This window comes from Streptococcus infantis (assembly GCF_047464215.1).
GTDB classification, from domain to species: domain Bacteria; phylum Bacillota; class Bacilli; order Lactobacillales; family Streptococcaceae; genus Streptococcus; species Streptococcus infantis_P.
Map to the genome: position 1 here is coordinate 1 of NZ_JASHCG010000003.1, position 115343 is coordinate 115343.

Consider the following 115343-nt stretch of genomic DNA (forward strand, 5'->3'; position numbering starts at 1 on the left):
TATTTTCCCGCAGACTTTACAACGGAAACGGCGTTTTCTCAATCGAATGAGTGTCTTATAGCCTGCACACTCTAGATAGGGGATTTTAGATTCTTTCTGGAAGTCATATTTAGTCATTTGCCCTAGGCAGTGATGACACTTAGGAGCAGGATAATCTAGCTTAGCGATGACTTCTTTATGAGTTCCAGCATCAAGATAATCCAAGATTTTGATGTTCTTGTCTTTAATTCCGAGTAAGTTTGTGATAAAATTTAATTGTTCCATAAGATTCTTTCTAATGATGGTTTGGTCGCTTTTCATTATAGGTCTTATGGGACTTTTTTTCTACAACAAAATAGGCTCCATAATTCCTATGGTGGTTTTACCCACTACAGAAATTATAGAGCCCTTTTTCTTTTTGTTTTTCCATGCTATAATGAATGTAGAATAGATAAATATAGAGGAATAACATGAACGAGATTAAATGTCCCAATTGTGGCGAAGTATTTACAGTCAATGAAAGCCAATATGCAGAACTGCTTTCTCAAGTTCGAACTGTAGAGTTTGACAAAGAATTACATGAGCGGATCAAGCAAGAATTGACTTTAGTAGAGCAAAAAGCTTTAAATGAACAACAGGCAAAACTGGCTCAAAAAGACCAAGAAATTGCCCAGCTTCAAAGTCAAATTAACAACTTTGATACAGAAAAAGAATTGGCTAAGAAAGAGGTAGAGCAAAGTGCTAGTCAAAGCCTGCTAGAGAAAGAAAAAGAAGTCCAAGCACTGGAGAATCAGTTAGCTACCCTGCGCTTGGAGCATGAAAATCAACTACAAAAAACTCTTTCTGATCTTGAAAAAGAACGTGATCAGGTCAAAAATCAGCTCCTCTTACAAGAAAAAGAAAATGAGTTGTCTCTAGCTTCTGTTAAACAAAACTACGAAGCCCAACTTAAGGCAGCAAATGAGCAGGTTGAATTTTACAAGAATTTCAAGGCGCAACAATCAACCAAGGCAATCGGTGAAAGTTTGGAACACTATGCGGAGAGTGAATTCAACAAGGTTCGAAGTTTTGCCTTTCCAAATGCCTACTTTGAAAAAGACAATAAGGTTTCAGCACGTGGTTCTAAGGGCGATTTTATCTTCCGTGATTTTGATGAAAATGGACTAGAATTCATCTCCATCATGTTTGAGATGAAAAATGAAGCTGATGGGACAGAGAAGAAACATAAGAATGCGGATTTTTACAAAGAGTTGGATAAGGACCGCCGTGAGAAAAATTGTGAGTATGCAGTTTTGGTAAGTATGCTTGAGGCTGATAACGACTACTTCAATACTGGGATTGTCGATGTTAGTCACGAATATGAGAAGATGTATGTCATTCGTCCCCAGTTCTTTATCCAGTTGATTGGACTCTTGCGCAATGCTGCCCTTAATTCTCTCAAATACAAGCAGGAATTGGCTTTGGTTCGCGAGCAAAATATCGATATCACGCATTTTGAGGAAGATTTGGACGCTTTCAAGGTAGCTTTTGCAAAGAATTATAATTCAGCTTCTGTTAACTTTGGTAAGGCCATTGACGAAATCGACAAGTCCATCAAGCGGATGGAAGAAGTCAAGAAATTCCTGACCACATCAGAAAACCAACTGCGCCTTGCTAACAACAAATTGGATGATGTTTCCGTTAAAAAATTGACAAGAAAAAATCCAACTATGAAAGCGAAATTTGATGCCTTGAAGGGGGAGTAGAAAGCAGTGGAAAATGAATTATTAGTATTGAATACTGAAGAAGTAAATGGCTCTGAAAATTTAAATTATGACGAATTAGAAGAACTATTGGAACAGCAATTTACTATGGAGTTTTCTAATCTTGAGAAATTAGAACTAGAATGTAAAGAAATTAGTTCACCGGATAAATTAGGAGATGTCATTTTAGATGAAATTTGGAGTCAATTTGCGAATCAAATTGATTTAGACATGACAAGCGACACACTTCTTAAGCAGTATAACGATAAACATCCTAATGGTTATACAAAAGAAGAGGGTGCTAAAATAATGAATGATAAAAGGTATACTGATGCAAATAATGCTATGAAAGAAAAGCAAAAAAATGGAAATTTAAAGGATGAATATACTGGAAAAACAATTAAAATTAACGAAAAAGCTAATTTGGATCATGTCATACCAAGAAAACAGATTTTTGAAAACACATGGAGGAAAATAGCAAATATTGAAACTTCTGATTTAGCCAATAAATCAGAAAATTTTGCAGCAACTAATGAATCTCTTAATAAAAGTAAAGGGGCAAAATCTAATAGCGAGTATATAAAGAAAAGAGATGTAAGAGAAAAAAATCTAAAAGAACAAGTTGAAAAAGCTAATAAAAAAATTGATAAGATGAATATCTCAGATCCCGAAAAGCGAAATCTTAAAGCTGAAAATAATAAAAAATTAAATGATAAATTATCTGCTGATTCACATAAGATGCTAAAGGTTGAGAAAAAAGCCAAGAAAGCTATCAATAAAGATATAGCAAAAAAAGCTCCTGTAAGAATGGCGAACAAGGCAGGTAAAGATGCAGTTAAAGCTATGTTTGTTGCAGCGTTATTTGGGATGTTGAAAGAAATAATGAATGCTTTGGTTCGTTTTTTTAAATCTAAAAAACGTTCGTTTGATACATTCTTAGATGAAATGAAAAATGCGCTTCATTCCTTCTTTAGTAAAATTAAAGAATTTATCAAAGTTGGAATTGATAGTTTTGTTGGGAGTATCGTGGGAGAAATTATTGGAGCTTTCGCTCAAAAGTTGAAAAAGTTACCAAACTTGATTAAGCAAATATTTGGATCAATAAGAGAGAGTATTTCTTATCTATCAAATCCCGAAAGTCAGTCACATTCTACTGAGATTAAACTTGCACATATTTCAAAAATCATTACTTCTGCATTAGTAGGAGTAGGAGCAATGTTTTTAGGAGAATATTTTGAAAAGTACTTATTACCACTATCAGGAATGGGATTTGAGATTAAATTTTTAGGGACCATAGCAAATATCTTGGGAATGTTTTTAGCTAGTTTACTAACCGGAATTTTGGGAGCAATAATTATTAATGGAATTGATCAATTTATTTCCAGAAAGTTAATTGAGGAAAATCAAAAGAAACAAGCTAATAAGAAAAATGAATTGTTAAGAATTCAGGATGTTCAAATTTTTGTTGCCGAAGAAAATGTTGCTATTAAACGGAACCAAATTTTTAGTAAAATGGCCCAAAATCATCAAAAATTACGAGAATTACTTGGAAATGTCCAAGAAGATATTTATCTATCTAAGGTGAATTTCAAACAAAGATTACTAAATAATGAAGTATATTTTGATGAAAAGCATGATGAACTAGCTGAGATGCAAAACGTATTAAATGATTTACTATAGGAGGGGATTGTTATGTCAGAAGAATTAGAGATTCAAGTTTTGGCAAAGTCTGAAAAATTTAATGAGAAAAAAGAAGCGTTAAAAGCTTTTAGTGAAGAAATACCAGAACAATCAGATTTACCAACAGTTCCTCAGGAAGAGAATATATTTAATATTTTTTCTGTCGACTATGGAGTTAAAGGTAAGGATTTAAACGCTCTCACGGATGCTGTTCAAAATAGAATGATTGAACAAAACCAGCACATAAAAAAGATTATTCAAGAATTTAATACAATTTACGAAACTTTTCAGATATTAGATGATGACTATATTCAAAGAATTTCAGACTCTTTAATTGCTGCAAAAGAAGCTAATAATACGGCTTTACAGGGATTAAAAGAAATTGAAGCCTATCAAGAAAATAATAAAAACTTATTAAATGATGTTTTTAAACAAAATAAAGATTTAATTGATATTTTAAAGAAACATCATGATAGATTAGATGATTTAGAAAAACTAGAAAATAGTTTTAATAATTTACAAGTACAAGTAAATAATACACAAAATAATTTTAAAAATTACCTTGATGAAATCAATAACAAATCAATAACAGAGGGAAATAATCTAAAGTTAGTTGTTGAAGGTCTTGAAACAAAATTAGAAGAAAAGCAAAAGGAGATTGTTTTTCTAAAAAAAGGACTCTATACTCTAGGAATCACCGTTGTTTTAATAGTATTATTTCTATTGTTTAAAGGTATGTAGATGATTAGTGAAACTTATTTAAAATTGTTAAAATCAGAAGTGAAAAAGCTTGATGATCTGACAAATAATTCTTTTGAATTTGAGACTGTTCTTCAAGAAATTGTTGATAATAAAAAGTATTCGGAATTAGAGTTTATAAAACGTTTAGGTAATTCGTCAAATAATGATAGATTTCCTAAGATTAAAGATAGACAAACTAGTATTTTAGAATTATTGTATAAATATCTTGGTTCTAGATTTATAGATAGTGAGTACGCTATTTTAAAAGAAATCAAGACCAAATCATTTGAGGAGCTGTCCGATGAATTAAACTCTCTGATAGGATTAGAAAATGTAAAGAAAGAAATAGAAGACCTAGTAATCTTTAACAAAGTTCAGAAAAACCGAGAAAAGATTGGGTTGAAAAAAACAAATAGAACGATGCACATGGCTTTCCTCGGGAATCCAGGTACAGGTAAAACAACAGTTGCTAGAATTGTTGGTAATATGTATCGTTCTCTAGGAATACTAAGTAAAGGTCATTTTATTGAGGCGACTAGAACGGACTTAATAGCTGAATACCAAGGACAAACAGCTTTAAAAGTTAAAAGACTAATTCAAAAAGCTAAAGGTGGTGTTTTATTTATTGATGAAGCATACAGTATCACAGAAAATGAAAAAAGTGACAGTTATGGTCGAGAGTGTTTAACAGAACTGACAAAAGCTTTAGAAGACTACCGTGATGATTTAGTTGTAATTGTAGCAGGATATGATGACTTAATGAAGAAATTCTTTGAATCTAATCCAGGCTTAAAATCAAGATTTAACTACTTTATTATGTTTGAAGATTATACTGTGGATCAAATGTTAGATATTTTTCTTTCATATTGCAAAAATGAAGAGTACACTTTGAATGATTCTGCAAAAGATAAATTAAAAAAATATTTAGAATTACATAGTAACAATCCTGAAAATAAAAATGCGAATGGTCGGTTTGTAAGAAATGTATTTGATAAGATAATTATGAATCAAGCAAAGCGTTTAAGTAAACTTTCTTTGGCTACAAAAGATAATTACATTACGATTCTTGAAGAAGATATTTCATGAATGAAATTAGAAAGCAAAAATGAACGGTATTATCAATTTTAAAAAAGAAGCAGGGATGACCTCGCATGATGCAGTTTTCAAGCTGCGTAGGATTTTAGGAACTAAGAAGATTGGTCATGGTGGGACCTTGGATCCGGATGTGGTGGGTGTTTTGCCGATTGCGGTTGGCAAGGCGACACGCATGGTCGAGTTTATGCAGGACGAGGGTAAGGTCTATGAGGGGGAAATCACTCTAGGTTATTCCACGACTACCGAGGATTCTAGTGGTGAGGTAGTTTCAGAGACACCAGTTTTGTCACCTTTGAATGAGAATCTTGTCGATGAAGCAATTGCTAGTCTGACAGGTCCTATCACTCAGATTCCACCTATGTATTCCGCTGTCAAGGTCAATGGGCGCAAACTTTATGAGTATGCGCGTGCTGGTCAAGAAGTAGAGCGTCCAGAGCGTCAGGTGACGATTTATCAATTTGAACGGACAAGTCCGATTTCTTATGAGGATAAACTTGCGAGATTTACTTTTCGTGTAAAATGCAGCAAAGGGACTTATATCCGTACCTTGTCAGTTGACTTGGGAGAAAAACTTGGCTATGCAGCTCATATGTCTCATTTAACACGAACAAGTGCAGCGGGCTTGCAGTTAGATAATGCTTTGACCTTGGAAGAAATTTCCGAAAAAGTAGAGGCTGGACAACTAGACTTTCTTCATCCATTAGAGATTGGAACAGGTGACTTAGTTAAAGTTTATTTGACTCCAGAACAAGCAGAAGAAGTGCGTTTTGGTCGCTTTATTGAATTGGAGCAAACTGAGAAGGAATTGGCTGGTTTTGAAGGTGATAAATTATTAGCCATTTTAGAGAAACGGGATCATCTTTATAAACCAAGAAAGGTTTTCTATTAATTAGAGCTGGTGGAAAAATTACAAACTGATGTTTAGTTTAAAAAAGCTGATAGACAGTCTAGTTTAGAAGAGAAATTATTTTGAAAAAGGGTTGATAACACGGTGATATTTGACAGTTTTGCTTGCTTATGATAATATTTAAATAAAGAAAAGCTAGAAAACTTTCAGAGGATATTATGAGTATTGAGATGACTGTTAGTGAGATTGCTGAGGTCTTGGGCTTGTCCCGCCAAGCAATCAATAACCGTGTCAAGGAATTACCTGAAGAAGATACGACTAAAAATGATAAAGGAGTCACTGTGGTAACTCGCAGTGGCTTGATTAAGCTTGAAGAAATCTACAAAAAAACCATTTTTGAAGATGAACCTGTTAGTGATGATGTGAAGCAACGTGAGTTAATGGAGATTCTTGTTGATGAAAAGAACGCTGAAATCATCCGTCTTTATGAGCAGTTAAAGGCCAAAGACAAACAGTTAGCTGAAAAAGATGAACAGATGCGTGTTAAAGACCGTCAAATCGCAGAAAAAGATAAGCAATTGGATCAACAACAACAGTTAACTCTACAAGCTATGAAGGACCAAGAAAACCTTCAGTTGGAGTTGGATCAGGCTAAGCAAGAGGTACAAGCAACGAAGAAAGGCTTCTTTGCTCGCTTATTTGGAGGATAAGAAAAAACTGCTTGGTTTCTAGGTATAACCAAGTAGTTTCTTTTTACACATATAGTAAGGGATGGATAAAATGGAAAAATTAAGAGATTACATTTCATTTGATTTGGAATTTAATAAACACCAAGATAAAACTCACTTGATTCAGGTATCTGCGGTCCGTTTTAAAGATGGTGAAGAAGTAGGAGCATTTGACTCTTATGTTCATACAGATGTGCCTTTGAAAAGTTTTATCAATGGTTTAACGGGTATCACGTCTGAAACCTTGAAAGACGCACCGATGGTGGAAGATGTACTTAAGAATTTTCAAGACTTTGTGGGTGAGTTACCCCTTATTGGTTATAATGCAGCCAAGAGTGATTTACCGATTTTATTGGAACATGGTTTGGATTATAGTAGCCAATATCTAGTCGATCTCTATGATGAAGCTTTTGAGCGACGTAGTTCTGATCTTCATGGTATTGCCAATCTCAAGTTACAGACTGTGGCTGAATTTCTAGGATTCAAGGGTCAATCTCATAACAGTTTAGAGGATGCGCGAATGACTGCGCGTGTTTATGAAGCTTTTCTAGAATCTGATGAAAGTAGAATATTACTGGACTCCAAGAGTAGTCTAAACTCTAATCCTTTCGGTGGTTTAGATTTATCACAGCTGTTTGATTAGGAGGTTTTATGAAACCTGAAAAACCTAAAAAATTGGGTTTTAAAAAGATTTACCTAAATCTGGATAAAATCCTCTTTCTATTTTTTCTAATCTTCATGCTGGTAGATTATATTTGGTTGCCATTGAACTCATTGATAGCAGGCTTTTTACTCAGTCAGACGGGCTATTTGTTTATCTCTTACAATAACATTTTTGAAATTTTAAAACATGCGCCTTTAGTAAGCTTTGGTTTTTTAATCTTAATAGCCATTAACCTTTTAGTGGCTTATTTTCAAATTAGTCTCCTCTTCATTGGGGCTCGACATCTTCTCTATCATGAAAAACGAACCTTGATTGAGTATAGTCGCAAGGTATTTCGTGAAAGTATAGCCTTCATGAAACGTCTGACTCTTTCCAAGGCCTTGTTTATCTTCGTTTATATCGCTATGATTTTTCCGTTTATCAGGAAGATTTTTAAAATTTATTATTTTAATAAAATAGTTATACCTGATTTTATCCAGACCTACATGGAAGACAAGTATTGGATATGGTGGCTTGGTATTATCATCTTGTCAATTCTCTTCCTATACGTTTCTGTTAAGTTGGTTTTTGTTCTACCAAAAATCTTTTTTGAAAAGATGACGGTTAAGGATGCTGTGGTCTACAGTCTAGAAAAAACCAGGAATCATTTTTGGTTTTACGCTTGGCATCTTTTTCTCATTGTTGTCAAAACAAATCTTTTCTTTTACTTACTTCTAATCCCACTATTGGTTGGCCAGTTTTTAGTAGATGGTCTCACACATCGAGAATCTTTGATTCTTGCTATTTCGAACTATATTTTGATTAAAAATATCCACTATATGGCTTTGACTTACTTCTTGGTTAAGTTTACCTCCTTTTTAACTGGTGAGGAGTTGGATATTATGCCAAGACGAAAGAAAGATCATATCATGAGATGGGGTGTAATGGGGTGCGCCAGTGTCTTCTTTGCGATTGAGGGTTATGTTTATCTAGAAGCACCCGTAGTCAATCCTCCGCTTGTCATCTCTCACAGAGGAGTTTCTAATGGGAATGGTGTCCAAAATACAGTTGAATCCTTAGAAAAAACAGCTCAGTTAAAACCAGATTTAGTTGAGATGGATGTGCAGGAAACCAAGGATGGTCAGTTTGTCATGATGCATGATGCTAACCTAAAAAGTTTAGCGGGATTAAATGTAACACCGCAAGACTTAACTTTAGATGAGTTGAAGCAATTAGATATTTATGAAAATGGTTATCAGACCAAAATTTCCAGCTTTGATGATTATATAAATCGTGCCAATGACCTTCATCAGAAATTGCTGATCGAAATTAAAACGAGTCGAAAAGATAGTGCCCAAATGATGGATCATTTTCTAGATCAATATGGGGCAAAGATCAAAGTTTATGGGCATCAGATGCAATCTTTGGATTATCATGTTATTGAAAAAGTAAGTCAGTATGATAAGGAAATTCCAGTCTATTTCATTCTGCCCTACAATTCCGTTTTTCCAAGAACGAATGCTACAGGTTATACCATGGAATATTCTACCTTAGATGAATATTTTGTAACCAAGCTTTGGAATACAAAACAAAAACTCTATGTATGGACAATCAATAGTTCGGAATCCTTTGATAAATCCCTACGTTTGGGAGTTGATGGTATGATAACAGATGATCTAGAAAGAATTAAAGAAGAGCTTGAAACCGCTCAGGAAGATCCTGAATATACGGACTTGCTTCTCAAGAAAGCAGCAGAAATATTTACTTTCTAGGTAAGACAAAAGAGGCTGAATTGAACATCAGCCTCTTTTTATGCTATTAGAATGGTAATTTACCAGCAAAAGCACCTAGTTTCTTCTTAGTTGCTTCATCAATTTGTTCAAGAGCAGCATTGACTGCTTGAACAGTCATATCTGATAGAGTTTCAATATCTTTTGGGTCAACAACTGCTGGATTGAAGTCAATCTTAACAACTTTCTTGTCTCCTGTTAGTGTGGCAGTTACAAGGTTTTGGGCAGAAGTTCCAACAAATTCTGTAGCAGCAAGTTCAGCTTGACTTTGCTCCATTTGTTTTTGAAGTTTTTGAGCTTGACGCATCATGTTTTGCATATTCATCATAAGATTTTTAAGATTCCTTTCGTATCAAGGCTTTGAGCCTTGTTTTAATTTTTAGATTGAAAGTTTAGTTCCTACTTTAACAGGCTTTTTGATAAGCGAGTAGATTAAGAGGTACTTTATTGATTATATCATTTTTAAACTGTAAATAAAAGTTAAATATTTAATGAATAGGGGTTTTAAAAGGTCCCCTGTGTACGTAAAAATAGAAGAACTAACAATAAATTAAGAAAAAATGCTGTTCTTTAATCAAGGCTATGAAGTTAAAAATCCTTGTTTTACGATGTTATTCGGAAATGATTTTTAATGATCATTTTGATAAAAATATGAGATAATGAATAGGTGTATTTAACGAGAGATTAAAAAACATCCGAGTGTTTAGATTATTGTAGTATACAGGAAGTATTGTTATGAAAAAGATAAACTTTAAAGTTGATAATCCTTATGAAAATATTGATAGAATCAGAAAAATAATTTCCAATATTGTTCAGGTTGCTCCTGATTCCTATATTTATTTTGGAAATATTGTTTCTTATTCTAAGTACGATGGTGATGATTCTGAGAGTATTAAGAAACGACAAGAGTTAATTGATTACAATGCAGATGTTAATTTTTATCATTTTAAGATGATAGAGGTGAATGCATTTTATGAATATCTATATCATTGTAAATATATTGAAGACTGTCAAATTATAGTTACTAATAAAGGATATGATGTCGAAGACATATACAGACTATTGGCTACTCCAGGAGAATTCGTACTGGATTTAGAAGTGTTAGAGGGAGAGCTGTTTTACATCAGATATGATGATATGCTTATCGATGAATTGATTTTTAAAAAGTAGAAAAAGAACTTATAAAGTTTTTAATTGTAGGAACTTAATAATGACTGAAAATCTGATATCTATAGAAAAACTTATAAGACTTTAGCTTCTGAAATTCAGAACAGGCTACATGACTTCAAAAACCAATAATCACTCTTGAAAATTTTTGAGGTATTAGCGTTTTATTATTTATGTAAAGTTTCTAAATGCCCTTTAAAATATACTAATGTAACAATCGTTTTTACCATAAAAATGTTGTTAATGTCTAACGATCAAACATTAAATTTTCTGACAATTTATTGAATGATTAGAAAAACCATGATATAATAAATTTAAAAAATGGGATTCCCATGATTTAATAGGAGCGTTATATGAAAAAACTTGGTTTTATCCTTTTATCTTCGACATTGTTGTTATCTGCTTGTGCAGTTCGTTTTGAACAATCGTCAACTACAAGTAATTCCTCTCAGGTTACAAAATTGTCAGAAGATAACCAAAAACTATTGGATAAGGCAACTAGCGACTACAAAACCTTTGTGGAAGAACAGATTGATAAACTATTGACGGATACTGAAGGTTTTGTTCAACTATTGAAGGATGGTAAGCTAGAAGAAGCTAAAAAGGCATACCCTTTAATTCGTATGTCTTATGAGCGCTCAGAGCCGATTGCAGAGAGCTTCGGAGAATCTGATGTGAAGATTGATTTTCGATTAGCAGACTACTTAGATGAAAACAAGACCGAAGAAGGTTGGTCTGGTTTCCACCGTATCGAGCGCATTCTTTGGGAGGAAAACACAACCAAAGGAACTGAGTCTTATGGTGACCAACTGGTAAATGACATCAAGGAATTGAAGGCTAAGATTGCGACTGTAGATGTTGATTACAAAATTATGCTAACTGGGGCTGTTGATCTTTTAAATGAAGTAGCGACAAGTAAGATTACTGGCGAAGAGGAGATTTATTCTCATACAGATTTGTATGATTTTCGTGCCAATATCCAAGGTGCTGAAAAGATTTTCCAACTCTTTAAACCTTTGCTTGAAAAATCAGATGCAGCCTTGGTTAAGGAGTTAGAGGAAGATTTCAAATCTGTCAATAGTTTGTTAGACAAACACATGACGGATAAGGAACACTATAAGCTCTATACAGACTTAACGAAAGAAGATACCAAAGAATTGTCTGAAGCAGTCACAAAACTTGGTGAACCATTATCACAAATGGGTAAATTTCTTGGTGGAGAATAAGTAATATGACAAACAAAGGCGAAAAATTTTTTGAACAAAAAATGGACCGTCGAGAATTTCTAAAAAAAGCAGGTATCGGAGGTGCTGGTCTCGCACTTGGTCTCTCCGGTGCTTCTGCTTTTTTCGCACCTAAGCTTGATGGTCAGGAGAAAATCTCGTACGGGGATGAAAAAATAGCCTTCTATGGCAAGCACCAAGCTGGTATTACAACAGTCATGCAGAAAAACATCTATTTTGTTGTCTTGGATTTGCATACAACTGACAAAGAGAAAATCATCCAGTTATTTAAGGATTGGACGGATTATAGTGCCAAACTTGTAGAGGGAGAATTGGTTAAAAAAGATGGTAACAATAGCCTCTTGCCTCCAAGTGATACTGGAGAAACAGTTGGGCTTAATCCTCATCGTTTGACCCTGACTTTTGGAGTTTCGGCTAGTTTCCTAGAAAAGCTGAAACTAGAGAACAAACGTCCAAAACTTTTTAGAGATTTACCTCCATTTCCAAAGGAACAGTTACGTGAAAAATATACAGGTGGCGATATTGTGATTCAGGCATGTGCAGATGACGAGCAAGTTGCCTTTCATGCTGTTCGCAACCTTATCCGAAAAGGAAGAAATGCAGTGACACTTCGTTGGAGCCAATCAGGTTTTGCAGCTATCGGTAATCGTATGGAAACTCCTCGGAATCTCTTTGGATTTAAAGACGGGACTGCTAATGTCACTACTGAGAAAGAATTTGATCAGGTTGTTTGGGCTGACAGTAAGGATTGGATGGAAAATGGTTCTTACATGGCAGTTCGGCGCATCCAGATGTTCCTAGATACTTGGGATCGAACCAATCTCGAGGAACAAGAAAATACCTTTGGTCGTTATAAAGAAAGTGGCGCTCCCTTTGGCAAGAAGAACGAATTTGATGAGGTTGATTTAAGCCTTCTTCCCGATGATTCTCATGTACGTTTAGCTAAAGAAGTGGATAAGCCTCTCCTGCGTCGCTCTTATTCTTATTCTGATGGCATAGATGAAAAGACTGGTCAGTTTGACACTGGTTTGCTCTTTATCTCTTTCCAAAAGGACCCAGATAGCTTTGTTAAAGTGCAGACCAATCTGGGTGCTACGGATAAAATGAACGAATATGTTACACATATAGGTAGTGGCCTTTTTGCCTGCTTTGGTGGAGTAGAGAAGGGAGGTTACATTGGGCAGAAATTATTGGAATCCTAAAAGTATTATCCTCCTATTTGCTTGTTTCTTCCTATTGATTTTTCCGGTAGGAGCTAAGGAAAATTTGAGTCCCTACTTTGTGAAAATAACTGATACAACTGAAGCTGTTAAAGAAGGTAAACAAGATCAGGCTAGAAAACTAATCGATGAAATGACCAAAGATTTCGAGAAAGTCGAGAATTCTGACTCTGAAGCAGGGCGACAAGTTCAAGAAAAGTTGGCCTTAACTGGTGATATTACTGAAGACCAGTTAACTCAGATTTCTTTAGCCCTTTTGACATTTGAGAAAGAGCAAAATCCAGTCGACCTTGATGCAGAAAAAGAGAAACTAGTTTCACGATTAGAATCTCGTTTTGAAGCCTTAGACAAGGCAATCGCTTCTCAAGATCTGGAAGCAGTAAGAGAAGCCTATAAAAAAATGAATTCAACCTGGACCATCAATGAAGCAGTGGTTCGCGACCATAGTACAGCTCATTATGGGCAAGTGGAAACAGCTATTTCCTTCCTGCGTAGTAGCATTGAGACTGAACCAACGAACTTTGATTCTATTCAGGCATCCTTTGATGATTTGAAGACAGCCATTTCTAACTTTATTGAAGGTACAGAAGTTGCGACGACATCTTCGAATCTGACCCTAAAGGATGGAATTGATCTTTTAAAAAAGGCCTTGGCTCAATATCAAGCTGGTCAAGATAGCGAAGCAGCTGCGACGATGAAGGAGTTTATTACTATTTGGCCCACCATCGAGGGTTCTGTAAGTACAACCAATCCTTCGCTTTATACCAAGGTTGAAAGTGAAAGTCCTGTCATCATGGTTAAGGGGAAGGAAAGTGAATATCAAGAAAAGCTTTCTAGCTTGATTGCAGAGCTATCTCAAATTGATACTAGCACTTCCTATAATGCATTTGACGCCATGCTCATCTTGCTCCGAGAAGGTGTAGAAGCCCTCTTGATTGTTATGGCGCTTGTGACAACTTTGAAAGCTGCTAAGATGAGACAGGGCCTCAAGTGGGTCTATGGTGGTGCATTTGCGGGAATAGTGGCCAGTCTTTTAATTGCCTATATCCTACAGATTGCCTTTCCAGCAGTCACCTCAGGAACTAACCGTGAAATCATCGAAGGTGCAGTCGGGATTTTTGCGGTTATCATGATGATTTTAATCGGTATTTGGCTTCATAGCAAATCCTCTGTTAAAAAATGGAATGCTTTTATGGAATCGCAGATGCAAACTGTCACGAAAACAGGATCTTTCCTTTCTATGTTCGCTTTAAGTTTTCTAGCCGTATTCCGTGAAGGTGCTGAGACGATTTTATTCTATGTGGGTATTCTGCCAAGGATTTCTAGTTTTGATTTTGTCCTAGGAATTTCTCTGGCCCTCTTAGTTTTAGTCGTGATTGCCTTTGTGATGAACAAGGCCAGTAAATTTTTCCTACCTCATAAGGTTTTCTTTATCCTGACTTGGATGATTTATGCCTTAGCCTTTAAGATGACGGGAGTCAGCATTCATGCTCTACAGTTGACAAATATGATCCCCAATCATCTGATCGCAGGAATACCAAGTATTGATATATTGGGAATTTACCCTAGTTGGGAAAGTTTGGCAGGACAGTTTTTCTTTATTTTCGTGGTGGTTCTTGTTACCATTAGACAGGGTGAAAAGTAATGGACCAAGAGGAATTGACAATTATTGAACATTTGGTAGAATTTAGAAAGAGATTGCTAGCAGTAGTTGTTTGCTTCTTTCTGGTTTTCTGCGTTTCACTATTATTTGCCGATCAGGTTTATCAATTTATCACACAAGGCTTTAGTCAGAAGTTGATCGTCTTAGGACCTAATGATATTTTATGGATTTATCTTCGTTTGGCAAGTTTGATGGCCTTTAGCCTTACCTTACCTTTTACGGTCTATCAAGTCTGGAGTTTTGTTCGACCAGCCCTTAAAACTGAAGAAGCAGGGGCGATTTTTGCTTATATCCCTGCAACTTTCCTTTGTTTTATCTTAGGATTAGCCTTTGGATTTTATTTTGTAACACCAGCTTTACTTCAGGTCTTGCTAGGACTGGGTGAAAACTTATTTGAGACGCAGTTAACAGCACAAAATTATCTAGCTTTTGTCTTTCAAACTACTGTACCACTAGCATTTATCTTTGAATTGCCAGTTATCATTGCTTTTTTAACCTCAATTGATTTAATTGGGCCTGGACTACTCGTTGCTTATAGACGTCATGCCTACTTCATTTTATTGGTATTGGCTGTTATATTGACGCCGGCCGATTTTATTAGTGATTTAGCGATGACTGTTCCCCTAATCCTTTTATATGAGGTTAGTATCGCTATTAGTAAATGGATTTTTAAGAGAAAAAGGAAAGGAGAAAAAAATGGGAATCTTACGTGATATTGGTGCACCAGGCTTGATCGTCATTGTCCTTGGCGCACTGTTGATTTTTGGACCAAAACGCTTACCAGAGCTAGGCGAATCAGTAGGAAAAATGCTTGCTGAGTTTAAAAAAGCCGTTAAAGGCCTTGGGGATTCGGAAGAAAAATAAGCGAATAATGATTGAATAGAGTTGAGAATTGTTAGAAGGGAGTTATCTCTGGCAAATATTCTCAACTCTTTTTATTTGGTTTAAGGTTTCTTTAAGTTTTCTATACTATTCTGAAAAACTCTATATTAATAGGATTGATTAAATCTTGAATGGAGAAATGAGATAATCATTTGTATTTTTAAAAAGAAAGTTCACTAGGAAAAAATAATGTTCAGATTAAGGTTTAAAAAGAGCGCTTTCTAGGCATAAAGTCTTTGTATTTCTTTCAAGATAGAGCCAAATTGTGATATAATAGTTAGCAATAAGATTTTTAGAATGAACTAAAGGAGTATAAAAATGATTTACGCTGGAATTTTAGCAGGTGGAACCGGCACGCGTATGGGTATTAGTAATTTACCTAAACAATTTCTTGAGTTGGGAGATCGCCCAATCTTGATTCATACTATTGAAAAATTTGTTTTGGAACCAAGTATTGAAAAGATTGTAGTTGGAGTTCATGGTGACTGGGTTACACACGCAGAAGATTTAGTTGAAAAATTCCTACCACTCCACAAGGACCGTATAATCATCACAAAAGGTGGTGCGGATCGTAATTCTAGTATTGAAAAAATTATTGAAGCTATTGATGCTTACCGTCCACTGACCGTAGATGATATTGTGGTGACGCATGATTCCGTTCGTCCTTTCATCACTCTTCGAATGATTCAAGATAATATTGAACTCGCTAAAAACCATGATGCTGTTGATACCGTGGTTGAAGCAGTTGATACCATCGTTGAAAGTACAAATGGTCAGTTTATCACAGATATTCCAAATCGCGCTCATCTATACCAAGGACAGACTCCCCAAACCTTCCGTTGTAAAGACTTTATTGATTTGTATGGTTCTTTATCAGCAGAAGAAAAAGAAATTTTGACAGATGCATGTAAAATCTTTGTCATTAAGGGTAAAGATGTAGCCTTGGCTAAGGGTGAATACTCAAATCTAAAAATCACAACAGTTACAGACTTGAAGATTGCTAAAAGCATGATTGAGAAAGACTAGAGACATGATTAATCAAATTTATCAACTGACAAAACCAAAATTTATCAATATCAAATACCAAGAAGAAGAGATAGACCAAGAGAATCATATTCTCATTCGACCACGTTATATGGCGGTTTGTCATGCGGATCAACGCTACTATCAAGGGAAACGCGATCCCAAAATTTTAGCGAAAAAACTACCAATGGCTATGATCCATGAGTCTTGTGGTACAGTCATTTCTGATCCAACTGGTACCTACAAAGTTGGTCAGAAGGTTGTCATGATTCCAAATCAGCCACCAATGCAAAGTGATGAGGAATTCTACGAAAATTACATGACTGGAACCTATTTCTTATCAAGTGGCTACGATGGATTCATGCGAGAATTCGTTTCTCTACCTAAGGATCGTGTAGTATCTTACGAAGACATCGAAGATACAGTTGCTGCCATTACAGAGTTTGTCAGTGTGGGCATGCACGCCATGAATCGCTTCTTGACAGTTTCACATAGCAGACGTCAGCGTATTGCAGTTATTGGGGATGGCAGTTTAGCCTTTGTCATGGCCAATATTATCAACTACACTTTGCCTGAAGCAGAGATTATTGTCATTGGCCGCCACTGGGAGAAATTGGAACTCTTTTCATTTGCTAAGGAGCTCTACATTACGGATAATATCCCTGAGGACCTGACTTTTGACCATGGTTTCGAATGCTGTGGTGGTGATGGTAGTGGACCTGCTATTAATGATCTTATTCGCTACATTAAACCTCAAGGAACTATTCTGATGATGGGGGTTAGCGAGTATAAAGTTAATATTAACACTCGCGATTCATTGGAAAAAGGATTGTTGCTAGTCGGCTCTTCTCGTTCTGGACGAGTTGACTTTGAAAAAGCTATTCAAATGATGGAGATTAAGAAGTTTGCCAATCGTTTGAAGAATATCATTTATTTAGAAGAACCTGTAAGAGAGATTAAGGATATTCATCGAGTTTTTGCAACAGACCTTAATACTGCCTTCAAGACAGTCTTTAAGTGGGAAGTCTAATGGAGGATGATTGTGAAGGAAATCGTTAAAGAAAAGATTGTTACTTTATTATCGGAAGAAGAGGATATTCTCAGTGTTGAGCAACTAGGTGGGATGACCAATCAAAACTATTTGGTTAAGACAACCTCAAATCAGTATATCGTTAAGTTTTTCGGAAAAGGCACAGATAAATTGATCAACCGCCAGAATGAGAAATTTAATCTGGACTTGTTAAAAGATTTAAAACTTGATGTGGAAAATTATCTTTTCGATATTGAAGCAGGTATCAAGGTTAATCAGTACATTAAATCTGCGAATACTCTTAATTCCACTACTATCAAGACTAAGTTTGAAAAGATTGCGCCTATTTTACAAACGGTTCATGCTTCGGGTAAGGAATTAAAAGGGGAGTTTGCTCCTTTTGAGGAAATCAAAAAATATGAAACCTTGATTCAAGGGGAGATTTCCTATCCGAACTATGAAACTGTCAGAAAGTTAGTATTTTCTCTGAAAGAAGAGCTTGAAGAAATTGGTATCGATAAGAAATCATGTCACATTGATTTGGTTCCTGAAAATTTCATAGAAGGACCAGATGGTCACCTTTATCTTATTGATTGGGAATATTCATCTATGAATGATCCTATGTGGGATTTGGCAGCTCTCTTCCTAGAATCTGAGTTTACCAGTGCAGAGGAAGAAGATTTTCTAAGTCATTATAAGAGTGACAAGACTCCCGTTTCAAGAGAAAAAATTCGTATCTACAAAATTTTGCAAGACATTATTTGGAGTCTTTGGACTATTTACAAAGAAGAAAATGGTGCAGATTTCGGAGATTATGGAGTCTCTCGTTACAATAGAGCTGTGAAAGAGTTGGATTCTATGGGAGGTTCTGATGAAGACTAAAAACGGAGTTTCCTTTGGTCTGCTTTCAGGGATGTTTTGGGGATTAGGTCTGACTATTAGTGCCTATATATTTTCAATATTTACCGATTTATCACCTTTTGTAGTAGCAGCAGCACACGACTTCCTCAGTATTTTTATCTTACTAGGTTTTCTTCTAGTTAAGGAAGGAAAAGTACGTTTTTCAATCTTCTTGAATATTCGAAATGTTAGTGTTATTTTTGGTGCTTTACTGGCAGGACCGATTGGTATGCAGGCCAACCTTTATGCAGTTAAGTATATTGGAAGTTCTCTAGCATCGTCTGTTTCTGCGATTTATCCTGCTGTTTCAGTCTTGCTTGCCTTCTTCTTCTTGAAACACAAGATTTCCAAAAATACAGTTTTTGGGATTCTTCTAATCATTGCAGGAATTATTGCTCAGACCTATAAAGCAGAGCAAGTGAATTCTTTCTATATCGGAATTTTATGTGCCTTGATTTGTGCCCTTGCTTGGGGAAGTGAAAGTGTTCTTAGCTCTTTTGCTATGGAAAGTGATCTCAGTGAAATTGAAGCCCTCTTGATTCGGCAAGTCACATCCTTCTTGTCTTATCTAGTCATTGTACTCTTTACACATCATTCATTTGCAGAAGTGGCAAACGGCCAATTGTTCGGTCTATTGATTGTCTTTGCGGCGTTTGATATGATTTCTTACCTTGCATACTACATTGCTATCAATCGATTGCAACCAGCAAAGGCAACTGGTCTAAATGTCAGTTATGTAGTATGGACTGTTTTGTTTGCAGCAATTTTCTTGGGTTCGCCCCTTAATTTGCTGACCATTATTACTTCACTTATCGTAATGGCTGGTGTTTACATTATTATTAAAGAATAAAGGAGAAAGCGAGTGAAAGCGATCATCTTAGCAGCAGGTTTGGGAACTCGTTTGAGACCCATGACAGAAAATACTCCCAAAGCCTTGGTTCAAGTTAACCAAAAACCTTTGGTTGAATATCAAATTGAATTTTTAAAAGAACGTGGAATTGATGATATTATCATCGTTGTAGGTTATTTGAAAGAACAATTCGATTACCTTAAAGAAAAGTACGGGGTTCGTTTGGTCTTTAATGATAAGTATGCTGATTACAATAATTTTTACTCACTTTACTTGGTAAAAGAAGAGTTGACTAATAGCTACGTTATCGATGCGGATAACTATCTTTTCAAAAATATGTTCCGTAATGATATCGAGCGTTCAACATACTTCAGCGTTTATCGTGAAGACTGTGATAATGAATGGTTCCTAGTTTACGGAGAAGATTATAAAGTTCAAGATATCATCGTTGATAGTAAGAATGGTCGCATCCTGAGTGGTGTGTCATTCTGGGATGCTCCAACAGCGGAGAAAATCGTTGGGTTTATCGACAAAGCCTATGCAAGTGGCGAATTTGTAGATCTTTACTGGGACAACATGGTCAAAGATAATATCAAAGAACTAGATGTTTACGTAGAGGAATTGGAAGAAAACTCTATCTACGAAATCGACAGTGTCAAAGATTATCAAAAATTGGAGCAGATTCTCTCTTCACAAAAGTAAGTAAACTAAAATACGTCAGACACCTTACCTATTTTTACTTGACTTTTTAGGGTTGATACAGTATACTAGTAAAAATTTAACCTTTAAGGGAAGTCCAGAGAGGCTCACAAGGTGTCAGATAGAAAATAGATTACACAAACTTCGAATAAACACAGTTTATTTGATTCTTTTCTGTAAGTATCTTACTGAAACCTTGCGATTGCAAGGTTTTTCTTTTTCTGAACCCCTTAAAATTTAAGGAGGAAACGGTATGAATCCAAATTGTAAAAAACGCATGGGTGCTATTCGCTTGGAAACCATGAAAGTAGTGTCTCAAAAGGAAATCGCACCAGCGATCTTTGAACTCGTACTTCAAGGAGAAATGGTTGAAGCTATGAAAGCAGGCCAATTTCTTCATTTACGTGTTCCTGATGACGCTCATCTCTTGCGTCGTCCAATTTCAATTTCATCTATCAATACAAGTAAAAAACAATGTCATTTAATCTATCGAGTTGAAGGTTCGGGTACGGCAATTTTTTCAACCTTAAAAACAGGTGATAGTTTAGATGTTATGGGACCTCAAGGAAATGGTTTTGATTTATCTGATTTAAACCAGCATAGTCGTGTTCTCTTAGTTGGTGGCGGAATTGGTGTGCCTCCTTTATTTGAAGTAGCTAAACAATTAGATGAACGTGGTGTAGATGTCACAACAGTTCTAGGATTTGCTACTAAAGATGCAGTTATTTTGGAAGATGAATTATCCCAATACAGCAAAGTCTTTATAACGACTGATGATGGTTCTTATAGAACCCAAGGAAATGTATCAGTAGTGATAAAGGAATTTGATAACGAATTTGATGCAATCTACTCATGCGGAGCACCTGGTATGATGAAATACATCAATCAAAAATTTTACAAGCATCCAAGAGCTTATCTATCTCTTGAATCCCGTATGGCCTGTGGTATGGGGGCTTGCTACGCTTGCGTTTTGAAAGTACCTGATAGTGAAACAGTTAGTCAACGTGTGTGTGAAGATGGTCCTGTATTTAAAACAGGCACAGTAGTTTTATAAGGAGAGTATCATGACTACAAATCGATTACAAGTTTCTCTACCAGGCTTAGAATTAAAGAATCCTATCTTTCCTGCTTCAGGCTGTTTTGGCTTTGGTCAAGAATATGCCAAATACTATGATTTAGACCTTTTAGGCTCTATCATGATTAAGGCGACTACCCTAGAACCCAGGTTTGGAAATCCAACTCCAAGGGTTGCAGAAACACCAGCAGGTATGTTAAACGCCATTGGTTTACAAAATCCTGGTTTAGAAGTCGTTCTCTCTGAAAAATTACCTTGGCTTCAAAGAGAATATCCAAATCTCCCTATAATCGCAAATGTTGCTGGCTTTTCAAAACAAGAATACGCGGCCGTATCTCATGGAATTTCTAAGGCAACTAACGTGAAAGCCATTGAGCTCAATATCTCTTGTCCTAACGTTGATCATGGGAATCATGGACTTTTAATTGGACAAGATCCTGAGTTGGCCTATGATGTGGTGAAGGCTGCCGTAGAAGCATCAGAAGTGCCCGTTTACGTCAAATTGACTCCAAGTGTTACTGACATCGTAACCATTGCTAAGGCTGCAGAAGATGCTGGAGCTAGTGGACTCACCATGATTAATACCCTTGTAGGGATGCGTTTTGATCTCAAAACTAGAAAGCCGATTATTGCAAATGGGACAGGTGGCATGTCTGGACCTGCAGTATTTCCTGTAGCCCTAAAACTAATCCGTCAAGTAGCTCAAACCACTAAGCTTCCAATCATTGGTATGGGAGGAGTGGATTCTGCTGAAGCTGCCTTAGAAATGTATCTGGCTGGTGCATCAGCTATCGGAGTCGGTACAGCAAACTTTACCAATCCATATGCTTGTCCAGATATTATCGAAAATCTACCAAAAGTCATGGATAAGTACGGAATCGAAAGTCTAGAAATGTTGCGAAATGAAGTCAAAGAAAGTTTGATCTAAGTTTTATATGCTGAATTCAGTTTAAATTGTTTTGAAAGCGCCATTTTTTTGGTATAATAAATACTATGATTATTACAGTACCTATTAAAACAGAAAAAGATATTGCAACACCAGGACCAAACGTCCTTGTACTTGGTTATTTTGATGGAGTTCATCTTGGACATCAAAAATTATTTGAAATAGCTTCTAATATTGCTGCTGAAAAGCGCCAGGGAGTAGCTCTAGTAACTTTTAACGAATCACCAAAACTAACTCTGAATCAATACTCACCTGAACACTTATTGCATATTTTGTATGCTAGTGAACGTGAACGTAGATTGAAGAGAGCTGGAGTTGAGAGTTTGTATTTGATGGATTTCACTAGTCGAGTAGCAAAAATGACTGCCCAAGAATTTATTGATACATTTGTCAAGGAAGCGAAGGCAGATACGATTGTAGTTGGTTTTGACTATACTCTTGGTTCAGATAGAAAAACAGCTGAGGATTTAAAAGAACTCTTCCATGGTGATGTGGTTACTGTTCCACCGGTTGAGGATGAAAAGGGGAAAATTAGTTCGACGCGTATCCGCCAAGCCATTCTAGAAGGAGATGTAAAAGAAGCAGGCAAACTTTTGGGATTCCCTTTACCAACGAGAGGTGTAGTGGTTCACGGAAATGCTCGAGGTCGAACTATTGGCTTCCCGACAGCTAATCTAGTCAACTTGGATCGGACATATATGCCAGCTGATGGTGTTTATGCTGTTGACGTTGAAATTCAAAGAAAAGTCTATCGTGGTATGGCGAGTCTAGGTAAAAATGAAACCTTTGATGGCGAAGAAGAGCGTTTTGAAGTTCATATCTTTGATTTTTCCGACGATATCTATGGGGAAACTGTCATCGTTTCCTGGTTGGACCGTATCCGTGATATGGTAAAATTTGATAGCGTTGATCAATTAGTTAAACAACTAGAAGAAGATGAAAAGATAGCTAGAAAATAAAATTAAAAAATAGTAGAGTTTGGAATTTTCTCAAACTCTTTTTATTTGTATTTTTAGCTTAAGTTTGGGGAATCATCATAACTATTATAGTAGGCTAAATAAAGAATAGTTCATTTCGACTTCTAAAACATTGCTAGAAATTGATTTGACTCCCCTAATCAATTTGTTTATATCTTATTTCAATCCACTATATTTAACTTAAGTCAACATTTAAAATTAAAACTGACAAGTAGCTATATAAAAATTAGAGTATTATGAACAGAATCTATCTTTTCTCCATTTTGCTTAAATAATAAGGATTGTTTTTTATGATAGAAAAGTGTTTTCTTCAATGTCTATCTTGATTTTTTGAGTATCCTAAAAGGTTATGCTATACTAGAAATATGTTAGATTTGGAGAAATATAGTGTGACCATGTGGGAAGAGGACAAGATTCTCTCTTTCCGTCAAAAATTATTAGCCTGGTATGACGAAAATAAGCGGGATTTACCATGGAGACGGAGTAAGAATCCTTACTATATCTGGGTATCTGAAATTATGTTGCAGCAGACTCGAGTTGATACCGTCATTCCCTATTATGAACGTTTTTTAGACTGGTTTCCGACCGTCGAAAGCTTAGCAAATGCTCCTGAGGAGCGCTTATTAAAAGCCTGGGAAGGACTTGGCTATTATTCTCGTGTTCGCAACATGCAAACAGCCGCTCAACAGATTATGAATGAATTTGAAGGCAATTTCCCGTCAACTTATGAAGGTATTGCAAGCTTAAAAGGGATTGGTCCTTATACAGCTGGTGCAATTTCTAGTATTGCCTTTAACCTTCCGCAGCCTGCAGTTGATGGGAATGTCATGCGTGTTTTGGCACGTTTATTTGAAGTCAATCATGATATTGGAAATCCTAGCAATCGCAAGATTTTTCAAGCGATGATGGAAGTTCTGATAGATCCTGATCGTCCAGGTGATTTCAATCAGGCTTTGATGGATTTAGGTTCAGATATTGAGGCTCCTGTCAATCCAAGACCGGAGGAGAGTCCTGTTAAGGACTTCAGTGCTGCTTATCAACATGGAACCATGGCTCACTATCCTATCAAGGCTCCAAAGAAAAAGCCAATTCCTATTTTTCTAAAGGCTCTTGTAGTGCAAAATAGTCAGGGGAAGTTTCTATTGGAAAAGAATGAGAGTGAAAAACTCTTGGCTGGCTTTTGGCATTTTCCCTTGATTGAAGTTGATGAATTCTCAGACCAAACTCAAGACCTGGACCTTTTCAGTCAAGTTGCTGAACCAATTATAGAACTGGGACCTTCTCCACAGGAGAGTTTTGAACAGGACTATGATCTTGAAGTTGATTGGCAAGATCTACGTTTTGAAGAGGTCAAGCACATTTTCAGCCATCGTAAATGGCATATCCAGATAATTGCAGGCCGAGTTACTGAGACACAAGAATATACAGATAGGGAAGTCCTCTGGTTAAGTCCAGAAGAATTTAGCAATTATCCTCTAGCTAAACCTCAGCAAAAGATCTGGCAAGCCTACTTGAAAAGAAGCTGCTAGCATCGGTCATGCGTGTCTTCTTTACTTTTTTTTGGTATAATGAGATAAGGAAAAAGGTGACTAAATGAAAAAAATACTAATTGTAGATGATGAAAAACCCATCTCAGATATTATAAAATTTAATATGACCAAGGAAGGTTATGAAGTTGTAACTGCTTTTAATGGTCGTGAAGCACTTGAACAATTTGAAGCTGAGCAACCAGATATTATTATCTTGGATTTGATGCTTCCTGAGATTGATGGACTTGAGGTCGCAAAAACTATTCGTAAGACAAGTAGTGTTCCCATTATCATGCTTTCAGCAAAGGATAGCGAGTTTGATAAGGTTATCGGTCTTGAACTTGGAGCGGATGACTATGTAACCAAGCCATTTTCAAATCGTGAACTACAGGCCCGTGTTAAAGCTCTTCTCCGTCGTACAGATCTTGTTTCAGTCGATAACCAAGAACCTGAAACGAAATTACAAAGTCTGCAGATTGGTGATTTGGAGATTTTACCAGATGCCTACGTGGCTAAGAAATATGGTGAGGAGTTAGACCTAACCCACCGCGAATTTGAACTCTTGCATCATTTAGCTTCTCATCTTGGACAAGTTATTACCCGAGAACATCTTCTTGAAACCGTTTGGGGTTATGACTACTTTGGGGATGTCCGTACAGTAGACGTAACCATTAGACGCTTGCGCGAGAAGATTGAAGATACGCCAAGTAGACCTGAATACATCCTAACTCGTCGTGGAGTAGGATATTATATGAGAAATAATGATTGAAGTAATTAAACAAACAATTTTGACGAGTGACTTTATCTTTATCCTCATCCTAATTGGCTTTATTATGCTGGTGACTTTTCTTCTGCTTGAGAGCCGTCGTGATAATATTCGACTTAGACAATTAAACCAGAAGGTTAAGGATTTGATTGCTGGTGATTATTCTCAGGTTTTGGATATGCAGGGAAGTTCAGAGATTACCAATATCACCAACAATCTTAATGACTTATCTGAAGTCATTCGTCTGACTCAGGAAAATCTGGAACAAGAGAGTAAAAGGTTGCATAGTATCCTGTCCTACATGACAGACGGAGTGCTTGCAACCAATCGTCGTGGTCAGATTATCATGATCAATGATATGGCCAAGAGACAACTTGGAGTTGAAAGGGATGATGCTCTTAATCAAAATATCTTAGAGTTACTCAAGATTGAAGAAGAGTATGAGCTGAGAGAACTTATTACTCAGAGCCCTGAGTTGATGATTTATTCGCAGAATCTTAATGGTGAATATATCAGTTTGCGCGTTCGTTTTGCCTTGATTCGTAGAGAGTCTGGCTTTATCTCTGGTTTAGTAGCAGTTTTACATGATACGACTGAACAAGAGAAGGAAGAACGTGAGAGAAGGCTTTTCGTTTCGAACGTTAGTCATGAGTTGCGCACTCCTTTGACAAGTGTAAAATCCTATCTGGAGGCCTTGGACGAAGGAGCGCTGACAGAACCAGTTGCTCCAGATTTTATCAAGGTTTCTTTGGATGAAACCAATCGTATGATGCGGATGGTGACGGACCTCTTGCACCTCTCACGGATCGACAATGAGACCAGTCACTTGGATGTTGAGTTGATTAACTTTACTGCCTTTATCACCTTTATCCTTAATCGTTTTGATAAAATGAAAAGTCAAGATGAGGAGAAGAAGTACGAGCTGATGAGAGATTATCCGATTACTTCTGTTTGGATTGAGATTGATACAGATAAGATGACCCAGGTGATTGACAATATCCTAAATAACGCCATCAAGTATTCACCAGATGGTGGAAAAATCACTGTTAACATGAAAACTACGGATGATCAGATGATTTTGTCCATCTCCGACCAAGGTTTGGGGATTCCTAAAGAAGATTTACCAAAGATTTTTGACCGTTTTTATAGGGTTGATAAGGCTAGAAGTCGTGCTCAAGGAGGAACGGGACTAGGATTGGCTATCGCCAAGGAAATCATCAAGCAACATAAGGGATTTATCTGGGCCAAGAGTGAATATGGCAAGGGATCTACCTTTACTATCGTACTTCCATACGATAAGGATGCTGTGAAAGAAGAAATTTGGGAGGATGAAGTAGAAGACTAGAATGAGTGATATCGGTTTTAAATACAGTATTTTAGCATCGGGTTCCAGTGGAAATTCATTTTACTTGGAAACACCAAAAAAGAAAATTTTAGTAGATGCGGGACTATCTGGCAAAAAAATTACAAGCCTTTTGAGTGAAATCAATCGTAAACCAGAGGATTTGGATGCTATCTTGATTACGCATGAACATTCAGACCATATCCACGGTGTGGGCGTTCTGGCTCGTAAGTACGGCATGGATCTTTATGCCAATGAGAAAACCTGGCAAGCTATGGAAAATAGTAAGTATCTCGGTAAGGTTGACTCGTCTCAAAAGCATATTTTCGAGATGGGAAAAACCAAAACCTTTGGCGACATCGATATCGAGAGTTTTGGTGTGAGTCATGATGCAGTGGCGCCCCAGTTTTATCGTTTTATGAAGGATGATAAGAGTTTTGTCATGCTGACGGATACAGGCTATGTTAGTGATCGTATGGCTGGTATTGTCGAGAATGCAGATGGCTATCTGATCGAGTCAAATCATGATGTGGAAATCCTGCGAGCAGGATCCTACGCATGGCGACTCAAACAACGCATCTTATCTGACCTTGGACATCTCTCAAATGAAGATGGCGCAGACGCCATGATTCGCACACTAGGTAATCGTACCAAGAAGATTTACCTAGGTCATCTATCTAAGGAAAATAATATCAAGGAGCTGGCTCACATGACCATGGTCAATCAGTTAGCTCAGGCAGATCTGGGAGTAGGAGTAGACTTTCAAGTTTACGATACTTCACCAGACACCGCAACACCATTGACGGAGATATAAAAAAGAAGGCACAAGCCTTCTTTTTTATAGACTATTTTACAAGCTAGCAAATTCTTTGATTTCTTGAGCTGACATTGAAGAGTCGCAACGGACATTGATTTGTCCATTTGCAACATGGACGAATCCTGGTACAGTAGGGATTCCGTAGCGTGAGCGGAATGCTTGCAACTCATTGAGTTGGCTTGGTTCTTCACTATTGATGAAGTAGATGTGAGCTTTGGTTTCAGCTACGACACCTGCCAAAGTACCTGCAAATTTACGGCAGTAAGGGCAAGTTTTGCGACCGATAAAGAAGGTTGCAGTTTCTTTTTTATTAAGAGCTTCTTGCGCACGCGCAACTGTAGTGACTTCAAGGTCTTTGATGTTATCTAAAAATTGTTCCATGAGATTACCTCGCTTTCATTGATATGTCTAGTATGCCATAAAGTTTCTAAAATTGCTTAGATTTGATACGAAAAAAAGATGAGATTGGTTGGTCTCATCTTTTTAGGTCTTTATTTTACAAAAGCATTGATTTCTGCTTCGATATTAGCAATCTTAGCTTGTGATTCTTCGTTGCTTTCACCAACAACTGCAATGTAGAACTTGATTTTTGGTTCAGTACCTGAAGGGCGAACTGCAATCCATGATCCATCTGCAAGTGTGTATTTCAATACATCACTTGGAGGAGTAGTTAAGGCTGTTACAGTGCCATCAGCGGCAGTAGATGTTTGTGCTTTAAAGTCTTCAACGACAGTGATAGTTGTTGCATTCCATTCTTTTGGAGCATTGTTACGGAATTTAGCCATAATTGCTTTGATTTGTTCAGCACCATCGACACCAGAAAGAGTAACAGAGATTGTCTTTTCAGCATAGTAGCCGTATTCTTTGTAGATTTCTTCGATACCATCGGCAAGAGTCAAACCACGTGAACGGTAGTAAGCTGCAAGTTCAGCAACGACAAGAACAGCTTGGATAGCGTCTTTATCACGTACGAATGGTTTAATCAAGTAACCGAAGCTTTCTTCAAACCCCATCATGTAAGTGTGGTTGTGTTTTTCTTCGAATTCTTGGATTTTTTCAGCGATAAATTTGAAACCTGTCAAAACGTTGAACATAGTTGCGCCGTAGCTTTCAGCAATCTTAGTTACCAAGTCAGTTGATACGATAGATTTGCAAAGAGCTGCGTTTTCTGGAAGTGTCCCAGCATTTTTGTGGGCTTCCAAGATGTACTTAGCCATGATAGCACCAATTTGGTTACCTGAAAGGTTAAGGTAGCTTCCGTCTTTTTGAAGGACTTCAACACCGACACGGTCAGCGTCTGGGTCAGTTGCGACAAGAACGTCTGCACCAACTTGACGACCAAGTTCTTCAGCAAGGGCAAAGGCTGCTTGACTTTCTGGGTTTGGAGATTTAACAGTTGAGAAGTCTGGGTCTGGAGTTGCTTGAGCTTCAACGACTTGAACAGAGTCAAATCCTGCTTGCGCAAGAGCACGACGAGCCAACATTTCACCTGTACCATGAAGTGGAGTGTAGACAATCTTCATGTCCTTACCAAACTCTTCAATCAAAGCTGGGTTGATGTTCACATCTTTAACTTCTTTGAGGTATTCGGTATCGACTGCTTCGCCAATAACTTCAATCAAACCAGAAGCTTTTTCAGCTTCTACATCAGCAACTTCAACTGCAAATGGATTTTCGATAGCACGGATATAAGTTGTCAAAGCATCCGCATCGTGTGGAGGCATTTGTCCACCGTCTTCACCGTAAACCTTGTAACCGTTAAATGGAGCAGGGTTGTGGCTGGCTGTGACCATAATACCTGCGAAACAGTTGAGGTGACGAACGGCAAATGAAAGTTCAGGAGTTGGACGAAGACTTTCAAATACGTAAGATTTGATACCATGTTTGGCAAGAACTGCCGCAGATTCAAAGGCAAATTCTGGAGAGAAGTGACGGCTATCATAAGCAATGGCTACACCACGTTCTTTTTCATTTCCACCTTTTGACTCAATCAAACGAGCCAAACCTTCTGTTGCTTGACGAACAACGTAGATGTTAATGCGGTTAGTACCAGCACCAATCAGTCCACGCATACCTGCAGTACCAAATTCAAGATTTGTATAGAATGCGTCTTCCTTAGTTTTTTCGTCCATATTTTCCAAATCATGACGAAGATAGTCTGGAAGTTCTGCGAAATCAACCCATTTTTGGTAGTTTTCTTGGTAAGACATAGGAAATCTCCTTTAATATATAATCTAATCGCTTACATTATATCACGATTTGAAGTTTTAGTAAAACGTTAGCATAAGTTTCTGAAAAAGTTATGAAATATACCTAAACCACAAGTCTTGAACGGCTTACCGAAACATGCTATACTAACTGTATGATTATTTTACAAGCTAATAAAATTGAACGTTCTTTTGCAGGAGAGGTTCTTTTTGATAATATAAACCTACAAGTAGATGAAAGAGACCGTATTGCCCTCGTTGGAAAAAATGGTGCTGGGAAGTCTACTTTGCTCAAGATATTGGTTGGAGAAGAGGAGCCAACCACTGGTGAAATCAATAAGAAAAAAGATATTTCCCTCTCATATCTAGCACAGGATAGCCGTTTTGAGTCTGAGAACACCATTTACGATGAAATGCTACATGTATTTGATGACTTGCGTCGTACTGAAAGACAACTTCGCCAGATGGAGTTGGAGATGGGGGAAAAGACTGGAGCAGAACTAGATAAACTCATGTCTGACTATGATCGCCTATCAGAAAATTTTCGTCAGGCTGGAGGATTTACATACGAAGCTGATATCCGTGCTATCTTAAATGGTTTTAAGTTTGATGAGTCTATGTGGCAGATGAAAATTGCAGAGTTATCTGGTGGTCAAAATACTCGTTTAGCCCTTGCCAAAATGCTTCTTGAAAAGCCTAATCTCTTGGTTTTGGATGAGCCGACTAACCACCTAGATATTGAAACCATTGCCTGGTTAGAAAACTATTTGGTTAATTATAGTGGTGCCTTGATTATCGTTAGCCATGACCGTTATTTCCTCGATAAGGTTGCGACCATAACACTCGACTTAACAAAACATTCTTTGGACAGATATGTAGGAAACTACTCAAGCTTTGTGGAGCAGAAGGAGCAGAAGCTCGCAACTGAAGCCAAAAACTACGAAAAACAACAGAAAGAAATTGCTGCCTTAGAAGACTTTGTTAACCGAAATCTTGTCCGAGCATCGACAACCAAACGAGCGCAATCTCGACGCAAGCAACTGGAGAAAATGGAGCGCTTGGACAAGCCTGAAGCTGGTAAAAAATCAGCTAATATGACCTTCCATTCTGATATAGTATCTGGTAATGTTGTTTTGACAGTGGAGAATGCTGCTATTGGCTATGATGGTGAAATCTTATCAGAACCCATCAACCTTGATCTTCGTAAGATGAATGCTATTGCCATTGTTGGTCCTAACGGTATTGGTAAGTCAACCTTTATTAAATCCATTGTGGATCAGATTCCCTTTATCAAGGGTGAGAAGCGCTTTGGTGCTAATGTTGAAGTTGGCTACTATGACCAAACTCAAAGTAAGTTGACACCAAGCAATACAGTTTTAGATGAACTTTGGAATGATTTTAAATTGACGCCAGAAGTTGAAATCCGTAATCGCCTAGGTGCCTTCCTTTTTTCTGGTGACGATGTTAAGAAATCTGTTGGGATGCTGTCAGGTGGTGAGCGAGCTCGTTTGCTTCTAGCCAAACTTTCCATGGAAAACAACAACTTCTTGATTCTCGATGAGCCAACAAACCACTTAGATATCGATAGCAAGGAAGTTCTGGAAAATGCCCTGATTGACTTTGATGGAACCTTGCTCTTTGTCAGTCACGACCGTTATTTCATCAACCGTGTAGCCACTCATGTTCTAGAATTATCTGAGAATGGATCAACACTTTATCTGGGTGATTATGACTATTATGTTGATAAAAAAGCAGAGCTAGTAGCTAGTCAAGTAGAAGGAGCGGCAGCTGTTAACCAAGAAAAAAAAGTTTCTCCAGTTAATGACTACCAAGCGCAAAAAGAGAGTCAAAAAGAACTTCGTAAATTGATGAGACAAATCGAAAGTCTTGAGACAGAAATCGAAGAACTGGAAACTCAAGCCCAAGCTATCTCTGAACAAATGCATACCACCAATGATGCGGATGAACTCATGCAGTTACAAGCAGAACTGGATAAAATTAGCCATCGTCAAGAAGAAGCAATGCTGGAGTGGGAAGAATTATCGGAGCAGGTGTAAAGATGGAAAATCTTGGAAAAGTCTTTCGTGAATTTCGAATCAGTAAAAATTACTCTCTAAAAGAAGCTGCAGGAGAGGCCTGTTCGACCTCCCAATTATCCCGCTTTGAATTGGGGGAGTCGGATTTGGCTGCATCTCGTTTCTTTGAAATATTAGATAATATTCACGTGACGATTGAGAATTTTATGGATAAGACTAGAAATTTTCAACATCATGAGCATGTGAGCTTGATGGCTCAGATTATTCCGCTTTACTACTCAAATGATATTGCAGGTTTTCAAAAGCTTCAAGAAGAACAACTTGAAAAATCTAAGAGTTCAACAAATCCCCTCTATTTTGAGCTGAACTGGATTTTGTTACAAGGTCTGATTTGTCAAAGAGATGCTAGCTTCACTATGAAGCAAGATGATCTGGATAAGGTGGCAGATTATCTTTTCCAAACAGACGAATGGACCATGTTTGAGTTGATTCTTTTTGGCAATCTCTATAGCTTTTATGATGTGGACTATGTTGCTCGCCTTGGTAGAGAAGTGATGGAGAGGGAGGATTTCTACAAAGAAATTGGACGTCATCGAAAATTGGTCTTGATTTTAGCTCTTAACTGTTACCAGCATTGTTTAGAACATCTTGCTTTTGAAAATGCCAGCTACTTTGAAGCTTATATAGAGAAGATTATAGGTAAGAGCATCAAACTCTATGAGCGTAATATTTTCCACTTTCTTAAAGGATTTGCTCTTTATCAGAAGGGGCAAAAAGAAGAAGGTTGTAAACAAATGCAGGAAGCCATGCATATTTTTGATGTTCTAGGTCTTCCGGAGCAAGTAGCTTACTATCAGGAACATTATGATAAATTTGTAAAAGATTAATTTCCCAAATAAGGGAAAAATGAGAAACTCCTTCAAGTTTTGATACAATAGTTTCAAAATTTGAGAGGAGTTTTTATGAATCGATATGCAGTACAGTTGATTAGTCGTGGAGCTATTAACAAACTAGGAAATATGCTCTATGATTATGGGAATAGTGTTTGGTTGGCATCGATGGGAACGATTGGGCAAACCGTTCTAGGGATTTATCAGATCTCTGAACTCGTTACATCCATACTAGTTAATCCCTTTGGAGGCGTGATTTCAGACCGTTTTTCGCGTCGCAAGATTTTGATGACAACAGACTTGGTTTGTGGGATTCTCTGTCTGGCCATTTCTTTTATCAGAAATGATAGCTGGATGATTGGAGCTTTGATCTTTGCTAATATTGTTCAGGCCATTGCCTTTGCTTTTTCTCGGCCTGCCAATAAAGCTATTATCACAGAGGTGGTAGCAAAGGACGAGATAGTGACCTATAACTCTCGCTTGGAGTTAGTTTTACAGGTTGTAGGAGTCAGTTCTCCGGTGCTTTCTTTCCTTGTTTTACAATTTGCAAGTCTTCATCTGACGCTCTTACTAGATACTTTGACCTTTTTCATCGCTTTTGCCCTAGTGGCTTTACTTCCCAAAGAAGAACCAAAGGTTCAAGAGCAGAAGAGTTTTACAGGGAAAGATATTTTTGCGGACATCAAAGATGGCTTGCACTATATCTGGCATCAAAAAGAGATTTTCTTTCTCTTGTTAGTGGCTTCCAGTGTGAATTTCTTTTTTGCAGCTTTTGAGTTTTTGCTCCCTTTCTCAAATAAACTCTATGGTGTAGAGGGAGCCTATGCGACTATCTTAACTATGGGTGCGATTGGCTCAATCATCGGAGCATTGATTGCAAATAAATTTAAATCCAGTATGAATACACTTTTGTTCTTATTGATCCTCACAGGAGTAGGAGTTTTCATGATGGGATTGCCACTACCTAATTTTCTCACTTTTTCAGGAAACCTAGTTTGTGAACTCTTTATGACGATTTTTAATATTCACTTTTTCACTCAGGTACAAACCAAGGTTGACGGAGACTATCTGGGGAGGGTATTGAGTACCATTTTTACACTAGCAATTCTCTTTATGCCTATTGCGAAAGGGTTAATGACCTTTCTACCAAGTGTACAATTAGTTTCCTTTTTAATCATCGGACTTGGAGTTATTTTTCTTTCGTTGGTATCGATAGTCTATATTAAAAGACAGAAGAAGGATTCGAGTGAGCAAAATCAAAATTGAAGATAAAATTAAGTAAATCTGCCCATTATAAAACGTATCGTATCAGTTCATTGAAGTCTTGATATTATACGTTTTTTTAATTTTAAAGACTTTTTAACTATTTTCTACGATTTGTTAAACTTATCAAGGTAAAAAAATGCTACAAGACAGTAGACATCCTGAAGTTTCTATCTTATTTTTAATACTAATTGAGTTATAAAAGGGCATGCTCAAATAACACCTCATCTGTATACAATAAAATGGACTAGGTAATCATTTTAGGGAATTGACCGATTACAATAGTATATATCCGTGAATGCCATCTGCTTCAGTCTTTTTTCTGTTAATGTAGTATAATAAAAGGTGTAGGGATTCTATTTTTTAAAAGGATTTTTCTAAGAACGAAACTCCAATTAGAAAGAGGAGAAGCATGAAGCAATCACTTGAATTTTTAAGAGAAAAAATCACCGATAAGATGCCCTTAGAGGATATGGTAGCTATCTTTGAAGACTTGTGTCGTGAGCCTATTGATGATGAGATGATTTTATTTGAATCAGGGACGTTTACAAGTATATCTGATAATCCCTTGTTTCAACTATCGTTGGTAAGGCAAGCTCCAAATGAAGATGAAGAGTTTTATCAAGTTCACCTTGATATTTTCTATGAAGCTAGTCAAGACAATCAAATCTTTAGTGAATCAACCTGGGATGAAGATTTAGAGGAAAATATTTTTGACTACATTAGAGCTTCAGAGGTGTTTGCCTATGCTAAAGAGCAGGAATACAAAGCGGTCAAGATTTATCTGGAAGAAACTTAAGAAGGGGAGTTAAATGTTTCATTTTTTTAGAAAGAAAAAAGCTAAGGTCCTTTCTATGAATTTCCACGGAAATTCTATCGATGTTCCAGAAACAAGCTTGCATTTTCCTTTATCATTAAAGGATATAGAAACTGTTTTTGGAAAACCTGACCGATTATTCAAAAAAGAAGGGCAGGTTATCAAATATATTTATGATGAACTTGGTTTCGTATTTGTGCATTCCTTTGAAGTTAAACAACACTTAAAGAGTTGTGACGTCTATATTGATAAGGAGCATTTAATTACTTCGCTTTATTTATATTTTGGAGAGAAGGTTAGCCCCATGTGGAACGAGGAAGAATTACCTCTCAATCCTTGCAAGACCCTGATAACTTGTAATGGAAAAAGCCCTTATTTTATTTCTGATAGACAGAGAGTAGGGGATTTTAACTTGATTTTATGGACTCCTTACGGAACTAATTTTAATGGAATTCCAGAGACCATTACAGATACACTATCAATTTCCTACTTCCCAGAGGTCAAACATGAACGGGAAAGCTACAAGTTAAAAGAAACTGACGAAGAACTGCTACATTTTGACAATATAAATTTTAAACTAACTATTATCCAAGTTTTGATGTACGATTTACGAGTACTGAAACCCTACTTTGACATCCATGATTTTGCGGAAGAATTTAGTGAACTGGAAATCGATACAGAAAGTATGGAGATTATTCAGCCAGCCCTTGATTATATGATAGATCTTCCTATACCTAAGAAATATGCCGAACAAGTCCAAGAAATCTACATGGATGGCGGAAATGAAATTTATCTGAATCTGATACCTCAGTGGGATGGAGAAGATGATGGTTTCGATCTAAATGAAGTTAGTCTTAAAGAACTGCAACAGTTTCCAAATCTGAAGCAAGCGACTATCATAAGCAGTAATTTTGAACATGTCAAAGAAATGTTCGACAAGCAAGGGGTTCAAGTGAAGGTATTATAATTGTTGCATTTATCTGAATAAATCATAAATGGATGGGATAAGTTCTTTAAGGAAAAGGGCTAAAAAAGGAAAGAAATCTGGTGTTGGAAAATGAACATTCTTGATCTTAATTCTAATCAGAAAGAGACGATATTGTTAATTCACCCTATGTTATCTTCTGCTCAAGGGATGAAGTCCCTCATTGCAGATCAGATGGGGCAAGGGTTTAGATATATTATTCCGGATTTGTCGGCGCATGGGCAATCAGCTTCGCTCATCTACGAATCGGCTCTTAAGGAAAGCCAGATGATTTATAATTATCTAAAGGCTCATCATATAAAAGACTTGAGTTTAGCCTTTGGAGCGTCCTTAGGTGGAGTTGTGTTGCTGCAATTATTGAATCATAAGGATATCAGGTTTGGGAAACTTGTTTTTGAAGGAGTTAGTTTATGGATAAATGCGCCCTTGCTTGATGTATTTACTAGGTATTTATTGTTAATAAAGCATAGAAAAGCTCTGCAAAATAGAGATCTTGCTGTTCGTAAGATGGTTGCACTTTATGGAGAAAAAGGAGAGATGATGGCGGATTCTTTCATTGCTATGGATGAAGAAAGCATCAAACATATTTCCCATGATTGTGCCTTCGTAGCTTTGCCTAACCTTACGCCAGAGGAACAACAAAGCTGTGTTTTCTTTTATGGTTCAAAAGAATTCGACTTGATAGCTGCTAAAAAAGTTCTTCCAAAAAAGTATCCTCACGCCACATTTCACATTTGGCAAGGATATGACCACTGTTGCAAGATCACTGAAAATTCGGCAGTTTACTGTAAATTATTAAAAGAAATGATTGTAAAGAAAAATACCAGTTTTAATGAGGTAACACATGACAAGCAAAAAATCTGATCTTGAACATTATAGAAATATGTTAAAACAACCTTGGGGAAAGATACAATATGAAATAACCTTTGCCCAACTCGTTCATTTGGAAGGTAAGAAAATTCTAGATTTTGGATCTGGATTTGGCTTGGTCAGTGAATTTCTCTCTCGCAAGAATCAAGTTACTTCTGTTGAACCTAATGAGGAAATGCTCTATGCCAACTCTTCCACATCCTATGAAAAATTGTGGGGAAGTATTGACCAACTCGCTCGTTTTACGGATAAATCCTTTGATCTTGTCCTTTGCCATAATGTTTTAGAATATATAGATCCTAATGACCGAAAAGACTATCTTCTGGAGTTCAAAAGAATTTTAAAAGATGATGGCTTGATTTCAATTATCAAGCATAATCAAGTTGGAAAAGTTCTACAAAGTGTTGTTTTTGCTAATGACATCAACCAAGCTTTTAGCTTACTCAATGGTGGAAATTTTGAGAGCCTATCTTTTGCAAGTGGTTCTACTTATACGATAGAGGAATTATTAGCTTTGTCTGGTTTTAAATTAGAAAACTATTTAGGGATCCGAACATTTTACAGTCTACAACCAAATGAATTTAAGAGCAAAGAAAACTGGTTAGAAGAAATGACAAAGATTGAACTTGCAGTATGTGATTTAAAACCCTATAAAGATATTAGTTTTTTACAACATTTGTGGCTAAAAAAATAATAGAAGTATAGTTTTTTTTAAAAAGTAAATTAAAAACTGATGTATATGAAAAAAAGTAAATGAGATGATTTCTTCAGTTTGTAACTGGATAGAATTTTTTCCACAAATCTATTTTTCCAATTTTGAAAGAATAATTCTTAGACAGTTCATGATTGTATCTATTTTAGTTCAGTACCTTCAATTTTTATTTTTAGAAATTTCATTATATAATAAAGTGTATCAAAAAAAGATATATTGATAGCCTAAGGATGCAAATAGATATTGAGGAGAAAATGAATGCAGAAAATAATGTTGATTATCAACCCAACCTCTGGTGGAGAAAAGGCTTTAGATTATAAGGAAAAGTTAGAAAATAAGGCTAAAAAATACTTCGAGCAAGTCGATACCAGAATTACACAAAAAGCGCAAGATGCAACACATTTTGCTGAAGAAGCCTCAAAAGAAAAATATGAGGCAGTTCTCGTATTCGGTGGAGATGGGACAGTCAATGAAGTGATCTCAGGTATCGCTGAAAGAGACTGTATTCCTAAACTAGCGATTATTCCAGGAGGAACTGGAAATCTTATTACAAAGTTATTAGAAATCAATCAAGATATAAATGGTGCTATTGACGAGCTTGATTTTAATTCTACAAATAAGATTGATATCGGAAAATCCAATGGCCACTATTTCGGCTACATTTTTAGTATTGGTTCACTACCAGAAGCCATTCATAACGTTGGAATTGAAGATAAAACAAAGTTTGGTATGCTAGCCTATGCGGTTAATACTATGAAGTCTGTCGTGACAGATCAAGTATTTAATATTACTGTTGAGACAGAAAATGGAAATTATATTGGCCCAGCCAGTCATGTTTTAGTTCTCCTCACCAATTATTTTGCTGATAAGAAGATTTTTGAAGAAAATAAGGACGGATATGCAAACGTTTTGATTCTTAAGGATGCCTCAATTCTTTCTAAATTATCTGTAATCCCTGACTTATTAAAAGGGGATATCGTTGAAAATGATCACATCGAGTACATAAAAGCTCGTCACATCAAAATCTCTTCAGATAGTGAATTAGAAACGGATGTTGATGGTGATAAATCTGATGACTTACCAGTAGAAATCAAGGTACTAGATCAGCATATCCAAGTCTATTCTCAACTGAAAGCATAATCTTATTTACCTTTAACAACAATTTTTTTAAGCAAAGGAAAACCTATGAAATTTAAAAGATTAGCGACTATTGTTCTTTGCTCAACGTTTCTTTTGACCTTAGTGGCATGTAGTCAAGTTCAAAAGTCGAGTGATGGAACAACAGAATCTTCAGTAACTCAAACACAGTCTGGTCAAGTTTCCTGGAAAGCCTCTTACACCAATATGAATAGCAAACCAAGTGAAGAAGAAGTCAGAAAAGCCTTGGCTGCGCATTTGGATAAGGACAGTGTGGATGCATTTTTCAACCTTGTCAATGATTACAACAATACTGTTGGTTCAGTTGGCTTAACTGGAGATTTTTCTACCTTCACCAAAACAGACTATGATGTAGAAAAAATTACCAATCTTTGGACACCGAAAAAAGGTGATTTTGTAGGTACCAACTGTCGGATTAACAGTTATTGTTTATTGAAAAATTCCATCGAAATTCCTAAGTTAGAGAAAGATGATTCCCTTTTGTTTGTCGATAATGATGCTATTGATAAGGGAAAAGTCTTTGGTGCAGAAGACAAGGATGCCTTTGATATTTTATTCTCAAGAGTCAAGACTGAAGCGACGACAGATGTTAAGGTTCATGCAGCTAATATGGAAGAATTCCTTTCTCAATTCAAGTTTAATGAACATGCTCGAATGCTATCCGTAGTTGTCCATGATGACTTGGATGGGCACTCCCTCTTTATCGGTCATGTTGGAATTCTTGTACCAAGTGAGGATGGCTATCTCTTTGTCGAAAAGTTAACCTTTGAGGAACCTTATCAAGCCATCAAATTTGCGACCAAGGAAGATTGTTACAAATATCTAGATACAAAATATGAAAACTATACAGGTGAAGACCTAGCTAACCCATTTATTATGGACAATGATAAATGGGTTCAACTCTAAAAGGATGATTTGCCTAAAGAGTGGGATAAGAAGTTACCAATCGAATGATAGCTAAATTGATATGATTAGAGGACAGCAAGCATGGATGAACATACATTAAGAGTTGTAAAAATTGATAAGGAAGCTATTTTTGAGTTGATCTACGAAACGTTTATAGCGCAAGAGCAAGAACTGCTGGACCTGTCGCCAGTAGATGTTATCAATGATTGTGCTATGGATTGGGAAAAGGGGGAGTTTATCTTTGCAGCACATCTTCAAGAAAATAGTCTGGGAGAATTTAATCCTCTTCCCACTAATATTGATATCCAAGATTTGCTGCAAAAACTACCTGTTACAACAGATTCCGTTCTTGGCAAAGAAGTGATTTATAGAGATTTTTCATTCGACCAATTAAAAAAATAGTATAATAGTAGTAAATAAAATAGTCATAAGGAGACACAATGGATATTAAAGATTTTACAGAAAAAGAACAAGAAATGATTAAAAAGGGACTAACTTTCTCTAAGCTGACCGATAAGGAAACTGCCGATAAAATTATCGCTTTAATTCCTCAAGATATGATTAAACGAATTCCATTTTTTGTTAGAAAACATGCCATTACACGTACTGTTAAGAGAATCTCGCTCGAGTATCCAGAGTTGTATGCTGTAGCTGAACAAGAAGGCCAACTTCCTGAAAAAGAAGCTCAAGAATTGCGACAAATTCTTACAGATATTTTCCAAGAAAAAATGAACAAGCATAAGATTAAGTAAGGTTTTAAATTTAGTAATTTCATGGCGGTTGAACCTAGGAGTTGAGAATGGCTATTGATGGCGTTAAAATCATTGACAGTGATCAAGGGTATGACATTTACAATGAGGTAGTTGGTCGTTATAGAGACGGTGATCATGTGTCCAATATTATCAAGGATATCCTCGATGCAGAGAAAGATTACTGTCAAACTGACTTTTTTACAGAGATTTATTGGACTGCTCTTGCCTATTCACTGTGGAAGATTGGTCACCTGACAGACGATATCAGAGATAAAACGGTAGAGCTTATCCAAAAAGGGGCTGATCCATTTTGGATGGAAATAGATCCAAAGGCTTTGAAGCAAAGGCAAAAAGTCTTGGAAAAACTTGCAGTTCAGTTGCAAACTGAAAATCCTAGACCTCTAAAGGTTCCTAAAGCAAAAGCTAATACTCAATGAAAATCAAAGAGCAAACAAGGAAGCTAACTGTAGACTGTACTTAAGTACGGCAAGGCGAAGCTGACGTGGTTTGAATTTGATTTTCGAAGAGTATAAACGCAAACCTTACTTTGAAGAAGGAGATATCCTTGCTGTTAAGTTCGAAGATGAATATGGTCTTGTCTTTGTATCTATGGTGGAGCAGAGTCCTAGAAAGCTTGAGTATCATCTAGCTTGCACGCGCCTCTTACAAACAAAAAAGCCCACCATCGATGATTTTTTGGCCAGTCAAATCTCCTGTAAGATGGACAATACCAAGTTTGCTCTGGTTACAGATTGCTGGTTCAATCACAAAGATTTAGGGCAATTATTAGATAATATTGAAAAAATTGGACAGGTGAAACTCAGTCCATTTAGTCTTTGGATGCTGGCACCTGCCCAAAATTTAGAAGATATTTATGAAGAAATCACTAGAGATAAAGGCTCCTCTGGCCTTCGGTTCATCGAAACCTATAAACTTGTCGATGATATTTTTTCAGTCTAATGTTTATCTGATAAGAGGAAAATAAGGGGTGAATCATTCCCACATGCTATGTTGGGCTCTGACACCATAACTATCTAGGGAACCATCTGTATTAAACTTGGCTTCAATCCTGTATCTTTTCCAGAGATCGTAATCTGCTGTTTGAATGGTTAGGATGAAGTTGGCATCGGTGTCAGTGACTTCATAATCAGCAGGATTTAGTTGAAAGATATCGATTAACTTTCGTGTTTGAAAATCTTGGAGCTTGAGATTTGTTAGATTGACATGATTGATAGAAATTTTCTGCAGTTGATTGTCGTCCTTGGGAGTTCTATAGTAGGTAATGATACAGTTTTTGAGTTGATCAGTATCTCTTCCTGTAGGAGTAAGGCTCATAAAGCCATAGGACTGATTATCTCGCTTGACTTCAAGAAGTTGACCGTAATAGAAGTGGTCGTTTTTGGGATTGGTGATGGGGCTATCTGGATTTTTATCTTCGAAACTAAATCCTTGATCCAAAAGTTCGGAAGCCTTGGTTTCTCCGATAATGACAGTGGTATCTTGAATGCTTACTGGAACAGGTTGAGCTGGAAGACCACTCATCATCATGCAAAACATAAACACATAACTCGTTAAAAAAGCAGTTCCGATAAAAGCGTTGGTTGATGCATAGGCATGACTGTTTTGAAAGTTTTTTCTTATAGTTAATACAATCAATTTACCAATACTTTTTAAAACCATACTAACAAATACGATGAAAAATTGTTTCTTCAAACATTCATAAATTGCTTGAGGGAAACTATGGCTATGATAGTAGAAGCCAGCCAATACGAGTAGATTTACGATTAGATAGATTATAAAGAACCAATGAATTTCTTTAAGGGCATTGGCATCTGTGATTTCTTCATAGTCAACGTGAATTCTACCTTGAATGGCATGGCCGAGTTTATAGATCCATTTTGGGACATCTTTCCCTTGTCTGACCGCAACTAGAAGTCTGATATAGAGATAAATAGTAAAGGATAAGGATAGAAAGAAAAGAGCATAAAATGCCAAAACAATACTAGTGAACATGACTGTTTCCCCCTATTTATACTCTTCGAAAATCTCTTCAAACCACGTCAGCTTCCATCTGCAACCTCAAAGCAGTGCTTTGAGCAACCTGCGGCTCGCTTCCTAGTTTGCTCTTTGATTTTCATTGAGTATTAACATTCAATAACACAATTTCTTAGCTCCATTATAGCATTTTCTATAGAAATAGAGCTAAAAACATGAGTATTATCCTACAAGATTCAAAGGAGAAAAATCATGGGAATGATTGCCAATTATCAATATTTACCAGACAATGAATTAGAACAAATAAAAGGTCTTTCCAATCAAGAAGATGACTTGTTAGACTTTACCGAGGACTCCGCTGATACTCATGATATCTTAATCGATATCAATAAGATGTGGGATGCTCTTCTCTTTGTCATGACTGGCTTTAGTAGTTCTGAGTTTATGGACGATGATCCTCTGAGAGAAGCTGTTTTAGGGGTGACTCCTCTAGAGGATGTATCTGAATATATCGCCTATACTGAAAAATCGAGAATTGCGGCTATCAGTCAAGCTTTAGAAGAATTTGATATGGACAAGGCTTTGAAAGACTTTAGTATGGAAGCATGCAAGAAAGCCGACTTATATCCTGATATTTGGGATTATCTTGAGGAAGAGGAAGAAATCAAGGATGATATTCGAATCAGTTTTGTAAATATGAAAGAGTTTTACAAAAAGATTCTGGAGCTCAATGGAAATGTCCTGGTAACTATTTGTTAAGGTTTTTATATTCCATTAGAAAGGTAGTCCCATGAATCCATTTCTAGAAAAGTATATTACTTTAAAAAAGCAATACCTGGACCAAGATGGAAATTCTTCCAGTGTTGTGGCACTCTATGATTTGGCTGATGAATTAGCTAAGTCTGAGGATTTAGAAGCTAAGAAAGTCTTAGTTGACCTCTATGAACAATTGGGTCTTTACACTAGTGCCTATAGCTTATTGACCGAAATCTTAGATAAACCAGACCGAAAACAGTTAAAGAAACTGAGCAGATTACAAGAAATGAGTCAGAGTCATGGCGATCGTTTTGCCCTTCCTCGTCCTCTAAGAAAAGAAGAGAAGAAGCATAGGCAGGAGCTATTACAGTCTTTGCCACATTTTATCTACCATCCAGATCCCTTAGCTACAGGTTCATTTGTTGAAGGAGAAGCCAAGCTTTGTCCATCTTGTGGGAAAAAAAGCAATATTTATTATGACTTGATCCCTTATTGTATCGAGGATATAGAATACCTTTGCCCAATGTGCATTGCAAACGGGCTAGCAGCTAAAAAATTCGATGCAGAATTTATCCAAGATGCCGAGTGGCAGGGGGAATTGGATCTAGAAAAAGATAAGCTTCTTTTTTGCCAGACTCCAGGCTACATAAGTTGGCAGGGAGAATATTGGCTTTCTTGTTGCCAAGATTATTGTGCTTACTTGGGTACAGTTGGAACTCGAGAATTGAAGGATATGGGAATCGCTGAGCAAGTCTTGGCAGACTATGAAGCGCGTGAAGAATATCAAGAGGTAGAAAACTACTTGGTCAAAGACGGGCCTATCTGTGGTTATTTGTTTAGATTCCTCCATTGTCAAAAATACCAGATCTGGGTTGATGCAGATTAAATCGAAATGTGATTAGCTATGAAAATTAAAGAGAAGACTATGGAGGAACTAGAATTATTCGAAGCCGCCTCCAAAGATTTATTAGATACTATGCAGGGATTTAAAGACAATCTATCTGTTCAATTTCCCCTATTAGATAGTGATAACTGGCAGTATGATAAGGGATCGATAAAAGTTTGTAAGGCTGATGAGTCAGGATTCAAAAAAAGATGTAGGGTCGGAATCAGCTACAACTTGAAAGTCTCCCTATTAAACGAAGAGGCCGAGCAAATCTGGTTACTATTTAAAGACTGGTTCAATACTAGCAGATTGGGTCAAGTTGAAAGAAATCCTAATAATGAGGATTTGGGAAGATATGTCTTCTCAGCAAGTTCCCCTCTAGGTGATCAGGTAGATTGTTCGATTTATTTGCCTAATGAGTGGAATATCCCTCAGATTAGCTTTTCAGGCTATCTAACAGCTCGTTATAGGGCTTGTGATCTTGATAAATTGCAAGAATAAGATGGAGGTTTTTAGAGATGAGAAAGATTGATTGGGGCAAGATAAAGACTCGCTTAGATGCTTTGCTGGTCATCGATGAGTATCTAACAGATCCGAGTGAGGATTGGCTCAGACTCGTGATTAAGACTGAGGAAGACTATGGACTCCGCTACCTTATTGACAATGGATCTGGTGATTCTTTAGATGTGATTTTGACTGATAAAATGATCCTTATAAAAGGCTTTGATCATGAAAGTAGTTTAAGCCAGTTTGCTGCTAACGAGTGGAATCAAGATATCATCGATAGTTTTTATAAAGGACTGGATGAAAAGTATGTCTCACTTTATTCAGAAGACCAAAAAGACGAAACAACCTTCTTTATCTGGTATGATGGTCACGCACATCAACAGACTTACCAAGATCAGGACGGCGGAGAATGGTTGCTTTCATACCTTTTTGATAGCTTTGAGAGATTTCATGAGTTTGTGACAGATTATTATTCAATCACAGTTGATGAAGACTTACTGAGAAAACTCTACAAGGAAGGATCTCTTTCAGATCGAGAAATAAACCAATTAATCCAGGAGAATTAAGAGGTTTATCATGAGAGTGAACTATAAAAATACCCCTAAAAAATATCAAACTCTAGCAGAAATAATCATTACACCATTGCTTGATTTACTTAAAAGTTTAACCTTGTTAGAAGAGGAAATTTTTGAGCGTAACAGAGCACTGGATAAGGAAAAAGAAGGCCTTGGCATCCCAGCAAATCAAGTTCATCCCAAGTGGAATGAACTTATGGATGACTATTTTCAGAGGCAAATGCAACTTCTAACTGGACGAGTGACTCAAAAATACTTGGAAGGAGGAGTTCGAAATTCTTATGGCTCCCCAAGTGAGTATAACTATGTTAAAAGGAATGATTTTTCTGTAGATTTCATCATGACAAAAGCTGAAGAAGCAAGAATTATCACCCATTATCAAGAAGCTTTAGAAATGAAGCATCAGTTTGTACTTAGATTGGTAGATGGGAATTGGTTGCTTGACCAGAAATTTTACGGTTTTGAGGATGAGGAAACTTGGTATCTCGACTCACTTTGAGCAAGATAGCTTTGCTTCCCAACTGATATGAAAAAAAGGAGAAGTCCTATGAAATTTTTGAAAAATCTATTTTCTAGTAAGAAAGAAAAGTCAGAGAAGAAAAATACCCTTACCTTGTCCATGCCTCTTTTCAAAGGCAAGCAGGCTTATTCTTTAGACCAGGTCGTTCAGGATTTAAAATCTCACTGGGGGCTTGAAATTTCCGAAGTTTCTGGAGATGATTCAAGTGCAAACTTTGTGATTGATGGTGCTCTCGTTGCGCTGGCTTTAATGGATCTTCCTATCCCAAGTCAAGAATTTGAAGAATTGTATGCCTATTCTTACCTCTGGCAGGATGTTGAGAAGGAAACACAGGAGCACACACAACACGCCATTGTTACTATTTTGTCTGACAATCTTACGCCAGTAGAAACTTATTCCTTATTAACTAAAGTCAATGCCTCTATCTTAAAAACTAGTCAATCAGCTATTGGTATTTATCAGGGTTCTACCACCTTGCTCTTGCCCAAAGATCTTTATCTAGACCTGGCTGACCTTTTGAAAGAAGAACTGCTTCCCCTTCAACTCTGGATTTATATGGGGATTATCAATCAGAAAGATAAGACCAGCATTTACACTTATGGTTTAAAAGAGTTTGGAAAAACTGAGATTGAAATTATCGACTCCCCTATGGATAGCGACGACTTATATTATTTCCTCTTGTCTATTCTTCAGTATGTTTTAGGCAGTGATGTCACCTTAAAGGATGGTGAAACCGTTGGCTTTTCAGAAGATCAAAAAATCAAAATCACTGAGTCAAAAGCCGTCTATTTGGAAGGAAATTCCTTGAAATTAGATGTTTAGACCATGATTTATAATTGAGTGTCCTTCCTAGATTGGGGGTTTTATGAAGCGTGATTTAAAAAAGTATTATCTCTACCGATTTCTGGACTATAGATTTGAAAAACTCTCTTGTAAGAATCCAAGTCTCAAGGAAATAAAACCAGAGAAGAGAGAAAAAATCGTTCTAGAGGCTACTCGAACTAGTCAAAAGATTATTCTGGTTTTAGGAATTCTTTATGTTTTGCTAAATTCTGCTTTGTTCATTTACCTTAGGGCTAGTGATTTTCAAAATCCCTTATTGGCTTGGTTTACTGACTACGTCGACTATTTAGGTGGACTGATAAACGGAGAATGGGGCGGTAGTTGGCGGCAAAAGCAAGCTAGTTTTTTAATGATTGCTCTACTGGCTTTACCCATTGTGGTCATAGAAGGTGGCCCCTTCTTCTTGCTGGTTTTATTGATTGGGAATTGGGTGCTAAAGAGAAAGATAAGATTTGAGAGAGAACATAAAGGAGTAGAGAGCCATGGCTAGAACGGCGATAATAGGTACTTTAATAGTTTTTGCAATCTTTAATCTGCTACTTGGTCTGGGGTTTTATCTCTTTCTAAAAAAGAGGAAAGAGAATGGGCAGTCATTGTACGAAACGCCTGTAAACCAACAAACTCGAACTGAAAAGCTGGGTCTAGGTGAGATTTTGGTCTACCTGTCCCTAATTGCTATTGCAGGGATCTTTGCTTTTCAGACTTTAAATAGAGGTGGTGTTGGGAATTCTATTTTAGCCAAAATGATTCTTCTACCTGCTCTGATGGCCCTTTTCAATGCAAGAAAAAGGACTGGAAAATCTTTACTTGCCCTCCTTATAACCTTTATGGTCTTTCTGGTAGGAGTCATGTTTAATCTCACGATTGGTTTGCCACCTCAAGCACCGATTTTGCAGATCAATGAAAGTAAAATCACTTTGGCAGAAACCAAAGCCAGTGAGCTGATGGATGCTGGATTTGATATTTATGTAAGACAGGGCGATGGTGGTAGCGAATACGAAGAGCTCCTGACAGATGGCAGTTTCCAAAGGTATTCAGGCGATAAAACAATTACCATCGAAAAAGGCTTCAGACTTGATAGCAATGCTGTTCCTTACGCTACCTATCTCCTGGCAAAAGATGGAATAGTACTGGGCAGTATTTCCTTTTACGGTGCTGAGGACCAGGATGTGGCTTTAGAAGATTCTAAGATTATTCAGGTTCGATTTAACAAGGAAAGTATTGAGGCAGCTAAAAAACATTCTATCACTCTCAAATTAGATGAACTTGACTTGACTACTCGACTGGATGTTTCTCTTGTTCAAGAAACTTTTAAAAAGCATCTATGGTCAATTCCCCCATCACATACAAGTGATGTCACTCAATTGTGGTATGGATTAAAGTGGTCCAGCAACAGTGACTCTCTATTTTGGAATGAGTATTATAGTCTCATCCGTCTAGATGAAAATTACTTGATGACTGATTTTGAGCTAGCTGTTCAAGTAGCACGAGATGAGTAGATAGGGTTTTGAATAGTTGATTATGCTTATGATTCATTAAAAGAAACTAATCTGTTTAGTTTCTTTTTTTGTTTTTTGATTTAAATTTAAAACGATTTCTATTTTGAAACTAAAGCAATTTCACGAACAAAATGTCAAATTGTTTTAAAAAAGTTCTAAAAATACTTTACAAGCCTCTGAAAACATGTTATAGTAATAAAGCTTAGAAAATGAGATGATGTTTTCTAGCAAATATAAACCCGAGTAAAAAATGCCTACGGACAGGCAGGGTTGAATGCCGAAGCGTGGTTGAAAAGCCACATTATTGATAGGGTTAAAAGCCTACTTTTATAAGTTGATGTTAGAACACTTGTCCTAATTCGTATAGATTTGTTAGTGTGGTGAAAGCACACGTCATCTTGTGAAACGGTCAATAAAGTACGTAATATTTGCTACTAGAGAGTTAGGAAACATCAGGAACAGACATACTCAAAAGAAACAAACATAAACACGTCAGTAGATTGTAGAGCAGGTGCCAACCTGCTCTTTTTTCATAAGTATCCCTTAGAGCCTTGCATGGTTAAGGTGTAAAAAATATGATAAAGGAGTATGTCTTTATAATGTTAAATCAAAACCAAGCTCCCATCTATGAGGGGTTGGTCAAGTTACGAAAAAAAAGAATTGTACCATTTGACGTACCTGGTCACAAGCGTGGCCGTGGGAACCCAGAGTTGGTTGAACTGTTAGGGGAAAAATGTGTAGGTATAGATGTTAACTCTATGAAGCCCTTGGATAATCTGGGGCATCCCATTTCGATTATCAGAGATGCAGAGGAACTAGCGGCAGAAGCATTTGGTGCTGCTCATGCCTTTCTAATGATTGGAGGCACAACCTCATCTGTTCAAACTATGATTCTCTCCACCTGTAAAGCGGGAGATAAAATCATCCTTCCTCGAAATGTTCATAAGTCAGCTATCAATGCGCTCGTTTTATGTGGAGCTATTCCCATTTATATCGAGATGAGTGTGGATCCAAAAATCGGTATTGCTTTGGGGCTTGAAAATGAGCGTGTAGCACAAGCTATAAAGGATCATCCAGATGCTAAGGCTATCCTAATCAACAATCCTACCTACTATGGAATTTGTTCAGACCTTAAGGGGCTGACAGAGATGGCTCACGCTGCAGGAATGAAAGTCTTAGTAGATGAGGCACACGGGGCCCATCTACATTTTACAGATAAACTTCCTCTATCTGCTATGGACGCAGGAGCAGATATGTCAGCTGTATCCATGCATAAGTCTGGTGGCAGCTTGACTCAAAGCTCGCTTCTTTTAGTTGGGGATCAGATGAATCCTGAGTACGTGCGTCAAATCATTAACCTGACCCAATCAACATCAGCATCTTACTTACTAATGTCTAGTTTGGATATTTCACGCCGCAATCTGGCCCTTCGTGGTAAAAAGTCCTTTGAGAAGGTCATTGAGATATCTGAATACGCTCGTCGTGAAATCAATGCCATAGGTGGCTACTATGCCTACTCAAAAGAGTTAATAGACGGAGTTTCTGTTTGTGATTTTGATGTTACTAAGTTGTCAGTCTACACTCAGGGGATTGGTCTAACAGGTATTGAAGTTTATGATCTCCTGCGAGACGAATATGATATTCAGATTGAGTTTGGTGATATCGGGAATATCTTGGCTTACATTTCGATTGGTGACCGTATCCAAGATATTGAGCGTTTGGTTGGTGCTTTAGCTGATATCAAGAGACTATACTCACGAGATGGGAAGGACTTGATTGCTGGAGAATATATCCAGCCTGAGTTGGTGCTATCTCCTCAGGAAGCCTTCTACTCAGAGAGAAGAAGTTTAACCCTGGACGAGTCTGTTGGCCAGGTCTGTGGGGAATTTGTCATGTGCTATCCTCCAGGGATTCCAATCCTAGCGCCAGGTGAACGGATTACACGAGACATTGTTGACTATATACAATTTGCCAAGGAACGTGGTTGTTCCCTCCAAGGAACGGAAGATCCAGAGGTCAATCACATCAATGTTATTGAGAGAAAGGAGAACTAAATGGATTTATGGTTTTCTGAAGTTCATACTCCAGATGTGAAATTGTCCCTGAGAACAGCCAAACAACTTTACGCAGGTAAAAGTGAATGGCAGGATATCGAAGTTTTAGACACGCCAGCTTTTGGAAAGATTTTGATTTTAAATGGGCACGTCTTGTTCTCAGATGCAGATGACTTTGTCTACAATGAAATGACTGTTCACGTGCCTATGGCTGTGCACCCTAATCCTAAGAAAGTCTTGGTTATTGGGGGTGGCGACGGTGGTGTTGCCCAGGTTTTAACACTCTATCCAGAATTGGAACAAATCGATATCGTTGAACCAGATGAGATGCTGGTTGAGGTCTGTCGTGAGTATTTTCCAGACTTTGCTGCTGGTCTTGATGACCCTCGTGTCACTATTTATTATCAAAATGGATTGAGATTTTTGAGAAACTGTGAAGATGACTACGACATTATCATCAATGATGCAACAGATCCATTTGGACATACAGAAGGTCTCTTTACCAAGGAATTTTACGGCAATAGTTACAGAGCCTTGAAAGAAGACGGAATCATGATTTATCAGCATGGTAGTCCTTTCTTTGACGAAGATGAGTCAGCTTGTCGAAGCATGCACCGCAAGGTCAATCAAGCCTTTCCAATTAGCCGGATTTACCAAGCCCATATTCCTACCAGTCCTGCTGGCTATTGGTTATTTGGATTTGCATCGAAAAAATATCACCCTGTCAAAGATTTTGATAAGGAAGGTTGGAAAAAACGCCAGCTTTTCACAGAATACTACACTGCAAACTTACACGTTGGTGCCTTTATGTTGCCAAAATACGTTGAAGACATTTTAGAAGAAGAAGAAGGGAAAAAATGAGTCGTTTATTAGTTATTGGATGTGGGGGCGTTGCCCAAGTTGCTATTTCAAAGATTTGCCAAGATAGCGAAACCTTTACAGAGATTATGATTGCTAGCCGTACCAAGTCAAAATGTGATGACTTGAAATCTAAATTAGAGGGCAAAACAAGTACTAAAATTGAAACAGCTGCTCTTGATGCTGATAATGTCGAAGAAGTCATTGCCTTGATTGAAAGCTACAAGCCAGAAGCCGTTTTGAACGTAGCTCTACCATACCAAGATTTGACTATTATGGATGCATGTTTGGCGACAGGTGTCCACTATATCGACACAGCCAACTATGAGGCTGAAGATACAGAAGACCCTGAATGGCGTGCAATTTATGAAAAACGTTGTAAGGAGCTTGGTTTTACGGCTTACTTTGATTATTCATGGCAATGGGCTTACCAAGAAAAATTCAAAGAAGCAGGATTGACGGCTCTTCTTGGTTCTGGTTTTGACCCAGGTGTAACTAGCGTCTTTTCAGCATACGCCCTCAAACACTATTTTGATGAAATCCATTATATCGACATTTTAGACTGTAATGGTGGGGACCACGGTTATCCATTTGCTACTAACTTTAATCCAGAAATCAACCTCCGCGAGGTTTCTGCACCAGGTTCTTACTGGGAAGATGGAAAATGGGTAGAAGTCGAAGCTATGTCTATCAAGCGTGAGTATGATTTCCCTCAAGTTGGGCAAAAAGACATGTATCTTCTTCACCATGAAGAAATTGAATCACTTGCTAAAAACATCCCAGGAGTTAAACGTATTCGTTTCTTTATGACTTTTGGCCAATCTTATCTAACTCATATGAAATGCTTGGAAAACGTTGGGCTCCTTCGTACAGATACTATTAACTTTAACGGTCAAGAAATTGTGCCAATCCAATTCTTGAAAGCCTTACTTCCAGATCCTGCAAGCCTTGGCCCACGTACAGTTGGAAAAACCAATATCGGTTGTATCTTTACAGGTGTCAAAGATGGTGTTGAAAAGACTATCTACATCTACAATGTTTGTGACCACCAGGAATGCTACGCAGAAGTTGGTTCACAGGCAATTTCATACACAACAGGAGTTCCTGCCATGATTGGAACAAAATTAGTGATGGATGGTACTTGGAAACAACCAGGAGTTTATAACCTTGAAGAGTTGGATCCAGACCCATTCATGGATGCTTTGAATAAATACGGTTTGCCATGGGTTGTGGTGGAAAACCCACAAATGGTGGACTAATGAAGTTAGAACAAGTACCAACACCAGCTTACGTCATTGATTTAGCAAAACTAGAAGAAAATTGTAGCATTCTGCAACAGGTTCAGGAAAAGACAGGTTGTAAGGTTTTGCTAGCTCAAAAGGCTTATTCTCTCTATAAAACCTATCCCCTAATTAGCCAGTATCTCTCTGGTACGACGGCTAGTGGACTCTATGAAGCTAAGCTAGGGCGAGAAGAGTTTCCTGGCGAAGTCCATGTATTTGCGCCTGCTTTCAAAGAATCTGACATGGAAGAGTTGCTTCAACTATCTGATCACATTGTTTTTAATTCAGAGAGACAATTACGAAAATATGGTCAAATTTGTCGTGAGGCTGGTATCAGTGTCGGTCTACGCCTCAATCCTCAGTGTTCTACTCAGGGAGATCACGCGCTCTATGACCCTTGTGCTCCTGGCTCTCGTTTTGGAGTGACTTCAGACAAGATACCTAGTGATTTGCTGGACTTGGTGGACGGACTTCATTTTCATACTCTTTGTGAGCAAGGGGCAGATGATTTAGAGACAACCTTGAAAGCAGTAGAAGAGCAGTTTGGACAGTACTTGCATCACGTTAAATGGCTCAATATGGGTGGTGGACATCACATTACGAGAGCAGACTATGATGTGGACTTGCTGATTTCTGAGATTAAACGAATTCGAGAAACCTATAACCTTGACGTCTATATCGAACCAGGAGAAGCGATTGCGCTTAATGCTGGTTATTTAGCTACTGAAGTCTTAGACATCGTTGAAAATGGGATTGAGACCTTAGTGTTAGACGCCTCGGCAAGTTGCCATATGCCAGATGTTCTTGAGATGCCTTATCGTCCCCCATTGAGAGACGGTTTTGAAGCGCAAGAAAAATCCTATACTTATAGACTTTCTTCCAATACTTGTCTAACAGGAGATATCATTGGAGACTATAGTTTTGAAAATCCAGTTGAGATCGGAGATAGACTTTACTTTGAAGATATGGCAATCTACTCCTTTGTCAAAAATAATACCTTTAACGGGATTGGGCTTCCAAGTTTGTATGTGATGGATAAAGAGGGTGAATGCTGTTTAGTCAAAGCCTTCGGCTATCAAGACTTTAAGGAGAGATTATCATGATGGACAGTCCAAAAAAATTAGGCTATCGTATGCCAGCAGAGTATGAACCCCACCATGGAACTCTTATGATATGGCCAACACGACCAGGTTCCTGGCCTTTTCAAGACAAGGGAGCTAAAAAAACTTTTAGTCAGATTATCAAAACTATTGCCCAAGGGGAAACAGTCTATCTTTTGGTAGAGGAGAACTATCTATTTGAAGCCCAATCCTATCTTGGAGACCAGGTCGTTTATCTAGATATTCCAACAAATGATGCCTGGGCTCGTGATACAGGTCCGACCATTCTCCTTAATGATAAAAGGGAAAAGTTAGCGGTAGATTGGTCTTTCAATGCTTGGGGTGGCTCATATGACGGTCTTTATCAAGACTATGAAGCAGATGACCAAGTGGCCAGTCGCTTTGCAGAAGTTTTAGAGATACCTGTTTACGATGCCAAGCCTTTTGTACTGGAAGGCGGAGCGATACACAGCGATGGTCAAGGAACCATTCTTGTTACTGAAAGTTGCTTGCTTAGTCCTGGGCGTAATCCTCACCTGACTAAAGAGGAGATTGAAGAGACCTTACTAGACTGTCTTGGTGCTGAAAAAGTTATCTGGCTTCCTTATGGTATTTATCAGGACGAGACAAATGAACACGTTGACAATGTAGCAGCCTTTGTTGGCCCAGCGGAAGTTGTTTTAGCTTGGACAGATGATCAGGATGATCCTCAGTATGCCATGTCTGCAGCAGATCTAGCTCTTTTAGAGACGGAAACAAATGCAAAGGGCCGGAGTTTCACTATTCATAAACTTCCGATTCCAGCTATTCATCAAGTAGTGACGGAAGAAGATTTGCCGGGCTATTCATATGAAGAAGGTGAAGAAGAACGCTATGCTGGTGAGCGTTTAGCAGCATCCTATGTGAACTTCTATATTGCCAATAAATCTGTCTTGGTGCCACAATTTCAGGACGAAAACGACCAAGTGGCCTTGGATATCCTGAGTAAGTGTTTCCCAGACCGTGAAGTCGTAGGAATCCCTGCAAGAGATATTCTTTTAGGTGGTGGAAATATCCACTGTATTACCCAACAAATTCCAGAATAGGAGAAAAAGATGAGAAATGTAACGGTTGCAGCTATTCAGATGCAATGCGCTAAGGATGTGGAAATGAATATCCAAACAGCTGAAGGTTTAGTCCGTCAAGCTGCTGAGCAAGGTGCCCAGGTCATTCTTTTACCAGAATTATTTGAACGTCCCTATTTCTGTCAGGAACGTCAATATGACTACTACCAGTATGCCCAGTCGGTTACAGAAAATACGGCTATTCAGCATTTTAAATCAATTGCTAAGGAACTAAAGGTCGTTTTACCAATCAGTTTCTACGAAAAGGATGGCAATGTCTTGTACAATTCTATTGCTGTCATTGATGCAGATGGAGAAGTACTAGGCGTTTATCGAAAAACACACATACCAGATGACCATTATTATCAAGAAAAGTTCTATTTTACTCCTGGAAACACAGGCTTCAAAGTTTGGGATACTCGCTATGCCAAGATTGGTATTGGCATCTGTTGGGATCAGTGGTTTCCTGAAACAGCCCGTTGCCTTGCTCTAAATGGTGCAGAATTGCTCTTTTATCCAACTGCCATCGGTTCAGAGCCTATTTTGGATACAGATAGTTGTGGTCATTGGCAACGTACTATGCAAGGGCATGCAGCAGCAAATATTGTGCCAGTTATTGCTGCCAATCGTTATGGCTTGGAAGAAGTACAACCTTGCGAGGAAAACGGGGGCCAAAGTTCTAGTCTTAATTTCTACGGTTCATCCTTTATGACCGATGAAACAGGAGCTATCTTGACTCAAGCAGATAGACAAGCTGAAGCAATTTTGTTGACTACCTATGACTTCGACAAAGGAGCAAATGAGCGCCTAAATTGGGGTCTGTTTAGAGACAGAAGACCTGACATGTATAAAGATATTGTGAGATGAAAATAAAAAGTAGCCCACTTAGGCTACTTTTTTAAAATTCTTTGTAAACATAAGGATTCTCTGGTTTATCGACTTTTACGAAAGATTGAACTTCAATAGTAGGGAGAACTTGGTTAAGTTCCTTGTGATAGTGGTTACTAATCTTACCTTTGACTTTTACCCAGGTGTTATTTTCGTAATGATTGGTATTTCCTGTAGTCAATAGCCCAAAAACACCTGAATCAGCGATACAGTGCATGATACCAAAGCGAAAGACAAATTGACTTTTAGCGTGATTCGGATCGTTGTAGACAAAGCCTGTGAACTCGATTTCCTTGCCTTCAAATTCATTTGGATAATCATAAATAGCTTCCATGACTTCCAAGTAATTCTCATCGGTGATAACAATACTAGATTGAGCTAAGTACTTATCAGCACTCTTACGGACAGTGTCTACATAAGCTGTGTGTGAATAAAACCTACTGGTATCCGGCTTAAGATACTGACTGCTCGTTCCTTCGCTTGCTTGGATTGCCTTGTCCGTTCCTTCTGACAGAGGAAAATAATATCCTTTTGCCGATACTGTTTGCGAATCTAGCTCGACAGTTGGAAATGTAAATCCAACTAACAAGGGTAAACTTAGGAGGACAAAACTAGCAAGCTTGGCAGAAAACTTATGTAAGTGACTGTGTTCTTTCAAACGCTTGAAGCAAATATAGGCTTGAACGATGGCTAGTAGCAAAGATAAAAACATAGTGATATAAGTCAGATAAGAGTAGTGGAGGTTTAGATACTGATTGAGCTTACCTGATAGATGTAGATAAAGGGTTAAGAAAAAATAACTCATCAAAATAAAAAATCGTATCATAGCATCACCCCGACTATATAAGAATAGACAAGAACAACAAGAGTTACGATGGTCATGAACTGCCAGATAAAGCGAGTTTTAAGATAATTCTTCATCATGAGTAGATTTTTGACATCAAGCATAGGGCCTATAATCAGAAAGGCAAGCACTGGAGCAAAGCCAAAACTAGAGAGAAGCGAAGAGCCAATAAAGGCATCAGCTTCACTACAGAGTGATAGAAGGAAGGATAGGAACATCAAGAGAACGATAGCAAGGAGTGGTGTTGCACTGATAGAAGTCAGGATCCGAGTTGGTACATAGACCTGGACAATGCTGGCAAACAGACAGCCAAAAACCAAATAACGCCCCATATCAAAGAATTCATCAATAGCTTGGATGAAGACCTGAAGAAGTTTCTGACCTGAAGTCAAGTGAGAAAAATCATGCTCATGACAAGCCAACCTATTTTCCTTCTGAATGGGTTCTTTCCAAAAAAATCCAAGGAAAATACCCAATATAGTAGCAACGAGAATAGAGCCCAAAGCACGTAGTAACACCATTTTAAATGAATTACCAAAGGCCGAATAGGTCGCAAAGAGTACGATGGGATTGATGATAGGAGCTGTTACTAGAAAGGGAACAGCCGTATAGCTTGGAACCTTCTTCTCTAAGAAGCGGTTGATGATCGGAACAATTCCGCACTCACAAGATGGGAAGAGAAACCCTATAAATGTACCAAAAAAGATTCTCCCCAAGCGATTTTTAGGGAGAAATCTATAAACTTTCTCAGGAGTCACATAGACTTCGATAGCACCAGAAATAATGCTTCCAATCAAAACGAAGGGTAGGGCTTCAATGATGATTGATAAAAAGATAGCGCCAGCTTGTAACACACTAGAAGGTAGACTTTGAAAGAGTGTCATCTATTTTTTCTTTTCTGCTTTATCTTTCTTTTCTTTGTCATCTGGAAATGTCACTTGCTTTAAATCAGGAAGTTTAGCGAACTCTTCGAACATCTTATCTAAGTCATCAGTTTTTGTAAATTTAACAGCCATAAGGCATACCTCAATTCTTATTGTTTCCTCTATTATACTATTATTTCAGCCAAAAGGTTTAATTTTAAATTGTTAAGACCAATGAATTTTTATCTTCAACAAATACCAAGCTAACTGTGACATTAATGAAAACAAGCTTTCTTCCTTATGGTATAATAGTTTCATGGATAAAAAATATGAAAAAATTTCCCAAGATTTGGGTGTAAGCTTAAAGCAAATTGATACGGTCTTGTCTTTGACAGCAGAAGGAGCAACCATCCCCTTTATCGCTCGTTATCGTAAGGACATGACTGGAAGTTTGGATGAGGTGGCCATTAAAGCTATTATCGACCTTGATAAAAGTCTTACTAACCTCAATGACCGTAAGGAAGCTGTTTTGGCTAAGATTCAAGAGCAAGGTAAGTTGACCAAAGAGTTAGAAGAAGCCATCTTAGCTGCTGAAAAACTCGCAGACGTTGAAGAGCTCTATCTTCCTTATAAAGAAAAACGGCGCACCAAGGCGACAATTGCGCGTGAAGCTGGACTCTTTCCACTTGCTCGCCTAATCCTGCAAAATGTTTCTGACCTAGAAAAAGAAGCAGAAGCATTTGTCTGCGAAGGTTTCGAGACTCCACAAGATGCTTTAGCAGGTGCAGTTGATATTTTGGTTGAAGCTCTCTCTGAGGATGTCAACTTACGTTCAATGACTTATCAAGAGGTCCTTAGACATTCTAAGATTACATCTCAACTTAAAGACGAAATTCTTGATGAAAAACAAGTCTTTCAGATTTATTACGATTTCTCGGAGACGGTTGCTAACATGCAGGGCTACCGTACACTTGCCCTTAATCGTGGTGAAAAGTTAGGCATCTTGAAGATTGGTTTTGAGCATGCGGTTGATCGTATCCAAGCCTTCTTTGCTGCTCGTTTCAAGGTTAAAAATGCTTATATAGATGAAGTGATTCAACAATCTGTTAAGAAAAAAGTATTGCCGGCTATTGAGCGACGTATTCGTACTGAGTTAACAGAGAAGGCAGAAGAAGGAGCTATTCAACTCTTCTCAGAAAACCTTCGGAATCTCCTTCTCGTAGCACCACTAAAAGGGCGCGTGGTTCTTGGATTTGACCCTGCCTTTCGTACAGGTGCCAAGCTTGCGGTCGTTGATGCGACTGGTAAGATGCTGACAACGCAAGTCATTTATCCAGTCAAACCAGCTTCAGCTCTTCAGATTGAAGAAGCTAAGCGTGATTTGGCAGATTTGATTGGCCAATACGGTGTTGAAATTATTGCTATCGGAAATGGAACTGCTAGTCGTGAAAGTGAAGCTTTTGTCGCCGTAGTGCTCAAGGATTTTCCAGAAGTTAGCTATGTCATTGTCAATGAGAGTGGTGCGTCTGTCTACTCAGCTAGTGAACTTGCCCGTCAGGAGTTTCCAGAACTAACCGTTGAAAAACGTTCGGCAATCTCAATCGCTCGTCGCTTGCAAGATCCCCTTGCTGAATTGGTTAAAATTGACCCTAAATCCATCGGTGTTGGCCAGTATCAGCACGATGTTAGTCAGAAAAAACTATCTGAAAGTCTTGATTTCGTGGTGGATACAGTTGTTAACCAAGTTGGTGTCAATATCAATACAGCTAGTCCAGCCCTACTTTCACATGTTGCAGGACTAAACAAAACCATCTCTGAAAATATCGTTAAGTACCGTGAGGAAGAAGGAAAAATCACTTCACGAGCCCAAATCAAGAAAGTTCCTCGACTAGGTGCTAAGGCCTTTGAGCAGGCTGCTGGTTTCCTTCGTATTCCTGAAAGCAGCAACATCCTTGACAATACTGGTGTTCACCCAGAAAACTATGCAGCGGTCAAGGAACTCTTCAAACGCTTAGATATTAAAGACCTAAATGAAGAAGCGCAAGCCAAGCTAAAATCCGTTTCAATCAAGGAAATGGCTCAAGAGCTAGAACTCGGTCAAGAAACACTTAAAGACATTATCGCTGACCTTCTCAAACCAGGACGTGATTTCCGTGATTCCTTTGATGCTCCAGTCCTTCGTCAGGATGTCTTGGATATCAAAGACTTACAAGTTGGGCAAAAACTTGAAGGAGTTGTGCGCAACGTCGTTGACTTCGGTGCCTTTGTTGATATCGGTATCCATGAGGATGGTCTCATTCATATTTCTCACATGAGTAAGAAATTTATCAAACATCCAAGTCAAGTAGTATCAGTCGGCGATTTGGTAACCGTTTGGGTGAAAAAAATCGACGCTGACCGCGAAAAAGTGAATCTGTCGCTTCTTGCACCAAATGAATCTAACTGATTACGTTAAACAGGTTTCTATAGAAGATTTTGGAAAACCTTTCAAACACCAAGCTCAATGGAATACTCGTCTACGGTCGACAGGTGGGCGATTTTTCCCTAAGGATGGTCATTTGGATTTCAATCCCAAAGTATATCAAGAACTTGGTTTAGAGGTTTTTCGTAAAATTGTTCGTCATGAGCTCTGTCATTACCATCTTTACTTTGAAGGCAAGGGCTATCAGCATAAGGATTTAGCCTTTAAGCAACTTCTAAAAGAGGTCGATGGTCTCCGCTTTGTTCCTCCCTTATCAAGTGCCAATCAAAAGCCAAGCTTAGTCTATACTTGTCAGACTTGTCACCAAATCTATCAAAGAAAGCGAAAAATCGATACCAAGCGTTATCGTTGTGGTCTCTGTCGTGGAAAGCTCCTCTTGTTAAATCGGCCTAAGGACTGATGTAGCAAATCTAGCTTAGTGCTATACTAAGATTAAGAAATCCGAAAGAGGAATAAATTATGAATACAAAATTTTATAAAATGAGAAGAAATCGCATGATATCAGGTGTTCTTGCAGGTCTATCTGATAAGTGGAATCTTGATGTAACCCTAGTTCGTTTCCTTTTTGCAATCTTTACAATCGCAAACTTTGGACTCGGAATTATTATCTACATTATCTTAGCTTCTATCCTACCAACAAAGGAAGATATCGAAGCTGAAATGTATGGAACAGGCCCACGCAAGATCAAAGAAGCCAAACCTATCAATGATGACGAAGGTTGGTTTTGGTAAATCAAATTAACTGTCTATATTTTGATAGTAAAAGAGGCTGGGACGAAAGTCCTAGCCTCTCAATTGTCTTTGGATTGCCGAGCAAGACGCAGTGGTTGAGTGGGCTTTACTACGCTGATTTCATCAGCTTTTACAGCCCTACTCAACTGTGCGGAGGTGGGACGACGAAATCGAATTCTAACGAATTACTGATTTCTGTCCCACTCTCTTTTTTAAATACTAAACAATTGACCCAATAGATAAGTCATTCCCATGGTTAAAAGACCGATACAAAGGTTACGAATCATAGCTGTTTTGGTTGGTGCTTTTCCAAGTTTAGCACTGGTGTAGCCGGTAACTAATAGAGAAATTGCTACAATAACAACAGTAGCAGGGATTCGGTAGTCACTTGTAAAGATTGTAACCGAAAGCATTGGTGGTAAACTACCAAGAACAAAAGCGATGAAGCTAGATGTTGCAGCATGCCAAGGATTAGTAAATTCTTCGTACTCGATTCCGTATTTTTCCTCAACCAAAGCCTTGAGAGGATTTTTTAGAAAAGCTTTATTGACTAAAAGTTGAGCTGAAGTTTCACACTCACCATTTTGAAGATAAGCAGCATAGAGGGATTTTTTTGCAGCTTCGAGATCCTTATCCAAAAGTAATTGTTCACGCGCTACAGCGGCTTCCTCGGTGTCTTTTTGAGTAGATACAGAGACATACTCGCCTCCAGCCATAGAAAATGCACCTGCTAAGATTGCAGCTAAACCTGAGAGAAAGATAATCCAGATATTGCTGGTTGCACTGGCAACCCCGATAACAACACCTGCAATGGAAATAATCCCGTCATTAGCTCCAAGAACACCAGCACGTAGGATATTTAAACGACCAGCAAAGTTTGTATCTATTTCATGTTTATTTTCTGACATAGTATTCTCCTTTATATCTAGTATAAAGGATAGGAGAAGTGAAAACAAACATTTTTAACTATCTGAAAAAAGTTCTACAATTCTAATAAAAGATTGCTATTTTTCTCTATCAGGCATAGCCATAGCTATTGCTTATGCCAAGATATAACAAAGTTGTATTTGTAACCTAGTGAAATAGGTGATACAATGAACCTAATGAAATCTTTGGAGGTCTGACTATGACTCGTGAATTTAAATTTGAAACTCTGCAATTGCATGCAGGACAAGTTGTAGATGCTACTACCAAATCTCGTGCTGTACCCATTTACCAAACAACATCTTTTGTATTTGAAGATACACAAGAAGGAGCAGAACTTTTTGCACTTCAGAAAGCTGGGAATATCTATACTCGTATTACTAACCCAACAACTTCAGCCTTTGAAGAGCGTATTGCAGCTCTTGAAGGTGGTGTTGGTGCTCTTGCCACAGCATCTGGGATGGCAGCTCTTACTTATACTATTCTTGGACTTGCTCACGCAGGTGACCATGTTGTTGCAGCTTCAACTATCTACGGTGGTACCTTTAATCTTTTGAAGGAAACCCTTCCTCGCTATGGAATCACCACAACTTTTGTTGATATCAATAATCTAGAAGAAATAGAGGTAGCTATTAAAGATAATACCAAACTTGTTTTGATCGAGACTTTGGGTAATCCAGTTATCAACATTCCTGATATCGAAAAAATTGCTGAAATTGCTCATAAACATCAGATTCCTTTGGTTGCAGACAATACCTTTGCAACACCATATCTGATCAATGTCTTTTCTCACGGTGTAGATATCGCAGTCCACTCGGCTACTAAGTTTATCGGTGGTCATGGTACAACAATCGGTGGTGTTATCGTTGATAGTGGGAAGTTTGACTGGACTGCTTCAGGGAAATTCCCTCAATTAGTCGAAGAAGATCCAAGCTACCACAATATCAGCTATACTCGTGATGTTGGTGCTGCAGCTTTTATCGTTGCTGCTCGTGTTCAACTGCTTCGCGATATGGGAGCTGCCCTTTCACCATTTAACTCATTCTTGCTCTTGCAAGGCCTTGAAACACTTTCTCTACGTGTTGAACGCCATGTTCAAAATGCTGAAAAAATCGTTGATTTCCTTGTGAACCATCCAAAGGTTGAAAAAGTTAATTATCCAAAATTAGCTGATAGCCCTTACCATACCTTAGCAGAGAAATATTTACCAAAAGGTGTTGGTTCAATCTTTACCTTCCATGTTAAAGGTGGAGAAGCAGAAGCACGTAAGGTGATTGACAACTTGGAAATCTTTTCAAACCTAGCCAATGTGGCAGATGCAAAATCATTGGTCGTTCATCCAGCAACTACAACTCATGCCCAGTTGTCTGACTCAGATTTAGAAGCAGCAGGGGTAACTAAAAATCAAATTCGTCTATCAATTGGTCTTGAAAATGTTGATGATTTGATTGAAGATTTGCGTCTTGCTCTTGAAAATATTTAAAAATAGATAAAATTTATCTGGTTTAAGATCCTTCTCACGAATAATAAAGTGAGGAGGATTTTTATGTATAGTATTTCATTTCAAGAAGATTCACTCTTGCCAAGAGAACGGCTGGTGACAGAAGGAGTAGAGAGTTTGAGTAATCAGGAATTACTAGCCATTTTATTACGAACAGGGACTCGTCAATCTACTGTTTTTGAAATTGCACAGAAAGTATTGTCTCAATTGAACAGTTTAACTGAGTTAAAAAAAATGACCTTGCAAGAACTGCAGAGTTTATCAGGAATCGGGAGAGTAAAAGCTATTGAACTGCAAGCAATGATTGAGCTTGGAAGTCGTATTCACAAACATGAAACTATTGAGGCAGAGAGCATTCTTAGTAGTCAAAGACTGGCTAAAAAGATGCAACAAGAATTGGGAGATAAAAAACAAGAGCACCTAGTGGCGCTCTATCTGAATACACAAAATCAAATTATTCATCAGCAAACCATTTTTATTGGATCTGCTACTAGAAGTATTGCGGAACCAAGAGAAATTCTCCACTATGCTCTAAAGCATATGGCAACATCCGTGATTCTTGTTCATAATCATCCATCTGGAGCTGTCATGCCTAGTAGAAATGATGACCATGTTACGAAACTTGTTAAAGAAGCCTGCGAATTAATGGGTTTGGTCTTATTGGACCATCTCATTGTTTCACATTCCGATTATTTTAGTTACCGTGAGAAGACGGATCTGATTTAAAAAACCTGTATATGATACAGGTTTTACAATTCATTGACGATATAGTCGAAAAGTTTTTTATCTTTGGGGCGATTTTCAAAAAGAAATTCCGGATGCCATTGAACACCGAGGTAAGGGAAACCATCAGTCGTTATTACAGCTTCAATAATACCGTCTTTAGGATCATGAGCGACAACCTTTAGATTTGGAGCAAGGTCTTTAATACTCTGATGATGGAAAGAGTTGATATGAGAGATTTCTCCATAGATTTCTCGAAGAATAGTATCAGGCTCGGTGACTAAACGTTGAGTTGTATACTCAGCTGAAGTATCTTGCCAATGGTCTTCAATATCTTGATAAAGAGTTCCACCCATAGCCACATTAAAGAGCTGGGTGCCTCGACAAACAGAAAAAATCGGTTTCTTCTGTTTAATGGCTTCTTTTATAAGAGCTAGCTCAAAAATATCTCTCTGAAGGTGGTAGTCATCGCTATCGATCGTTTTAGATTCACCATAGAACTTTGGATCGACATTTTGTCCACCAGTTAAAATGAGTTTATCAATCAAGCCAATGTAGTAACTAGCCATTTCTTGATCACCAATTGGTAGGATAATGGGAATTCCCCCAGCCTCCTTGACTCCTTCAACAAAGCCCTTTGCAGCATAGCTCATCATTAGCTCATCATCAGGATGAGCTTTTTCGTTTCCTGTAATCCCAATAACTGGTTTTTTCATAAATGCTTACGCTTTCTAATCCTCTTTTCTCATGAAATAGAGGAGAGTTTGCAATTCACTAGTTAAATCCACATATTGAGCCACCACATCTTTTGGTAGTTGGAGATGAACGGGTGAAAAGCTTAAAATTCCTTTAATACCTGCATCGACAAGGAGATTAGCTACTTCTTGTGATTTGACACTCGGAACAGTTAAGATTGCAGTTTTCACATCTGCATTTTTTATTTTATCCTTGATTTGGGAGATTCCATAAATTGGAATTCCATCGGGAGTTTTCGTCCCAACTTCAGGATGATCATCCAAATCAAAAGCCATAATAATTTTCATTTTGTTTCGTTCATGGAAACGGTAGTGAAGGAGAGCGTGCCCCATATTACCAATACCCACCAACATAACATTTGTAATAGAATTATCATTTAGAAGATCAGCAAAAAACGTCATTAGTTTTTTGACATCGTAGCCAAATCCACGGCGACCAAGTTCACCAAAGTAGGAAAAATCTCGTCTAACGGTAGCAGAATCAATACCAATGGCCTCGGCAATTTGTTTTGAGTTGGCTCTTTCAATTTTTTCTGCATGAAATCTTTTAAAGATACGATAATAAAGAGAAAGTCTCTTTGCTGTTGCTTTTGGAATAGCAGACTGTTTTTCTTTCACAAAATCACAACCTTTCTAAATACTATTTTATAGAAAGATTGTGAAAAAATCAACAAAAATAAGAAAAAACTAAGAAAAATCTTAGCTTATCTTCGTAAAATCATAGTGAGATAGAAAACGATAGAGATTTCCCAGAAGCCCCTGATAGATTTCTTTTCCATTATAGGTCAGAGAAGTAATGACGGTCGTATCTGGAAGAGTCACACATCCTGAAAGTGACAGCATGAGTGCTTCGTAATCTTCGTATTCTAAAACGCGATCGACTTGATAGGTATCCTTGTAAGTTAATCGAAACATAGGAACCTTCTATCTTTCGCTTTTAGTAAATACATCACGTTCAACAAGACTATCCATCAAGAAGTAAAATTTCTCTTGGTGGATATGAGTTTCTTCTGACTTAAAGATATCGACTAAACGTAGACCAAATTTATCAGTGATGTTGATTTTTGCACCTGTTAAGTCTTTGTTGATGATAATCTTAAGTTGGAAACCTTCCCCACTATTTGGAACTTTTTCAAGAAGACGCGTTAGTTCATAGTTACCAACCTTAGTTTCAAAAAAAGTGTTATCTTTTAGAGTGAACTTTTTGACAGTTGGACTGATTGTGTAATCGTAACGGCAATTTTTGAGACTAATAGTTTTTTCGAATGCCATTGAGTTAACCTCCAATGATTTCTTTTAGAGTTTGTGCGAGGATGATCATTTCTTGCTCTGTATTTTGAGGTGAAATGCTGACGCGAACGGATTCGTGTAAGCGAGGAGAGTCCTCTCCGTAGAAAGCCTGAAGAACATGACTAACCTGAACGACGCCTGCAGTGCAAGCAGAACCAGTTGAAATAGAAATCCCTTCAAGATCCAGACGAAGGAGTAGTAGATCATTTCGTTGACCTGGAAATCCAATATTAAGGACATAAGGTAGCTGGTCTTTTCCTTGATTGAGGTAATAGTTTGTATCAGCCATTTCCTTTAAGAAGGTGTCTTTTAGTTGTTGAACCTTTTCAAAGTTTTGTGCTTGGTTTTCAAGATCATCCTTTAGAGCTGCTATCATTCCTACAATGGCAGGAAGATTTTCTGTTCCTGCTCTTTTTTTCTGCTCTTGATCACCACCATGAAGGTAGGAATCAAAATCTGTAGAAGCAGCATAGAGAAAACCAACTCCTTTTGGACCATAAAATTTGTGTGCAGAAGCACTAAGAAAATCAATTCCCAATTTTTCGGGAAGTATCTCTAATTTACCGACTGCCTGAACTGCATCGACATGATAGACGGCTGGATGATTTTTTAGAACCTCACCAATTTCAGCAATAGGTAACAGTGTACCAGTTTCATTGTTGGCAAACATAGTAGAAACAAGAATGGTATCTTCACGCAGTGCATTTTTGACTTGGTCTGCAGTGATTTCTTGATGTTCAGGCTGTAAAATAGTCACTTCAAAACCGAAATTTTCAACCAAGTATTTGATGGGTTCTAGAACAGCATGGTGCTCAATCGCAGTAGTGATAATGTGCTTTCCACGATTTTGGTGGCGAAGGCAGTAGCCGATGATAGCAGTATTATTGCTTTCAGTACCACCAGTGGTAAAGAATATATGTTGTGGCTTTGTTCCTAGTAAACTTGCTAGTTCTTGACGAGCTTCTCGTAATAGTTTACCTGCTTGGCGCCCATGTCCATGAATACTAGAAGGGTTGCCATAAGTTTCTTGCATGACTTGAGTCATTGCTGAGATTGCTACTGAAGACATCGGAGTCGTTGCAGCATTATCCAAATAAATCAAAAACTCACCTAATTTCTATTTAAATAGTGGACTAACTGGTTTTCTTTCATGAATACGAACCATAGCATCACCAATCAGTTCGCTAGCAGTGATGTATTGCACGTTTTTAGGTTTTCTACTTTCTGTCACAACAGAATCTGTAACCAAGATTTCCTTAATATTTGTTGCATCTAATAACTCTGCAGCACCGTTAACAAATAGACCATGACTTGAAACCGCATAGATTTCAGTTGCGCCGTCACGCTCTAAAATTTTAGCAGCTTCAGAGAAGGTACGGCCAGTGTTCAGAATGTCATCGATCAAGATTGCCTTTTTACCTTCGACATCTCCGATAATGTAACCTTGACTGCGTTCAGAATCATCTTGTGCATAATCAATGATGGCAATTGGAGCATCTAGGTATTCTGCAAGACTACGCGCACGTTTTACACCAGAGTTTTTAGGACTGACAACAACCACATCTGAACCAGTCAAACCTTTATCGCAGTAATGTTTTGCAAAAAGTGGAATGGTATAGAGATTATCTACAGGAATGTCAAAGAATCCTTGAACCTGAACGGCATGGAGGTCAAGAGTCAATACACGACTAACTCCAGCTTTCACCAACATATTTGCAACCAGTTTTGCAGTAAGTGGTTCGCGAGAAGAAGCGATACGATCTTGGCGAGCGTAGCCGAAGTATGGAAGTACAACGTTAATAGTATTAGCACTAGCGCGAACACAAGCATCAACCATAATCAAGAGTTCCATCAAGTGGTTATTTACTGGATAACTAGTTGATTGGATGATATAAACATCATATCCACGAACACTTTCCTCAATATTAACTTGGATTTCACCATCTGAAAATTGGCGTGAAGATACTTTTCCAAGTGGAACACCTGCAGCATCTGCGATTCTTTGAGCAATTTCCTGGTTGGAAGATAGTGCGAAAAGTTTCATGTTTTTTGTATCTGACATCGATAAACCGTCCTCTTTAAACTAAGTGAATCGCTATAGTGAGACACTTTCAGTGATAAATGCTCTCTACAACAGATTCTATTATTTTTCATCCCTTTTATTTTATCAAAAAAAGAAGATTATTTCAGTATTTTTTCATATTTTCTATAAAACGAACCAATTTTGAAGGAGCTTTTTTGTAATGGATTTCATTGGCTTGTAAAAATTCTTGGAAATCAAGACTACCTTGGTTTCCATCTTCCACTTCTAATTCAAGCTCATAGTCAACAATATCAAAGTATTGGCTTTGATCAAGTGCCATGAGTCCGATCGGAGTTTGCTTTTCGTAGCGAACAGTAGTTAGGCAACCTAAAACTACCCAGCCATTGGTTGAAAGTCCACGGCTAGTCAATTCGTCAAGAATCATTCCTTGTGGAAATTTACATTCTTTAAGACAATGGTTTGCTTCCTCAAGGCTGAGACCTTGATTATACTCCATATTTCCGACTTTTTGTGGGATTTTTATGGTCAATTCAGCGCTATTTTCAAAAGTACGAATGCGCATAGCGATTTTATGTTGGCGAAGGTAAAAATCAGGCGTGTCTAGGTAGTAATTTTTTTGTGTAATAGGTGTGACTCCTGAAAAGTGCTCCTGCAATCTTTGATATTCATCCTTGTTTAGAAGTGTTTTCATTTCAATTTCTAAATGTTTCATTTTTTTTACTTTTTCCTTATCTTTGAAAGCGATTGTATGGTATAATAAGCATTGTATTTATTGTATAAGATTTTTCCTAGAAAATCAAAAACTAGATAAATCGAAGTGTATAGAGAATTGGATGAAAAAGATATATGATTACAGAATGGGAAGAATTTTTAGATCCTTACATTCAGGCTGTCGGAGAGCTGAAGATAAAACTCCGAGGTATTCGAAAACAATACCGCAAACAAAATAAACATTCTCCAATTGAGTTTGTAACTGGTCGAGTCAAACCGATCGAAAGTATAAAAGAAAAAATGGCTCGTCGAGGGATTGGATACGATACGTTAGAACAGGACTTGCAAGATATTGCAGGTTTGCGTGTCATGGTTCAATTTGTAGATGACGTGAGCGAGGTTGTTGCCATCCTTCGTAAGAGGCAAGACATGAGAGTGGTACAAGAACGTGACTACATCACTCATCGAAAGGCTTCAGGCTATCGTTCTTACCATTTGATTATTGAGTATACTGTTGACACAATCAAGGGTGCAAGAACGATTCTGGTGGAGATTCAGATTCGTACCTTGGCGATGAATTTCTGGGCTACCATCGAGCATTCTCTTAATTATAAATATCAAGGCGATTTTCCAGAAGAAATTAAGGAACGTTTGGAAATTACAGCAAGGATATCCCATCAATTGGATGAAGAAATGAGTAAAATTCGTGATGATATTCAAGAAGCACAAGCTCTCTTTGATCCATTGCATAGAAAGTTAAATGACGGGGTAGGTAATAGTGACGATACCGATGAAGAATACAGGTAAACGAATTGATCTAATCGCTAATCGCAAACCTCAAAGTCAAAGAGTCTTATATGAATTAAGAGATCGACTAAAAAAGAATAACTTTATATTAAATGATAAACATCCCGATATCGTGATTTCCATAGGTGGGGATGGGATGCTTTTGTCTGCTTTTCACAAGTATGAAGACCAGCTGGATAAGGTTCGCTTCGTTGGTGTTCACACGGGTCATTTAGGTTTCTATACGGATTACCGTGATTTTGAACTGGACCAATTGGTTACTAATTTACAGTTAGATACTGGAGCTCGTGTGTCTTATCCACTTTTAAATGTAAAGGTATTTTTGGAAAATGGAGAAGTGAAAATTTTCCGTGCTTTGAATGAGGCTAGTATTCGGAGAGCTGATAGGACTATGGTTGCCGATATTATCATTAACCAAGTGCCATTTGAACGTTTTAGGGGAGATGGCCTGACGGTATCGACGCCAACTGGCAGTACAGCCTATAATAAATCTCTTGGTGGAGCTGTTTTGCACCCTACTATTGAGGCCCTACAATTGACAGAAATTGCGAGTCTTAACAATCGTGTCTACAGAACCTTAGGTTCTTCTATCATTGTGCCTAAGAAGGATAAGATAGAATTGATACCAACTCGTAATGACTATCATACGATTTCTGTTGACAATAGCATTTATTCTTACCGTAATATTGAAAGAATAGAATACCAGATAGACCATCATAAGATTCATTTTGTAGCAACACCAAGCCATACTAGTTTTTGGAATCGTGTCAAAGATGCCTTTATTGGTGAGGTGGATGAATGAGGTTTGAATTTATTGCTGACGAACACGTCAAGGTAAAGACTTTTCTGAAAAAGCATGAAGTCTCTAAAGGATTGCTGGCCAAAATCAAGTTTCGAGGCGGAGATATTCGCGTAAACGGTCATCCACAAAATGCAACCTATCTCTTAGATATTGGGGATGTGGTTGTCATCGATATTCCTCCTGAGGAAGGTTTCGAGACACTGGAAGCCATTGATTATCTACTGGATATTCTGTTTGAAGATGATCATTTCTTGATTTTAAACAAACCCTTTGGTGTGGCCTCGATTCCTAGTGTCAATCATTCCAATACCATCGCTAACTTTATCAAGGGCCACTATGTGAAACAGAACTATGAAAATCAGCAGGTTCACATTGTAACCAGACTAGATCGCGATACTTCGGGTCTCATGCTTTTTGCTAAACATGGTTATGCTCATGCTAGACTAGACAAGCAGTTGCAAAAGAAAGCCATTGAAAAGCGTTATTTTGCTCTAGTCAAAGGAGATGGTTTTTTGGAACCTCAAGGTGAAATTATTGCACCGATTGCCCGTGACGAAGATTCAATCATTACTAGACGAGTTGCAAAAGGTGGTAAATATGCTCATACCTCCTATCGTATAGTGGAGTCTTATGGCAATATTCATCTAGTTGATATTCGACTGCATACAGGAAGGACACACCAGATTCGTGTCCATTTCTCACATATCGGTTTCCCTTTGCTTGGTGATGACCTCTATGGTGGTAGTCTTGAACATGGCATAGAGCGTCAAGCTCTGCATTGCCATTACTTATCGTTTTATCATCCTTTTCTTGAAGAGCGGTTGGAGATGGAAAGTCCACTGCCGGATGATTTCAACACTCTTATTACTCAGTTATCAAATAATAATTTATCTTAAAAGGAGTAAAAACTCATGGAAGTTTTTGAAAATTTAAAAGCCAACCTAGTTGGTAAAAATGCACGTATTGTCTTGCCTGAAGGTGAAGAACCACGCATTCTTCAAGCAACAAAACGCATCGTAAAAGAAACAGAAGTTATCCCTGTCCTACTTGGAAATCCTGATAAAATTAAAATCTATCTTGAAATCGAAGGAATCATGGATGGTTATGAAGTAATCGATCCTGCACATTACCCTCAATTTGAAGACATGGTAGCATCACTTGTAGAACGTCGTAAAGGAAAAATGACTGAAGAAGAAGCTCGTGAAATCTTGGTTAAAGACGTGAACTATTTTGGTGTTATGTTGGTATACATGGGCTTGGTAGATGGAATGGTTTCAGGAGCTATTCACTCTACTGCTGCAACTGTTCGCCCAGCCCTTCAAATCATTAAAACACGTCCAAATGTTAGTCGTACTTCAGGTGCCTTCCTTATGGTTCGTGGCACTGAGCGTTACCTATTTGGTGACTGTGCCATCAATATCAATCCTGATGCTGAAGCTTTGGCAGAGATTGCGATTAACTCTGCTATCACAGCTAAGATGTTCGGTATCGAACCAAAAATTGCAATGCTAAGCTACTCAACTAAAGGTTCTGGATTTGGTGAAAGCGTAGATAAGGTTGTTGAAGCAACTAAAATTGCTCACGATCTTCGTCCTGATCTTGAAATTGATGGCGAATTGCAATTCGATGCTGCCTTCGTTCCAGAAACAGCCGCTCTTAAAGCACCAGGAAGCAAGGTTGCTGGTCAAGCAAACGTCTTTATCTTCCCAGGTATTGAAGCAGGAAATATCGGTTACAAGATGGCAGAACGTCTCGGTGGATTTGCAGCGGTTGGTCCAGTATTGCAAGGTTTGAACAAGCCAGTTAATGACCTTTCTCGTGGATGTAATTCAGACGACGTCTTCAAGCTTACTCTTATCACAGCAGCCCAAGCTGTACACCAATAAAATATAAGATAGCTCCTTTTCTCTTAAAGGAGCTTTTCGTTGAATTTCAAATCTAAAGATGATAAAATGTATTTACAAATCATCTTTACAAAGAGGTATTAATCATGGCAAGTACTCAACCTGTTAATTTTAGAGCAGATTCGACTTTTTACCAACAAACGAAAGAAATCTTAGCTGATGAAAAGTTAACCATGTCAGATATCTTTAATGCTGCACTTCGTAAAATTGCGACAGGTGCGGTTGATCCCAAAGAGTTCGTATTTAGTGATTTACAAGAGACTCAATATCAGGTTGCTTTTGAAGACTTGAAAAAGGAAATTTTGATGGGACATCAAGAAATTGAGCAAGGTAAACTAACGTCTTTGGCAGATGTAAGAAAGGAATTTGGACTTGACTAATCATAAGCGTTACCATATTTCTCTTACGGATCAAGCTAAAAAAGACTTGAGAGAAATACATGATTATATTGTACTGAATTTTTACAGCCAGCAATCTGCCGATAGTAAACTATACCTTATTCTAACGGCACTAGAAACTTTAGAAACCTTTCCAGAAGCATGCCCTTTGGTGTCGAGCCGAGGTTATGGTGAATTAACAGATGACGGAAAACGTTATCGATATATGCCAATTGAAAATTACTTAGCTTTTTATTATATCGACAAATATGAGGTTTATGTCTCCAGAATTTTAAATTCCAAGCAGAATTGGGCTAAGTTATTCAATAAGTAGAGGTAAAATTTTTTTAATTTTTTTGAATCATTTAGTCCCACTCTTTGTCCCCCAAAGAAAGGAAGTTTTTAAAATTGAAATACAAATTTCTATTATTCGACCTCGATCACACACTACTCGATTTTGATGCTGCTGAGGATGTTGCTTTAGACTTTCTACTCGCTGAAGAAGGAGTTGAGGATATCCAAACTTACAAGGATTATTATGTACCTATGAACAAATCACTTTGGAAGGATTTGGAACAGAAAAAAATTACAAAAAAAGAATTGGTCAATACTCGTTTTGAAAAATTGTTTGCTCATTTTGGTATTGAAAAAGATGGGGCCTACTTAGCAGAGCGCTACCAGTTTTTCCTATCTAAACAAGGGCAGACTTTCCCAGGTGTGGAAGATTTATTAAAAAATTTGATACATCAGGGCTATGAACTCTATGCTGCTACAAATGGAATTACCTCTATTCAGACAGGTCGTTTGGAGCAATCTGGTATTGCACCATTTTTCAAGAAAATCTTCATTTCAGAGCAACTCCATACCCAAAAACCAGATGCAGCATTTTATGAGAAAATTGGAGCTCGAATCCCTAACTTTGATAAAAATCATGCCCTTATGATTGGTGATTCCTTATCAGCTGATATTCAGGGTGGAAATAATGCTGGCATTGATACCATCTGGTACAATCCTCAACATTTAGAAAATACAACACAACTACATCCAACATATGAAGTTCATTCTTACAAAGATTTGCTGGATTGCTTAGATAAACTGTAAAAAGTGGTTTAGGTAGCCACTTTTTGCTATAATAGAGGCAGTATTAACGAAGGAGTCGGCTATGGAACACTCATCTTGGCATGCTTTGATTAAAGAGCAATTACCTGAGGGTTATTTTGGGAAAATCAATCACTTTATGGAGCAAGTCTATGCTCAGGGAACTGTTTATCCGCCAAAGGAAAAGGTTTTTCAGGCTCTTTTAACAACTCCTCTAGAAGAGGTTAAGGTGGTGATTCTGGGGCAGGATCCTTATCATGGGCCTGGGCAGGCGCAGGGATTGAGTTTTTCTGTTCCAGATTCTATTCCAGCCCCTCCTTCTTTGCAAAATATTTTAAAAGAACTTGCGGATGATATTGGGGTAAAACCGTCTCATGACTTGACCTCTTGGGCTGAGCAGGGAGTCTTGCTTCTCAATGCTTGCTTGACTGTCCCGGCTGGCCAGGCTAATGGTCATGCTGGTCAGATTTGGGAGCCATTCACGGATGCAGTGATTAAGGTTGTCAATAATTTAGATAGACCAGTGGTTTTTGTACTCTGGGGTACTTATGCACGTAAGAAGAAGTCCTTGGTTACCAATCCTCAGCACTTGATTATCGAATCATCCCATCCAAGTCCTTTATCGGTTTATCGAGGATTTTGGGGTTCTAAGCCTTTTTCCAAGGCCAATGCATTCTTAAAAGAAACAGGACAAGAGCCAATCGATTGGCTTAGATAAGGAGAGAATATGCCTCAGTTAGCGACAATTTGCTACATTGATAATGGAAAAGAATTGCTCATGCTTCATCGCAATAAAAAGCCTAATGATGTCCATGAAGGAAAATGGATCGGTGTAGGTGGAAAGTTAGAGCGTGGAGAAACCCCACAAGAATGTGCTGCTCGTGAGATTTTAGAAGAAACTGGTCTAAAAGCAAAACCAGTATTAAAAGGAGTTATCACCTTTCCAGAGTTTACACCGGACTTGGACTGGTACACCTACGTCTTTAAGGTAACAGAGTTTGAGGGTGAATTGATTGACTGTAACGAAGGGACCTTAGAATGGGTTCCTTACGATGAAGTTTTAAGCAAACCGACCTGGGAAGGTGACCATACCTTTGTCGAGTGGCTTTTAGAAGATAAACCCTTCTTTTCAGCCAAGTTTGTCTATGATGGTGATAAGTTATTGGATACACAAGTGGATTTCTACGAATAAAGGAGAAAGCAGATGCTACTAATCAAAAACGGCCGTGTGATGGATCCTAAGTCTGGTTTGGATCAAGTGTGTGATGTCTTGGTTGAAGATGGGAAAATTGTCAAAATTGCGTCTGAAATTAAGGAAGAAGGAGCAGAGGTGCTTGATGCTACTGGTCTTGTAGTTGCACCCGGTTTGGTAGATATCCATGTTCATTTCCGTGAACCTGGTCAAACTCATAAAGAAGACATTCATACAGGTGCACTAGCAGCAGCAGCTGGTGGTTTTACGACAGTTGTCATGATGGCTAATACCAATCCAACCATTTCAGATGTTGAGACTTTGCAGGAAGTTCTTCAATCTGCGGCAAAGGAAAAAATTAACGTTAAGTCTGTAGCAACGATTACCAAAAACTTTAATGGCCAAGATTTGACAGATTTTAAGGCGCTTTTAGAAGCTGGTGCTGTTGGTTTTTCTGATGACGGAATTCCTCTTGAAAGTAGTAAAGTTGTTAAGGAAGCCATGGAAAAGGCTAAAAAACTCAACACCTTTATCAGCTTGCACGAAGAAGATCCTGGTTTAAATGGTACGCTTGGTTTTAACGAAAATATCGCTAAAGAACATTTCCATATCTGCGGTGCTACTGGGGTTGCAGAGTACGCTATGATTGCACGTGATGTCATGATTGCCTATGCAACCAAGGCTCATGTTCATATCCAGCATTTGTCTAAGGAAGAAAGTGTCAAAGTTGTGGAGTTTGCTCAAAATATGGGAGCAAACGTAACTGCAGAAGTATCTCCACAGCATTTTTCTAAGACTGAAGCTCTGCTTTTGACTAAAGGAAGTAACGCTAAGATGAATCCACCTCTTCGTTTGGAATCAGACCGTCGCGCCGTCATTGAAGGTTTAAAATCTGGAGTCATTTCTGTCATTGCTACTGACCACGCGCCTCACCATGCTGACGAAAAAAATGTTGAGGATATTACCAAAGCTCCATCAGGTATGACAGGTTTGGAAACTTCTTTGTCACTAGGTTTAACCTATCTGGTTGAAGCTGGCGAGTTGAGTTTAATGCAATTGCTAGAAAAAATGACCTACAATCCAGCCAAACTTTATAATTTTGAAGCAGGTTATCTAACTGAAAATGGTCCAGCTGATATTACGATTTTTGATGATAAAGCTGACCGAATCGTTGACACACATTTTGCTTCTAAAGCAGCTAATTCACCATTCATTGGTGAACAATTAAAAGGGCATGTCAAATATACTATCTGTAAGGGACAAATCGTTTATCAAGCAGATTAGGAGCTTGAGGATGAATTATTTTCGTAAACTTAGAAATCGTAAACGAAATGCTTGCCATGGAGTATATTGTCCAGCCGCTAACCGTGCTAAAATTCAGTATGAAACCAAGGAAAAAGCTGATCATGCCGTAGAGTATGATAATGGTGGCTTAGTTAGAAGCTATTATTGCGCCTCATGTAATTGCTGGCACACGACATCAAAAACTAGTAATCCACCTTTGAGCTTGAGAAAATACGGTTTAAAGCTTTTTGGCTTGGATGAAAAGGAGTAGAAAGAGTAGGTATGCATACAACAGAAACTATTAAAGACAAAATCATCTTATTTTTAAAAATTTTCTTTCCTATTTTAATTTACCAATTCGCTAATTATTCGGCCTCCTTTGTCGATACCACGATGACGGGCCAATATAATACTCTCGATCTAGCGGGTGTTTCAATTGCAACTAGTTTATGGAATCCTTTCTTTACCTTTTTGACTGGAATCGTCTCAGCCTTGGTCCCTATTATTGGTCACCATTTGGGACAAGGAAAAAAGAAAGAAGTTTCTTCGGATTTTTATCAATTTCTTTATTTGGCTTTAGCCTTATCTATCGTACTTTTTGGCTTGGTTTTCTTTTTAGCACCAATTGTATTACAATTCATGGGATTGGAAGTGGCTGTATCCAGCGTTGCCATACGTTATCTGTGGCTCTTAGCCATCGGTATTATTCCTCTCTTGCTTTTTAGTGTTATTCGATCGCTACTTGATACGCTAGGACTGACAAAATTGTCTATGTATCTCATGCTCCTCTTGCTACCCTTAAATAGTGGTTTCAACTATGTATTGATTTATGGAGCTTTTGGTTTTCCTGAGTTAGGAGGTGCAGGAGCAGGTCTGGGAACTTCCTTTGCCTACTGGGCTTTGTTGCTGATTTCGGTTTTGGTCTTGTTAAAGCATAAAAAGCTCAAGGAATATCAACTCCAAAGACCTATGCCCCTACAAATCAAAAAAATCAAGGAAGCTATTTATCTTGGTCTACCAATTGGTGGGACGGTATTTGCTGAAGTAGCCATTTTTTCAGTTGTTGGTTTGATTATGGCGAGATTCTCATCTCTTATTATTGCCAGTCATCAGTCAGCTATGAATTTTTCAAATCTGATGTATGCTTTTCCTATGAGTATTTCAACTGCTATGGCTATTGTGATTTCTTATGAGGTAGGAGCTAAACGGTTAGATGATGCTAAACAGTATATCCATATTGGTCGTTTAACAGCTATGGTGTTTGCAGTTTTAACACTTAGTTTTCTCTATATCTATCGTGAAAATGTAGCCAGATTATATGGTCAAGATCCAGAATTTATCCAACTGACAGCTTCTTTTATGACCTATAGCTTGTTCTTCCAGTTAGCTGATACCTTTGCGGCACCTTTGCAAGGGATTTTAAGAGGTTACAAGGATACGATTGTTCCTTTTTGCCTTGGTCTTCTTGGATACTGGGGTGTTGGGATTCCGCTTGGGTTATATCTTGATTATTCGACTAGTTTAGGTGCGTACTCCTATTGGATTGCTCTCATCATTAGTTTAATGGTAAGTGGAATTCTTTATCAGTGGCGTTTACAAGTTATTATGAAAAGATTCAAATAATTTGTTGAAAAATAATGAAAAAATAACTTGTGAAATTTGTATTTTATATAAAGAAAAGTCTTGGTTTTACTGACTTTTCTTTTTGTATATTGTGAAAAATTGCAGGCATATTTTTTGACACAAATTAACATATACAGTAAAATAGAACTATAAGAAATTAAACTTAGAAAGGCAAGATTATGTCAACTTTAGATAAAAATCTTTTGCTTGAGATGTTCCGTAAGATGGAAGAAATTCGTCGTATGGACTTAAAAATTGCTCAATTAGTAAAAAAAGGTAAAGTGCCCGGTATGACGCACTTTTCTGTTGGTGAGGAAGCTGCCAACGTTGGGGCTATGTTAGCTCTAAACGAAGATGACCTCATAACCTCAAACCACCGTGGTCACGGACAAGCCATTGCTAAGGGTATCGACCTCAATGGGATGATGGCTGAAATCCTTGGTAAGTATACAGGGACTTGTAAAGGTAAAGGTGGATCAATGCACATCGCAGACCTTGATGCAGGTAACCTTGGTGCCAACGGTATTGTTGGTGGTGGTATGGGAATCGCAGTAGGTGCAGCCCTTACTCAACAAATGAAAAACACTGGTAAAATCGTTGTCTGCTTCTTTGGTGATGGTGCGACTAACGAAGGTGTATTCCATGAAGCTGTTAATATGGCTTCAATTTGGAATCTTCCAGTAATTTTCTACTGTATCAATAACGGTTATGGAATCTCTGCCGATATTAAGAAAATGACAAATGTCAAGCATATCCATGAGCGTAGTGCTGCTTACGGTATTCCTGGAATGTTTATCGAAGACGGTAACAATGTTATCGATGTCTACGAAGGATTTAAGAAAGCAGTTGACCATGTTCGTTCTGGTAAAGGCCCTGTCTTAATCGAAAGTGTAACCTATCGTTGGCTTGGTCACTCATCATCAGACCCTGGTAAATATCGTACACGTGAAGAAGTCGATATGTGGAAGGAAAAAGATCCAATCGAAAACCTTCGCAAATACCTTGTTGAAAATAAGATTGCTAGTGCAGAAGAACTTGAAGAAATTCAGGCTCAAGTCAAGGAAGCAGTGGAAGCATCTGTTAAGTTTGCAGAAGAAAGCCCATTCCCTCCACTAGAATCAGCATTCGAAGATATTTACGCAGACTAAGGAGAAGTAGAGAAATATGGAAACAAAATTAATGTCTTTCCGCGATACCATTATCCTTGCTATGTCTGAGGAAATGCGTCGTGATGAAAATGTACTCTTGATGGGTGAAGATGTCGGTGTCTTTGGTGGAGACTTTGGTACATCTGTAGGTATGCTTGAAGAATTTGGACCAGAACGTGTACGTGACTGTCCAATTTCAGAAGCTGCAATTTCTGGTGCTGCTGCTGGTGCTGCTATGACTGGACTTCGTCCAATCGTTGATATGACTTTCATGGACTTTTCAGTTATTGCCATGGATAATATCGTCAACCAAGCAGCTAAAACTCGTTACATGTTTGGCGGTAAAGGTCAAGTGCCTATGACAATCCGCTGTGCAGCAGGTAATGGTGTAGGTTCTGCAGCTCAACACTCACAATCATTGGAAACATGGTTTACGCATATCCCAGGATTGAAAGTAGTAGCTCCAGGTACACCAGCTGATATGAAGGGACTTCTCAAGTCTTCTATTCGTGATAACAACCCTGTTATCATTCTTGAATACAAGTCAGAATTTAACCAAAAAGGCGAAGTGCCTGTTGATCCTGACTACACCATTCCACTTGGTGTCGGAGAAATCAAACGCGAAGGAACTGATGTAACAGTAGTAACATATGGTAAAATGCTTCGTCGTGTTATGCAAGCAGCTGAAGAATTGGCTGAGGAAGGCATTTCAGTAGAAGTAGTAGACCCACGTACTTTGGTTCCACTTGATAAAGACATCATCATTAACTCAGTTAAGAAAACAGGAAAAGTAGTTCTTGTCAATGATGCTCACAAGACAAGTGGTTTTATCGGTGAAATCTCAGCTATTATCTCAGAATCAGAAGCATTTGATTATTTGGATGCACCAATCCGCCGTTGCGCAGGTGAAGATGTACCAATGCCTTATGCACAAAATCTTGAAAATGCAATGATTCCAACAGTTGAAAGCATCAAAGATGCAATCCGTAAAACTCATAACAAACAATAATACATAATATAAATTATGTAAACGAAACTTATTTGAGATAATTTTTGTATCCAAGTAAGTTGAAAAGTTGCGACAGGAGAGAGTCGGGTCGATATTAACCGACGAACGACTTAGTAAGTCTACTAGGTTGACCGCCTTATAGCGGCAACCGTAGTAACTTGAGATACGATTCGTATCCAAGTTACTTGTAGAGTTGAACTCGGGCTTAAGTCTGTTTGAAAAAGATAAACTTTCCTAGAAACTAAAGTTTCTTCGTCAAGTTTACTATTTTCACTGTGACTTTTGACGCCCTTAGTATCTTATAATAGAATAGGAGAGGTCATGGCTGATGATAAGCTAAGAGCGACTCCTGCAGCTAGAAAATTAGCGGATGATTTAGGAATTAATCTCTACGATATTTCTGGCTCAGGCGCAAACGGTCGTGTCCACAAAGAAGACGTGGAAACATATAAAGACACTAATGTGGTTCGCATTTCGCCACTCGCAAAACGAATTGCCCTTGAACATAACATTGCATGGCAGGAAATCCAAGGAACTGGTCATCGTGGCAAAATTATGAAGAAGGATGTTTTAGCTTTCCTTCCTGAAAATATCGAAAACGATACGATTAAATCACCTGCTCAAATTGAGAAAGTAGAAGAAGTTCCAGATAACGTGACACCTTATGGAGAAATCGAACGCATTCCGATGACACCAATGCGTAAGGTTATTGCTCAACGTATGGTTGAATCATACTTGACTGCCCCAACCTTTACGCTTAACTACGATGTTGATATGTCTGAATTGCTTGCCCTTCGTAAGAAAGTCCTTGATCCAATCATGGAAGCAACTGGTAAGAAAATTACCGTTACAGACTTGCTTTCACTTGCAGTTGTTAAGACTCTTATGAAACACCCATACATCAATGCGTCATTAACTGAAGATGGTAAGACTATTATCACTCACAACTATGTCAACCTTGCGATGGCTGTAGGAATGGATAATGGTTTGATGACGCCAGTTGTTTATAATGCTGAAAAAATGAGCTTGTCTGAGTTGGTAGTTGCCTTCAAAGATGTTATCGGACGTACTTTGGATGGTAAACTAGCTCCTAGCGAATTGCAAAACTCAACCTTCACCATCAGTAACTTGGGAATGTTTGGCGTTCAATCATTCGGTCCAATCATTAACCAACCGAACTCAGCAATCCTTGGGGTTAGCTCAACAATTGAGAAACCAGTTGTTGTTAATGGAGAAATCGTGATTCGTCCAATTATGAGTCTTGGTTTAACAATTGACCACCGTGTCGTAGATGGTATGGCTGGTGCTAAGTTTATGAAAGACTTGAAAGCTTTAATTGAAAACCCAATCTCAATGTTGGTTTAGAGAATTTATTTTTAGAAATATAGATAAAGGAAGTAAGATATGGCCTTAGAAGTAATTATGCCAAAAGCCGGCGTGGATATGACAGAAGGACAAATCGTCCAATGGAATAAAAAAGTCGGAGAATTTGTAAAAGAAGGAGAAATCCTTTTGGAAATCATGACTGACAAAGTCAGCATGGAATTGGAAGCAGAAGAAGACGGTTACTTGATCGCTATCCTGAAAGGGGACGGCGAGACTGTTCCTGTTACTGAAGTTATCGGTTATCTTGGTGAAGAAGGGGAAAATATCCCAACAGCTGGAGCAGTTGCACCAGAAGCTAGCCCAGCACCTGCAGCAAGTGCTTCGAACGATGATGGTAAGAGCGATGATGCTTATGATATCGTTGTTATTGGTGGTGGACCTGCTGGTTATGTTTCTGCCATTAAAGCAGCTCAATTAGGTGGTAAGGTTGCTCTTGTTGAGAAATCTGAACTTGGTGGAACTTGCTTAAACCGTGGATGTATCCCAACTAAGACTTACCTTCACAACGCCGAAATTATCGAAAATATCGGTCATGCAGCAAATCGTGGTATCGTAATTGAAAATCCTAACTTCACTGTTGATATGGACAAACTTTTAGAAACTAAATCTAAAGTTGTTAATACTCTTGTTGGTGGTGTGGCAGGACTTCTTCGTAGCTATGGAGTTGATGTTCATAAAGGTATCGGTACTATTACTAAAGATAAGAATGTCTTGGTAAATGGTTCTGAATTGCTTGAAACTAAGAGGATTATTCTTGCTGGTGGTTCAAAAGTAAGCAAAATCAACGTTCCTGGCATGGAATCATCTCTTGTGATGACTAGTGACGATATCCTTGAAATGAATGAAGTACCAGAAAGCCTCGTTATCATTGGTGGTGGAGTTGTCGGTATCGAACTCGGACAAGCCTTCATGACATTTGGTTCAAAAGTTACTGTTATCGAAATGATGGATCGCATTGTTCCAGCAATGGATGCGGAAGTCTCTAAGAACCTTCGCTTGATTCTTGAACGCAAAGGTATGACTATCTTGACAGGTACTAAACTGCAAGAAATCATTGAAGAAGATGGCAAACTTCGTATCAAGGTTGAAGGAAAAGATGATATCATCGCAAATAAAGCTCTTCTTTCAATCGGTCGTGTTCCAGATCTTGAAGGAATCGGAGAAGTTGAGTTTGAGTTAGACCGTGGTCGTATCAAGGTTAACGAATACATGGAAACTTCTGTTCCAGGTATCTATGCACCAGGTGATATCAACGGTACTAAGATGTTGGCCCACGCTGCCTTCCGTATGGGTGAAGTAGCGGCTGAAAATGCCCTTAAAGGAAACCACGCTGTTGCCAAATTGAACTTGACTCCTGCAGCTATCTATACACTTCCAGAAGTAGCAGCAGTTGGTTTGACAGAAGAACAAGCTCGTGAGAAATATGATGTCCAAATCGGTAAATTCAACTTTGCCGCAAACGGACGTGCAATTGCATCAGATGCTGCTCAAGGATTTGTAAAAGTCATTGCAGACAAGAAATATGGTGAAATCCTTGGTGTTCATATCATTGGTCCTGCTGCTGCAGAGTTGATCAATGAAGCGTCAAGTATCATCGAAATGGAAATCACTGTTGAAGAAATGCTTAAGACAATCCACGGACACCCAACATACTCTGAAGTTATGTACGAAGCATTTGCTGATGTTCTTGGAATGGCTATCCATTCACCTAAGAAAAAATAAAAATAGATAGACTAGACTGGAATTATTTTCCAGTCTCTATCATATTAGAAGGTATCTTATGAAATACATTATTAATCATTCAAACGACACTGCCTTTAATATTGCTTTAGAGGAGTACGCTTTTAAGCATCTTCTTGATGAAGATCAAATCTTCCTTCTTTGGATCAACAAACCATCTATCATTGTAGGTCGTCACCAAAATACCATCGAGGAAATTAACCGTGACTATGTACGCGAAAACGGAATTGAAGTAGTGCGTCGTATCAGTGGTGGTGGAGCTGTTTACCATGATTTGAACAACCTTAACTATACCATCATTTCAAAAGAAGATGAAAATAAGGCCTTTGACTTCAAGAGTTTCTCTACTCCGGTTATCAATACCTTGGCTGAACTTGGTGTTAAAGCTGAATTTACAGGCCGTAACGACTTGGAAATAGACGGTAAGAAATTCTGTGGAAATGCACAAGCCTATATCAATGGCCGTATCATGCACCATGGTTGTCTTCTCTTTGACGTGGATTTGTCAGTCCTAGCTAACGCACTTAAAGTATCTAAAGATAAGTTCGAGTCTAAGGGAGTTAAATCAGTCCGTGCTCGAGTAACTAATATTATCGATGAGTTGCCAGAAAAGATCACTGTTGAAGAATTCCGTGATTTACTCTTGGAATACATGAAAAAAGAATACCCTGAGATGACTGAGTATGTATTCTCAGATGAAGAATTAGCTGAAATCAATCGCATCAAAGAAACTAAGTTTGGAACTTGGGACTGGAACTATGGGAAATCACCAGAGTATAACGTCCGTCGTGGGACTAAATTCCCAAGCGGTAAAGTTGAAATTTTTGCTAATGTTATCGAGTCAAAAATTAAAGACATTAAGATTTATGGTGACTTCTTCGGTATCGAAGATGTAGCAGCAGTAGAAGATGTCCTTCGTGGTGTTAAATACGAACGCGAAGATGTTCTTAAAGCCCTTCAAACCATTAACTTAGGCCGTTACTTCTCAGGGATTACTGCTGAAGAAATTGCTGAAGCAGTGGTGGAATAAGTAAAAAAGAAGTTGGTTTTATATCCAGCTTCTTTTTTGCAAGAATTATGTACATAATTTATATTATGTATCTTATAAACTATCCAAGGCATTTTTCTGCTCATCATTAACGATATGTGTATACAAGTCGGTAACTTGTGTGCTTGCATGTCCCAGCTGGTGGCTGACCAAAACCTGTGACTTGGTCGCATCATAGAGACGAGTTGCTAGTGTGTGACGCAGTTTATGGGGAGTTACCCGAACTTTGAAGTCTTCCGAATACTTAGCTACCATCTTTTCAACACTAGAAGCATCAATCCGATTTGGAACACCTCGATACAAGGTCAGAAAGAGAGCTGTATCAGTCCTTTCTGTCTTATAACGTTTGTCTCGAATAGCAAGATATTGCTCAAGATAAGGCTTAGCAAAGGCAGCGACATTAACCGAGTCTCGTTTTCCACCTTTTCGAGTAACATCAATCACCATCATTTTGAGGTTGAGATCTCGAAGGTCAAGGTTAACGGCTTCAGAGAGACGGACGCCAGAGGCGAGAAGAAGGGCTATAATCGCTAAATCTCGCTCTTTATTCTTATTAAAGGAGGATAAGGCACGATTTGAGAGAGTTTTAGGGTATTCCTCATCTATATATTTTAAAAACCCCTCTGTTTCATCACCTAAAAAGAGTTTTTGCTTGATATTCTCAGCCCGTGCAGCCAAGGTTTCTTTCTTTTTCTTGGTAGCAACCTTCTTCATGATATTACGATAGAAATAAGGTTCCCCTTGCTCGTTTTCAACTTCCTCAGTTAAATACTTATAAAGACTAGAAAGAGCTGATAAAGTACGGTTAATGGTTGTTTGGGAGACACCATTTTTAGTTGTATTAGCATTAAGCAAAGGACGTTCACGTAAGTAAAGAATAAAAGATTCCATGTCTTTCTTGGTCATGTTCTCCAGAACATCCAAAGGAATATTTGCCATAGTATCAGCATCCGATATACCAGATTCCAAAACCCAGGTGAAAAATCGATCGTATTCCTTTAAGTATTCGTACAATGTCGTAAAACTGTAGGGAACGGCCAATTTTGATTGGTAGTATTCCAGAACGTACCAGGGCATAACTTGTTTGAGTTTATCAATCCGTTCTAATAAGATCTCGCGTTTCATGTTTTTCTCCAAATATTCTATACTAGTAGTATAGCATAGCTAGTTATATTTTTCAAGAAAATTATAGTTTTTCGGAAAGATGTTATAGAGGATATTTAGGAATGTTCAAATATAGTACGTAACCAAAAATTTTTTAGAGTTAATTATCCTTAATTATGTACTTTATTTAAGTGAAAACTAAAATTTTTTTCAATTATCCATAATCCAAAAAGGATAAACCATTTTCAGCTCCAAAATACACTTTAATCAAAAACCGACGTAAAAAATCCCTAGAGGACTGTTTGTTGTCTTCTAGGGATTTAGTGTATCCTTGAGCTATTTATTCAACAATTTGATTATATTACATGTGTCAAAAATATCTATTTATTTATTTTTTAAAACATGTTGTATATAAGAATTGAAACAATAGAAAAGATTAATAAGAGGATTAAGAGGATTAACAAGATAAAAATAATTACTTTTTTCATGATTTATTAATAATACTGACCCTTAGGATACAGTATACTCCTTTCTAGGAAGAATCCTTATTATCCCTATCTTTATTATAGGTCTACAGCAATTTATATTCAATTATTTATATGTGAAAGTAGTTTCAGAATTTGAACTTTAAATTTTTTATTATATATTGATTATCATTGAAAATAATGTACAAATTAATTTCTCAGATTAGAGGATATTAAGTACTAGAAAACATACAAAATACCACTCCAGAATACTGTACAAAACAAAAATAAAGTACACTCCTTAAAGAATGTACTTTATGCTTCTAATTCAGTTGTATCAATTGTTTAGCTCATGTTAAGTCAATTGTACATAAACTTATAGTTTTAGCTATACAATTCTAAAAAACGTCTAGATTCGCTAAGTGAATTATTGATCATTAAAATTTATTGACTTAAAAAATTTCTAAAGCTTCTACAGTCTATTAAAATACAATATCAAAACTCGATACCATTATTTAGGAATCGAGTTTTGATTCATATGACTCGGTCTATCTTTTTAATTACTAATTTTAGACCAACTATATACGAGACATAACATAAATTATGTAAACATGTTTTCCTACAACAACAAATCTTTTACTTTTCCAATTTCACTTTTTGGAATTACGAGATGAATCATATCACCTAGATACATCCTTGTAGATCCATTAACTGTCTTACTTTTACCGTTATGTACCTGGGTTGTGATAAGCACATTGTGTGGTAAATTGAGTTCATGTACTTGTTTGCCAGCTATTTTGTCTGAAACCGGGATTTCTATCAGTGTAACTTCTCCATCATCAGTTGCTGATTCAGGTAACATTTTTTCTAGCATGGCTTCATAGACGGGTGCACCTTTGAGCAAATCCATAATGATATAGGCAACAAGGGTCACCATCCCTAAGGGCATGAGATTACGGATATCTCCGACCATCTCAGTCACAAGAATCATAGCTGTCAAAGGTGCTTTTGAGATAGCACCAAAATAGCCACTCATTCCAAGAATCACAAAGATAGGAAATTGCTGCTGGCTAATAAGGCCAAGATTGACACAAATAACACCGACCAGAGCACCAAGTAAGGATCCTAAAGCTAAAATTGGCAAGAAAATACCACCTGGCAGTCCACTTCCATAACTGATCATACTCCAGATAAAGCGAATGATGAAGTAAGCCAAGAGAATTTGAAAACTAAAATCCTGTTCTGTTAAGGATAAGACAAGCTGATTGCCCCCACCAAGTATCTGTGGCAGGAAGATTCCTACTGGGATGATAAGAAGAAAGGCTAGAATAGGATAATAGGCCTTATCCAGATGAATCTTTTGGCCAATCCAATCATATACTTTTCCAACGTTAAGAACGGCTTTTTCATAGAGAAAACCTGAGAGTCCTAGAAAAATCCCCATCACCAGATAAATCCAATATTGGCTCAAGTTCATGAGAGGGATATTGTCCGGCATATCAAGTACAGGTGTTAAGCCAAAGATGAGAAGAGAAACGAAGTTTGCTACTAGACTGGCAGCCAATGTAGAAACCCAGAAAAATCGTGAAAAATGGTGATAGACTTCTTCTACTACAAATAGGAGTCCTGCAATAGGTGCATTAAAAGCTGCAGCAAGTCCAGCAGCAGCTCCGCTAGCAATCAAAGAACGCTCCTCAACAGGGCTAGACTTGAGCCATTTGGCAATTCCTTTTCCTCCAGCGGCACCTAGCTGAATACTGGGACCTTCACGACCGAGCATGAGCCCACTCGCAATGGCCAAGATACCTAGAATGTATTTTTTCCAGAGGACACTCCACCAGTTGAGAGACATGAGACCCTTTAACTCCGCTTCAACTTGAGGAATACCAGAACCTCTGATATCTTTTTCTGAGCGTGTTAATTTGGCACTAAGTAAGCAAATGAGGATATAAAACAATAAAATGATCAATAGATTCCGTATCAGATTCTCTTGGTCTTGATAAAATCCTTGAACGATATGAAAGCCTTTTTCGATCAAAAATCGAAATGATCCTACAATAAGTCCTACGACTAATCCAACAATAATACCTCGCCCTACTTGAGCTAAGATCGTACTGGACGCGAAGGCAAATTCTTTCTTGGAACTAAGTATTTGCGACTGTTCCTCCATAATTCTCTCCTTTAATTATCTTTTACTAGTTTCTGAAACGATCGTTTTAATCGGTTCAAAACTGGTGCGATGAATAGGTGTGACACCGTGCTTTTCAATTCCTTCTAGATGCTTAGCAGTTCCATAGCCAGCATTTTGAGCAAAATCATAGCCTGGAAATTCTTGGTCATAGTTAGCCATGATCTTATCTCTTGTAACCTTCGCAACGATAGATGCTGCTGCAATGGATAGAGAATTAGCATCTCCTTTGATAATGGATGTTTGAGAAATCGGCAAATCCAACTTCATGGCATCGATTAATAAGTGCTCAGGTTGCGGGTCCAGCTGCGATACAGCTTCTTTCATGGCCAATTTAGTTGCTTCATAGATATTGACTTGATCAATGACATGATTAACCATAATCCCAATACCGATTGCTAGGGAATTATCTTTGACAGCCTGAAAAATCTCTTCATGTTTTTTCTTGGGAATCTTTTTACTGTCATTCAAGCCTTTAATCTTACAATTTTTGGGCAGAATAACTGCTGCAGCAACCACTGGACCAGCCAGAGGACCACGTCCAACCTCATCTACACCAGCAATTAGGGATGTCCCTTTACTATATAAATCTTTTTCATAGCTAAGCATGGCTTCTAAGCGGAGATTTTCATCAATTTCAGCTTGAAGGGCTTTTTTCCGCTTTTGAATTTCTTTTTGGACACCTGAACGAGAATCTTTTTCAAATTCCTTAAACAAGGGACTACTAAGTTCAGTTATCTTTGCTAATGCTTCTCTTATTTCTTTAATCGTTGCCATTGAGATCATCCAATGTATCTAAGGTATAGTTACCAAGTTTTCCATCACGAATTTCTTTGACAAAGAGGTTATAAAATCGATCGTAATCATCACGGAAACCAAGGATACGAGTCATATCCATAATAATTTCAGGAGCTTCATCATCCAGATTCATTTGTTTAAAACGTTCTTGAAGCTTATCGGGATAATGGGTTTTAAAGTAGTTGAGTCCAAAAATAGTCACTTCATCCATTGGAAGCAACTGGTCCTTGATTGCTCCAGTAAGGGCAAGTTTAAGAGCGATGGTCTCGTCTTCGAATTTTGGCCATAGAATCCCTGGAGTATCCAAGATTTCAAGATCTTTATTTGTTTTGAGCCATTGCTGGCCTTTTGTCACACCAGGCTTGTTACCAACTACAGCAATTTTCTTACCAGCTAAACGGTTCATCAGAGTCGATTTACCAGCGTTTGGAATCCCGATAATCATGGTACGCAAGGTTTCGATTTGAATACCACGTTCTTTTTGACGAGCAATTTTATCTGCCATGAGTTTCTTAGCAGCATCTGTTACGACTTTAACTGTAATTTGCTCTTTAGAATTGATAGTAAGTGTCTGAATACCTTGTGATTCAAAGTGTTGACGCCACTCTTTTGTTAATACTGGGTCCGCTAGGTCTGCCTTGTTTAGAATCAATAGCCTTGGTTTGTCCCCGATGATTTTAGTCAGCATTGGATTTTGGCTAGACAAGGGCAAACGTGCATCTACTAAAACTGTCACAAAATCAACAAATTTTAAATTTTCCTGAACCTGACGACGTGCCTTAGACATGTGTCCAGGAAACCATTGAATAGTTGCCATTTTATAAAATTCCTTTCTTTTATTGGATTTGTATCTATTTTTTCATATTTAAAAATTAAATAGATATCCTTTTTCTAAAAATAAATCACTATCTTTTATTATAACATGATTTCTCATATTTGACGCTTGATTCAATGCCGATTGTAAAATGTTTTCTAAGTCAATCAGTCACAAATGAAATTCCTCATTGTCTAAAACAATTGAAAAATAATAGTGTTCACCATGATTTTTTACATAATGCTTTATATACTTTTCTGTTTGAAGAATGGATTTGCTACAATCGCCTAGTTGGATCTTGTTTCTCATAATACCAATTGTCATAAGTATGTGTCAATTGAGCATTTTTGTAGCAAAACACATCTCCACCTAGTATAATTTGATTATTGGCTTGGAGATTATCAAGTAAGTCTGGGATTACTGAATAATCATAAGCGTATGCATCAATCCCTAAGTCACGTAAATCAATTCCTCTTTTATTTATATTCTCAATATTCTGTTTCATAAAGTTAATTCCTCAAGTTTCTCTTGATAAGCAAAATCGATAACCACCATACAGTCGTTATCGATTTTAATGATTTTTAATCTTTTTCGCCTAGCTGACTATTGATTCTCATCATGATACTTGCAATTTTTTCTCCCCAATATGGATCTGAAGCATAAAGAACATTCATCCCTGACGCTTTATTTCCAAGGTATGTTCTGCCATTATCGATGTAATTTTCACGGATCCACTTGGCTGCACCTAAGATACCCTTATCAACATCGTCAAAGCTTTTTGCTGAATCATATGGTGTTGTATCATAAGCAGCGATACCAAAGAAGTTGTTTTTATCCTTAGCAATTTGGCTACGTCCCCATGAACTTTCTAGGGCACTATGAGCGATTAGATAGAGAGCGTTAATCTGATAGCGTTCTTCAGCTTCTTTAAAGATTGCTCCCTTACCTGCCAGACGACTTCCTTGGATATTCATAAGAGAATAGACTTTATCTAATTCTTCAGATGTGTAATTGGTTGGTTTTCTTAAATCTCTAAATAAGAAAGGATTTTCAACTGTAAAGTTTTCAAAGTTCATGCCATCAGCTGAATAGTATTTTTTACCAATGGTCATTGATGAGCTATGAGGTGCTACACGAATACTAGCATAAGGTGATAACTCATGGTAGAGATATTTACCATCCGTAGTATAGTGAGGAATGAAGTCACTTGCAGAACTAACTGCTACAAGATCAGTCTTGTTCATATATCCTGAAAGTCCTGATATTTTGACTGGAAGTCGACCACCTTGAACTCCAGCTCCCGTAACTGAAACAATGCTACCTTGTGAGATATAGCTGAGCCTATCACCAGAAGCACTGTAGACATAAGCTGTAATTGGAACTACCTTATAATAGGATGATGGATCAGAAATCCATTTTCCATTGCTTTGGAATGAATAGTCTTTACCTCTGATTTTGAAAGTCCCAGTTACATAAACCCCATCTTCTTTGAGGTAATACCAAGCGTCATAGTCCTTATCAAAAATCCATTCATTCTTAGCCATATAGCCACCAGATTTTAGATAGTAAGCACTCTGCCATTGATTTTCAGCATAGGCGCCGTTCGACTTGAGGTAGAACCAGCTATTATATTTCTTATCAAAGATCCATTCACTCTCAGCCATGGCTCCACTATCTTTTAGATAGTATTTCGATTTCCATTGGCTACTTAGCATGTCACCATCTTTATTAAAATAGTACCATGTACCGTTGATTTTTTCCCACTTGTCGCGAATAATTTTTCCTGATTCTGTAGCATAATACCACTTATCCTCAAGTTTTAACCAGGAATTTTCCGCCATAGCACCACTACTTTTGAGAAGATAATCATTATAAATAGTATTGTTTAACATTGTGCCAGATTCATCAAATCGATACCAAACACCGGCTATCTTTTTCCAATTATTACGAGTAACTTTCCCATCTTCATTGGCATAGTACCATTTATCAGCAATTTTTACCCAAGAATTTTCTGCCATAGCACCACTAGTCTTGAGAAGATAATCATTATAAATAGTATTGCTTAACATTGTGCCAGATTCATCAAATCGATACCAAACTCCAGCTATCTTTTTCCAATTATTACGAGTAACTTTCCCATCTTCATTGGCATAGTACCATTTATCAGCAATTTTTACCCAAGAAGATTCTGCCATAGCACCACTACTATTCAATAGGTAATCATTAAAGATAATATTACTAAGCATGATGCCATCTTGATTGAAATAGTACCAGACTCCTGCTATTTTTTTCCAATTTGAAACAGGCTGATTATTTTCATAATAACGCCATTGGTTATTTTCTTTTTGCCAACCTTCTTTGTTAACTACCTCTACTATTGCTTCTTTTGAAGATTGTTCCTGGGTATCAGGAGTTTTAGAGGTTGCTTTTTCAGCTTCGCTTTGTTTTTTCTTCTCATTGCTTACTGTATTCGAAGAAGCTCTTTCTGATGATTGAATATTATTGGTAGCTTGAGAATCCTCGGCATAGACGGTTGTTTTTGCAAAACCTGCCATAGAGAGGGCAACCGTACTTGCCAGCAATATTTTTTTCATTCTTTTCTCCTAACAAATATCTAGATATTGTATTTGATGCTTCTATATATTGTGTAAAAAACAGTATTTATCCACTATATTATACAATATTCTGTTAAATATAAAAGTAGTATCTTTCAGAAGAAAAGAACTTGTAATATTTCTACAATATTTGAGAAATAAAAGTCAATAAAAAGTAGTCGAACATCAGCTGAACGACTACTTTTTTATAACATTATACCTGACTATAGACTTCTTTGCGATTTGTTTTTGTTGCTTTAGCAGAATTATTCCAAAGGTTTGGATTGATGAAAATAGTGAAGATCGCTAGTATTCCAAACCCAATCCCAACATACCAGTAGGGTGCATCCAAGGTTGTTGAGCGTCCTGAAAGGTTGACAATACCACGGAAAAGTGTACCCGCTGTAATAATCGCTACTGCCGAATTCCATAGATTTAGACTAATACGAGAGAAATGAGGGAGAACCTTGAGAAAGATTGCTAGTAGAATCCCCCCTACAAGAGGTGCAGTAAATAGATAGTGCATATGAACAGAAGTTTCTCCAAAGCTGAATGCTTCGTAAATTCTAGAAAATGCAAAGAAGAAAATAGTGATTAGTGTGTAAGAAATGACTGTTTTCTTAAAACGTTTTTTGCCAAGATTAGTAACCGATGTAGACAATATCACTCACCGCCCTTTCTGAAATTTTGTTTCCTCCAGTCGTTGGTTTATTGATAACCTGACCGTTGAAGTAAAGTGTAGATGATCCACCACCATCAAGGTTGTAGGCTGTTTTTGCTCCATAAGATTTCATGACCTCAGCAAGCTGATAAAGAGAGAGACCTTCACTTTCAGAGGTACGTCCATCTGAAACCACGATGATATAGTGGTTTTCATCGATAATACCAATAGCTGTACGAGGATTTGAAGCCATTGCTTGTCCTACTTCTGTATTGGTATCAACTGCAATTTCACCATTTTCGACCAAGGCTGGTCCAAAAGCCAAGAGATTGACAACACCGTCATTTACTAGTTGCTCAGCTGAGATTTGATCTTCGTAAATGACCTTGAAAGAGCCGTCTTTATAAATAGCTAAGTCCCCATTACTAGAATCTTCACGAACAGTATCACGATAAACAACTCCATTACGGATAACATAGCCTGTAGAGTTTGCTCCATAGTAGTCCCCATTTACCGCTAAAATGGCATTGTTGTCAGCTGCGGTAACAGAGGTTTTTGCAGTTACGTTAGTTCTGTAGGCATTTTGAGCAAAGGCAGTTTTCAGATAATCCGATGAGCTCAGAGTAATATCAGCAACGTAGACTTGGGTATTATTGACTGTCGTTTCAGACAAATTAACAGAAATATTGTCATCTTTATATCTAGAGTCAGTGACAGTAGCCGTTTTAGCAGCTTGACTTGCTGCTGCAGCATTGGAACTTGTGCTCGTTGTGGCAACTGTCGAGATAGTTTCAGCAAGGACAAAGGTCTTTAGCATTGAGTAACTAAAGGATCCTGTCAAGAGTAGACCAAGAACTGAGGCGTAAGCATAGCGTTTCTTTAAAAATTTCATAATACAGTTGATGTCCTTTCCTTAAAGATGAATTTCTTCTGCACTGTCCAAGAGACAGTGAAGAGAAGAATGCCGACGATAACTTTAGCAATCAGAAGGTTGATACCAAAGACTGTAAAGAAGAGACGAATCAGTAGCGTGTCTAAGACAAAGAGTCCAACTGCTAGACCAAAGTATCCCATCCCTGTTTTCACAAGGCTATCGTCATTTTTAAAGACTAGTTTCTTATTTGTAGAATAGTTGAAAATAGAGCTAGTCACACGAGCAACTCCGTTTGCTAGAAAGATTCGTAGACTCGTCGGAACTGTCGGCAAAATCAAGATTGCTAGGGCGTAAACGACATAGTCTACAACAAAGCTACTAAGAGATGATAAGGCAAATTTAAAGATATTTTTATAAATCATGAGCCCGTCTTGGATTGGACGGAAGTGTGAAGCCTCATTATCGTTGATATAGACAGTTTCAATAGGCACTTCTAGAATCTCGTATTCTTTTGTTGCTTCGAGCAACATATTCATTTCATATTCATAACGTTGAGCTTCAATCTTAAGCATAAACGGTATCAAGTTTGTCGTAAATGCACGAAGTCCAGTTTGCGTATCTGTTACTCCTACTCCTGTTTGAAGCTTAAAGAGAGCTTTAGTTAAGCTGTTACCAAAACGGCTACGAAGGGGAACTTTTCCAGAAAAGGCACGTACACCCAAGATTAGCTTGTTTGGATTTTCGGAAGCTTTATTAGCCGTGCGGAAAATATCCCATACCTTGTGCTGTCCATCCGCATCTGCTGTGACAACCGTACCATAAATGTTTTGTTCTTGAATATAAGTAAAGGCTGTTTTTAGAGCCTGCCCTTTACCTTGGTTCACTTGGTGACGAATGACAGTAGCAAATTGTTTTGCTTTATCAAAGATTTTTTGGCACTCTGATGAACTGCCGTCGTCTATGACTAAGATATGAAAATCACTCTTTTCGTGAATTTTTTCAATGAGTTTGATAAGTTTATTATCTGGTTGATAAGCTGGAATGACTATGTAGTTCATATCGATACCTCTTTCTTTGATGATGGTATAACTATACAGAACATCGCTTAAAGATACCTTATATCAGTTTTCTTTAAGAAAAAGTTTAAAAAACTTTAAGCTTTAAAAAGGACTTATCACTTAATAAGAAATTTAGTTTGAATTTTCAGATAAAAATAAATATACAAAAATCCTCAAATAGCAACTGTATTTGAGGATGTATCTTATCATACAATGAGAGTACTTAGTCTATTTTCTCTCTTAACTTTTCAACAAAGAGATAGGCTGCGGGGCAGGTTAGGGTATTTTTAATAGTAAGATTATTGATTTGGTAAATCTTCTTACGGTCAGTATGTGGAAATTCACGACAGGCTTTGGGACGAACATCGTAGATGGAACAGAGATTATCGCCTCCTAAAAATGGACAGGGCATCGATTTGAAGACCTTATCTCCATCTTCATCTACTTGCAAAAACTCAGCTTCAAAGGCTGGCAATTTCATTTTAAAATACTTGGCAATACGTGTGATATCTGCTTCTTTGAAGTCTGGACCAAGACTCTTGCAGCAGTTAGCGCAGGCTGTACAATCAATTTCATTAAAAACTTCTTGATGGATTTCAAGCGCAATTTTATCTAAATTTTTAGGAGCTTTCTTCTTTAGATTTCCTAAAAACTTACGATGCTCTTTTTGTTTTTGCAAGGCTAGTTGGTGATAATATTCGATATCGATTTCTTTTGACATAGTTTCTTTCTAATTTTTAATGTTGATACAAACATTTTGTTTTATACATAAATAAAATTATGTCAAATGATTTAGAGACATAATTTTAACAATAATGAGTCTCTCCATGCAGGACGAAAACTACCGCTATACTATCATTCTTTCTAAAAAAGGTTTGATGCAGTTGGTTAAAATGCCTTCTATCCAAGATTTTTGTGCGGACGATAGATTCTCCGCATCTAAACATTCCTTTAGAAAATCACGTACCTGATCAGGTGCTATTTCAAATTCAAAAGCCTTCATTTTGTAGAAAAAGTCAAACAAAGTGTTAGAGAGATAGTCAGTTGAAAATGGAATTTCTCCGGTTTTTCGATGCATGATTAGAAGTCGGGAAAAGCGAGCTTTTTCTTCGGGTATATCCTTAAAATACGAGTTAAGCAACCAGACTTGCTTTTGTTTTCTTTCAAGAGGATCTTGACTAGCAATGCGTTGATCCTTTTCGAGTTCTCTTTGGTACTGTTTTGATTTGATAGAACGTTCTGTCCGATTTTTACCAAAGAGAATTTTTTCCCACTGGCGCTCCTCTAGTGTCAGTGTTTCGCTCAATCCAAAGTAATCCTGATAGGCACGTTCAGCTGGTCCCATTGCTAGAACCAGATTATCCGCGTATTGTTTAGCAATCTTGTCTCGCTTCTTTCGCTCCTTTTCAGCCTTGATGCGAAGTTCCTGCTCATAGTCAATTTTTTCTTTTCCTAGTTTAACAAGATAGAGTTGATCGTCAGATTTTCCAAGTAGAAAGGGTTTGATAAATTTTTCAAGGACTTCTTCCATACGAGCTTTCTTCAAAGGCTCTGCCCTACTCCAACTTCCACCTTGAAAAACTTCCAAAAAGAGTTGATAATCTTTTTCTGGTGAAAATTGATTACCTCGATTTGACTTAAAAGCTCCCTTTTCCCATAGCCAGTTGATTAGTCGCTCATCAAAATCCGTTTTATTAACTCGAATGACTTCTTTTTTCTGGGCCTTTCTGGTTAGATTTTCAAGCTTTCTGAGAAGTTTTTCTTCCTCTTCTAGCTGTTGATCTAGGCTAATTCTTTGGAAATGACGCACACAGTCACTCCCAATGGGAAAAAGTCGTTTGCCAGTAACTCCGTTAAAAAGTTCATAAGCATACTTAATAGCATTACCGCAGACACAATTGCTTCGACCGATTCCATTAAAAATCAAGGAAACTTCACTCCACTCTTTGGTAGCTTGTTCCCAAGTATCGGCTTTAGAGGCCTCTAAAACTGCATCATATAAGTTTTTTCTAACAGGAATGGACATGATGTCTCCTTTCTTTTTAAAGTTTAACGACTTCTACTTGGTCTTTACCAAGTAGAATCAAATATTTTTCAACTGTTTCTATCTGATATGAACGAGATAGAGCCTCTGCATAGAGGTTTAATTGTCCTCGATAGCGTTCAACAAGCTGACTAACATGCTCATAACGGTCTGTCTTGTAGTCAAAGAGAGAAATTTTATCATCGTAGAGGAGATAACCATCTAAGATTCCACGGACAACAAAGTTTTCTTGGCTCTTCTCGTCTCTTTTTAACATTGAGAAAGGTTGTTCTCGATAGAGTTTATCTTGATTTGCAAGAATCTCTTGACCGAGAGCTGTATCAAAGAAGGATAAAATTTTTCCTAGATTGATTTTGGATTTGACAGCTGAACTTACTTGAACTTGCTCTAAAGCCTCTGTTAAAGTCTCTAAAGTTGGTTTCTTAGCTAGATTAATTCTCTGCATGAGTTCATGGGTAGCACTACCAATCTCAGCACCAGCAACTTTCTTAGTTTTAGAGAAATCAGGAAGGTTGAATTGAACAGTGCTTTCTTTTAGTTGACTTTGACCAGCTACTACTACACCTTCCATATCCATGACAGGTTCATAGAATTTTTTAAGCTGACTAGGGGTTTGTACACTTGGAAGATTGATTGCTGCACGGTGGACTTGATTATACACTTCCACTTCTTTTAGCATTTCCAACGCATCTTTGATGGTTTCTGACTGGCGATTATCTGCTTGGGATTGGTCTTGGAGCTGGCTTTTATTTTCCAATTCTCCGATAGCTTCTTTGGTTAGGCCTTCTTCACCTTCAAAGCGCACAGTGAAATGCAAATCCTCCTTAGAAAATGCTTGATAAATGGCCCAAATCCAATCTTGGAAATTAGTAGCGTCTAGTCTAGTTTCTCGAGTCAAAAGACCTTGCCCATTTGTCGTATATTCTTTAGATTCTAACTTTTCACGAGAACCTTTTCCAACTAAATATAATTTTTTCTCAGCTCGCGTCATAGCCACATAAAGCAAACGCATTAGTTCAGAATAACTTGCTAACTGAAGTTCTTCTTCGTTTTGCGTATAGGTCAAGCTAGGGATAGATAATTTAATAGTAGATGGAACGTATTCCTCTTTGGCATCTGTAGCAACTCTAGCAACATACTTGAGACCAAGGCCATTTCTTCGACTTAGGATGACCTCAGACATAGAATCTTGCTTGTTAAATTGCTGATCAATATTAAGGATAAAGACATAAGGAAACTCTAGGCCCTTACTTTTATGAATACTCATAAGTTCTACAGCATCCTTAGGTGGTGCCACAGCGACATTGGCAAGATCATGCTGGGCTTCCAAGACTTGATCAATCATAGTTATGAAACGTGATAAGCCTTTAAAATTACTCTTTTCAAACTGGTCAGCTCGTAGTGCTAGGACATATAGGTTAGCCTGTCTAGCCTGACCATTTGGTAAAGCACCAACATAATCATAGTAAAAGCGGTCGCTATAAATTTTCCAGATAAGATCATAAAGTGAATGTGTTTTGGAATACAAACGCCAATCTTGAACGGTTTCCATGAAAAAGCCTAGCTTCTTTTGTAATTCAGCTTTGATTAAATCCTTTTGAAGACCAATTTTCTCCTGAGCATTGACTAGTTTTTCATAAAAGTTCTCTTGAACCTTATCCTCAGAATTTTGAAGAGCTAGACGAGCCAATTCATCTTCATCAAAGCTAAACATAGGAGACTTCATGAGAGCTACTAAAGCAAAGTCTTGCAGAGGATTATGGATAACATGGAGAGTATCCAACATAACCTGCACTTCCAAAGATTGTAGATAGTTGTTTTGGGCGCCATCTGTCTTGACTGGAATACCATACTCAGACAAGGCAAGTAGGACTTGGTCATTGCGACTTCTGCTGGCAGTTAAGAGAGCCATGTCCTTGAAAGGTACACCCTTATCATTATGAAGGTGAATTATCTCCTTAAGCACCATGCGCATTTCACCAGTTAATTTGTTGGTTGCAAGTTCCTCCTCATCATCAGAATCGCTATCATCCTTATCATATAAGAGAACTTCTGCCTTGTTTTCAGGATTTACTTGAATATCAGTATTTCCAAAAACAAGTTGATGCATACCATCGTATGAAATTTCCCCAACTTCCTCGTCCATAAGATGCTTAAAGACATCATTTGTAGCATCTAGAACTTCTGAACTACTACGGAAATTTTCCTTAAGCAGAATTAACTGACCTTCTTTGCCATCTTGAGCAAATCTATGAAATTTTTCGTTAAAGATTTGGGGATCTGCCTGTCTAAAACGATAAATAGACTGCTTAATATCTCCTACCATAAAACGATTATGACCGTTTGAGAGGAGTTCCAGCATTCTCTCCTGGATGTGGTTGGTATCCTGATATTCATCGACCATAACTTCGTGGAAGCGTTCCTGATACTCTTGACGCACCTGTGGGAAGGTTTCTAAAATTTCAATGGTATAGTGGCTAATATCCGCAAATTCAAAGGCATTTTCTTCGCGCTTCCGTTGTCGATAGGCATCAACAAAATCCCTCATGAATACTTGGAAAGTCTTTGCCAAGTCCCAGGAATCTTGATGATAATCTTCTTGGAATTTTAGTAAAGTGATTTGATCATTGAGTGCAATCAACTTTTCAATTTTTGCTTTTCTCTCTTGGTTGTAAGTTTCTTTCAAGTCTTGCAGTTCGGCCTTACGACTAGCATTTGTAAGAGCACGACCTCCCTTATCCTTAGAGATACTAACAACTCGGTCTAAAACTTCTTGATATTGATTAAAAGTTGATTCGTTGGTTAAAGCTCCGATTTCATCTAAAACTTGTTGGACAGATTCTAAATAAGCTGCTTTGCCAAATTCCTTGGCATCATTATCCAAATGATAACGGAAAAAGCTTTCTAAATCCCAAAGTCTTTCTTTTATATCCTCTGCAAGGGTTTCTTTAGCAACCGTAAAATCAGCCTTTTCAAAACCTTTTAGGAAAGATTCCTGTAGCCAAGCCTGAGGATTACTAGTGGATTGCAAAAAGTCATAAATCATATAGACCTGTTTACGCAGTCCACGCGCGTCTTTGCTTCTACCTGCAAAGTTCTTCACCAACTGACTAAATCGTTCCTGTTCTTTGCCTTGGTAGTGACTTTCAAAAATTTGACGAAAGACCTCATTTTTTAAGAGAAGCTGCTCACTTTCATTTTGAAGGATACGAAAGTTTGGAGCGAGGTCAAGGAGATAACCATGCTTGGTCAGGAATTTTTGCGTAAAAGAGTCCATGGTACCAATCGCAGCATTGGGTAAATCAGCTAATTGTCTACCGAGGTGTTTTTTTAGTTCCAAATCTTGTGTCTCTTGGATTTGTTGGCTGATTTTCTTTTCCAAGCGTTCTTTTAACTCGGTTGCTGCCTTTACCGTAAAGGTTGAGATAAAGAGTTGGCGAATTTCTACACCACGCGCTAGTTGATCAAGAATTCGTTCAGCCATGACAAAGGTTTTTCCTGAGCCAGCTGATGCTGAGACCAGAATGTTTTGACTGGAACTGTAGATAGCTTGAATTTGTTCAGCAGTTTTCTTTGGTTTCTTGTCAGAATTAGCTTCTTCTATTTGCAACTTTTCAATCTCTTCTTGGGATAAAAATTTCATCGCTCCAACTCCTCTCTAATTTTATTAAACCATGTTTCCTTATCATTACTTTTAGCAACCTTATCTAACAATCTTGCCTGACCTAAATGATAATTGGCTTCGAAACCTGTAATAGCTTGATATTGTTGAACATAGGGTGCAATGCTTCTACCGTTTTCTGTATAAGGGTTGATCGCAAATTCACCAGATAAAATCTTCTCTGCCGCTTTTTTGTAGAGAAGGGCATTATAGTCTAACAATAACTGGAATTCCTCATCTGACAACTGATAAGTCTTATTTTTATTGTAGAACTCTCCAAGGTGTTGCATCTCTTTTTCAAGAAAGAGGCCTTGGTATTTCATAGTCTTATTCGTTTCTGCTACTGCCTTAGAAAGAGTTTTAGCAGTTTGTAATGACTGAATTGGTTCAGCCATTTCTAGGTACATAGCTCCAAAGAAGTCTCTATTCCCTTCTTGCTTGAGGGCAGCTAGATAGGTTGGTAATTGCGAGTTAAGACCATTATAAAACATAGGGAACTTGAACTGAGTCAAAGAAGACTTATAATCTACAACACCGATAGCTCCATCTGATTTTAGACGGTCAATTCGGTCAACCTTACCACGAACATAGAGATTTCGACCATTACCTAGCTGAATAAAGGCTTGTTCCTTGCCACCAAAGACTGCCTCTTCCTGAATCGTTTCAACATCCGCATTATGTCGAAGAATATGTCCAGTAGCGCGTGCGACATCCAAGAGGACTTCCTTAGTAAATTGAGCCTCCAAACTCTCCTGATAAATAGCTTGAAACTCACGTTCTTGACTGGTTTCAGAGATAGCTTGTTCTAAACGACGATCAAAGGATTCATCGCTCGGCATTTTCAATGCCCGCTCAAAGATACGATGCAAGAAATTCCCATGGCTTCGAGCATCAGGTTTCAGACGCAATTCTTCTTGCAAGCCTAATACATAACGAAGGTAATAACTATATTCATTACGGTAAAACTCCGTTAGTCCAGAAGTAGATAGATAGAAATCTTGATCTTCAGGATACAAGGCTTTCAAAGTTTCAGAATCTAAAGTCTTGCTCTTTGGACTTGTTGGTAAAACTGGATTTTCCAAACCTTTGCCTTCCAACTTTTTACCCATCACACGAGCCAAAACCTTGACAAAGGTTAAGTCTTGGTCGCTTGTCTCCATCTCACCTTGCTGATGATAGGCAACCAGACTAGACAAAAGACTGTGATAAGAACCAATGTCATCTTTCGATAGATTTTTTCGATCAATTCTCTTTTCAATCTTGCTAAAACCAAAGTCCTGCAATTCTTTCAGATAAACTGACTCTTTACTCTCATTTTCATTGAGTAAACTTGGTGCTGATAAGACTAATTGCTTCCTAGCAGAGTTGACCAAAGAAAGCATAGTATAGCGATTCTTCTTGAGGTTTTCTTGACTTGCAATCAGTAATTGAGAACCTTCTTGAGTCATTTGATTCAAGGATTCTCTTTCTTCATCGCTCAACAAACTGGTGTTCTGAGCAATTTTGGGCAAATGATCTTGAGTTAAACCAATTGCATAGATGTAATCAGCTGTCAAGGGTGCAATCAAATCATAACTCTGCACCAGGACAGTATCTACTGTTGCTGGAATTGTACGGTAATTTGACAAGCTCATACCTGAATGAAGAAGTGCCAAGAAATCATCTAAAGTGACCTGAGAACCTTCAAATACAGTTGCAAATTGCTCCATTACGTGGCAAAATGCTTTCCAGACCTCCTCTTGTCTTTCTTGCTCTGCTACTTCCATCGTTGCAGATAAGGTTTGTAACTGCTTGGTCAAATGAGAATCTTTCAAAAAGTTGTTCCATTTTGCAAGAAGATTCTCAGCTTTTTGCTTACGACTAGATAATAAAGTTTCTAGTGGATTTAGAACACGAACACGAAGCTTATTTAATTTTTCTAAATCAAACTTTCCATGATATGACTTTGTGAATTCTTGTTTAAAGTTAGAAAGACCATCAATACCTAGATAACGAAGATATTGTTCAAAGCTATCAATTTCCTCTTGGTTAAGGTCAGTATACAAGCCAGTGCGTAAGAGATTAATCAAATCTTCTTGACGGAAATTGTATCGTTTCAAACGCCCGATGGATTCTACAAATTGAGTTAGAGGATGATGAGCCATAGACTCACTCTTGCCCAAATAAAAAGGAATTTGATATTGATTAAAAATTGTCTGCAAGGACAGTTTATAGGACTCTACGTCACCAAGTAGGATTCGAAAATTCTTATAGCTAAGTTCTGGCTCTTGGTGCAATTTCTGGCGAATACTACGAGCAACTAACTCCAGCTCTTCTTTTTGTGTCAGACAAGACCAGATTTGCAAGTCCTTTCTATCTTCGTCATTCACATCTAAACTAATTTCAGAATAATCATAAGCACTTTCCAGTAATTTTGAGGCTTTGGCAAAGGCATCAAGTTTCTCATGTTCTTGATAAGTATTTTCTGCCTTAGTCTGATATTTAAAGGCCAAATGTCTCAAAAACTCAACACTGGCTTGATAGAGGTTACCTTCACTAAATGGACTTGTATAAGCTTTTTTAGTCGCATAAGCCCCGATAACAATTTCAACACCCTTACGATAAAGTAGATCCACTAGGTGTTCTTCTTCTGCAGAAAATCGGGTAAAACCATCAATGACTAGGGCAATCTTACTAAAATCACTACTTACTTTATTTTCTTCGATAGCATTGATCAGATATGACAATTGACTCCCTTGCGAAACTTGACCTTGATTCAGATAAGCTGTTACCTTTTCAAAAATCAAGAGTAAATCAGAACGTTTATCAGCGTCAGATAGACTTTCTAAATCCAAAAAGCTCATCTTTGCAGTTGTCATTTCATGATAAATCTCAATCAGTTGTTGGATGAATTGCGGATCTTGCTTAATAGCCCCGTAAACTCGCAAATCCTTAGCGTCTATCTCAGACAAACATTTATAGAAAACCATGCCCAGACCAATATCATCGAGACTAGACTTCGCTGGTATATCGTTTAAAACCAGATAACGAGCCATTTGAGCGAAGCGCGTGACTGTGATCGCAAAAGAAGCCTGCTGACTCAAGCACTCCAGCACGGCACGTTCCTTTTCAAAAGAAAGAGAGTTAGGGGCGATATAAAAGACTCGTTTACCTTGGGCAACCAGTCCCTGAGCCTCCTTGGTTAGGATTTCTGTTAAAGAAGTCCGAATATCGGTATAAAGTAGTTTCATCTCAGCCTCGTTTGATTTTTTCATTACCTTTCATTATACCATTTTTTGACTGCTAATCCTATAAATAGAGGGCTCTTTAACATCTCAAGAAAAGAAAAATGCCAGAAATTTCCGGCATTGATTGATAAGCACTAACTTCATGAAAATACGAGAATCCATAATTCCCAAAATGCAGCAATGTTAATCATGATATGGAGCAAAATAGGATAATAGAGAGAATGAGTTTTTCGGTAGAGGAAAGCTAAAATTGCTCCTCCACTTGCATAGGTGAAAAAGGCGAGCGGTGTTATACCATCAGCAACATGCACATAGCCAAAGACACAGGCTGATAGTAAAACATCTCCATACCAAGGTGAATCTTTAAAAAATGTATTCATCAGAACTCCTCGGTAAACCAATTCTTCTGAAATTGGTCCTAGCAGACAAGTAATAAGCAAAAAATACAGCAACTCTTGTCGCCCTGTCATCTCAATCATTTCATTTAAAGCCATTTGATTGGACGTGGCTGGGGTTAAAAAGGAAAACACAATACCTGAAAGATGATTGACTCCATAAGCAAGAAGCAAATAAACTGGATATCTCCATTTCCACTTCAACTCAAGAATTTTCCTACCTTCGAATACTAGTAAATAAAGAATAGCTATAAAAGTAACGATGAGCTCTAAAAAAGCAAGAATCAAGAAATACTCTCGACTAGCAACTACAAATCTAGCTGAAAAGTGATTAAAAATCCACCAAAACCAAGTCTTCCTATAAATGATTACCAATAAGGCTAGTAAAATCTGTACTACTCTTTTTTTCATGCCAAGTCCTCTGCTTTTTTATCCATTATCAGTATATTGCAAATTTAGTATAGCATATATTTGCCAAAAAGCTTCTTCCAATCATGAATTGTAATTGAAACGTCCTAAATTGACATAGTAATCCTTATTTCCACTAAATTATGCTATAATATAGACAAAACACGTGAAAAGGAACTACTATGATTAAACTACTTGCCCTTGATATGGACGGAACTCTGCTCAACGAAGCCAAAGAAATTCCTCAGGCTCATATTGATGCCATTCATAAGGCTATCGAAAAAGGCGTCAAACTGGTTCTCTGTACTGGTCGTCCTCTCTTTGGGGTTCTTCCCTACTACAAGAAACTAGGACTAGATTTGCAGAATGAATACGTCATCGTCAACAATGGTTGTTCTACCCACCAAACTAGTGACTGGGGCCTTGTTGACTGGCGAGAACTTAGTAAATCAGACATTGAATACCTGAATGACCTTGCTGAAAAGAGTGAGGTTCAGTTAACTCTCTTTGACGAGGAACACTACTTCGTTCTCGGAGGCGAACCAAATCCTATCGTAAAATACGATGCGACACTTGTCTTTTCTGACCTGACTGAGATTTCACTAGAGGAAGCTACCAGTGGTAAATATCGCATGTTCCAGGGTATGTTCTTAGGTACAAAAGAACAAACAGATGATTTTGAACAACGATTTGCTGATGAACTTTGTCAGAGATTTAGTGGAGTTCGTTCTCAACCAGTTATCTATGAAGCAATGCCACTCGGTACAACTAAGGCTTCTGCACTTTCTCGTCTGGCTGAGATTTTGGATATCCAAGCTTCTGAAATCATGGCCATGGGTGATGCCAATAACGATATTGAGATGTTAGAATTTGCAGGGCTTGGGATTGCCATGGGAAATGCTAGCGACTATGTCAAATCTCTCGCGGATGCCGTAACTGCTAGCAATGAAGAAGATGGTGTTGCACGCGCTATTGAGAAATATATTTTGTAGAAAATTAAAAAGCAACTAACAGTTCATTCTGCTAATTGCTTTTTTCTGTATTAAATTAAAGCTGTCAATGCGGTAATAATCCCAAAAACAATACCTGGTACATTAGCTGCTGCCAAAGGAATATCACGTTCTTTTTTAAAGAGTCCGTAGTATACCCAAAGACTGCAGTTAATTGCAGCTACTGCTGGTTGGATAAAGTTTCCTTTTTGACCCGCAAGGTTGTTCATAATTTGAGGAATATATGAGATATACATCATAACAGACATAAAGGTTGCAATCCAACCCAATGTTTTCATTTGTTTTTCAGTCATTTTCTTCTCCTTTCAAAAACAGTTTCAATTATACACTATTTGTTTTAATCGTGTAAGCAAAAAACTTTTTTGTTAAGAAAATGTAAATTATCACAAGATTGTGACCAGATATAACTTTTTGTTCTTATCTTTAGAAAAGGTATGGTGGCTAACAGTTTTATCATACTATTATTATTTAAAAAATCTCGGATGACCATTTACATCCAAATAAAAAACTACCTTCGCCTCCTTATCTGAAATTACTAATGTATAGTCTTCGAATAAAAAATTATTTGGCAGATACTTAACTAATATAAACCATAATGTTGAACCTTTGTAATCCATCTTTTCAAACTCATATGGATAAGAGTGCTCTAATCTTAAAAGGTTAGGATCTAAAACACATTCACCCTCAAGTTTATTATTAGAATGAAAGTTTTTACCAATTTCAATAACCTGTAAAGGTGATAAATTCGTCTTCTTTTTCATAGTCATATACCACTGATTTCCATAGAACAAATGAATCTATTATCATTAACTTCAAAAATTGAAACTATGTACTACTTCTTCTCAATCGGTGCTACACTGGCTAAAAGTTTTTTGAGGCCGACATCTGGGAAATTGATTTTCAATTCCTGTGTTGAGCCGCTACCTGATACTTCAAGAACAGTTCCTTCACCCCATTTCTTATGAAGGGCAATATCACCAATAGACCAGCTTGTCTCACTAGAAGTCGATGTAGAACCAGCTGAAAACTGTCCAAAAGGTAGTCCTTTTGATTCAATTGATCTTGGTGCTGCGTTGCGTTTACGATCTTGTAGAGTTTGAGCTAGACTCATGCCTTGACCAAAGGCGACACCTCCACTACTATAGGATGCTTTGAAGCTACTATTAGCAGGACGCGCCAAACCTTGATAAGTTAACAAATCTGAACTAATCTCATTGATAAAGCGTGTTGGGCGATTATAGTTCGTTCGACCAAACAACAGGCGTGAGTTAGCATTAGTCAGATAGAGAATTTTCTCTGCGCGCGTGATACCGACATAGGCTAGACGGCGTTCTTCTTCCAATTCATCCATGTCCTCTGCTGCACGACTAAGTGGAAAGACATTTTCTTCCATTCCAATCAAGAATACAACTGGAAACTCGAGTCCCTTGGCCGCATGGAGCGTCATCAAGGTTACTTCTGATGTTTCCTGACTGCCAGAGTCTGTATCTGCAATCAAGGCCAAGTCATTGAGGAAGCGACTGAGCTTATCCAAGCCAGTTTCCTCTTCTTGATTATCTGGATTATCATCGAAACTCTTGGTAACAGAAAGGAACTCTTCGATATTTTCAACACGAGCCTTACTTTCTAAGGTTGCTTGAGCATTGAGAATATCCACGTAGCCTGTCTTTTCCAAGACTGCTTCCACTAACTCAGTAATGGTTAACTGATCCAGTTGCTCTCGCAAATCAAGAATCATATTGGCAAAATCCCAGATTGACTGGGCTGCCTTACCTTTAATCCCTGATAACATGATGTTAGCTGAGGCATCTAGCATAGACATATTTTGTAGGTTGGCAAAGTCACGGATTTTATCTACTGTTCCTGGTCCAATGCCACGTTTAGGTTCATTAATGATGCGTTCAAAACTAATATTATCACTCAAATTGGCGATGAGATTAAGATATGCGATAATATCACGGATTTCCTTACGGCTATAGAACTTAGTTCCACCGACCATAGTATAAGGAATATTGGACTTGAGCAAAGCTTCTTCAATGGTACGAGACTGGGCATTGGTACGGTAAAGAACTGCAAAGTCCTTGTGAAGGAAGTTTTGACTTCGACCAAGTTCATCGATGGTTTTAGCAACAAAGACAGCCTCGTCTTGTTCATCATTAGCACGATAGTAGACAATCTGCTCCCCATCCGCATTTTGAGTCCAGAGATTCTTAGGATGGCGATTTTTATTGTTTTTGATGACATCATTAGCTGCTTGGAGAATGGTTTTGGTTGAGCGGTAATTTTCCTCCAATAAAACAACCTTGGCTTGAGGATAATCCTTCTCAAAATCCAAGATATTCTGCATATCAGCACCACGCCAACCGTAGATAGACTGGTCAGCATCCCCAACTACGCAGATATTTTGGAAACGAGAAGCCAAGAGTTTAACGAGTTGATACTGAGCATGGTTGGTATCTTGATACTCATCAACATGAATGTACTGGAACTTCTGTTGGTAATAAGTCAAAACATCGGGATTTTGATCAAAGAGACGCAGAGTCAACATAATCAAGTCATCAAAGTCCACCGACTCTGACTGACGAAGTTCTTTTTGATAAGCCGTATAACACTTTGCTACAATTTGCGTGTACATATCTCCTGCCTGAGCAGCATAAGCAACATCGTCAATCAGATCATTCTTAGCATTGGAAATGGTTCCCAAAATAGTGCGTTCATTCCATTTTTTAGGATCCAAGTTCAACTGCTTGAGAATGCGTTTCATGAGCGTTCGCTGCTCTCCAGGATCCACAATCGTGAAATTGCGATTATAGCCAATGTGGTCCGCATCGCGACGTAGGATACGCACGCACATAGAGTGAAAGGTCGCAATCAAACAATCCTGAGTAGCTGGATTGAGTCCATAAGCACGCTCCTTCATTTCACGTGCAGCCTTATTGGTAAAGGTAATGGCCAAGATATTCCATGGGTTGACCATCTTTTCATCAATTAAGTAGGCAATACGGTGGGTTAAAACACGAGTCTTACCAGATCCCGCCCCCGCCATGATCAGCAAAGGTCCTTCTGTGGTTTGAACGGCCTCGGCTTGACGGTCATTCATTCCCTTTAATAATTCGTTCATTTTCTCTTCCTTATTCTTCAAGTCAATGTTTCTATTATATCAAAAAAGTTTGAAAATAACTTTTCTTAGGAGCCTTCTGATTATTTTAGTTGGCAAGACAAGAAAAGGCTGGGACAAAAGTCCTAGCCTCTCAATTCTCTTTTGATTGTCGAGCAAGACGCAGTGGTTGAGTGGGCTCTACTACGCTGATTTCATCAGCTTTTACAGCCCTACTCAACTGTGCGGAGGTGGGACGACGAAATCGAATTCTAACGAATTACCGATTTCTGTCCCACTCTCAGTAATTCTTCTATTAGTCCTTTATAGACTGCAAAAGCGTCATTAGGGCTTGGGCAGAACGACGTCCTGCTTCTACGATAAATTCATCAAAGGAAACGGATGCTTCATGATTGGCATTGTCACTCATGGCACGAACGACTAAGAAAGGAAGGTTCAAAGTCTGAGCTGCTTGAGCAATAGCTGCTCCTTCCATCTCTACAGCAAGAACTTGAGGGAAGTGTTCTTTAATGGCCTTGATTTTATCTTCTCCAGCAACAAAACTGTCTCCGGTCGCAATCAAACCTAAATGCCAAGTTTGGTCCAGTTTAGACAAACTCTCTTGAATCAAACTGATAAACTTTTTGTCTGATTCAAAATAGAGAGGCTGTTGAGCCATTTGACCGTAATCATAGCCAAAGGCAGTCACATCAACATCGTGGTAGGCAAGCTTGTCTGCAATCACTACATCCCCTACTGCGATTCCACTTGCCACTGCACCAGCAGAACCAGTATTAATCACTGCATCGACTTGAAAGTGATCCGCTAAGATAGCGACACTCATCGCAGACATGACTTTACCAATACCACTCTCTACAAGTACAAGCTCAACAGAACCAATCTTACCAGTATGATAGCTATGTCCCAGAACCTTTTCTTCACTGGCTTCGTCCAAGTGTTGAATCAAGTAAACTAGCTCTTCTGGCATAGCTGCAATAATTCCAATTTTCATGATAGACTCCTTAAATAAATCTCATTGCTAAAATTAACAAAATCAAGAGAAAAATAACTGCAAAAAGAATCTTGTTTAATTTAGAATTAAAGACATTTCTCTTGGTATTTTCAATCCGACGACTTTTGTGAATAGAAGGTTCAACTTCGATGGTCAGTGTATCCTGGCTAAAACCATGATCTCTGGTTCGTGAATAGCCAAAATTTTGAGAAGAAGTCGGTAAAATCTTAGTTTCCTCATCATCTAGCAAGGGAGGACCTGAGATGTCCTCTCCTCGATTGGCACGTTCGATCATTTCATCTGTTAATAAAGGTTTACCCATGGATTCCTCCACTATTTCTTTGTAATTCCCAGTACTGAATAGCCATGATAGTCTTAGCATCACAAATATCTCCTGACTGGATCAGTTCTTTAGCTTGGTCAAGACTGACTTCAAGTAACTCCAAAGTCTCATCTTCATCCTGCGGACGAGGATTTTCAACTTTTGTCAAATCGCTTGCCAAGTAAAGTTTTAAGCGTTCGTTACAAAATCCAATCGCTGAGTAAAAATCATAGAGAAGGCTTAATTTGCCAGTATAGGCTGCTTCTTCTTCTAATTCACGAAGTGCTGCAGCTTCTGGATCTGCATTCTCCCCAATTTCCAGTTTACCTGCAGGAATTTCATAAGAGACTTTTTCAATCGCCTTGCGATATTGTTTAACAAGGACAATCTTATTTTCTGGAGTGACTGCAAGGACACAAACTGCTCCATTGTGGAAAATCAAATCACGTTGCGCTCTACCTTTTCCAGAAGGTAGTTCAACCTGATCTTGAACTAGCTGAAAAATAGGTCCTTTATAAATTTCTTTACGACTAAGCGTCTTTTCTTCAAATTCCATCGTTAGCTCCTATTTATTGTTAGGATGGTGAGGGAGGCGAGTTGCATATTCGTCCTTATTAATTTGGCGACCTCGTCCAATAGCGATGGCATCAGCTGGAACATCCTTAGTAATGGTTGAACCTGCACCAACAAGAGAGTTATCTCCAAGATCTACTGGAGCAATGATGGTTGAATTTGATCCAACAAAAACATTGTTACCAATAGTTGTCTTAAACTTGTGTTGACCATCGTAATTTACAGTAATGGTTCCTGCACCGAAGTTGACATCACTACCAACTTCACAGTTACCAATATAAGTCAAATGACCTGCCTTAGTATTCTCCCCAATGCTAGAACCTTTGACTTCAACAAAGTTCCCGATATGTACATCTTTTGCAAGGCTTGATCCTGGACGGATATGAGCATAAGGTCCAACTGTAACACCATCAGCAACTGAGCTTTCCTCAATCATTGAATTGGTGATTACTGCTCCTGCTCCGATGCTACTATCAACGATATAAGTTCCGTTTGTCAGGATAGTTTCAGCACCAATCTTACTAGAACCTTTGAGGGTTACATTTGCTTCTATTTGAACTTCTGGAGCAATTTCAACATCGATGTCAATGTAAGTAGCTTCAGGATTCACAAAGCTAACTCCATTGACCATATGCGCTTGATTAATACGACGACGCATGATGCCTTCAGCTGTCGCAAGGGCAACACGGTCATTAACTCCGAGACTTTCATCAAAGTCTTTCAGAGTATAGGCTCCGACTTTTTCTCCAGCTTCACGGAAAATGCCGATGACATCAGTAATGTAGTATTCGCCTTGGGCATTGTTGGTGTTGATATTCTTCAAAGCTTCAAAGAGACGAGCATTATCAAAGACATAGGTTCCTGTATTGATTTCCTTGATTTGTTTTTCAAAATCAGTCGCATCCTTCTGCTCCACGATACGAAGCACTTCAGCATTCTCGTTACGAACAATACGCCCATAACCAAACGGATCTTCAGCTTCTGCAGTAAGGATTGTAGCTACATTCTTGTGATTTATGTGGAAATCAATCAAATTTTTAAGACTTTCCCCAGTGATTAATGGTGTATCACCAGCGATGACCAATGTTTGACCAGAAAGTCCTTCAAGAATTGGCTCAGCCATCATAACCGCATGACCAGTTCCTAATTGCTCAGACTGTCTTACAAAATCAGTTTGACCAGCTAAAACTTGCTCCACAAGTTCTGCCTTATGTCCAACAACCGTTACTGTTTTTTCAGGCTTGATGGCCCCTACACTACGAAAAACATGCTCAAGCATTGAAATTCCTGCAACCTTGTGCATGACTTTTGGTAGATCTGATTTCATACGAGTACCTTTACCCGCTGCTAAAATAACTGCATAATTTGCCATATTTTTCTCTTTTCTATAGAAATTCCCTTATATTATATCATAAATTTGCTTTTTCAAACACAAAAGAGGGCAAATGCTTTAAAACATCGCATTCTCTAGATGATTTCGAGTATTTTTTTTGATTTTTTTCACCATTTACGATACACTATAAAAGTATGAGAAAGAAAATAAATCCTGTTTTTATTTTTACTGTATTAGCTACTCTCGTGGGTATTTTAATCATCAATAGACCCAAGTTCGAAGACCATCCAGTCAAAACAAAGCAAAATCCAGTTCAAGTAGAAACTCAAGCTTTACATAATATCAACAAGCCGATTATTGATGTTTCTGGCTGGCAAAGACCATCAGAGATCAATTATGACACCTTAACTCAAAATATTTCAGGTGCAATCGTTCGGGTTCATAGTGGGGCTCAAGCTTCTGTTGAAAACGATGCTTCATTTAAAAATGGGGTTGATAAGGCTTATAAAGAACACATCACAGAATTTCAAAAACGGAATATTCCAGTCGCTGTTTATGCCTATGTAGCTGGTAAAAATGTCGAAGAAATGGAAAAAGCTGCTGAAGTATTCTATAATGCTGCTTCTCCCTATAATCCTAGCTACTATTGGTTGGATGTTGAAGACAAGACTATGTCTGACATGAACAAGGGGGTTGAGGCCTTTCGCGCTAAATTAGCTTCATTGGGAGCTAAAAATATTGGCATCTATGTTGGTGTCTACTTTATGGAGGAGCATAGTATCAGTACGGAGAATTTCTCAGCAATCTGGATACCGTCCTATGGAACCAACTCGGGTTACTACGAGAGTGCTCCCAATACAGATCTTAACTATGATCTTCACCAATACACCTCTCATGGAAGCCTTGGAGGCTTTGAAAATCATCTGGATTTGAACCTTATTTCTTCCACAAAAAACAAGGAAGAAACCTTTAGAAAATTGTTTTTAAATCCTTAATTACTATCGCCATAAGCAAGTCAGACATTGCTTTCTGCTTGCTTTTCTTTATTTTTCAATATTAAACCACTGTTTTATCTTTATAATATACACTGAATTTTGGAGGACTTCTATGTTATCATGGCTATCAAAAATTATTAAGGGAATTGTTATTGCTCTCGGTTTCATTCTACCAGGGATTTCTGGTGGCGTTCTTGCCGCTATCTTGGGAATTTATGAGAGAATGATTCGTTTCCTTGCCCATCCTTTTAAGAATTTAAAAGAAGATCTACTCTTTTTCCTACCTGTCGGTATTGGAATGCTCCTAGGTATCGGCCTTTTCTCATATCCTATTGAGTACCTTCTCGAAAATTATCAAGTATATGTGTTATGGAGTTTTGCTGGTGCCATCATCGGTACCATTCCAAGTCTTGTCAAAGAATCTACCCGTGATTCCGAGAGAGATAAGATTGATCTCATTTGGTTTTGGGCAACTTTTATCCTTTCAGGTATTGCCCTCTACGCCTTAAATTTTGTCGTCGGATCGTTGTCAGCTAGTTTCCTTAACTTTACTCTTGCTGGATGCTTACTGGCACTTGGAATTTTAGTGCCAGGACTCAGCCCTTCTAATCTACTTTTAATCCTTGGTCTTTATAGTCCAATGCTAACAGGATTTAAGACTTTTGATTTATTCGGAACCTTTCTTCCAATAGGAATTGGAGCACTTGCTACTCTTGTCATTTTTTCAAAATTTATGGACTACGCTCTCCGTGTCTATCAATCTCGTGTTTACCACTTTATCATCGGAATTGTTCTTTCAAGTACAATCTTAATCCTCATTCCAAATGCTGGTAATGCTGAAAGCATCAGCTATAGTGGATTATCTCTTGTGTCTTATGTCATCATTGCCTTTTTCTTCGCTCTAGGTATTTGGTTAGGTATTTGGATGAGTCAATTGGAGGATAAATACAAATAATGGCTAAAAAAGTAAAAGTCAAAAAAACCTTGGTCCAACAAATTTTAACCAAGGCAGGAATAAACCATACAGGTATTCAAATTAATGCCCTGGAAGGTGAGATGCCTCAAGGTTATGAAAAGAGTCAGATTTTTAAGACTCTAGCACTTCTGGGAGATAAGACTGGACCCATTATCGGCATCCTTCCTATCACTGAACATCTTTCTGAAAAGAAACTAGCTAAGATTTCTGGTAATAAGAAAGTCAGCATGATTCCACAAAAAGACCTAGAAAAAACAACAGGCTATATCCATGGCGCCAATAATCCAGTTGGAATTCGTCAAAAACATAACTACCCTATCTTTATCGATCAAAGTGCACTTGAGCTTGAAGAAATGATCGTTTCGGCAGGTGAAGTTGGGCATAGTATTATTATCAACCCAAAAGACCTTGCAAGCTTTGTTAAAGCAGACTTTGCAGATATTTTAGAAGGACAATGATCAATGAAACTATACTTTGTTCGCCACGGTAAAACTCTTTGGAATCTTGAAGGACGTTTTCAAGGGGCAAGTGGTGACTCACCACTCCTTGAGAAATCCATTGAGACCTTAAAACAATTGGGCCAGTATCTACAGGAAATTCCATTTGATGTGATTTATTCTAGTGATCTTCCTCGTGCCGTAACTTCTGCTCAGATTATCCAAAGTCAACTGAAAATCAGCTGTCCATTAGAAGAGATACCCTCACTAAGAGAATGGCAACTTGGAAAACTTGAAGGTGCAAAATTTGCAACCTTGGAAGCCATCTATCCCGAGCAATTAAAAGCTTTTCGTACCAATCTAGCAAAATTCGATTCGACTATGTTTGGAGCAGAGTCTGTCTATCAAACAACTCAACGAACCATTCAATTTATCAAATCATTAGAGTTCAAACCTTTTGAACATGTTATGATTGTTGGTCACGGTGCCAATCTCACAGCCAGTATTCGAACTCTTCTAGGCTATGATACTCCACTACTTAGAAAAGATGGCGGTCTAGCAAATGCTAGTGTTACTGTTCTTGAAACATCTGACTTTGAAAACTTCAATCTTATAGTCTGGAATGACACTTCTTACCAAGATAATAACTGAACTTAGCAATCACTGTTAAGTTCTTTTTAGATTTTGTAGAATATCCGTGAATTTATTTGACTTTTATGATAAAATGGGAGTATCGCAAAAAGACTCATCGTATCAAGAATTGAGTAAAAACTAGGAGGAAAAAATGTCAACAGAACATATGGAAGAACTAAATGACCAGCAGATCGTTCGCCGTGAAAAAATGGCTGCGCTCCGCGAACAAGGAATCGATCCATTCGGTAAACGATTTGAACGCACTGCTAACTCACAAGAATTAAAAGATAAATATGCTGACCTCGATAAGGAACAACTACATGAATTGAACGAAACTGCTACTATTGCAGGTCGTCTTGTTACCAAACGTGGTAAGGGTAAGGTTGGATTTGCCCACCTTCAAGACCGCGAAGGTCAAATCCAAATCTATGTTCGTAAAGATGCTGTCGGTGAAGAAAACTACGAAATCTTTAAAAAGGCTGACTTAGGAGACTTCCTTGGTGTCGAAGGTGAAGTTATGCGTACAGATATGGGAGAACTCTCTATCAAGGCTACACATATTACTCACTTGTCCAAAGCCCTTCGTCCGCTTCCAGAGAAATTCCACGGTTTGACTGACGTTGAAACCATCTACCGCAAACGTTACCTTGATTTAATTTCAAACCGTGAAAGCTTTGAACGCTTTGTTACTCGTTCAAAAATCATCTCTGAAATCCGTCGTTACCTTGACCAAAAAGGCTTCCTTGAAGTGGAAACACCTGTTCTTCACAATGAGGCTGGTGGAGCAACTGCGCGTCCATTTATCACTCACCACAATGCTCAAAATATTGATATGGTGCTTCGTATCGCGACTGAGCTTCACTTAAAACGTCTTATCGTCGGTGGTATGGAACGTGTTTATGAGATTGGCCGCATCTTCCGTAACGAAGGAATGGATGCTACCCACAACCCTGAGTTCACTTCTATCGAAGTTTACCAAGCTTATGCAGACTTCCAAGACATTATGGACTTAACTGAAGGCATTATCCAACACGCTGCTAAATCAGTTAAAGGTGATGGTCCAGTCAACTATCAAGGAACTGAGATCAAGATCAATGAACCATTTAAACGTGTACACATGGTTGATGCAATCAAGGAAATTACAGGTGTTGATTTCTGGAAAGATATGACTTTAGAAGAAGCTAAGGCAATCGCTGCTGAGAAGAAAGTTCCAGTTGAAAAACACTACACTGAAGTTGGTCATATCATCAATGCTTTCTTTGAAGAATTTGTTGAAGAAACTTTGATTCAACCTACCTTTGTCTATGGTCATCCAGTAGCTGTATCTCCACTTGCTAAGAAAAATCCTGAAGATGAGCGCTTTACCGACCGTTTTGAACTCTTCATTATGACTAAAGAATACGGAAATGCCTTTACTGAGTTGAACGACCCAATCGACCAGCTTAGCCGTTTTGAAGCTCAAGCCAAAGCCAAAGAACTTGGTGACGATGAAGCGACAGGAATCGACTATGACTACATTGAAGCTCTTGAATACGGTATG

116 protein-coding genes and 2 pseudogenes (1 of these 118 running past the window's edge) are annotated in these 115343 nt (G+C 37.9%); 81 read left to right on the forward strand and 37 right to left on the reverse strand.

Going from position 1 to position 115343, the window contains the following annotated elements:
• Positions 1–264 (reverse strand): transposase family protein (locus tag QM469_RS02255; RefSeq protein WP_414320619.1); only part of this gene is annotated, 264 nt, incomplete at its 3' end.
• 185 nt (positions 265–449) lie between these two features.
• Here QM469_RS02255 and QM469_RS02260 point away from each other — a divergent pair.
• The 8 genes from QM469_RS02260 to QM469_RS02295 all read left to right on the forward strand — a co-directional run bounded on the left by QM469_RS02260 (position 450) and on the right by QM469_RS02295 (position 9227).
• Positions 450–1724 (forward strand): DUF2130 domain-containing protein, encoded by a 1275-nt coding sequence (locus tag QM469_RS02260; RefSeq protein ID WP_414275985.1) that lies wholly within the window; start codon positions 450–452, stop codon positions 1722–1724.
• A gap of 6 nt (positions 1725–1730) precedes the next feature.
• Entirely contained in the window at positions 1731–3401 is a 1671-nt protein-coding gene (locus tag QM469_RS02265; RefSeq protein ID WP_414275986.1) for a hypothetical protein, read from the forward strand.
• Positions 3402–3413: 12 nt separating this feature from the next.
• Positions 3414–4142, forward strand: a complete 729-nt coding sequence (locus tag QM469_RS02270) for a hypothetical protein (protein ID WP_414275987.1) — start codon at positions 3414–3416, stop codon at positions 4140–4142.
• The gene (locus QM469_RS02275) at positions 4143–5228 is read left to right on the forward strand and encodes an AAA family ATPase (RefSeq protein WP_414275988.1); all 1086 of its coding nucleotides are present in this window, start codon (positions 4143–4145) and stop codon (positions 5226–5228) included.
• Positions 5229–5247: 19 nt separating this feature from the next.
• A complete protein-coding gene (truB, locus tag QM469_RS02280) occupies positions 5248–6126 on the forward strand; it encodes a tRNA pseudouridine(55) synthase TruB (RefSeq protein ID WP_414275989.1) in 879 nt (292 codons plus the stop codon).
• A gap of 176 nt (positions 6127–6302) precedes the next feature.
• Positions 6303–6794: a chromosome segregation protein RocS gene (gene rocS / locus QM469_RS02285; protein WP_000021254.1), complete on the forward strand. Its 492-nt coding sequence runs from the start codon at positions 6303–6305 to the stop codon at positions 6792–6794.
• 70 nt (positions 6795–6864) lie between these two features.
• Entirely contained in the window at positions 6865–7455 is a 591-nt protein-coding gene (locus QM469_RS02290; RefSeq protein WP_311523492.1) for a 3'-5' exonuclease, read from the forward strand.
• An 8-nt stretch (positions 7456–7463) separates the two neighbouring features.
• A complete protein-coding gene (locus QM469_RS02295; protein ID WP_414275990.1) occupies positions 7464–9227 on the forward strand; it encodes a glycerophosphoryl diester phosphodiesterase membrane domain-containing protein in 1764 nt (587 codons plus the stop codon).
• A 46-nt stretch (positions 9228–9273) separates the two neighbouring features.
• Here QM469_RS02295 and QM469_RS02300 read toward each other — a convergent pair whose 3' ends face one another.
• Positions 9274–9573, reverse strand: a complete 300-nt coding sequence (locus QM469_RS02300; RefSeq protein ID WP_414275991.1) for a YbaB/EbfC family nucleoid-associated protein — start codon at positions 9571–9573, stop codon at positions 9274–9276.
• Between the two features lie 407 nt (positions 9574–9980).
• Here QM469_RS02300 and QM469_RS02305 point away from each other — a divergent pair, with 407 nt between their 5' ends.
• The 18 genes from QM469_RS02305 (at position 9981) to QM469_RS02390 (ending at position 27372) form a co-directional block, all read left to right on the forward strand.
• Positions 9981–10415, forward strand: a complete 435-nt coding sequence (locus QM469_RS02305) for a hypothetical protein (protein ID WP_414275992.1) — start codon at positions 9981–9983, stop codon at positions 10413–10415.
• 350 nt (positions 10416–10765) lie between these two features.
• Positions 10766–11638, forward strand: a complete 873-nt coding sequence (efeO, locus tag QM469_RS02310; RefSeq protein WP_414275993.1) for an iron uptake system protein EfeO — start codon at positions 10766–10768, stop codon at positions 11636–11638.
• A 5-nt stretch (positions 11639–11643) separates the two neighbouring features.
• Entirely contained in the window at positions 11644–12858 is a 1215-nt protein-coding gene (gene efeB, locus QM469_RS02315; protein WP_414275994.1) for an iron uptake transporter deferrochelatase/peroxidase subunit, read from the forward strand.
• On the forward strand, positions 12833–14521 hold the full coding sequence (locus QM469_RS02320) for an FTR1 family iron permease (RefSeq protein ID WP_414275995.1): 1689 nt from the start codon (positions 12833–12835) through the stop codon (positions 14519–14521). Before efeB ends, QM469_RS02320 begins: the two co-directional genes overlap by 26 nt.
• The gene (gene tatC / locus QM469_RS02325; protein ID WP_414275996.1) at positions 14521–15252 is read left to right on the forward strand and encodes a twin-arginine translocase subunit TatC; all 732 of its coding nucleotides are present in this window, start codon (positions 14521–14523) and stop codon (positions 15250–15252) included. Before QM469_RS02320 ends, tatC begins: the two co-directional genes overlap by 1 nt.
• A complete protein-coding gene (locus QM469_RS02330; RefSeq protein ID WP_075230556.1) occupies positions 15236–15403 on the forward strand; it encodes a twin-arginine translocase TatA/TatE family subunit in 168 nt (55 codons plus the stop codon). The genes tatC and QM469_RS02330 overlap by 17 nt, the downstream gene beginning before the upstream one ends.
• Positions 15404–15739: 336 nt before the next feature.
• Positions 15740–16447 carry a 2-C-methyl-D-erythritol 4-phosphate cytidylyltransferase gene (locus QM469_RS02335; protein ID WP_414275997.1) on the forward strand — a complete coding sequence of 236 codons (708 nt, stop codon included), beginning with the start codon at positions 15740–15742 and terminating at the stop codon, positions 16445–16447.
• 4 nt (positions 16448–16451) lie between these two features.
• The gene (locus QM469_RS02340) at positions 16452–17474 is read left to right on the forward strand and encodes a ribitol-5-phosphate dehydrogenase (RefSeq protein WP_414275998.1); all 1023 of its coding nucleotides are present in this window, start codon (positions 16452–16454) and stop codon (positions 17472–17474) included.
• Positions 17475–17486: 12 nt separating this feature from the next.
• Entirely contained in the window at positions 17487–18356 is an 870-nt protein-coding gene (locus tag QM469_RS02345; protein WP_414275999.1) for a choline/ethanolamine kinase family protein, read from the forward strand.
• Entirely contained in the window at positions 18346–19224 is an 879-nt protein-coding gene (locus QM469_RS02350; protein WP_414276000.1) for a DMT family transporter, read from the forward strand. The genes QM469_RS02345 and QM469_RS02350 overlap by 11 nt, the downstream gene beginning before the upstream one ends.
• A 12-nt stretch (positions 19225–19236) precedes the next feature.
• The gene (locus tag QM469_RS02355) at positions 19237–19926 is read left to right on the forward strand and encodes a sugar phosphate nucleotidyltransferase (protein WP_414276001.1); all 690 of its coding nucleotides are present in this window, start codon (positions 19237–19239) and stop codon (positions 19924–19926) included.
• 250 nt (positions 19927–20176) lie between these two features.
• Positions 20177–20977: a dihydroorotate dehydrogenase electron transfer subunit gene (locus QM469_RS02360; RefSeq protein ID WP_414276002.1), complete on the forward strand. Its 801-nt coding sequence runs from the start codon at positions 20177–20179 to the stop codon at positions 20975–20977.
• Between the two features lie 10 nt (positions 20978–20987).
• Complete coding sequence (locus tag QM469_RS02365) at positions 20988–21926, forward strand: dihydroorotate dehydrogenase (RefSeq protein WP_414276003.1); 939 nt, start codon at positions 20988–20990, stop codon at positions 21924–21926.
• A gap of 65 nt (positions 21927–21991) precedes the next feature.
• Positions 21992–22903 (forward strand): bifunctional riboflavin kinase/FAD synthetase, encoded by a 912-nt coding sequence (locus QM469_RS02370; RefSeq protein WP_414276004.1) that lies wholly within the window; start codon positions 21992–21994, stop codon positions 22901–22903.
• A 383-nt stretch (positions 22904–23286) separates the two neighbouring features.
• A complete protein-coding gene (mutY, locus tag QM469_RS02375) occupies positions 23287–24450 on the forward strand; it encodes an A/G-specific adenine glycosylase (protein WP_153225529.1) in 1164 nt (387 codons plus the stop codon).
• Positions 24451–24514: 64 nt separating this feature from the next.
• A complete protein-coding gene (gene yycF, locus QM469_RS02380; RefSeq protein WP_049508493.1) occupies positions 24515–25219 on the forward strand; it encodes a response regulator YycF in 705 nt (234 codons plus the stop codon).
• Positions 25212–26561, forward strand: a complete 1350-nt coding sequence (vicK, locus tag QM469_RS02385; RefSeq protein ID WP_414276005.1) for a cell wall metabolism sensor histidine kinase VicK — start codon at positions 25212–25214, stop codon at positions 26559–26561. Before yycF ends, vicK begins: the two co-directional genes overlap by 8 nt.
• 1 nt (position 26562) lies before the next feature.
• Positions 26563–27372, forward strand: a complete 810-nt coding sequence (locus tag QM469_RS02390; RefSeq protein WP_045763287.1) for an MBL fold metallo-hydrolase — start codon at positions 26563–26565, stop codon at positions 27370–27372.
• A 36-nt stretch (positions 27373–27408) separates the two neighbouring features.
• Here the strand turns inward: QM469_RS02390 and QM469_RS02395 are convergent, their stop codons facing one another.
• Both QM469_RS02395 and QM469_RS02400 read right to left on the reverse strand, forming a co-directional pair.
• Positions 27409–27756, reverse strand: a complete 348-nt coding sequence (locus tag QM469_RS02395) for a thioredoxin (RefSeq protein WP_414276006.1) — start codon at positions 27754–27756, stop codon at positions 27409–27411.
• A 110-nt stretch (positions 27757–27866) separates the two neighbouring features.
• Positions 27867–29585 carry a phospho-sugar mutase gene (locus QM469_RS02400; protein WP_248034293.1) on the reverse strand — a complete coding sequence of 573 codons (1719 nt, stop codon included), beginning with the start codon at positions 29583–29585 and terminating at the stop codon, positions 27867–27869.
• A 152-nt stretch (positions 29586–29737) separates the two neighbouring features.
• Between QM469_RS02400 and QM469_RS02405 the strand changes: the two genes are divergently transcribed.
• From QM469_RS02405 to QM469_RS02465, 13 genes and pseudogenes are all read left to right on the forward strand, one after another.
• A complete protein-coding gene (locus tag QM469_RS02405; protein ID WP_414276007.1) occupies positions 29738–31639 on the forward strand; it encodes an ABC-F family ATP-binding cassette domain-containing protein in 1902 nt (633 codons plus the stop codon).
• 2 nt (positions 31640–31641) lie between these two features.
• Positions 31642–32505 carry an XRE/MutR family transcriptional regulator gene (locus QM469_RS02410; RefSeq protein ID WP_414276095.1) on the forward strand — a complete coding sequence of 288 codons (864 nt, stop codon included), beginning with the start codon at positions 31642–31644 and terminating at the stop codon, positions 32503–32505.
• A 75-nt stretch (positions 32506–32580) separates the two neighbouring features.
• A complete protein-coding gene (locus tag QM469_RS02415; RefSeq protein ID WP_414276008.1) occupies positions 32581–33774 on the forward strand; it encodes an MFS transporter in 1194 nt (397 codons plus the stop codon).
• 409 nt (positions 33775–34183) lie between these two features.
• Positions 34184–34570 carry a hypothetical protein gene (locus tag QM469_RS02420; RefSeq protein WP_281335568.1) on the forward strand — a complete coding sequence of 129 codons (387 nt, stop codon included), beginning with the start codon at positions 34184–34186 and terminating at the stop codon, positions 34568–34570.
• Positions 34571–34583: 13 nt separating this feature from the next.
• Complete coding sequence (locus tag QM469_RS02425; RefSeq protein ID WP_281335569.1) at positions 34584–35555, forward strand: DUF6892 domain-containing protein; 972 nt, start codon at positions 34584–34586, stop codon at positions 35553–35555.
• A gap of 90 nt (positions 35556–35645) precedes the next feature.
• Positions 35646–36437, forward strand: coding sequence for an alpha/beta fold hydrolase (locus QM469_RS02430; RefSeq protein ID WP_281335570.1), 792 nt, complete (start codon positions 35646–35648; stop codon positions 36435–36437).
• Positions 36418–37137, forward strand: coding sequence for a class I SAM-dependent methyltransferase (locus QM469_RS02435; protein ID WP_414276009.1), 720 nt, complete (start codon positions 36418–36420; stop codon positions 37135–37137). The genes QM469_RS02430 and QM469_RS02435 overlap by 20 nt, the downstream gene beginning before the upstream one ends.
• Before the next feature lie 276 nt (positions 37138–37413).
• Positions 37414–38295, forward strand: coding sequence for a diacylglycerol/lipid kinase family protein (locus tag QM469_RS02440; RefSeq protein WP_414276010.1), 882 nt, complete (start codon positions 37414–37416; stop codon positions 38293–38295).
• A 45-nt stretch (positions 38296–38340) separates the two neighbouring features.
• Positions 38341–39219, forward strand: coding sequence for a DUF4300 family protein (locus tag QM469_RS02445; protein WP_414276011.1), 879 nt, complete (start codon positions 38341–38343; stop codon positions 39217–39219).
• 81 nt (positions 39220–39300) lie between these two features.
• Complete coding sequence (locus QM469_RS02450) at positions 39301–39621, forward strand: hypothetical protein (RefSeq protein ID WP_075231391.1); 321 nt, start codon at positions 39301–39303, stop codon at positions 39619–39621.
• Positions 39622–39659: 38 nt separating this feature from the next.
• Positions 39660–39971: a hypothetical protein gene (locus QM469_RS02455; RefSeq protein ID WP_075231390.1), complete on the forward strand. Its 312-nt coding sequence runs from the start codon at positions 39660–39662 to the stop codon at positions 39969–39971.
• A gap of 47 nt (positions 39972–40018) precedes the next feature.
• Positions 40019–40393: pseudogene (locus QM469_RS02460) on the forward strand (hypothetical protein); the annotation flags it as partial.
• A gap of 112 nt (positions 40394–40505) precedes the next feature.
• A pseudogene (locus QM469_RS02465) lies at positions 40506–40931 on the forward strand (hypothetical protein); the annotation flags it as partial.
• Between the two features lie 33 nt (positions 40932–40964).
• Here the strand turns inward: QM469_RS02465 and QM469_RS02470 are convergent.
• Positions 40965–41984, reverse strand: coding sequence for a hypothetical protein (locus QM469_RS02470; RefSeq protein WP_153225582.1), 1020 nt, complete (start codon positions 41982–41984; stop codon positions 40965–40967).
• Positions 41985–42218: 234 nt separating this feature from the next.
• On the opposite strand from QM469_RS02470, the gene QM469_RS02475 reads away from it, so the two are divergent.
• The 14 genes from QM469_RS02475 (at position 42219) to aguB (ending at position 54817) form a co-directional block, all read left to right on the forward strand.
• Positions 42219–42725, forward strand: a complete 507-nt coding sequence (locus QM469_RS02475; RefSeq protein ID WP_414276012.1) for a YfbM family protein — start codon at positions 42219–42221, stop codon at positions 42723–42725.
• 31 nt (positions 42726–42756) lie between these two features.
• Positions 42757–43608 carry a CbrC family protein gene (locus tag QM469_RS02480; RefSeq protein WP_414276013.1) on the forward strand — a complete coding sequence of 284 codons (852 nt, stop codon included), beginning with the start codon at positions 42757–42759 and terminating at the stop codon, positions 43606–43608.
• 18 nt (positions 43609–43626) lie between these two features.
• Positions 43627–44109, forward strand: a complete 483-nt coding sequence (locus QM469_RS02485) for a hypothetical protein (RefSeq protein WP_414276014.1) — start codon at positions 43627–43629, stop codon at positions 44107–44109.
• A 17-nt stretch (positions 44110–44126) separates the two neighbouring features.
• Complete coding sequence (locus QM469_RS02490; protein ID WP_414276015.1) at positions 44127–44681, forward strand: hypothetical protein; 555 nt, start codon at positions 44127–44129, stop codon at positions 44679–44681.
• 10 nt (positions 44682–44691) lie between these two features.
• Positions 44692–45189 (forward strand): hypothetical protein, encoded by a 498-nt coding sequence (locus QM469_RS02495; RefSeq protein WP_414276016.1) that lies wholly within the window; start codon positions 44692–44694, stop codon positions 45187–45189.
• A 48-nt stretch (positions 45190–45237) separates the two neighbouring features.
• Positions 45238–46032: a DUF4261 domain-containing protein gene (locus QM469_RS02500; protein WP_414276017.1), complete on the forward strand. Its 795-nt coding sequence runs from the start codon at positions 45238–45240 to the stop codon at positions 46030–46032.
• Between the two features lie 43 nt (positions 46033–46075).
• Positions 46076–46543 carry a hypothetical protein gene (locus QM469_RS02505; protein WP_414276018.1) on the forward strand — a complete coding sequence of 156 codons (468 nt, stop codon included), beginning with the start codon at positions 46076–46078 and terminating at the stop codon, positions 46541–46543.
• Positions 46536–47552, forward strand: coding sequence for a hypothetical protein (locus QM469_RS02510; protein ID WP_414276019.1), 1017 nt, complete (start codon positions 46536–46538; stop codon positions 47550–47552). The genes QM469_RS02505 and QM469_RS02510 overlap by 8 nt, the downstream gene beginning before the upstream one ends.
• Positions 47553–48151: 599 nt before the next feature.
• Positions 48152–49606, forward strand: coding sequence for an aminotransferase class I/II-fold pyridoxal phosphate-dependent enzyme (locus QM469_RS02515; RefSeq protein ID WP_414276020.1), 1455 nt, complete (start codon positions 48152–48154; stop codon positions 49604–49606).
• Positions 49607–50467, forward strand: a complete 861-nt coding sequence (gene speE / locus QM469_RS02520; RefSeq protein ID WP_414276021.1) for a polyamine aminopropyltransferase — start codon at positions 49607–49609, stop codon at positions 50465–50467.
• On the forward strand, positions 50464–51723 hold the full coding sequence (locus QM469_RS02525; RefSeq protein WP_414276022.1) for a saccharopine dehydrogenase family protein: 1260 nt from the start codon (positions 50464–50466) through the stop codon (positions 51721–51723). Before speE ends, QM469_RS02525 begins: the two co-directional genes overlap by 4 nt.
• Positions 51723–52850: a carboxynorspermidine decarboxylase gene (gene nspC / locus QM469_RS02530; RefSeq protein WP_414276023.1), complete on the forward strand. Its 1128-nt coding sequence runs from the start codon at positions 51723–51725 to the stop codon at positions 52848–52850. Before QM469_RS02525 ends, nspC begins: the two co-directional genes overlap by 1 nt.
• Positions 52847–53932 (forward strand): agmatine deiminase, encoded by a 1086-nt coding sequence (aguA, locus tag QM469_RS02535; RefSeq protein ID WP_311523408.1) that lies wholly within the window; start codon positions 52847–52849, stop codon positions 53930–53932. Before nspC ends, aguA begins: the two co-directional genes overlap by 4 nt.
• Before the next feature lie 9 nt (positions 53933–53941).
• Positions 53942–54817 carry an N-carbamoylputrescine amidase gene (gene aguB, locus QM469_RS02540; RefSeq protein WP_414276024.1) on the forward strand — a complete coding sequence of 292 codons (876 nt, stop codon included), beginning with the start codon at positions 53942–53944 and terminating at the stop codon, positions 54815–54817.
• Positions 54818–54848: 31 nt separating this feature from the next.
• On the opposite strand, the gene QM469_RS02545 is transcribed toward aguB, so the two are convergent.
• From QM469_RS02545 to QM469_RS02555, 3 genes are read right to left on the reverse strand one after another with little or no spacing between them, the layout of a single operon-like run.
• A complete protein-coding gene (locus tag QM469_RS02545) occupies positions 54849–55664 on the reverse strand; it encodes a TIGR03943 family putative permease subunit (RefSeq protein ID WP_414276025.1) in 816 nt (271 codons plus the stop codon).
• Positions 55661–56566, reverse strand: a complete 906-nt coding sequence (locus QM469_RS02550) for a permease (RefSeq protein WP_414276026.1) — start codon at positions 56564–56566, stop codon at positions 55661–55663. Before QM469_RS02550 ends, QM469_RS02545 begins: the two co-directional genes overlap by 4 nt.
• Positions 56567–56698, reverse strand: coding sequence for an SPJ_0845 family protein (locus QM469_RS02555; RefSeq protein WP_000268695.1), 132 nt, complete (start codon positions 56696–56698; stop codon positions 56567–56569).
• A gap of 163 nt (positions 56699–56861) precedes the next feature.
• Here QM469_RS02555 and QM469_RS02560 point away from each other — a divergent pair, with 163 nt between their 5' ends.
• Genes QM469_RS02560 through QM469_RS02570 form a run of 3 tightly spaced genes read left to right on the forward strand, consistent with a single transcriptional unit; the run spans position 56862 to position 59759 of the window.
• Positions 56862–58991, forward strand: a complete 2130-nt coding sequence (locus QM469_RS02560; protein ID WP_414276027.1) for a Tex family protein — start codon at positions 56862–56864, stop codon at positions 58989–58991.
• Complete coding sequence (locus QM469_RS02565) at positions 58978–59427, forward strand: SprT family protein (protein ID WP_281335595.1); 450 nt, start codon at positions 58978–58980, stop codon at positions 59425–59427. Before QM469_RS02560 ends, QM469_RS02565 begins: the two co-directional genes overlap by 14 nt.
• Positions 59428–59486: 59 nt before the next feature.
• On the forward strand, positions 59487–59759 hold the full coding sequence (locus QM469_RS02570; RefSeq protein WP_371607755.1) for a PspC domain-containing protein: 273 nt from the start codon (positions 59487–59489) through the stop codon (positions 59757–59759).
• Positions 59760–59971: 212 nt separating this feature from the next.
• Here the strand turns inward: QM469_RS02570 and QM469_RS02575 are convergent, their stop codons facing one another.
• The gene (locus QM469_RS02575) at positions 59972–60667 is read right to left on the reverse strand and encodes a VIT family protein (protein ID WP_414276028.1); all 696 of its coding nucleotides are present in this window, start codon (positions 60665–60667) and stop codon (positions 59972–59974) included.
• Positions 60668–60885: 218 nt separating this feature from the next.
• On the opposite strand from QM469_RS02575, the gene QM469_RS02580 reads away from it, so the two are divergent.
• Together QM469_RS02580 and radC are read left to right on the forward strand one after the other, a co-directional pair.
• A complete protein-coding gene (locus tag QM469_RS02580; protein WP_414276029.1) occupies positions 60886–62166 on the forward strand; it encodes an O-acetylhomoserine aminocarboxypropyltransferase/cysteine synthase family protein in 1281 nt (426 codons plus the stop codon).
• A gap of 63 nt (positions 62167–62229) precedes the next feature.
• A complete protein-coding gene (gene radC, locus QM469_RS02585; RefSeq protein WP_000286951.1) occupies positions 62230–62910 on the forward strand; it encodes a RadC family protein in 681 nt (226 codons plus the stop codon).
• A 23-nt stretch (positions 62911–62933) separates the two neighbouring features.
• On the opposite strand, the gene QM469_RS02590 is transcribed toward radC, so the two are convergent.
• From QM469_RS02590 to QM469_RS02620, 7 genes are all read right to left on the reverse strand, one after another.
• The gene (locus QM469_RS02590; RefSeq protein WP_414276030.1) at positions 62934–63623 is read right to left on the reverse strand and encodes a gamma-glutamyl-gamma-aminobutyrate hydrolase family protein; all 690 of its coding nucleotides are present in this window, start codon (positions 63621–63623) and stop codon (positions 62934–62936) included.
• A 15-nt stretch (positions 63624–63638) separates the two neighbouring features.
• On the reverse strand, positions 63639–64280 hold the full coding sequence (locus QM469_RS02595) for a redox-sensing transcriptional repressor Rex (RefSeq protein ID WP_311522274.1): 642 nt from the start codon (positions 64278–64280) through the stop codon (positions 63639–63641).
• A gap of 81 nt (positions 64281–64361) precedes the next feature.
• On the reverse strand, positions 64362–64577 hold the full coding sequence (locus QM469_RS02600; RefSeq protein ID WP_070460469.1) for a DUF4649 family protein: 216 nt from the start codon (positions 64575–64577) through the stop codon (positions 64362–64364).
• 9 nt (positions 64578–64586) lie between these two features.
• Positions 64587–64934: a DUF1831 domain-containing protein gene (locus tag QM469_RS02605; RefSeq protein WP_414276031.1), complete on the reverse strand. Its 348-nt coding sequence runs from the start codon at positions 64932–64934 to the stop codon at positions 64587–64589.
• A 4-nt stretch (positions 64935–64938) separates the two neighbouring features.
• Positions 64939–66054, reverse strand: a complete 1116-nt coding sequence (locus QM469_RS02610) for a cysteine desulfurase family protein (protein ID WP_414276032.1) — start codon at positions 66052–66054, stop codon at positions 64939–64941.
• 15 nt (positions 66055–66069) lie between these two features.
• Positions 66070–67014 carry a ribose-phosphate diphosphokinase gene (locus QM469_RS02615; RefSeq protein WP_049503350.1) on the reverse strand — a complete coding sequence of 315 codons (945 nt, stop codon included), beginning with the start codon at positions 67012–67014 and terminating at the stop codon, positions 66070–66072.
• 124 nt (positions 67015–67138) lie between these two features.
• A complete protein-coding gene (locus tag QM469_RS02620; protein ID WP_414276033.1) occupies positions 67139–67708 on the reverse strand; it encodes a CYTH domain-containing protein in 570 nt (189 codons plus the stop codon).
• Positions 67709–67842: 134 nt separating this feature from the next.
• On the opposite strand from QM469_RS02620, the gene QM469_RS02625 reads away from it, so the two are divergent.
• From QM469_RS02625 to QM469_RS02705, 17 genes are all read left to right on the forward strand, one after another.
• The gene (locus tag QM469_RS02625) at positions 67843–68514 is read left to right on the forward strand and encodes a GTP pyrophosphokinase family protein (RefSeq protein ID WP_075230515.1); all 672 of its coding nucleotides are present in this window, start codon (positions 67843–67845) and stop codon (positions 68512–68514) included.
• On the forward strand, positions 68498–69316 hold the full coding sequence (locus QM469_RS02630; protein WP_049529685.1) for an NAD kinase: 819 nt from the start codon (positions 68498–68500) through the stop codon (positions 69314–69316). The genes QM469_RS02625 and QM469_RS02630 overlap by 17 nt, the downstream gene beginning before the upstream one ends.
• Complete coding sequence (locus QM469_RS02635; RefSeq protein WP_414276034.1) at positions 69313–70212, forward strand: RluA family pseudouridine synthase; 900 nt, start codon at positions 69313–69315, stop codon at positions 70210–70212. Before QM469_RS02630 ends, QM469_RS02635 begins: the two co-directional genes overlap by 4 nt.
• A 15-nt stretch (positions 70213–70227) precedes the next feature.
• A complete protein-coding gene (gene pta, locus QM469_RS02640; RefSeq protein ID WP_049509200.1) occupies positions 70228–71202 on the forward strand; it encodes a phosphate acetyltransferase in 975 nt (324 codons plus the stop codon).
• A 104-nt stretch (positions 71203–71306) separates the two neighbouring features.
• Complete coding sequence (locus QM469_RS02645; protein WP_414276035.1) at positions 71307–71600, forward strand: antitoxin; 294 nt, start codon at positions 71307–71309, stop codon at positions 71598–71600.
• Positions 71593–71931, forward strand: a complete 339-nt coding sequence (locus QM469_RS02650) for a type II toxin-antitoxin system RelE/ParE family toxin (protein WP_414276036.1) — start codon at positions 71593–71595, stop codon at positions 71929–71931. The genes QM469_RS02645 and QM469_RS02650 overlap by 8 nt, the downstream gene beginning before the upstream one ends.
• A gap of 74 nt (positions 71932–72005) precedes the next feature.
• Positions 72006–72698: a YjjG family noncanonical pyrimidine nucleotidase gene (locus QM469_RS02655; RefSeq protein WP_414276037.1), complete on the forward strand. Its 693-nt coding sequence runs from the start codon at positions 72006–72008 to the stop codon at positions 72696–72698.
• Between the two features lie 61 nt (positions 72699–72759).
• Positions 72760–73413 carry a uracil-DNA glycosylase gene (locus tag QM469_RS02660; RefSeq protein ID WP_414276038.1) on the forward strand — a complete coding sequence of 218 codons (654 nt, stop codon included), beginning with the start codon at positions 72760–72762 and terminating at the stop codon, positions 73411–73413.
• A gap of 9 nt (positions 73414–73422) precedes the next feature.
• On the forward strand, positions 73423–73887 hold the full coding sequence (locus QM469_RS02665) for an NUDIX hydrolase (protein ID WP_001135775.1): 465 nt from the start codon (positions 73423–73425) through the stop codon (positions 73885–73887).
• A 12-nt stretch (positions 73888–73899) separates the two neighbouring features.
• On the forward strand, positions 73900–75171 hold the full coding sequence (locus QM469_RS02670) for a dihydroorotase (RefSeq protein WP_414276039.1): 1272 nt from the start codon (positions 73900–73902) through the stop codon (positions 75169–75171).
• 10 nt (positions 75172–75181) lie between these two features.
• A complete protein-coding gene (locus QM469_RS02675; RefSeq protein ID WP_414276040.1) occupies positions 75182–75442 on the forward strand; it encodes a hypothetical protein in 261 nt (86 codons plus the stop codon).
• An 11-nt stretch (positions 75443–75453) separates the two neighbouring features.
• Positions 75454–76794 (forward strand): MATE family efflux transporter, encoded by a 1341-nt coding sequence (locus QM469_RS02680; RefSeq protein ID WP_414276041.1) that lies wholly within the window; start codon positions 75454–75456, stop codon positions 76792–76794.
• Between the two features lie 179 nt (positions 76795–76973).
• Positions 76974–77942, forward strand: a complete 969-nt coding sequence (locus tag QM469_RS02685; protein ID WP_070460439.1) for a thiamine pyrophosphate-dependent dehydrogenase E1 component subunit alpha — start codon at positions 76974–76976, stop codon at positions 77940–77942.
• Between the two features lie 16 nt (positions 77943–77958).
• On the forward strand, positions 77959–78951 hold the full coding sequence (locus QM469_RS02690; RefSeq protein WP_311522291.1) for an alpha-ketoacid dehydrogenase subunit beta: 993 nt from the start codon (positions 77959–77961) through the stop codon (positions 78949–78951).
• Positions 78952–79272: 321 nt separating this feature from the next.
• Complete coding sequence (locus QM469_RS02695) at positions 79273–80316, forward strand: dihydrolipoamide acetyltransferase (RefSeq protein WP_414276042.1); 1044 nt, start codon at positions 79273–79275, stop codon at positions 80314–80316.
• Positions 80317–80355: 39 nt separating this feature from the next.
• Positions 80356–82059, forward strand: coding sequence for a dihydrolipoyl dehydrogenase (lpdA, locus tag QM469_RS02700; protein WP_414276043.1), 1704 nt, complete (start codon positions 80356–80358; stop codon positions 82057–82059).
• 58 nt (positions 82060–82117) lie between these two features.
• Positions 82118–83107 (forward strand): lipoate--protein ligase, encoded by a 990-nt coding sequence (locus tag QM469_RS02705; protein WP_414276044.1) that lies wholly within the window; start codon positions 82118–82120, stop codon positions 83105–83107.
• Between the two features lie 72 nt (positions 83108–83179).
• On the opposite strand, the gene xerS is transcribed toward QM469_RS02705, so the two are convergent.
• The 14 genes from xerS to QM469_RS02775 all read right to left on the reverse strand — a co-directional run bounded on the left by xerS (position 83180) and on the right by QM469_RS02775 (position 103418).
• Positions 83180–84250 carry a tyrosine recombinase XerS gene (gene xerS, locus QM469_RS02710; protein ID WP_414276045.1) on the reverse strand — a complete coding sequence of 357 codons (1071 nt, stop codon included), beginning with the start codon at positions 84248–84250 and terminating at the stop codon, positions 83180–83182.
• A 1062-nt stretch (positions 84251–85312) separates the two neighbouring features.
• Entirely contained in the window at positions 85313–86863 is a 1551-nt protein-coding gene (locus tag QM469_RS02715; RefSeq protein ID WP_414276046.1) for a chloride channel protein, read from the reverse strand.
• Positions 86864–86878: 15 nt separating this feature from the next.
• Positions 86879–87658 (reverse strand): ribonuclease HII, encoded by a 780-nt coding sequence (locus QM469_RS02720; RefSeq protein ID WP_414276047.1) that lies wholly within the window; start codon positions 87656–87658, stop codon positions 86879–86881.
• Positions 87645–88496, reverse strand: a complete 852-nt coding sequence (gene ylqF / locus QM469_RS02725; RefSeq protein ID WP_414276048.1) for a ribosome biogenesis GTPase YlqF — start codon at positions 88494–88496, stop codon at positions 87645–87647. Before ylqF ends, QM469_RS02720 begins: the two co-directional genes overlap by 14 nt.
• 274 nt (positions 88497–88770) lie before the next feature.
• Positions 88771–88998 carry an Imm40 family immunity protein gene (gene imm40, locus QM469_RS02730; RefSeq protein WP_414276049.1) on the reverse strand — a complete coding sequence of 76 codons (228 nt, stop codon included), beginning with the start codon at positions 88996–88998 and terminating at the stop codon, positions 88771–88773.
• Between the two features lie 76 nt (positions 88999–89074).
• A complete protein-coding gene (locus QM469_RS02735) occupies positions 89075–91087 on the reverse strand; it encodes a glucosaminidase domain-containing protein (protein ID WP_414276050.1) in 2013 nt (670 codons plus the stop codon).
• A 214-nt stretch (positions 91088–91301) separates the two neighbouring features.
• Positions 91302–91748, reverse strand: a complete 447-nt coding sequence (locus QM469_RS02740; RefSeq protein WP_153225346.1) for a hypothetical protein — start codon at positions 91746–91748, stop codon at positions 91302–91304.
• The gene (locus QM469_RS02745) at positions 91729–92640 is read right to left on the reverse strand and encodes a phosphodiester glycosidase family protein (RefSeq protein ID WP_153225347.1); all 912 of its coding nucleotides are present in this window, start codon (positions 92638–92640) and stop codon (positions 91729–91731) included. Before QM469_RS02745 ends, QM469_RS02740 begins: the two co-directional genes overlap by 20 nt.
• Complete coding sequence (locus QM469_RS02750) at positions 92637–93680, reverse strand: bifunctional glycosyltransferase family 2/GtrA family protein (protein WP_153225348.1); 1044 nt, start codon at positions 93678–93680, stop codon at positions 92637–92639. Before QM469_RS02750 ends, QM469_RS02745 begins: the two co-directional genes overlap by 4 nt.
• 223 nt (positions 93681–93903) lie before the next feature.
• Complete coding sequence (locus QM469_RS02755) at positions 93904–94401, reverse strand: YkgJ family cysteine cluster protein (RefSeq protein ID WP_371607730.1); 498 nt, start codon at positions 94399–94401, stop codon at positions 93904–93906.
• A 126-nt stretch (positions 94402–94527) separates the two neighbouring features.
• Positions 94528–95706: a hypothetical protein gene (locus tag QM469_RS02760; RefSeq protein WP_153225349.1), complete on the reverse strand. Its 1179-nt coding sequence runs from the start codon at positions 95704–95706 to the stop codon at positions 94528–94530.
• A gap of 16 nt (positions 95707–95722) precedes the next feature.
• Entirely contained in the window at positions 95723–99367 is a 3645-nt protein-coding gene (gene addA / locus QM469_RS02765; RefSeq protein WP_414276051.1) for a helicase-exonuclease AddAB subunit AddA, read from the reverse strand.
• Positions 99364–102615 carry an ATP-dependent nuclease subunit B gene (gene rexB, locus QM469_RS02770; protein WP_414276097.1) on the reverse strand — a complete coding sequence of 1084 codons (3252 nt, stop codon included), beginning with the start codon at positions 102613–102615 and terminating at the stop codon, positions 99364–99366. The genes addA and rexB overlap by 4 nt, the downstream gene beginning before the upstream one ends.
• Positions 102616–102752: 137 nt before the next feature.
• Entirely contained in the window at positions 102753–103418 is a 666-nt protein-coding gene (locus QM469_RS02775; protein WP_414273409.1) for a lysostaphin resistance A-like protein, read from the reverse strand.
• A 179-nt stretch (positions 103419–103597) separates the two neighbouring features.
• On the opposite strand from QM469_RS02775, the gene QM469_RS02780 reads away from it, so the two are divergent.
• On the forward strand, positions 103598–104407 hold the full coding sequence (locus QM469_RS02780; RefSeq protein ID WP_371607725.1) for a Cof-type HAD-IIB family hydrolase: 810 nt from the start codon (positions 103598–103600) through the stop codon (positions 104405–104407).
• A gap of 50 nt (positions 104408–104457) precedes the next feature.
• Here QM469_RS02780 and QM469_RS02785 read toward each other — a convergent pair whose 3' ends face one another.
• The 7 genes from QM469_RS02785 to glmU all read right to left on the reverse strand — a co-directional run bounded on the left by QM469_RS02785 (position 104458) and on the right by glmU (position 110801).
• Positions 104458–104718, reverse strand: a complete 261-nt coding sequence (locus QM469_RS02785) for a SemiSWEET family transporter (RefSeq protein WP_414276052.1) — start codon at positions 104716–104718, stop codon at positions 104458–104460.
• 171 nt (positions 104719–104889) lie between these two features.
• A complete protein-coding gene (locus QM469_RS02790; protein ID WP_414273410.1) occupies positions 104890–105186 on the reverse strand; it encodes a hypothetical protein in 297 nt (98 codons plus the stop codon).
• 71 nt (positions 105187–105257) lie between these two features.
• Positions 105258–107546 (reverse strand): DNA helicase PcrA, encoded by a 2289-nt coding sequence (gene pcrA / locus QM469_RS02795; protein ID WP_414276053.1) that lies wholly within the window; start codon positions 107544–107546, stop codon positions 105258–105260.
• A gap of 292 nt (positions 107547–107838) precedes the next feature.
• Complete coding sequence (locus QM469_RS02800; protein WP_315639191.1) at positions 107839–108534, reverse strand: 5'-methylthioadenosine/adenosylhomocysteine nucleosidase; 696 nt, start codon at positions 108532–108534, stop codon at positions 107839–107841.
• Between the two features lie 10 nt (positions 108535–108544).
• A complete protein-coding gene (gene macP, locus QM469_RS02805; protein WP_060955683.1) occupies positions 108545–108856 on the reverse strand; it encodes a cell wall synthase accessory phosphoprotein MacP in 312 nt (103 codons plus the stop codon).
• A complete protein-coding gene (locus tag QM469_RS02810) occupies positions 108849–109412 on the reverse strand; it encodes an NUDIX hydrolase (RefSeq protein ID WP_315639192.1) in 564 nt (187 codons plus the stop codon). Before QM469_RS02810 ends, macP begins: the two co-directional genes overlap by 8 nt.
• 9 nt (positions 109413–109421) lie before the next feature.
• Complete coding sequence (glmU, locus tag QM469_RS02815; RefSeq protein WP_315639193.1) at positions 109422–110801, reverse strand: bifunctional UDP-N-acetylglucosamine diphosphorylase/glucosamine-1-phosphate N-acetyltransferase GlmU; 1380 nt, start codon at positions 110799–110801, stop codon at positions 109422–109424.
• Between the two features lie 155 nt (positions 110802–110956).
• On the opposite strand from glmU, the gene QM469_RS02820 reads away from it, so the two are divergent.
• The 5 genes from QM469_RS02820 to lysS all read left to right on the forward strand — a co-directional run.
• The gene (locus QM469_RS02820; protein ID WP_315639194.1) at positions 110957–111757 is read left to right on the forward strand and encodes a glycoside hydrolase family 25 protein; all 801 of its coding nucleotides are present in this window, start codon (positions 110957–110959) and stop codon (positions 111755–111757) included.
• 112 nt (positions 111758–111869) lie between these two features.
• Positions 111870–112712, forward strand: a complete 843-nt coding sequence (locus tag QM469_RS02825; protein WP_075231318.1) for a DUF368 domain-containing protein — start codon at positions 111870–111872, stop codon at positions 112710–112712.
• The gene (locus QM469_RS02830; protein WP_315639195.1) at positions 112712–113191 is read left to right on the forward strand and encodes an aminoacyl-tRNA deacylase; all 480 of its coding nucleotides are present in this window, start codon (positions 112712–112714) and stop codon (positions 113189–113191) included. The genes QM469_RS02825 and QM469_RS02830 overlap by 1 nt, the downstream gene beginning before the upstream one ends.
• A gap of 3 nt (positions 113192–113194) precedes the next feature.
• Positions 113195–113821: a histidine phosphatase family protein gene (locus QM469_RS02835; RefSeq protein WP_315639196.1), complete on the forward strand. Its 627-nt coding sequence runs from the start codon at positions 113195–113197 to the stop codon at positions 113819–113821.
• A 133-nt stretch (positions 113822–113954) separates the two neighbouring features.
• Positions 113955–115343: the 5' portion of a lysine--tRNA ligase gene (gene lysS, locus QM469_RS02840; protein ID WP_414276054.1), read on the forward strand. 102 nt of this gene lie beyond the right edge of the window; the window shows 1389 of its 1491 coding nt (coding positions 1–1389); it begins with the start codon at positions 113955–113957; its stop codon lies off the right edge, out of view.

Coding starts and splice junctions, on each gene's coding strand:
- mutY (WP_153225529.1), top strand. CDS start 23,287: ATGTTAGATTTGGAGAAATATAGTGTGACCATGTGGGAAGAGGACAAG.
- QM469_RS02455 (WP_075231390.1), top strand. CDS start 39,660: ATGGATATTAAAGATTTTACAGAAAAAGAACAAGAAATGATTAAAAAG.
- QM469_RS02365 (WP_414276003.1), top strand. CDS start 20,988: ATGACTACAAATCGATTACAAGTTTCTCTACCAGGCTTAGAATTAAAG.
- QM469_RS02400 (WP_248034293.1), bottom strand. CDS start 29,585: ATGTCTTACCAAGAAAACTACCAAAAATGGGTTGATTTCGCAGAACTT.
- QM469_RS02500 (WP_414276017.1), top strand. CDS start 45,238: ATGAAATTTTTGAAAAATCTATTTTCTAGTAAGAAAGAAAAGTCAGAG.
- imm40 (WP_414276049.1), bottom strand. CDS start 88,998: ATGAAACAGAATATTGAGAATATAAATAAAAGAGGAATTGATTTACGT.
- QM469_RS02490 (WP_414276015.1), top strand. CDS start 44,127: ATGAGAAAGATTGATTGGGGCAAGATAAAGACTCGCTTAGATGCTTTG.
- QM469_RS02715 (WP_414276046.1), bottom strand. CDS start 86,863: ATGGAGGAACAGTCGCAAATACTTAGTTCCAAGAAAGAATTTGCCTTC.
- efeB (WP_414275994.1), top strand. CDS start 11,644: ATGACAAACAAAGGCGAAAAATTTTTTGAACAAAAAATGGACCGTCGA.
- QM469_RS02590 (WP_414276030.1), bottom strand. CDS start 63,623: ATGAAAAAACCAGTTATTGGGATTACAGGAAACGAAAAAGCTCATCCT.
- QM469_RS02745 (WP_153225347.1), bottom strand. CDS start 92,640: ATGAAATTTTTAAAGAAACGCTATGCTTACGCCTCAGTTCTTGGTCTA.
- QM469_RS02550 (WP_414276026.1), bottom strand. CDS start 56,566: ATGACACTCTTTCAAAGTCTACCTTCTAGTGTGTTACAAGCTGGCGCT.
- ylqF (WP_414276048.1), bottom strand. CDS start 88,496: ATGGCAACTATTCAATGGTTTCCTGGACACATGTCTAAGGCACGTCGT.
- QM469_RS02695 (WP_414276042.1), top strand. CDS start 79,273: ATGGCTGATGATAAGCTAAGAGCGACTCCTGCAGCTAGAAAATTAGCG.
- QM469_RS02605 (WP_414276031.1), bottom strand. CDS start 64,934: ATGGCATTCGAAAAAACTATTAGTCTCAAAAATTGCCGTTACGATTAC.
- QM469_RS02370 (WP_414276004.1), top strand. CDS start 21,992: ATGATTATTACAGTACCTATTAAAACAGAAAAAGATATTGCAACACCA.
- QM469_RS02830 (WP_315639195.1), top strand. CDS start 112,712: ATGGCTAAAAAAGTAAAAGTCAAAAAAACCTTGGTCCAACAAATTTTA.
- QM469_RS02635 (WP_414276034.1), top strand. CDS start 69,313: ATGAGGTTTGAATTTATTGCTGACGAACACGTCAAGGTAAAGACTTTT.
- QM469_RS02295 (WP_414275990.1), top strand. CDS start 7,464: ATGAAACCTGAAAAACCTAAAAAATTGGGTTTTAAAAAGATTTACCTA.
- vicK (WP_414276005.1), top strand. CDS start 25,212: ATGATTGAAGTAATTAAACAAACAATTTTGACGAGTGACTTTATCTTT.
- QM469_RS02565 (WP_281335595.1), top strand. CDS start 58,978: ATGAATCTAACTGATTACGTTAAACAGGTTTCTATAGAAGATTTTGGA.
- QM469_RS02425 (WP_281335569.1), top strand. CDS start 34,584: ATGTTTCATTTTTTTAGAAAGAAAAAAGCTAAGGTCCTTTCTATGAAT.
- QM469_RS02435 (WP_414276009.1), top strand. CDS start 36,418: ATGACAAGCAAAAAATCTGATCTTGAACATTATAGAAATATGTTAAAA.
- efeO (WP_414275993.1), top strand. CDS start 10,766: ATGAAAAAACTTGGTTTTATCCTTTTATCTTCGACATTGTTGTTATCT.
- nspC (WP_414276023.1), top strand. CDS start 51,723: ATGAAGTTAGAACAAGTACCAACACCAGCTTACGTCATTGATTTAGCA.
- QM469_RS02415 (WP_414276008.1), top strand. CDS start 32,581: ATGAATCGATATGCAGTACAGTTGATTAGTCGTGGAGCTATTAACAAA.
- macP (WP_060955683.1), bottom strand. CDS start 108,856: ATGGGTAAACCTTTATTAACAGATGAAATGATCGAACGTGCCAATCGA.
- QM469_RS02760 (WP_153225349.1), bottom strand. CDS start 95,706: ATGTCCATTCCTGTTAGAAAAAACTTATATGATGCAGTTTTAGAGGCC.
- radC (WP_000286951.1), top strand. CDS start 62,230: ATGTATAGTATTTCATTTCAAGAAGATTCACTCTTGCCAAGAGAACGG.
- aguA (WP_311523408.1), top strand. CDS start 52,847: ATGATGGACAGTCCAAAAAAATTAGGCTATCGTATGCCAGCAGAGTAT.
- QM469_RS02835 (WP_315639196.1), top strand. CDS start 113,195: ATGAAACTATACTTTGTTCGCCACGGTAAAACTCTTTGGAATCTTGAA.
- QM469_RS02580 (WP_414276029.1), top strand. CDS start 60,886: ATGACTCGTGAATTTAAATTTGAAACTCTGCAATTGCATGCAGGACAA.
- QM469_RS02750 (WP_153225348.1), bottom strand. CDS start 93,680: ATGAACTACATAGTCATTCCAGCTTATCAACCAGATAATAAACTTATC.
- QM469_RS02430 (WP_281335570.1), top strand. CDS start 35,646: ATGAACATTCTTGATCTTAATTCTAATCAGAAAGAGACGATATTGTTA.
- QM469_RS02340 (WP_414275998.1), top strand. CDS start 16,452: ATGATTAATCAAATTTATCAACTGACAAAACCAAAATTTATCAATATC.
- QM469_RS02720 (WP_414276047.1), bottom strand. CDS start 87,658: ATGGCAACGATTAAAGAAATAAGAGAAGCATTAGCAAAGATAACTGAA.
- QM469_RS02450 (WP_075231391.1), top strand. CDS start 39,301: ATGGATGAACATACATTAAGAGTTGTAAAAATTGATAAGGAAGCTATT.
- rocS (WP_000021254.1), top strand. CDS start 6,303: ATGAGTATTGAGATGACTGTTAGTGAGATTGCTGAGGTCTTGGGCTTG.
- QM469_RS02615 (WP_049503350.1), bottom strand. CDS start 67,014: ATGTCAGATACAAAAAACATGAAACTTTTCGCACTATCTTCCAACCAG.
- QM469_RS02335 (WP_414275997.1), top strand. CDS start 15,740: ATGATTTACGCTGGAATTTTAGCAGGTGGAACCGGCACGCGTATGGGT.
- QM469_RS02545 (WP_414276025.1), bottom strand. CDS start 55,664: ATGATACGATTTTTTATTTTGATGAGTTATTTTTTCTTAACCCTTTAT.
- QM469_RS02800 (WP_315639191.1), bottom strand. CDS start 108,534: ATGAAAATTGGAATTATTGCAGCTATGCCAGAAGAGCTAGTTTACTTG.
- QM469_RS02755 (WP_371607730.1), bottom strand. CDS start 94,401: ATGTCAAAAGAAATCGATATCGAATATTATCACCAACTAGCCTTGCAA.
- QM469_RS02360 (WP_414276002.1), top strand. CDS start 20,177: ATGAATCCAAATTGTAAAAAACGCATGGGTGCTATTCGCTTGGAAACC.
- QM469_RS02690 (WP_311522291.1), top strand. CDS start 77,959: ATGGAAACAAAATTAATGTCTTTCCGCGATACCATTATCCTTGCTATG.
- speE (WP_414276021.1), top strand. CDS start 49,607: ATGGATTTATGGTTTTCTGAAGTTCATACTCCAGATGTGAAATTGTCC.
- QM469_RS02515 (WP_414276020.1), top strand. CDS start 48,152: ATGTTAAATCAAAACCAAGCTCCCATCTATGAGGGGTTGGTCAAGTTA.
- QM469_RS02330 (WP_075230556.1), top strand. CDS start 15,236: ATGGGAATCTTACGTGATATTGGTGCACCAGGCTTGATCGTCATTGTC.
- QM469_RS02575 (WP_414276028.1), bottom strand. CDS start 60,667: ATGTCAGAAAATAAACATGAAATAGATACAAACTTTGCTGGTCGTTTA.
- QM469_RS02390 (WP_045763287.1), top strand. CDS start 26,563: ATGAGTGATATCGGTTTTAAATACAGTATTTTAGCATCGGGTTCCAGT.
- QM469_RS02825 (WP_075231318.1), top strand. CDS start 111,870: ATGTTATCATGGCTATCAAAAATTATTAAGGGAATTGTTATTGCTCTC.
- QM469_RS02820 (WP_315639194.1), top strand. CDS start 110,957: ATGAGAAAGAAAATAAATCCTGTTTTTATTTTTACTGTATTAGCTACT.
- QM469_RS02660 (WP_414276038.1), top strand. CDS start 72,760: ATGGAACACTCATCTTGGCATGCTTTGATTAAAGAGCAATTACCTGAG.
- rexB (WP_414276097.1), bottom strand. CDS start 102,615: ATGAAACTACTTTATACCGATATTCGGACTTCTTTAACAGAAATCCTA.
- QM469_RS02620 (WP_414276033.1), bottom strand. CDS start 67,708: ATGAAACATTTAGAAATTGAAATGAAAACACTTCTAAACAAGGATGAA.
- QM469_RS02735 (WP_414276050.1), bottom strand. CDS start 91,087: ATGAAAAAAATATTGCTGGCAAGTACGGTTGCCCTCTCTATGGCAGGT.
- QM469_RS02775 (WP_414273409.1), bottom strand. CDS start 103,418: ATGAAAAAAAGAGTAGTACAGATTTTACTAGCCTTATTGGTAATCATT.
- QM469_RS02510 (WP_414276019.1), top strand. CDS start 46,536: ATGGCTAGAACGGCGATAATAGGTACTTTAATAGTTTTTGCAATCTTT.
- tatC (WP_414275996.1), top strand. CDS start 14,521: ATGGACCAAGAGGAATTGACAATTATTGAACATTTGGTAGAATTTAGA.
- QM469_RS02670 (WP_414276039.1), top strand. CDS start 73,900: ATGCTACTAATCAAAAACGGCCGTGTGATGGATCCTAAGTCTGGTTTG.
- pcrA (WP_414276053.1), bottom strand. CDS start 107,546: ATGAACGAATTATTAAAGGGAATGAATGACCGTCAAGCCGAGGCCGTT.
- QM469_RS02685 (WP_070460439.1), top strand. CDS start 76,974: ATGTCAACTTTAGATAAAAATCTTTTGCTTGAGATGTTCCGTAAGATG.
- QM469_RS02675 (WP_414276040.1), top strand. CDS start 75,182: ATGAATTATTTTCGTAAACTTAGAAATCGTAAACGAAATGCTTGCCAT.
- aguB (WP_414276024.1), top strand. CDS start 53,942: ATGAGAAATGTAACGGTTGCAGCTATTCAGATGCAATGCGCTAAGGAT.
- QM469_RS02405 (WP_414276007.1), top strand. CDS start 29,738: ATGATTATTTTACAAGCTAATAAAATTGAACGTTCTTTTGCAGGAGAG.
- QM469_RS02420 (WP_281335568.1), top strand. CDS start 34,184: ATGAAGCAATCACTTGAATTTTTAAGAGAAAAAATCACCGATAAGATG.
- QM469_RS02260 (WP_414275985.1), top strand. CDS start 450: ATGAACGAGATTAAATGTCCCAATTGTGGCGAAGTATTTACAGTCAAT.
- addA (WP_414276051.1), bottom strand. CDS start 99,367: ATGAAATTTTTATCCCAAGAAGAGATTGAAAAGTTGCAAATAGAAGAA.
- QM469_RS02395 (WP_414276006.1), bottom strand. CDS start 27,756: ATGGAACAATTTTTAGATAACATCAAAGACCTTGAAGTCACTACAGTT.
- QM469_RS02555 (WP_000268695.1), bottom strand. CDS start 56,698: ATGGCTGTTAAATTTACAAAAACTGATGACTTAGATAAGATGTTCGAA.
- QM469_RS02475 (WP_414276012.1), top strand. CDS start 42,219: ATGGGAATGATTGCCAATTATCAATATTTACCAGACAATGAATTAGAA.
- QM469_RS02275 (WP_414275988.1), top strand. CDS start 4,143: ATGATTAGTGAAACTTATTTAAAATTGTTAAAATCAGAAGTGAAAAAG.
- QM469_RS02645 (WP_414276035.1), top strand. CDS start 71,307: ATGGCAAGTACTCAACCTGTTAATTTTAGAGCAGATTCGACTTTTTAC.
- QM469_RS02290 (WP_311523492.1), top strand. CDS start 6,865: ATGGAAAAATTAAGAGATTACATTTCATTTGATTTGGAATTTAATAAA.
- QM469_RS02810 (WP_315639192.1), bottom strand. CDS start 109,412: ATGGAATTTGAAGAAAAGACGCTTAGTCGTAAAGAAATTTATAAAGGA.
- QM469_RS02505 (WP_414276018.1), top strand. CDS start 46,076: ATGAAGCGTGATTTAAAAAAGTATTATCTCTACCGATTTCTGGACTAT.
- xerS (WP_414276045.1), bottom strand. CDS start 84,250: ATGAAACGCGAGATCTTATTAGAACGGATTGATAAACTCAAACAAGTT.
- QM469_RS02630 (WP_049529685.1), top strand. CDS start 68,498: ATGAAGAATACAGGTAAACGAATTGATCTAATCGCTAATCGCAAACCT.
- QM469_RS02785 (WP_414276052.1), bottom strand. CDS start 104,718: ATGACTGAAAAACAAATGAAAACATTGGGTTGGATTGCAACCTTTATG.
- QM469_RS02480 (WP_414276013.1), top strand. CDS start 42,757: ATGAATCCATTTCTAGAAAAGTATATTACTTTAAAAAAGCAATACCTG.
- QM469_RS02780 (WP_371607725.1), top strand. CDS start 103,598: ATGATTAAACTACTTGCCCTTGATATGGACGGAACTCTGCTCAACGAA.
- QM469_RS02445 (WP_414276011.1), top strand. CDS start 38,341: ATGAAATTTAAAAGATTAGCGACTATTGTTCTTTGCTCAACGTTTCTT.
- QM469_RS02665 (WP_001135775.1), top strand. CDS start 73,423: ATGCCTCAGTTAGCGACAATTTGCTACATTGATAATGGAAAAGAATTG.
- QM469_RS02350 (WP_414276000.1), top strand. CDS start 18,346: ATGAAGACTAAAAACGGAGTTTCCTTTGGTCTGCTTTCAGGGATGTTT.
- QM469_RS02790 (WP_414273410.1), bottom strand. CDS start 105,186: ATGAAAAAGAAGACGAATTTATCACCTTTACAGGTTATTGAAATTGGT.
- QM469_RS02680 (WP_414276041.1), top strand. CDS start 75,454: ATGCATACAACAGAAACTATTAAAGACAAAATCATCTTATTTTTAAAA.
- QM469_RS02300 (WP_414275991.1), bottom strand. CDS start 9,573: ATGATGAATATGCAAAACATGATGCGTCAAGCTCAAAAACTTCAAAAA.
- QM469_RS02705 (WP_414276044.1), top strand. CDS start 82,118: ATGAAATACATTATTAATCATTCAAACGACACTGCCTTTAATATTGCT.
- QM469_RS02560 (WP_414276027.1), top strand. CDS start 56,862: ATGGATAAAAAATATGAAAAAATTTCCCAAGATTTGGGTGTAAGCTTA.
- QM469_RS02470 (WP_153225582.1), bottom strand. CDS start 41,984: ATGTTCACTAGTATTGTTTTGGCATTTTATGCTCTTTTCTTTCTATCC.
- QM469_RS02410 (WP_414276095.1), top strand. CDS start 31,642: ATGGAAAATCTTGGAAAAGTCTTTCGTGAATTTCGAATCAGTAAAAAT.
- QM469_RS02495 (WP_414276016.1), top strand. CDS start 44,692: ATGAGAGTGAACTATAAAAATACCCCTAAAAAATATCAAACTCTAGCA.
- pta (WP_049509200.1), top strand. CDS start 70,228: ATGGAAGTTTTTGAAAATTTAAAAGCCAACCTAGTTGGTAAAAATGCA.
- QM469_RS02270 (WP_414275987.1), top strand. CDS start 3,414: ATGTCAGAAGAATTAGAGATTCAAGTTTTGGCAAAGTCTGAAAAATTT.
- lpdA (WP_414276043.1), top strand. CDS start 80,356: ATGGCCTTAGAAGTAATTATGCCAAAAGCCGGCGTGGATATGACAGAA.
- QM469_RS02485 (WP_414276014.1), top strand. CDS start 43,627: ATGAAAATTAAAGAGAAGACTATGGAGGAACTAGAATTATTCGAAGCC.
- QM469_RS02440 (WP_414276010.1), top strand. CDS start 37,414: ATGCAGAAAATAATGTTGATTATCAACCCAACCTCTGGTGGAGAAAAG.
- QM469_RS02570 (WP_371607755.1), top strand. CDS start 59,487: ATGAATACAAAATTTTATAAAATGAGAAGAAATCGCATGATATCAGGT.
- QM469_RS02525 (WP_414276022.1), top strand. CDS start 50,464: ATGAGTCGTTTATTAGTTATTGGATGTGGGGGCGTTGCCCAAGTTGCT.
- QM469_RS02625 (WP_075230515.1), top strand. CDS start 67,843: ATGATTACAGAATGGGAAGAATTTTTAGATCCTTACATTCAGGCTGTC.
- truB (WP_414275989.1), top strand. CDS start 5,248: ATGAACGGTATTATCAATTTTAAAAAAGAAGCAGGGATGACCTCGCAT.
- yycF (WP_049508493.1), top strand. CDS start 24,515: ATGAAAAAAATACTAATTGTAGATGATGAAAAACCCATCTCAGATATT.
- QM469_RS02305 (WP_414275992.1), top strand. CDS start 9,981: ATGAAAAAGATAAACTTTAAAGTTGATAATCCTTATGAAAATATTGAT.
- glmU (WP_315639193.1), bottom strand. CDS start 110,801: ATGGCAAATTATGCAGTTATTTTAGCAGCGGGTAAAGGTACTCGTATG.
- QM469_RS02600 (WP_070460469.1), bottom strand. CDS start 64,577: ATGTTTCGATTAACTTACAAGGATACCTATCAAGTCGATCGCGTTTTA.